General features: G+C 37.1%; 84 protein-coding genes (2 of these 84 only partly in view). 36 read left to right on the top strand and 48 right to left on the bottom strand.

Going from position 1 to position 115,343, the window contains the following annotated elements:
* The 4 genes in view from DUT69_RS04545 to DUT69_RS04530 are tightly spaced (at most 56 nt apart) and all read left to right on the top strand, a layout consistent with a single transcriptional unit that may run on beyond the window.
* Positions 1–76: the 3' end of a S41 family peptidase gene (locus DUT69_RS04545; protein WP_113651924.1), read on the top strand. It extends 1,418 nt beyond the left edge of the window; 76 of the gene's 1,494 nt are visible here — the last part of the coding sequence; its start codon lies off the left edge, out of view; it ends in the stop codon at positions 74–76.
* Between the two features lie 49 nt (positions 77–125).
* Positions 126–1,628 (top strand): sensor histidine kinase, encoded by a 1,503-nt coding sequence (locus DUT69_RS04540; protein WP_205314210.1) that lies wholly within the window; start codon positions 126–128, stop codon positions 1,626–1,628.
* A gap of 2 nt (positions 1,629–1,630) precedes the next feature.
* Entirely contained in the window at positions 1,631–2,653 is a 1,023-nt protein-coding gene (locus tag DUT69_RS04535) for a TlpA family protein disulfide reductase (RefSeq protein ID WP_113651923.1), read from the top strand.
* Between the two features lie 56 nt (positions 2,654–2,709).
* The gene (locus DUT69_RS04530) at positions 2,710–3,384 is read left to right on the top strand and encodes a LytR/AlgR family response regulator transcription factor (RefSeq protein WP_113651922.1); all 675 of its coding nucleotides are present in this window, start codon (positions 2,710–2,712) and stop codon (positions 3,382–3,384) included.
* 136 nt (positions 3,385–3,520) lie between these two features.
* Here the strand turns inward: DUT69_RS04530 and pth are convergent, their stop codons facing one another.
* From pth to DUT69_RS04515, 3 genes are all read right to left on the bottom strand, one after another.
* The gene (gene pth, locus DUT69_RS04525) at positions 3,521–4,081 is read right to left on the bottom strand and encodes an aminoacyl-tRNA hydrolase (RefSeq protein ID WP_113651921.1); all 561 of its coding nucleotides are present in this window, start codon (positions 4,079–4,081) and stop codon (positions 3,521–3,523) included.
* 492 nt (positions 4,082–4,573) lie between these two features.
* Positions 4,574–5,158, bottom strand: a complete 585-nt coding sequence (locus tag DUT69_RS04520) for a 50S ribosomal protein L25/general stress protein Ctc (protein ID WP_113651920.1) — start codon at positions 5,156–5,158, stop codon at positions 4,574–4,576.
* A gap of 73 nt (positions 5,159–5,231) precedes the next feature.
* A complete protein-coding gene (locus tag DUT69_RS04515; protein WP_113651919.1) occupies positions 5,232–6,173 on the bottom strand; it encodes a ribose-phosphate pyrophosphokinase in 942 nt (313 codons plus the stop codon).
* 373 nt (positions 6,174–6,546) lie between these two features.
* Between DUT69_RS04515 and DUT69_RS04505 the strand changes: the two genes are divergently transcribed.
* On the top strand, positions 6,547–9,618 hold the full coding sequence (locus tag DUT69_RS04505; protein ID WP_113651918.1) for a glycosyltransferase family 117 protein: 3,072 nt from the start codon (positions 6,547–6,549) through the stop codon (positions 9,616–9,618).
* Positions 9,619–9,933: 315 nt separating this feature from the next.
* On the opposite strand, the gene DUT69_RS04500 is transcribed toward DUT69_RS04505, so the two are convergent.
* The 4 genes from DUT69_RS04500 to DUT69_RS04490 form a co-directional block, all read right to left on the bottom strand.
* Entirely contained in the window at positions 9,934–10,899 is a 966-nt protein-coding gene (locus DUT69_RS04500; RefSeq protein WP_113651917.1) for an acetyl-CoA carboxylase carboxyltransferase subunit alpha, read from the bottom strand.
* Between the two features lie 199 nt (positions 10,900–11,098).
* Positions 11,099–11,947 (bottom strand): SPFH domain-containing protein, encoded by an 849-nt coding sequence (locus DUT69_RS04495; protein WP_113651916.1) that lies wholly within the window; start codon positions 11,945–11,947, stop codon positions 11,099–11,101.
* Between the two features lie 7 nt (positions 11,948–11,954).
* Positions 11,955–12,128, bottom strand: a complete 174-nt coding sequence (locus DUT69_RS19155) for a hypothetical protein (protein WP_162796172.1) — start codon at positions 12,126–12,128, stop codon at positions 11,955–11,957.
* A gap of 386 nt (positions 12,129–12,514) precedes the next feature.
* Entirely contained in the window at positions 12,515–14,098 is a 1,584-nt protein-coding gene (locus tag DUT69_RS04490) for a S10 family peptidase (protein ID WP_113651915.1), read from the bottom strand.
* Between the two features lie 132 nt (positions 14,099–14,230).
* Here DUT69_RS04490 and DUT69_RS04485 point away from each other — a divergent pair, with 132 nt between their 5' ends.
* The gene (locus tag DUT69_RS04485) at positions 14,231–14,827 is read left to right on the top strand and encodes a hypothetical protein (RefSeq protein WP_113651914.1); all 597 of its coding nucleotides are present in this window, start codon (positions 14,231–14,233) and stop codon (positions 14,825–14,827) included.
* An 8-nt stretch (positions 14,828–14,835) separates the two neighbouring features.
* Here the strand turns inward: DUT69_RS04485 and DUT69_RS04480 are convergent, their stop codons facing one another.
* Positions 14,836–16,095, bottom strand: a complete 1,260-nt coding sequence (locus DUT69_RS04480) for an alkaline phosphatase family protein (RefSeq protein WP_113651913.1) — start codon at positions 16,093–16,095, stop codon at positions 14,836–14,838.
* Between the two features lie 4 nt (positions 16,096–16,099).
* Positions 16,100–18,013: an alpha-amylase family glycosyl hydrolase gene (locus DUT69_RS04475; protein WP_113651912.1), complete on the bottom strand. Its 1,914-nt coding sequence runs from the start codon at positions 18,011–18,013 to the stop codon at positions 16,100–16,102.
* Between the two features lie 304 nt (positions 18,014–18,317).
* Between DUT69_RS04475 and DUT69_RS04470 the strand changes: the two genes are divergently transcribed.
* The gene (locus DUT69_RS04470) at positions 18,318–19,466 is read left to right on the top strand and encodes a fatty acid desaturase family protein (RefSeq protein ID WP_113651911.1); all 1,149 of its coding nucleotides are present in this window, start codon (positions 18,318–18,320) and stop codon (positions 19,464–19,466) included.
* Positions 19,467–19,522: 56 nt separating this feature from the next.
* On the opposite strand, the gene DUT69_RS04465 is transcribed toward DUT69_RS04470, so the two are convergent.
* Positions 19,523–21,694, bottom strand: coding sequence for a TonB-dependent receptor (locus tag DUT69_RS04465; protein ID WP_113651910.1), 2,172 nt, complete (start codon positions 21,692–21,694; stop codon positions 19,523–19,525).
* A gap of 87 nt (positions 21,695–21,781) precedes the next feature.
* The gene (locus DUT69_RS04460) at positions 21,782–22,096 is read right to left on the bottom strand and encodes a DUF6660 family protein (protein ID WP_317047204.1); all 315 of its coding nucleotides are present in this window, start codon (positions 22,094–22,096) and stop codon (positions 21,782–21,784) included.
* Positions 22,097–22,264: 168 nt separating this feature from the next.
* Here DUT69_RS04460 and DUT69_RS04455 point away from each other — a divergent pair, with 168 nt between their 5' ends.
* Both DUT69_RS04455 and DUT69_RS04450 read left to right on the top strand, forming a co-directional pair.
* Positions 22,265–23,332 carry a sensor histidine kinase gene (locus DUT69_RS04455; RefSeq protein WP_113651908.1) on the top strand — a complete coding sequence of 356 codons (1,068 nt, stop codon included), beginning with the start codon at positions 22,265–22,267 and terminating at the stop codon, positions 23,330–23,332.
* Between the two features lie 5 nt (positions 23,333–23,337).
* Positions 23,338–24,081 carry a LytR/AlgR family response regulator transcription factor gene (locus tag DUT69_RS04450; RefSeq protein ID WP_113651907.1) on the top strand — a complete coding sequence of 248 codons (744 nt, stop codon included), beginning with the start codon at positions 23,338–23,340 and terminating at the stop codon, positions 24,079–24,081.
* Here the strand turns inward: DUT69_RS04450 and DUT69_RS04445 are convergent, their stop codons facing one another.
* The 5 genes from DUT69_RS04445 to DUT69_RS04425 form a co-directional block, all read right to left on the bottom strand.
* Complete coding sequence (locus DUT69_RS04445) at positions 24,082–24,744, bottom strand: GDSL-type esterase/lipase family protein (RefSeq protein WP_113651906.1); 663 nt, start codon at positions 24,742–24,744, stop codon at positions 24,082–24,084. It lies immediately after the preceding gene.
* 73 nt (positions 24,745–24,817) lie between these two features.
* Complete coding sequence (locus DUT69_RS04440) at positions 24,818–27,169, bottom strand: hypothetical protein (RefSeq protein ID WP_113651905.1); 2,352 nt, start codon at positions 27,167–27,169, stop codon at positions 24,818–24,820.
* A 6-nt stretch (positions 27,170–27,175) separates the two neighbouring features.
* On the bottom strand, positions 27,176–28,330 hold the full coding sequence (locus tag DUT69_RS04435) for a DUF4249 domain-containing protein (protein ID WP_113651904.1): 1,155 nt from the start codon (positions 28,328–28,330) through the stop codon (positions 27,176–27,178).
* Between the two features lie 2 nt (positions 28,331–28,332).
* Entirely contained in the window at positions 28,333–31,074 is a 2,742-nt protein-coding gene (locus DUT69_RS04430) for a TonB-dependent receptor (protein ID WP_113651903.1), read from the bottom strand.
* On the bottom strand, positions 31,071–31,796 hold the full coding sequence (locus DUT69_RS04425) for a hypothetical protein (protein WP_113651902.1): 726 nt from the start codon (positions 31,794–31,796) through the stop codon (positions 31,071–31,073). Before DUT69_RS04425 ends, DUT69_RS04430 begins: the two co-directional genes overlap by 4 nt.
* Before the next feature lie 111 nt (positions 31,797–31,907).
* Between DUT69_RS04425 and DUT69_RS04420 the strand changes: the two genes are divergently transcribed.
* The 5 genes from DUT69_RS04420 (at position 31,908) to DUT69_RS04400 (ending at position 40,760) form a co-directional block, all read left to right on the top strand.
* The gene (locus DUT69_RS04420) at positions 31,908–32,648 is read left to right on the top strand and encodes an SDR family NAD(P)-dependent oxidoreductase (protein WP_113651901.1); all 741 of its coding nucleotides are present in this window, start codon (positions 31,908–31,910) and stop codon (positions 32,646–32,648) included.
* 18 nt (positions 32,649–32,666) lie between these two features.
* Positions 32,667–33,830 carry a mannonate dehydratase gene (gene uxuA / locus DUT69_RS04415; RefSeq protein WP_113651900.1) on the top strand — a complete coding sequence of 388 codons (1,164 nt, stop codon included), beginning with the start codon at positions 32,667–32,669 and terminating at the stop codon, positions 33,828–33,830.
* Positions 33,831–34,148: 318 nt separating this feature from the next.
* A complete protein-coding gene (locus DUT69_RS04410; protein ID WP_113651899.1) occupies positions 34,149–37,229 on the top strand; it encodes a SusC/RagA family TonB-linked outer membrane protein in 3,081 nt (1,026 codons plus the stop codon).
* 21 nt (positions 37,230–37,250) lie between these two features.
* Positions 37,251–39,056: a RagB/SusD family nutrient uptake outer membrane protein gene (locus DUT69_RS04405; protein WP_113651898.1), complete on the top strand. Its 1,806-nt coding sequence runs from the start codon at positions 37,251–37,253 to the stop codon at positions 39,054–39,056.
* Between the two features lie 42 nt (positions 39,057–39,098).
* Positions 39,099–40,760: an endo-1,4-beta-xylanase gene (locus tag DUT69_RS04400; RefSeq protein WP_113651897.1), complete on the top strand. Its 1,662-nt coding sequence runs from the start codon at positions 39,099–39,101 to the stop codon at positions 40,758–40,760.
* Positions 40,761–40,877: 117 nt separating this feature from the next.
* On the opposite strand, the gene DUT69_RS04395 is transcribed toward DUT69_RS04400, so the two are convergent.
* Both DUT69_RS04395 and DUT69_RS04390 read right to left on the bottom strand, forming a co-directional pair.
* Complete coding sequence (locus tag DUT69_RS04395) at positions 40,878–42,797, bottom strand: sialate O-acetylesterase (protein WP_113651896.1); 1,920 nt, start codon at positions 42,795–42,797, stop codon at positions 40,878–40,880.
* Positions 42,798–42,806: 9 nt separating this feature from the next.
* Positions 42,807–44,423 (bottom strand): GH35 family beta-galactosidase, encoded by a 1,617-nt coding sequence (locus DUT69_RS04390; RefSeq protein ID WP_113651895.1) that lies wholly within the window; start codon positions 44,421–44,423, stop codon positions 42,807–42,809.
* A 126-nt stretch (positions 44,424–44,549) separates the two neighbouring features.
* Between DUT69_RS04390 and DUT69_RS04385 the strand changes: the two genes are divergently transcribed.
* The gene (locus DUT69_RS04385) at positions 44,550–46,205 is read left to right on the top strand and encodes a glycoside hydrolase family 43 protein (RefSeq protein WP_113651894.1); all 1,656 of its coding nucleotides are present in this window, start codon (positions 44,550–44,552) and stop codon (positions 46,203–46,205) included.
* A 45-nt stretch (positions 46,206–46,250) separates the two neighbouring features.
* On the opposite strand, the gene DUT69_RS04380 is transcribed toward DUT69_RS04385, so the two are convergent.
* Genes DUT69_RS04380 through DUT69_RS04365 form a run of 4 tightly spaced genes read right to left on the bottom strand, consistent with a single transcriptional unit; the run spans position 46,251 to position 53,469 of the window.
* Complete coding sequence (locus DUT69_RS04380; protein WP_113651893.1) at positions 46,251–47,345, bottom strand: glycoside hydrolase family 43 protein; 1,095 nt, start codon at positions 47,343–47,345, stop codon at positions 46,251–46,253.
* Between the two features lie 21 nt (positions 47,346–47,366).
* A complete protein-coding gene (locus tag DUT69_RS04375) occupies positions 47,367–50,231 on the bottom strand; it encodes a glycosyl hydrolase 115 family protein (protein ID WP_205314209.1) in 2,865 nt (954 codons plus the stop codon).
* A 1-nt stretch (position 50,232) separates the two neighbouring features.
* Positions 50,233–51,330, bottom strand: a complete 1,098-nt coding sequence (locus DUT69_RS04370; protein ID WP_205314208.1) for an endo-1,4-beta-xylanase — start codon at positions 51,328–51,330, stop codon at positions 50,233–50,235.
* A gap of 6 nt (positions 51,331–51,336) precedes the next feature.
* A complete protein-coding gene (locus DUT69_RS04365; RefSeq protein WP_113651891.1) occupies positions 51,337–53,469 on the bottom strand; it encodes an alpha-glucuronidase family glycosyl hydrolase in 2,133 nt (710 codons plus the stop codon).
* A 219-nt stretch (positions 53,470–53,688) separates the two neighbouring features.
* Here DUT69_RS04365 and DUT69_RS04360 point away from each other — a divergent pair, with 219 nt between their 5' ends.
* The 4 genes from DUT69_RS04360 to DUT69_RS04345 all read left to right on the top strand — a co-directional run bounded on the left by DUT69_RS04360 (position 53,689) and on the right by DUT69_RS04345 (position 59,500).
* Positions 53,689–54,702: a LacI family DNA-binding transcriptional regulator gene (locus DUT69_RS04360; RefSeq protein ID WP_113651890.1), complete on the top strand. Its 1,014-nt coding sequence runs from the start codon at positions 53,689–53,691 to the stop codon at positions 54,700–54,702.
* Positions 54,703–54,869: 167 nt separating this feature from the next.
* Positions 54,870–56,345 (top strand): xylulokinase, encoded by a 1,476-nt coding sequence (locus DUT69_RS04355; RefSeq protein ID WP_113651889.1) that lies wholly within the window; start codon positions 54,870–54,872, stop codon positions 56,343–56,345.
* Positions 56,346–56,371: 26 nt separating this feature from the next.
* Positions 56,372–57,703, top strand: a complete 1,332-nt coding sequence (gene xylA / locus DUT69_RS04350) for a xylose isomerase (protein WP_113651888.1) — start codon at positions 56,372–56,374, stop codon at positions 57,701–57,703.
* Between the two features lie 120 nt (positions 57,704–57,823).
* Positions 57,824–59,500 carry a sodium/sugar symporter gene (locus DUT69_RS04345; RefSeq protein ID WP_113651887.1) on the top strand — a complete coding sequence of 559 codons (1,677 nt, stop codon included), beginning with the start codon at positions 57,824–57,826 and terminating at the stop codon, positions 59,498–59,500.
* Positions 59,501–59,569: 69 nt separating this feature from the next.
* On the opposite strand, the gene DUT69_RS04340 is transcribed toward DUT69_RS04345, so the two are convergent.
* Complete coding sequence (locus DUT69_RS04340) at positions 59,570–59,845, bottom strand: hypothetical protein (protein ID WP_113651886.1); 276 nt, start codon at positions 59,843–59,845, stop codon at positions 59,570–59,572.
* 257 nt (positions 59,846–60,102) lie between these two features.
* Here DUT69_RS04340 and DUT69_RS04335 point away from each other — a divergent pair, with 257 nt between their 5' ends.
* Entirely contained in the window at positions 60,103–61,587 is a 1,485-nt protein-coding gene (locus tag DUT69_RS04335) for a tetratricopeptide repeat protein (protein WP_162796171.1), read from the top strand.
* 17 nt (positions 61,588–61,604) lie between these two features.
* Here the strand turns inward: DUT69_RS04335 and DUT69_RS04330 are convergent, their stop codons facing one another.
* The 4 genes from DUT69_RS04330 to DUT69_RS04315 form a co-directional block, all read right to left on the bottom strand.
* Positions 61,605–62,324: a DUF2490 domain-containing protein gene (locus DUT69_RS04330; RefSeq protein WP_113651884.1), complete on the bottom strand. Its 720-nt coding sequence runs from the start codon at positions 62,322–62,324 to the stop codon at positions 61,605–61,607.
* A 348-nt stretch (positions 62,325–62,672) separates the two neighbouring features.
* Positions 62,673–63,893, bottom strand: a complete 1,221-nt coding sequence (gene odhB, locus DUT69_RS04325; RefSeq protein ID WP_113651883.1) for a 2-oxoglutarate dehydrogenase complex dihydrolipoyllysine-residue succinyltransferase — start codon at positions 63,891–63,893, stop codon at positions 62,673–62,675.
* A gap of 94 nt (positions 63,894–63,987) precedes the next feature.
* The gene (locus DUT69_RS04320) at positions 63,988–66,792 is read right to left on the bottom strand and encodes a 2-oxoglutarate dehydrogenase E1 component (RefSeq protein ID WP_113651882.1); all 2,805 of its coding nucleotides are present in this window, start codon (positions 66,790–66,792) and stop codon (positions 63,988–63,990) included.
* 141 nt (positions 66,793–66,933) lie between these two features.
* Positions 66,934–68,220 (bottom strand): DASH family cryptochrome, encoded by a 1,287-nt coding sequence (locus DUT69_RS04315; protein ID WP_113651881.1) that lies wholly within the window; start codon positions 68,218–68,220, stop codon positions 66,934–66,936.
* A 313-nt stretch (positions 68,221–68,533) separates the two neighbouring features.
* On the opposite strand from DUT69_RS04315, the gene DUT69_RS04310 reads away from it, so the two are divergent.
* From DUT69_RS04310 to DUT69_RS04295, 4 genes are all read left to right on the top strand, one after another.
* On the top strand, positions 68,534–69,439 hold the full coding sequence (locus DUT69_RS04310; protein WP_113651880.1) for a TIGR01777 family oxidoreductase: 906 nt from the start codon (positions 68,534–68,536) through the stop codon (positions 69,437–69,439).
* A gap of 231 nt (positions 69,440–69,670) precedes the next feature.
* Positions 69,671–70,000 carry a YegP family protein gene (locus DUT69_RS04305; RefSeq protein WP_113651879.1) on the top strand — a complete coding sequence of 110 codons (330 nt, stop codon included), beginning with the start codon at positions 69,671–69,673 and terminating at the stop codon, positions 69,998–70,000.
* A 66-nt stretch (positions 70,001–70,066) separates the two neighbouring features.
* The gene (locus tag DUT69_RS04300; RefSeq protein WP_240186659.1) at positions 70,067–70,564 is read left to right on the top strand and encodes a thermonuclease family protein; all 498 of its coding nucleotides are present in this window, start codon (positions 70,067–70,069) and stop codon (positions 70,562–70,564) included.
* 41 nt (positions 70,565–70,605) lie between these two features.
* Complete coding sequence (locus DUT69_RS04295; RefSeq protein WP_113651878.1) at positions 70,606–71,934, top strand: cryptochrome/photolyase family protein; 1,329 nt, start codon at positions 70,606–70,608, stop codon at positions 71,932–71,934.
* A gap of 38 nt (positions 71,935–71,972) precedes the next feature.
* Here DUT69_RS04295 and DUT69_RS04290 read toward each other — a convergent pair whose 3' ends face one another.
* The 12 genes from DUT69_RS04290 to DUT69_RS04235 all read right to left on the bottom strand — a co-directional run bounded on the left by DUT69_RS04290 (position 71,973) and on the right by DUT69_RS04235 (position 88,872).
* Complete coding sequence (locus tag DUT69_RS04290) at positions 71,973–72,830, bottom strand: FKBP-type peptidyl-prolyl cis-trans isomerase (protein WP_162796170.1); 858 nt, start codon at positions 72,828–72,830, stop codon at positions 71,973–71,975.
* Positions 72,831–72,837: 7 nt separating this feature from the next.
* On the bottom strand, positions 72,838–73,305 hold the full coding sequence (locus tag DUT69_RS04285; RefSeq protein ID WP_113651876.1) for an FKBP-type peptidyl-prolyl cis-trans isomerase: 468 nt from the start codon (positions 73,303–73,305) through the stop codon (positions 72,838–72,840).
* 167 nt (positions 73,306–73,472) lie between these two features.
* A complete protein-coding gene (locus tag DUT69_RS04280) occupies positions 73,473–75,254 on the bottom strand; it encodes an acyl-CoA dehydrogenase family protein (protein WP_113651875.1) in 1,782 nt (593 codons plus the stop codon).
* 60 nt (positions 75,255–75,314) lie between these two features.
* Positions 75,315–75,665 (bottom strand): four helix bundle protein, encoded by a 351-nt coding sequence (locus tag DUT69_RS04275; RefSeq protein WP_113651874.1) that lies wholly within the window; start codon positions 75,663–75,665, stop codon positions 75,315–75,317.
* A gap of 52 nt (positions 75,666–75,717) precedes the next feature.
* Entirely contained in the window at positions 75,718–76,896 is a 1,179-nt protein-coding gene (locus DUT69_RS04270; RefSeq protein WP_113651873.1) for an acetyl-CoA C-acyltransferase, read from the bottom strand.
* A 164-nt stretch (positions 76,897–77,060) separates the two neighbouring features.
* Complete coding sequence (locus tag DUT69_RS04265; RefSeq protein WP_113651872.1) at positions 77,061–79,472, bottom strand: 3-hydroxyacyl-CoA dehydrogenase/enoyl-CoA hydratase family protein; 2,412 nt, start codon at positions 79,470–79,472, stop codon at positions 77,061–77,063.
* Between the two features lie 57 nt (positions 79,473–79,529).
* A complete protein-coding gene (locus DUT69_RS04260; RefSeq protein WP_113651871.1) occupies positions 79,530–79,988 on the bottom strand; it encodes a MarR family winged helix-turn-helix transcriptional regulator in 459 nt (152 codons plus the stop codon).
* Between the two features lie 530 nt (positions 79,989–80,518).
* Positions 80,519–81,844 (bottom strand): OmpA family protein, encoded by a 1,326-nt coding sequence (locus DUT69_RS04255; protein ID WP_113651870.1) that lies wholly within the window; start codon positions 81,842–81,844, stop codon positions 80,519–80,521.
* Positions 81,845–82,019: 175 nt separating this feature from the next.
* Entirely contained in the window at positions 82,020–83,732 is a 1,713-nt protein-coding gene (locus DUT69_RS04250) for a DUF885 family protein (RefSeq protein WP_113651869.1), read from the bottom strand.
* 31 nt (positions 83,733–83,763) lie between these two features.
* Entirely contained in the window at positions 83,764–85,236 is a 1,473-nt protein-coding gene (locus DUT69_RS04245; protein WP_113651868.1) for a TlpA family protein disulfide reductase, read from the bottom strand.
* Between the two features lie 167 nt (positions 85,237–85,403).
* Entirely contained in the window at positions 85,404–87,122 is a 1,719-nt protein-coding gene (ggt, locus tag DUT69_RS04240) for a gamma-glutamyltransferase (protein ID WP_113651867.1), read from the bottom strand.
* Positions 87,100–88,872 (bottom strand): AMP-dependent synthetase/ligase, encoded by a 1,773-nt coding sequence (locus DUT69_RS04235; protein WP_113651866.1) that lies wholly within the window; start codon positions 88,870–88,872, stop codon positions 87,100–87,102. The genes ggt and DUT69_RS04235 overlap by 23 nt, the downstream gene beginning before the upstream one ends.
* A 260-nt stretch (positions 88,873–89,132) precedes the next feature.
* Here DUT69_RS04235 and DUT69_RS04230 point away from each other — a divergent pair, with 260 nt between their 5' ends.
* From DUT69_RS04230 to DUT69_RS04220, 3 genes are all read left to right on the top strand, one after another.
* On the top strand, positions 89,133–89,603 hold the full coding sequence (locus DUT69_RS04230) for a hypothetical protein (protein ID WP_113651865.1): 471 nt from the start codon (positions 89,133–89,135) through the stop codon (positions 89,601–89,603).
* Positions 89,604–89,806: 203 nt separating this feature from the next.
* Entirely contained in the window at positions 89,807–92,176 is a 2,370-nt protein-coding gene (locus DUT69_RS04225) for a phosphocholine-specific phospholipase C (RefSeq protein WP_113651864.1), read from the top strand.
* A 7-nt stretch (positions 92,177–92,183) separates the two neighbouring features.
* Positions 92,184–92,666: a GNAT family N-acetyltransferase gene (locus DUT69_RS04220; protein WP_113651863.1), complete on the top strand. Its 483-nt coding sequence runs from the start codon at positions 92,184–92,186 to the stop codon at positions 92,664–92,666.
* Between the two features lie 51 nt (positions 92,667–92,717).
* Here the strand turns inward: DUT69_RS04220 and DUT69_RS04215 are convergent, their stop codons facing one another.
* Entirely contained in the window at positions 92,718–94,001 is a 1,284-nt protein-coding gene (locus tag DUT69_RS04215; protein WP_240186658.1) for a DUF2130 domain-containing protein, read from the bottom strand.
* Positions 94,002–94,110: 109 nt separating this feature from the next.
* On the opposite strand from DUT69_RS04215, the gene DUT69_RS04210 reads away from it, so the two are divergent.
* Together DUT69_RS04210 and DUT69_RS04205 are read left to right on the top strand one after the other, a co-directional pair.
* Positions 94,111–95,334, top strand: coding sequence for an MFS transporter (locus DUT69_RS04210; RefSeq protein WP_113651861.1), 1,224 nt, complete (start codon positions 94,111–94,113; stop codon positions 95,332–95,334).
* Positions 95,300–95,770: a response regulator transcription factor gene (locus tag DUT69_RS04205; protein ID WP_240186657.1), complete on the top strand. Its 471-nt coding sequence runs from the start codon at positions 95,300–95,302 to the stop codon at positions 95,768–95,770. Before DUT69_RS04210 ends, DUT69_RS04205 begins: the two co-directional genes overlap by 35 nt.
* A gap of 260 nt (positions 95,771–96,030) precedes the next feature.
* Here DUT69_RS04205 and DUT69_RS04200 read toward each other — a convergent pair whose 3' ends face one another.
* Positions 96,031–96,606 carry an insulinase family protein gene (locus DUT69_RS04200; RefSeq protein WP_113651860.1) on the bottom strand — a complete coding sequence of 192 codons (576 nt, stop codon included), beginning with the start codon at positions 96,604–96,606 and terminating at the stop codon, positions 96,031–96,033.
* Between the two features lie 238 nt (positions 96,607–96,844).
* Between DUT69_RS04200 and DUT69_RS04195 the strand changes: the two genes are divergently transcribed.
* The 3 genes from DUT69_RS04195 to DUT69_RS04185 are packed head-to-tail and all read left to right on the top strand — an operon-like array spanning position 96,845 to position 98,833.
* The gene (locus DUT69_RS04195) at positions 96,845–97,540 is read left to right on the top strand and encodes a LytR/AlgR family response regulator transcription factor (protein WP_113651859.1); all 696 of its coding nucleotides are present in this window, start codon (positions 96,845–96,847) and stop codon (positions 97,538–97,540) included.
* A 9-nt stretch (positions 97,541–97,549) separates the two neighbouring features.
* Complete coding sequence (locus DUT69_RS04190; RefSeq protein ID WP_113651858.1) at positions 97,550–97,909, top strand: hypothetical protein; 360 nt, start codon at positions 97,550–97,552, stop codon at positions 97,907–97,909.
* A 54-nt stretch (positions 97,910–97,963) separates the two neighbouring features.
* On the top strand, positions 97,964–98,833 hold the full coding sequence (locus DUT69_RS04185) for an aldose 1-epimerase family protein (RefSeq protein ID WP_240186656.1): 870 nt from the start codon (positions 97,964–97,966) through the stop codon (positions 98,831–98,833).
* 377 nt (positions 98,834–99,210) lie between these two features.
* Here DUT69_RS04185 and DUT69_RS04180 read toward each other — a convergent pair whose 3' ends face one another.
* On the bottom strand, positions 99,211–101,016 hold the full coding sequence (locus DUT69_RS04180; protein WP_240186655.1) for a M61 family metallopeptidase: 1,806 nt from the start codon (positions 101,014–101,016) through the stop codon (positions 99,211–99,213).
* A gap of 210 nt (positions 101,017–101,226) precedes the next feature.
* Here DUT69_RS04180 and DUT69_RS04175 point away from each other — a divergent pair, with 210 nt between their 5' ends.
* The 4 genes from DUT69_RS04175 to DUT69_RS04160 are packed head-to-tail and all read left to right on the top strand — an operon-like array spanning position 101,227 to position 107,617.
* Positions 101,227–102,306, top strand: coding sequence for an efflux RND transporter periplasmic adaptor subunit (locus DUT69_RS04175; RefSeq protein ID WP_113651856.1), 1,080 nt, complete (start codon positions 101,227–101,229; stop codon positions 102,304–102,306).
* 5 nt (positions 102,307–102,311) lie between these two features.
* Positions 102,312–105,434, top strand: a complete 3,123-nt coding sequence (locus tag DUT69_RS04170) for an efflux RND transporter permease subunit (protein WP_113651855.1) — start codon at positions 102,312–102,314, stop codon at positions 105,432–105,434.
* A gap of 1 nt (position 105,435) precedes the next feature.
* Entirely contained in the window at positions 105,436–106,746 is a 1,311-nt protein-coding gene (locus DUT69_RS04165) for a TolC family protein (RefSeq protein WP_113652499.1), read from the top strand.
* A gap of 16 nt (positions 106,747–106,762) precedes the next feature.
* Positions 106,763–107,617 (top strand): N-acetylglucosamine kinase, encoded by an 855-nt coding sequence (locus tag DUT69_RS04160; protein ID WP_113651854.1) that lies wholly within the window; start codon positions 106,763–106,765, stop codon positions 107,615–107,617.
* 350 nt (positions 107,618–107,967) lie between these two features.
* Here the strand turns inward: DUT69_RS04160 and DUT69_RS04155 are convergent, their stop codons facing one another.
* The 6 genes from DUT69_RS04155 to DUT69_RS04130 all read right to left on the bottom strand — a co-directional run.
* Entirely contained in the window at positions 107,968–108,165 is a 198-nt protein-coding gene (locus tag DUT69_RS04155; RefSeq protein ID WP_113651853.1) for a hypothetical protein, read from the bottom strand.
* Positions 108,162–109,670 carry a glycoside hydrolase family 10 protein gene (locus DUT69_RS04150; protein WP_240186654.1) on the bottom strand — a complete coding sequence of 503 codons (1,509 nt, stop codon included), beginning with the start codon at positions 109,668–109,670 and terminating at the stop codon, positions 108,162–108,164. Before DUT69_RS04150 ends, DUT69_RS04155 begins: the two co-directional genes overlap by 4 nt.
* A 65-nt stretch (positions 109,671–109,735) precedes the next feature.
* Positions 109,736–111,325, bottom strand: a complete 1,590-nt coding sequence (locus DUT69_RS04145; protein WP_113651852.1) for a M20/M25/M40 family metallo-hydrolase — start codon at positions 111,323–111,325, stop codon at positions 109,736–109,738.
* 332 nt (positions 111,326–111,657) lie between these two features.
* Complete coding sequence (locus DUT69_RS04140) at positions 111,658–112,929, bottom strand: DUF1501 domain-containing protein (protein ID WP_113651851.1); 1,272 nt, start codon at positions 112,927–112,929, stop codon at positions 111,658–111,660.
* A gap of 2 nt (positions 112,930–112,931) precedes the next feature.
* Entirely contained in the window at positions 112,932–114,857 is a 1,926-nt protein-coding gene (locus DUT69_RS04135; protein ID WP_113651850.1) for a DUF1800 domain-containing protein, read from the bottom strand.
* A 165-nt stretch (positions 114,858–115,022) separates the two neighbouring features.
* Positions 115,023–115,343, bottom strand: partial view of an MFS transporter gene (locus DUT69_RS04130; RefSeq protein ID WP_113651849.1) — the 3' end only. 942 nt of this gene lie beyond the right edge of the window; 321 of the gene's 1,263 nt are visible here — the last part of the coding sequence; its start codon lies off the right edge, out of view — the gene reads right to left on this strand; the stop codon is at positions 115,023–115,025.

Genomic DNA, 115,343 nt, shown 5'->3' with positions numbered 1-115,343 from the left:
AATTGAAAGAGATATTAATCAAATTCTTTGGAAATCTGATACACAGCTTGAAAACTTAAGAAACTTGATATTATGAGAAAACAAAAACTAGCGCCAAAAACCAGCACAAACAATAAAAAAACGTTATGAAACAGAAAGATTTACAAAGAGCAGAGTTTTGGATCTCGACGATATTATATGCGATTGCTGTAATTATCTTAATCTCCAACACCGGTAACCGAAGACTTAATTGGGAATATTATAATTTCAGAGAAAATCATATGACGTTCTCTTACCTCTACAATTATTTTTTGCCCAAAATATTTCAATATTCAGTTATTTATATGGCCTTTTTAGGGCTTAATTTTATTGCTATCCCCGCTATTATAAAAAAACAACAGGTTGCTACAAACGTAACCTATGTGTTTATACTTTTTATTGTAACGGGATTTGTAATAAGTATTACACGAACCTACAGCGACGCCTATTTATTCGCTGAATATACAGATAACCAATCTGCGTATAATCGCATATTTTTTAAAGGTTTTTCAGACACACTTTGGATTTTCATTGCCGTATCTGGCTACGTAGTTTTAAAAGAGTTCGTATTTTATCTAATCCAAGAAAATAAAGACGCAGAAAATGCAAATTACCAGATTAAAATTGATGTTGGTTTTGGTTTGGCGTTTTGGTTTGTAGGTTTACTGCTATTGGTTGCAACTAGTCCGCAGTACGAAGTAATTGTGATGTGGACACTAATCGTGTTTGCAGGCATCTGCCAAGCAATTTATGCCATACATTTTTACCTGCCAAAACATCAACAAAAAGAGAAAAGGTTTATTCATTATTTCGGTTACTTCTTATTAATTGCATTGTTTTTGGCAATACCGGTTTCATTAATAATGATGTTGATGGCCACAAATATAGATTGGGGAGCAATTATTCTATGTTTCCACTTTCCAACACAATTGATTGTTACAATGCTTTTAGCTTGGTATATTTTCAAAAGCAGATCTGCAAGCAACAATCAAATCTTCGCACTAAAAAAAGAGTTAGGCAAATCTGATGCTTCTTTGAGTTTTCTACAATCTCAAATTAACCCCCACTTTCTCTTCAATGCATTAAATACGCTTTATGGCACTGCCTTACAAGAAAATGCAGAGCGCACTGGCGAAGGCATTCAGAAATTGGGAGATATGATGCGATTCATGTTGCACGAAAACGTTCAGGATAAAATTTCGCTAACGCGAGATGTAGACTATCTAGAAAATTACATCGCTCTGCAAAAGCTACGCACGTCTAGATCTGGAAACATTGTGATCGACACACAAATTGACGAACAGTTAAACAACCTGGAAATTACGCCAATGTTGCTGATTCCTTTTGTAGAAAATGCGTTTAAACATGGCATTAGCTTACAGCATCCATCGCATATAAAAGTTACTCTACAAACTAAAGAAAACACTTTATATTTCGACGTTAATAACAGTATTCATATTAAACCAGATAACGATCCGGAGAAACTAAAAAGTGGTATAGGTTTGCAAAATGTAAAACAGCGTTTAGCCTTATTATATCCGGGCAAACACGAATTGATTATCAGGGAAAGCGCCAAGGAATTTTTCATCCACTTAACCATTAAGTTGTAAATATGAAGAAACTGGTATTGCTACTCATTTTATTTGCCAATCAGCTGTTTGCACAAGATAATAAGATATTTTTTAGCGCTAACATTATCCGTCCAAACTCAGACTCTATTGTTGTACACAATAAAAATTTTAAAATAACCATCAAGGGAAAAGATGGGAAATTTTCGGAAAGTTTTAATGCTCCACAAGGTTTCTATCAACTGTTTGATGGCTCGGAATTTGCAAATTTATATTTGAGTGGTGGTTTCATTTTGGAGTTAAAAGCAGATGGCAAACGATTTAGCGAAACACTTTCTTTCGACGGGAATGGTGCTATGGAGAACAACTATCTGTTGAAAAAGAAAGCCATAGACAAAACAATGAAACAAGGTTTTGGAGGAAAACTACCTGGTGAAGAAGAGTTGAAAATAGTACTTAAAAAACGTTTCTCTGAAGCAAAAAATTATCTTTATCAAGAAGGTTTTAGTCCATCTTTTTCGAAGCTAATGTTAGCCGAGTACCAATTGGAAGATAAACGAATAATAGACGAACTTAAGAATGTTACTTTAAAGACAAGTGGGATAACAAGTTTGGAAGGCAAAATAGCTCCAAATTTTGAATATGTGAACCATAAAGGTGGAAAAACTACGCTCTCTAGTTTAACAGGAAAATATGTTTTTTTAGATATTTGGGCTACGTGGTGTGCACCTTGCAGGGCAGAAATTCCTTACCTAAAAAAGTTGGAACAGCATTACAAAACCCAAAATATTGTATTTGTTAGTATTTCGGTTGATAAGCAAGACGATTACGAAAAATGGATAAAGTTTGTTAATGATGAAAAACTAGGTGACATTCAATTATTTGCCGACAAAGATTTTAGTTCCGAATGGGTTAAGGCTTTTAAAATTGATGGAATTCCCCGGTTTATCCTGATTGATCCGATAGGAAAAATACATACCGCTGATGCTCCACGCCCATCGTCGCCCGACCTAAAAATGTTGTTGGATAAATTATTAACTTCGAAGGTAAAAGAAGCCGAAAAGTAAATCTTAAAGTATTTGCACTCATCGCAACAAACTTTTAATTTTTTAATAAACGATATATGATTGCAATTGCAATAGACGACGAACCGATAGCTTTAGACATTGTTGCAGCACACGCTAGCAAAGTGCCATTTATTGACTTGAAGGCTCGCTTTACTAATGCTTTTGAGGCAATTACTTATTTACAGCAAAACAAAGTTGATTTACTTTTTCTGGATATAAAAATGCCAGATATTAACGGAATAGATTTTCTAAAAACATTAAGCAAACCACCGATGGTTATTTTTACCACGGCCTACAGCGAACATGCAGTGCAGAGTTTTGAGTTAGATGCGGTAGATTATTTATTAAAACCTTTCTCGCTGGCTAGGTTTTTAAAAGCTAGCAACAAAGCCAAAGAATTATACGATTTACGTAACAACCACCAGCCAGGCAAAACAGATCATATTTTTATAAAAGATGGCTATGAGCAAGTAAAAGTATTCTTAAAAGATATTCTTTTTATAGAGGCATCGGGAAATTACACTCAAATTAATTTAGCTGATGGCACATTGCTGAGCACCAGAATTACCATTAACGAACTTACAGAACTATTGCCTCGCGAAGATTTTGTAAGATGCCACAGAGCTTTTATTTTGGCTAAAAATAAAATCACCAAGTTCGATCGTTCGCAGATTTGGATTAACGAAAAAGCCTTTAGTATCGGCGCAACCTATAGCGATTGCATGAAGTAAAAAGGCAAAAGTAGAGAGTTAAGAGTCTTGAGTACAAAATCTTGAGTCTTAAGTCTACATCCCAGAGTCATTATGATCATAAATTAACAATCCAGACTGAAAACTGACAACACAACCTACAACTGACAACCGAATATTATTTATTAAAAAGTGTCATGGTTTGTGCAGCGCCAATGGTTGCAAAACTCTTAATCATGGTTACGCCGCGGTTAATTAAAGTTGGCAGCTCTTTTTGTTCGTCCTTATCAAAAGCACCCAAAACATATTCAGCTTGTTGGCCTTTTCTAAAATTATCGCTAATGCCGAAACGCAATCGAGCGTAATTTTGTCCGCCACAAACTTCTTCTATGCTTTTTAAACCGTTATGCCCAGCACTACTGCCCTGTAATTTCATACGTAATTTACCTAACGGAAGTGCTAAATCATCAACCAAGACCAAAACATTTTCTGGTGCAACTTTCAGTTCTTTCATCCAATAGTTTACGGCCTTACCACTTAAATTCATATAGGTGGTGGGCTTTATTACATGTAACTTTTTGCCTTTATAACTAACTTCTGCGTAGTAGGCTAAACGTAATAGTTCAAAACTACCACCTAAATCTTTAACTAACTGATCTGCTATATCGAAACCTATATTATGACGAGTATGTGCATATTCTGGACCAATATTGCCCAAGCCAACTATGAGAAATTTCATTTTGCTAAGTTAAAAGCTTAAAGCTTAAAGACCAAAGTTTAAAGCAAAGAAAGACTAAGACCTAAGCTAAAAAGTTAAAAAATAATTATTTGTCGTTTTTGTAAAATATAGCCAGTGATTATGGCAGACTTTAGCCCCGTTGTACGCTATATCTTTTTTCTAAATCCAAAAAAAGGCTTTGGAAAAAAGTATGCCGCTACCACCGGGTTTATGATTTAAGTTTTGTGGCCCGATTGCAACCTTTAAAAAATGCACAGCTTTTTATATTTAGCCCCGGTTGAAGCGATACCCTGCAGCAAGTAGCTTTGCTACGTAGCGAAGCGTATAAGCAAAAAACGGGAAGAAATTTGATTACTAGCAAAGCTATTGCGCTTTCAAAAAAATAAAAAAACCTGATGCTTTTTATCTTAAAATCCGAAATTATAGACCAAAAAAAAGCGGTTCAGAATTGATTCTGCACCGCTTTTTGTTCAGCAAAAAATTTATGAACTACTATTTTTTACCTTTAGCTGCTTCTGTCTCTGCTTGTTTTAAAGCTCTAGACATACCTACAGAAACGATTGTATCTTCTGGAGTGTTAATTACAGCATAATCAGTTTTAGCTAAATCACGAACGCGGTATAAGTTACCTACTTCCATTTTATCTATGCTAACTTCAACCACTTGTGGCATATGTTTAGGCAAAGACTTAACGCGTAATTTACGTAATTTCTGAACCAATTTACCACCCATTTTAACACCTGGAGAAGTTCCAGTTAATTTAACAGGGATTTCCATTACAATTTCTTTCTCATCAAATAATTGAAGGAAATCTACGTGTAATAATAAATCTGTTAATGGATGATATTGAGCATCTTTAATGATAGCTTTAGTTTTAGTACCACCGATAGTGATTTCTAAAAAGTTAGCCTCTGGAGTATAGATAGCTTCGTTTAAATCAGTTCTTAATACAGAAAAGTGTACTTGTTCTTTTCCACCATACAATACTGCAGGAACTTTACCTTCATAGCGAAGCTCTTTAGCATCGCGTTTCCCTACGTTCTCTCTTGGAGAACCGCTAATTGCGATTGTTTTCATTTTTTATTTATTTTAATTAGTATATGTTTTAGCTTCAGTATTTAGGCCTTGATGCCTAACCTTCCACCTTTTATTAAACTCTAAAAAGATCGCTTATTGAGCCATGTTCGTTAACATTTGCAATTGCTTTTGCAAACAAACTAGCGGTGCTAAGCACTCTAATTTTATCACTATGTTGTTTTAAAGGAATTGTATCAGTTACAATTAATTCTTCCAACACAGAATTTTCAACCGTTTCATAAGCCTTACCAGATAAAACTGGGTGTGTACAAACAGCTCTCACACTTCTTGCGCCATTTTCCATAATCAAGGCAGCGGCTTTTGCTAACGTACCTGCAGTATCGCAAATATCATCTATCAAAACTACATCTTGACCGGTTACATCTCCAATAATCGACATAGATTCGATTTCGTTGGCACGTTTACGGCGTTTATCACAAATAATAACTTCTGCATTAAAAAACTTAGCAAAGGTACGGGCTCTGTAAGAACCGCCCATATCTGGCGATGCAATAGTTAAATTTGGCAGATTTAAGCTTTTTATATAAGGTACAAATATTACCGATCCATCCAAGTGATCTACCGGAATATCAAAGAAACCTTGTATTTGTGCCGCATGCAAGTCCATCGTCATAATACGGTGGATACCTGCAGCTTTTAATAAATTAGCTACCAGCTTTGCGCCAATTGCTACCCTTGGTTTATCTTTTCTATCCTGACGAGCTAAGCCGTAATAAGGAACTACTGCAGTAATATAATGTGCAGATGCTCTTTTAGCCGCGTCTACCATTAAAAGAAGTTCAAATAAATTATCGCTAGGTTGGTAAGTGGATTGAACCAAGAAAACATCGCACCCTCTAATCGATTCATCAAAAGAAGGTTGAAACTCGCCATCGCTAAACCGACTTAAAGTTACGCTTCCTAGTGGTTTGCCGTAAGCTTCGGCAATTTGTTTCGCTAAATCTTTTGTACCGGTTCCGGCAAAAATTTTAACTGGGTTAAACTGCAATGGCATGATTTGCGGGTATCAATGCTGGTTAAAAAAAAATCGGATTGCGGGTTTATTCACAATCCGAAAAAATTTGTTGTCCGACCTGGATTCGAACCAAGACAAACGGTACCAAAAACCGTTGTACTACCCTTATACTATCGGACAATTTTCCATCTCGATGTTGTTCCGAAATGGAATGCAAATTTACGCTTAATTTTTATTCTTGCAATAGTGAAATGAAAAAAAATTAAAAAAAGTTTCAAAGTGCATTTCTAGCCTCTAACAAGCGTTAATTTTTGTTAAAAGACTTCGCAAAGTTAACCAATTTATCAATCTATTTCTTTATTTTCGGACGCATTTTTATGCGTAAAACAAAAAATTTCACCTCATTAGTACGATGAATTATTTTAAAGTAAACAATATAGTTGGATGGGCCTGTTTCTTTATCGCCACTTTAACTTACATTTTAACATTAGAACCAACTGTTAGCTTTTGGGATTGCGGAGAGTTTATAGCCTCGGCATTAAAGATGCAAGTTGTACACCAACCAGGCGCACCGTTGTTTTTAATGATAGAACGCTTCTTCTCTATTTTTGCCATGGGCGATAATACTAAAGTTGCCTATTTTATGAACGTAGGTTCTGCGGTTGCCAGTGGTGCAACCATTTTGTTCTTATTCTGGACAATTACTGCACTTGCAAAAAAGATTTTAGTTAAAGAAGGAGAAGTGGTTAGCACGACCAACCTAATTAGTATTATGGGTTCTGGTATTGTTGGTGCATTAGCGTATACTTTTTCCGATAGTTTCTGGTTTTCTGCCGTTGAAGCAGAGGTTTACGCTTTATCATCATTATTTACTGCAATTGTATTTTGGGGTATTTTAAAATGGGAAGCGGTTGCCAACGAGCCTAAAGCAGATAGATGGTTATTATTTATAGCCTATATAATGGGTCTTTCTATTGGTATCCACTTGTTAAACTTGTTAACTATACCAGCAATAGCTTTTGTTTACTACTTCAAAAAAACGAATAAGGCAACGTCAAGCGGTATATTTAAAACGCTTGGTATTGGGATTTTGATACTTGCAGTTATCCAGTACGGAATTATTCAATATATGGTTTCTCTAGGCGCTTACTTCGATTTATTCTTTGTAAATACCCTAGGTTTAGGTTTTGGAACCGGTGTACTTTTCTTTGCAATTTTATTAATTGGAGGTTTGGTTTGGGGAATCCGCTATTCAATCAAACATCAAAAAAGAGTTTTAAACCTTGCACTTTTATCAACTGTGCTGGTAATTTTTGGCTACACCTCTTTTGCCATGATTATTATTAGGGCACAGGCAAAGCCAAACCTTAACAATAGCGATCCTGATAATGCTTTCTCTTTTTTAAGCTACCTAAACAGAGAACAATACGGCGATAGACCGTTGATAACCGGACCTAACTACAACACAATTCCTAAATATCAAGAAAATGGCTATCCAGTAATAGATTCTGGCGCAACCATTTACAGAAAGGGGGCAGAAAAATACGAGGTTGCCGGCATTAAAACTAAGCAGGTTTACGGTATAACCGAAGGATTCCCTGATAGTTTAAAACGCCTACAACGCACTACGCTTTTCCCTAGAATGTACAGCGATGATGCCCGACATGTAACTTATTATAAGGACATGATGAATCTGGGCGATCAGGATGTGCCAAATCTGTTCGACAATATCGGATTCTTTGCGAAATATCAAACCGGGTTAATGTACATGCGCTACTTCATGTGGAATTTTGCCGGTAGACAAAACGAAGACCAAGGACAAGGCAGCCTGTACGAAGGACAATGGCTAAGCGGTGTAAAACCAATTGATGCTTTGTTTTTAGGCGACCAGACAAACCTTCCTCCTACCATTACAGAAAGTAATTCTTACAACAGATTTTTCTTTTTACCCCTAATTTTAGGATTAATTGGTGCTGTTTGGCATTTCTCTCGTGCCCAAAAAGACGCAGGAATTATAGGCTTGCTTTTCTTCTTTACAGGATTAGCGATTGTACTTTACTTAAATCAAAAACCATTAGAACCGAGAGAGCGTGATTATGCTTATGTAGGATCTTTCTATGCGTTTGCCATTTGGATAGGTTTAGGCGTACTAGCCATAAAAGAATGGGTTTTCGGTAAGCTTAACCCTAAAACCGCAGCTGTTGGTGCAACGGTAATAGGTCTGCTTGTTGCTCCAGTTTTAATGGCCAGCCAAGGCTGGGATGACCACGACCGTTCTGATAAATGGGTAGCAAGAGATATTGCAATTAGCTATATGGAATCTTGCGCTCCTAACGCAATCTTATTTACCTATGGTGATAACGATACTTACCCACTTTGGTATGCGCAGGAAGTAGAAGGTATTAGACCAGATATTAGATTGGTAAACTTAAGTTTGTTCGACACCGATTGGTATATTAACGGTATGCGTCGCAAAGTGCATCAATCAGAGCCTTTACCAATTACCATGAAAGAATCTCAGTACGTTTCTGGCGTTAGAGATTACATGAGATTTACAGACGCTAATATCCAAGGCAATGTAGAGCTTAAAGAATTAGTAGATTACCTTTTGGAAGCAAATAACGATTTGCCAACTAAGAACTTGAAATTAACCATCAATCCACAAGATGTGATTAGTTCAGGAACTTTACCTGCAAACAGAGGAGGTGAAATTGCTCCGGTAATGGAATGGAAATTTAACAAGCCATATATTACCAAAGGTACGCTAGCGATGTTTGATATTATAGCACATAACAATTGGAAAAGACCAATTTATTTTGCTAAAACAGTTCCAGGCGATCAGTTTAATGGTTTAGACAATTATTTGTATAACGAAGGTTTAGCTATCCGCTTATTGCCTTTAAAAATTGATTCTACCTCTACTCCAGATGAGTATATTAACCTTGATCCCTTGTATAAAAATGTAATGAACAAGTTTAAATGGGGCAACATAAAACATGCTTCTTACTTAGATACGCAATCTGCAGATGATGTTGCTATCTTCATTAACATCTTAAATAGCTTAACAAGTGGCTTAATTAAAGCTGACAGATTAGACGATGCTAAAAAGGTAATGGCTAAATACGATGAGGTTATACCAGACAAAATTTACAGCATAAGATCTATGATGAGTGTTGCGCAAACAGCACAAAACCTTTATGCTTTAGGAGAAACGAAAAAAGCGAACGATTTGATAAAAAAATCGATGGTTTACATTCAAAAAGAAATGACCTATTTAGCTGATGTTTCAAAAAGCAAGGACATTTTGATTGGTGGTCAGCAAGGGCAAATTGCCTTAAATTATGGTTTAGTACCTATGGCACAAGTTGCTTCACAGTACAAACAAACTAAACTTGCCGAAGATATTGCAAAACAATACCAAGAATTAGACGCTAGATTTAACTATGTTTTCAGTCGCTCTATGCAACAGCAAGGTGGGCAATAGACGTTAAATGTAAAGTTAAAAAAGCCTGAGATCGAAAAGGATCTCAGGCTTTTTTGTATAAAAACGAATCGTTATTCTGATCCGATAGATATCGGATTTGTTTAATATCCTATCTAACATAAATAGATTTAGAACAATCCAAGCTGTTCGAGATGTTAGCGTAGCGCATTTCGGACTAAAAAACAAGATCGGATTTGAAATATGCAATAATCATCCATTCGAACACCTCAAAGAGCGAAAATTACACACCAAAATAAAACCACAAAAAAAGCCTTTCTAAAAAATCAGAAAGGCTTTATATATTTTCGAAAAGGATTAACCTTCGTTAACCACACCCATCGCACAGAATTTATCAATTCTGGTGGCAACAAGTTTATCGGTGTTAACCTTTTTCAGGCTTTTTAAATCACTTACAATTTGTGCTTTTAACGTTTCGCCCATTAACTCTGGGTTTTGGTGCGCACCGCCAAGTGGTTCTTTAACTATGCCGTCTATCAGTTTGTTTTTAAACATATCTTCTGAAGTAAGTTTTAAGCATTCAGCGGCTTTCTCTTTGTAATCCCAACTTCTCCATAAAATAGAAGAGCAAGATTCCGGAGAAATTACCGAATACCAAGTATGTTCTAGCATGTAAACTTTGTCGCCTATCCCAATACCTAACGCACCACCAGAAGCACCCTCTCCTACAACAAAACATAAAATTGGCACTTTTAAAACTGCCATTTCCAACAAGTTTCTAGCAATCGCCTCTCCTTGTCCGCGTTCTTCTGCTTCCAAACCTGGGTATGCACCCATCGTATCGATAAAGGAAATTACAGGCTTATTAAACTTTTCAGCCAATCGCATTAAACGCAAAGCTTTACGGTAACCTTCTGGGTTTGCCATACCAAAATTACGAAACTGGCGCTCTTTGGTATTTTTGCCTTTTTGGTGACCGATAATCATTACCGTTTCGCCATTTATGGTAGCAAAACCACCAACAATTGCCTTATCGTCTTTTACAGTTCTATCGCCATGCATCTCGATAAAATCATCGCAAATCATGTTAATATAATCTAAAGTTTGCGGTCTTTCTGCGTGACGAGACATTTGTACTTTCTGCCAACCCGTAAGGTTAGTGTAAAGTGTTTGGCTCGTAGTGGCAACTTTCTCGTCTAGTTCTGCTAATGTAGCAGACATATCCACTTTAGTTTTTTCGGCAACTTGTTTAACCTTATCAATCTGCTGCATTAAATCAGCTAAAGGTTTTTCAAAATCGAATGATGTTTTAATCTGTTCCATAGTCGGGCTACAAAATTACAGATAAAAGAATAAAGAACAAAGCATAAAGAGCAAAGAACAAGGAGCAATGAACAATGAGTAAAGAGTAAAGAGCAATGAACAAGGAGCAATGAACAAAGATTAAAGACCTGAGACTAAAGATTAGGCTTATGTATAAAGCTAAGCTATAAATCCTGTCTTTTATCTTTGTTCAATTATTTTACTTGATCGGCATCATTAAACTGGTATTACCGCCAGCTTGTGTAGTAGGTAATTTGCCATCCCATTTTTTAATCCACTCTTGTTGTATTAGCATTGGCGTTAAAGAAGATTGTCTTAAACGGTTTGCCTCAGCCTCAGATTTTGCCCTAACCAATAAAGCTTGCGCCTCTCCGGTTGCTGTAGCTAATTTAACCTTTGCCTCTGCATCTGCTTGTTTAGCTTGGTTTTCTGCTTTAAGCCTAGCTTGTATCGATGCGTTTTTTTCGTCAATCATTTGTCTTAGGCTTTCTGGAGGTGTAATTGCCGATGTTAATTGATCGTATATAAAACCATCCTTACTTAGGTTTTTGGTTAAAATATTCTGAATCCTATCTTCAAATTTTTCGCGGTTACTCATAACCGAATCAGAACTAAAGGAGTTGGCCACAATACGGTAAGCATCATAAATGGTATTACGCATAAACTGTTGCTCAATTTCGTTTAACGGTTTGCGGTACTGCCTGTAAATTTGTGGTACCATGGTTGCATTTACATGGTAGTTTAACTTCGGATCTACCTTAAATTCTGCAGCGTCTTTAGTGGTTACTACAAAAGGCTCGTAATCTACAGATTGCGTATAGGTTGGAAATTCTACAATTTTTGTGGTCCAAGTGTTGTACCAAACCCTACCAGTTACAATAGTTATGTTGTCAACCCCACGATCTGAACCGTAGAGGTTAATTTTAATACCCACATTACCGGCATCAATGTTTTCGTAGGTAAAAGGTTGTATAACCCAAAGTATAATTAAAACTATAAAAATGGAGAAATACTTAAGAAGGCGTTTAATTAAAGATGGTTGATCCATGAACGTTTTAGATTTTTTTAAAAAGTGATTTAATTGGTGCAAATATAATTGCCAAACCTAAAAATATTTCAATTGCGCCAATGGCAACTTCGGTATTTGATGGCTGGCTTAGGTTATCTACCCCGATAGTTATTAGCACGATTGCTGCAATTACTCTGATTAGAATAATAATTTGTTTCATTGTTACGTTAGGCTATCTCGAAAGATAACAAATATGCGTAAAATTACAAAGTAAAATTTGCTGTAAAATCTGTTTTTGAAAAGCAATTTATCAAACGCTTCGGTCTCGAAAGTCCTGCTATTCGCAAATAATTTTTCCTTCGACTAGCTCCGGACACCAAAATTATTTTGCTTCTATCAGGTTTATTTTACGCAGGATTTTACTACTATGAGGGGTTTTCCTTGCACACCCTTAAGTTTTTAGCCCTGATAGAGCGGAAATCTCCCGATTTTTATCGGGAATTGGAGCGAAAGCAGGAGGAAACCTAAATAATTGCAGACAAATGCGCTTCAAATAAAAAAGCGATTAGTTTACCTAATCGCTCTTAAAACAGGATTATAACTATTTTAGAATTTTGCTGGCACACCAGGTTTAGGTAAAGCTTTCTGGATAAAATCGCGAATGTGGTCATTACCCAGCGCTAAATCCAACTTACGCAGGTACATCATGTGTCCACTTTCGTAACCTTCCCAGCTCATTCTGTCTTTTAACTTGCCACTTGGGTCCATTTGCCACATGTTGTATTTGGCATTGAAATAATCGCAAGCACCATCATAATAACCAGACTGCACCAAAACGTGCAAATACGGGTTTTGCGCCATTGCTGCCCTTAAGTTGTCGCCTGTACGATCGCCAGTGCGGTCCCAAGGATTTACAGGACCGAACATGTTGTACTTTAGGTCGGTTTTATAGTTTAACTCTTTGCGGATGTACATGTTAATTGCAGGTGTAAAAGAGTGCAACCACGAAGTTAATTCGGCATTGTAATCTGGTCCATTGCCTGCATCGGCTTTATCGATACCTTTATACCTAGAATCTAAACGACCAACAGTAAAACCTTTGTCGCGTAGCAATTCTTTCCAAAACAGGTTGGTAGAAACATCTAAGTTGTTTTGTAAAATAACCTTCTCAGAAATACCAGAGAACCTAGCCATTTTAGCAGCTATTTTTTGTTTTTCAGCCGGTGGCAAAAACCCGCCTTTTGCAATTGCCGGCACCAATTCGTTAACGGTAAAGTTTTCTACTTCGGGCAACATATCGGTTAATTTCTTGCCTTGCAAATCGGCTGGTAACATTTTGTGGTACCAGGCAGTGGCTGCAAAATACGGCAGTCGCAAAGCAGCATCCATTACGGTGCCTCTTTCTATTCCCAACTCTGTTGGCGATACTAAAATTACTCCATTTAAGTACATCCACTGGTTACTTTGCAGCTCTAAAGCTAAGCCAGAAACACGGGTTGTACCGTAACTTTCGCCAATTAAGAATTTAGGCGATGCCCAACGATTGTTACGTGTTACAAAGGTGTTAATCCACTCGGCCAAGTATTTAATATCTGCCCTAACGCCAAAAAATTTGTTGGTTGGCACATCTTTACTGGTAGCACGAGAATAACCTGTATTTACCGGGTCTATGTAAACAATATCTGCAACGTCTAAAATAGAAGTGCTGTTGTCTTTATAGCCATAAGGCTGAATTGGATAACCTTCATCGTCTATGTTTAACACAACGGGACCGGTGTAAGCGATATGCATCCAAACCGATGCAGAACCCGGCCCTCCATTAAAAGAAATTACTAAAGGTCTGCTATCCTTATTCTGGATATCAGAACGTTCGTAATAAGTATAAAACAAACCAGCAATGGCTTTTCCATCCTCATCCCAAACTGGCAAAGTACCTGTTACTGCCTTATAGGGAACGGCTTTGCCTTTAATGGTTACCGAATGGTTAGTTACCACTGTACTTTCGGCTACGATGTTTCTGGTATTGATATTGGCATTGGGTTTTGCTTCTTCTTTAACTGGATTTGCGCTTGTAGCAGTTGTTGCCGTTGTGGCCGGACTGCCCGCATTAGCACCACGTTGTGGTTGCTGCGCCTGCAATACACCAAAAGAACTTAAAGCTAAGAGACTTAGGGTAAAAATTTTCTTCATTATGGGTTAGTTTTGATTGTTTGCATAAATATCAAAAATAGAAACCACAATAAGCAACGAACACGAAATTGTTACTTGGTTTAGGAAATAATGAATTGTTCTGCTAAATTCACCCTACCTAAATTTACTATTATGAAAAACATTAGCTTATTATGCATATTACTATGCTTACTATCTTGCAAAAACAAGTCGACTAACACCAGCGAAAAATCTATACTCGAAAATAAAGCCGAGTGGGACGAGTTTGTAACTAAATTAAACGAAAAGGCTACACCAAAAGGTGGTTACGCCAACATCAATTACAGAGAGAAAAGTTCTGGAACCGAGTTTATTGTAGATATTACTACTGATACCAATAGCACCACCTGGAAGCAGTATGAGTATGAGAAGGGAGAATTTACTTTTAAGGAGGATATTAAAATTGATCTGATTGGAGATGCCAAGGCAACTAACTTCGTATACAAACCTTATCAATATGATCTTAAAAGAATAAACAAATTGGTAGATATTGCGAAAGATAAAATTTTAAAGGAAAAAAACATTAAAGATACGAGGGCGGTGTTGTATGGTTTAAACGCTCCAAACTTTACTGATAACGATTTTAAGGGCGAATTCAGCAATGTAATTTGGTGTTTAGATCCAAAAACCAAGACCTATTTTACATTTAGATTTAATTATGCAGATAGTTGCGAGATGTTTGCGCAATTGCCCCCAACATTTAAATTCTAGTTTGCAATCTATTTTAAAATAGGCGCTAACACTTTCTTTTTCCCATCAATTTTATGCGTATAGGGCAAACCTAAAATCTCGGCAATTAGCGGATAAACATGAATATTTTCGAACGCGTTTATTTGATAAGCTGATTTAAAATTTGGCCCTGTAGCATAAAATATGGCGTGCATCGCTGGGTTTGCAGGATCAAAACCATGTTGCCCAATTTCTGGTTTTATGCCGATAGTACTAAATACCTTTGGTAGTTTAGGTACCAAAATCATATCGCCTATTCTATCAAACTTATCATTTTTCTTATTGTATTTCCACCTTTTTGGAATTCGATTAGCCAAATAAACCTCGTAATCCTTAGCCTCAAGCTTTAAAGCTTTGTAAGTTGGCTTAATATATTTTTTATCTTTTGCATAAAGGTGCAATATTGAAGTTCCGGGAGGCACCACAAATTCTTCTCTATCTATCGCCTTTGGCAAAGGAATAGTATTTAGATTATCTACCGCAGCCATACCGTGGTCTGATAAAATCACAAAATTTACCGGCAAATTAGTTTCTTTAGCCACCTGCATGAGTTTTCCTACCGCTTCATCTACTACATTAACGGCTTCTTTAGTCTGTTCAGAATCTGCAGTAAACTTATGTGCCGCTTTATCTACCTGCGGAAAATAAAGCGCAATAAGATGGGGTCGCTTTTCTGCTGGCAGATGCAACCAATCACTAACTACGCCAATGCGTTGTTGCAATGGTGTAATTTCGTTGTATTTGTAGTAATAAGTTGGCCTAATATTATTGTTAGATGCTTCAGAACCGGGCCAGAAAAAAACTGCGCTCAACATTTCTTGCTCTTCGGCTAAAGTCCACAAGGGTTTGCCTCCGTAAAAAGTACTATCTAAAGCGGTTGACTTATCTGAGTTTTTATATGTTCTTGCAGTTTTTTTATCGTAAAAAATATTGTCTACAATTCCATGATGCGATGGATACATACCCGTTGCAATGGTGTAATGGTTAGGAAAAGTTAACGATGGATAAGACGGTTTTAAATACTTTGCCGACGCTCCAGTTTCTTTAATTTTAAGTAGGTTTTTAGCTTGATATTTTTCGGCCAAATCCCACTTAAAACCATCTAAAGATATAAGTATAACGTAAGGTTTTTCTTGTTGCGCTAAGCTATTGTACTTATTAGGTATTATTTGTTGTGTAGTATCTTGCGCTTTGGCAGTGAAAATTATTGCCAAAAAGGCTAAAGCAAAAATAAATTTTTTAAAAATCATTAAACTAATTTAAAGCCTGTTTACTATAAATATGGTATTCGCCAGGTGCTAACGAATTGCCAAAAATAGTATTTGTTAAATTAATATTTGATCCGCCGCTAACATTTAACCAAGTACCACTACTACCAAAATCTATATTCGCAGTTTTCGCTGTTACATCAAAATTACCTACAACCACAACTGTATTGTTGCCACTGGTAAGTTTAATGTACTTAATTCCGCCAGTTAGATTGCTGGTGTAAGTTGGCGTATTAAATATTGGATTAGCTTTTTTCAGCTTTATAAACCTTGAATAAGCATCGTATAATGCTTTTCGCTTCGGATCTGTGTAGTAATCCCATTTAATAGGTTTGTCTCCCGTTCTGCCATTAAAATCTATATTAATATCATATCCCAGCTCTCCAAACTGCCAAATCATTTTAGGACCTGGAATAGCAAAAAGAAATGCGGAAGCCATTTCTTGGCGTTTTAAGGCAGTTGCCAAGTCTCTAACTTTGTAATTGCTGGCATCATTATTACCATAGGTGATGTTTTTATAATTTAGCCTTTCTTCATCGTGGCTTTCTATGTAGCTAATTAAGTTTTCTGACTTTGCAAAACCGTGTTTATCAAAAAATCCCCAAGAAAAATCAGAATCGTTTAACCAACCCATTGTAGCTTCATTCATATTATGATTAATATTTCCCCAAAGCATCATTCCATCGGCAGCTAAAACCTTTTCCTCACTAGCTTCTGCAAAATGTTCTAAAATCACATAAAAATTATTCGGGTCTATGCTTTTGATGTAGTTATTGTACTCTTTCCAAATAGCCACACGACTTGCGTCGTAAGCAGCAAAAGGACTATCACTAGTGGTAAAATTTTGTGTAAACCCTTTAGATAAATCAAACCTGAAACCGTCTATTTTGTACTCTTGCATCCAATGTTTAATTACATTTTTAGAGAAGTATTTTGTTGCCGGGCTTTCATGGTTAAAATCATAGCCTACATTATAAGGATGTTTGGCATCTACGTTAAACCAAGGACTGTTATTAGTTGGCTTGTTGCCATCAAAATATAATTGTACCATAGGCGATTGCCCAAAAGAATGATTTAAGACCATGTCCATAATTACGGCTATACCTTTACCGTGGCACTCGTCTATAAAATTTTGTAGTGCTTGTTTGGTTCCGTAATATTTATCAGGAGCAAAATAGTAGGAGATATTATAGCCCCAACTTAAATTACCTTCAAATTCTGTAACCGGCATTAATTCTATTGCATTTATGCCTAAGCTCACCAGATAATCCAACTTCTGTAGTGTAGATGCGTAGCTATGTTCGGCAGTAAAATCTCTAATCAATAATTCGTAAATAACTAAATTATCTTTCGCAGGGCGATTAAAAGTTCCGTTTTTCCAGCTATATGTTGGTTTATTAGCCTGCATTACACTCACGTTCCCTGTGGTTTTATTAGTAGGATATGCCTTTAGGTTCGGATAAACACTTGCTGGAATAAAACTATCGTTATTAGGATCGAGAATTTTTTCGCTATACGGATCGGCAACTTTCAAACTACCATCTACAAAAAACTGGTAAGCATATTCTGTGTTTGGGTTTAGGTTATCTATCTGCACCCACCATGTATTGTTGTCTGGCGCAAGTTTCATTTGGTAAGCAGGCAAGGCTTGCCAATCATTAAAATCGCCTAGTAAATAAACCGAATTTTTAGAAGGAGCATAAAGCGTAACAATTGCAGAGGTGCCGCCATTAATGAATGCAACACCATCCTTTGCTCCGACCGGCAAAACGTTTGTTCCAGTTGTTGGCGGTAAAACTATTGGTGGTTCTGGAGTCGGAGCCGGGAACGTTCCCGATTTTTTGCAGGAAAATAGAATGCTAAGGCTTACTAAAAGCAGGAAATAACTGATTTTTTTCATCTAGGGATTATATTTGGTTTTCAAAAATACTCAATATTAGGTATTTACAAAACAATTTTTAAGTGTAAATTTCTCCTTTAGAGAATAAAAAAATCTTTAACTCGTTCTATAACGCTACTAAGAGCTTAAACTTTAATCGCTTAGTTTTAAACTGGAGATGTTTAATTGAAAACTGACCAAGGAATAAATACGTACATAGAGCGAAAGGGTTTGAATTAAAATCAAAATAATGTAAAAAAACGCTTTTATTAAACTACATTAGCTAATATATCAAATCCATCCCTACACCACCCCAACCAAAAATATGATAAAAAAAGTAAAGTTTACGAACGTAAAAAAGTCGGCATTTTATGCTACGTTACGTAAACGCGTTGATGCGCATTTTGAAGAAGAGGATCTGAGTATCAATGCAAACGGGGCCATGTGGTTTAAAGCAATTTTCTTTTTGGGCACATTTATTTCGCTCTACCTGTTAATTATTTTAGGTAATTTAAGTGGGCCAATTATGCTTGGCCTAGCAATTTTACTAGGCGTGTTTGGCGCTTTCGTAGGATTCAATATATGTCATGATGCGATACACAAGGCATTTTCTAAAAATCAAACTGTAAATAAATCTTTTAGCATTCTTTTTAGTTTGATTGGTGCAAGCGCCTACGTTTGGAGTATTTGCCACAATATTGTACACCATACTTACACTAACATTTCGGGGCACGACGAAGATATTGACGTAGCTCCGGGTTTAATCCGCTTTTGCGAAAACGAACCGGTAAATAAACTACAACGTTACCAGCATATTTATGCTTTCGGATTATATAGCTTAGCGATGCTTTCTTGGGTTTTTAGAAAGGATTACAAAAAATTCTTTCAAACCAAAATCGGCAGCCAAGTTGCCAACCACCCACGTATTGAGTATTTTAATTTGTTCTTTTTCAAATTTCTGTATTATTTTTTATTTATCGTTTTACCGCTAATTGTATTAAACGTTACTTGGTGGCAATTTGTAATTGGCTTTTTAGCCATGCAGTTTGCACAAGGTTTAGTTTTGGGCTTAGTTTTTCAATTAGCGCATGTTGTTGAAGGTACTAGCTTTCCGCATCCAAATAACGAAGGAAATATTGAAGAAGCTTGGGCAGCACACCAGATGATGACTACAGCAAATTTTGCGGTTGATAGTAAAATTGCTGCTTTTTTCTGTGGCGGACTTAACAGACAAGTTGAACATCATCTATTCCCTAAAATTTGTCATATCCACTATCCGGCAATAGGCAAAATTGTTAAAGAAACGGCTTTAGAATTTAACTTGCCTTATATAGAAAGTCCAACCTTTGGTACTGCACTCGCATCGCATTACAGAACATTAAAGCGTCTTGGAAAATATGCTTATTTAGCAAAAAAGAATGAACCGGCACCGGAATTTATTCCAGCAGTTAGTTTAGTAAAAACAATGCCGTAAAAAAAGGCGCAGAATTTTAAAATCTGCGCCTTTTTCCATTCTCTTCTGTTTCCCGTTTACAATCGGAATTTAATTCCTCCATTCATTACAAATCCATCAAGTGGTGCGTAAATATCCTTAAACTGCGGATTGTTTTGCGGCCCGGTGTAAATGCTATCGAAACGTGTTTGTCTGGTATCTACAAAGTTTTCAAAATTTACGTAGATCGAGAATCTCTTCCAGAGTTTCTCTGCCATAAATCCTGTAATAACATAGTTTTTACCGTAAGTTCCGTCATTTAACAATTGTTTGCTAAAGGTGTAAGCTTCCAATCCAAGTTTCCACTCATCATGCACTTCGTACATTAATACAGAATTAATACGATGTTTTGCTGTAAGCGGATTCAATATAGAGAGCCCATTTTCGTTTCTCTTCGCATCGGTATAAGTGTAACCTAAAAACAATTTAAAATCTTTGTAGCCTAATTTAATATTGGTTTCAGTGCCTTTCGTCGCCAAATTTCCTGCACCATTAACAAATTGATAACTTCCGCTTGGCAACTGCACCATTTGCAATGGATTTTGTAAGTGCGTATAGAAAAACAACTGATTTATAGAGAAAGAAACATTTTCGTTAAATAAAGCGGTGCGGTAATTTACATCCCAATTTGCGCCATAACTTTTCTCTAACTTGTTGTTTTGAGGGCTTATAGCTAAAACATCTCTGTATTGGATACGTTCACTATCTTCGGTAAAAATTGTTGGCGCTTTATAACCTAATCCACCTCCTATCCTAGACGTAACCTGTGGGCTAATTTTAAACAGTGCCGAAAGTCGAGGTAAAAAAGCAAACCCATAATCTACAACATGATCGGCTCGCATACCAGCTTCTATGGTTAACCATTCGTTAGCCTTATAATTATTTTGCACAAAAGCCCCAAAGGTGGTTTGGTTATAATTACGCAAAGCGGATGAATTTTTAGGCTCTTTAAAACTGTCGGTCCATAAATTTACGCCTGCAACCCACTCCATTATTTCGCCATGATTAGCATAAGTTGCCTCAGAAAATGTGGCATATTGCGTGCCATCAAAGGCGTAGCCAGGTGTACTAAGTTCTCTGTTAAAATAACTTACACTATTTTTAACGGTAAAATGGCTACACTTTCCAAAAGCATGATCTAAAGAAAATTGCGAACTAATACGTTTCGTTTTATTTTGTTCAAAATAACTATGCGTAGCATCGCCTTTGCCATCAATAAAATGCATATCGCCTCCTATCCTATCTTCAAAGGTGCTGTTAATGCCAAACACCAATGTTGTTTTTTCTGTAGGATAATAGAAAAATTTAGGGTTAAAAGTAAAACGCTCTGATTTTGGAATCGCAGAAAAATCTATCCCTGCAGGATCATAAGAGGCATTATTTTGGTAAGATGCAAATAATGTTGTGCCAACTTTTTCATTCCGCTTTGCGTAAAAACCATTTAAGGTTAAGCCTAGCGCATCGGTTCCATCAAAATGAAAGCTTAGTTCTCGTTCTTTTGTGGGCGTTTTAGAAATTAAATTAACCAAGCCAGCAATTGCTCCACCGCCATATAAGGTAGACGCAGAACCTTTAATTACCTCAACTTGGCGTAAATCTAAAGGAGCAATTTGCAATAAGCCTAAGCCACTTGCTGCACCAGAATAAAGCGGAAATCCATCCTTTAAAATTTGCGTGTACCTACCATCTAGACCCTGAATTCTGATAGCTGCATTTGCCGATGTTGCAGATGTTTGTTGCACTTGTATGCCGGTGCTCTCACTCAAAACCATACGAATATCGCCAGGTTTCATATTGGCTTTTTCTTCCAATTCCTCGCCTGCAATAAACTCAACTCTGGTGGGTATATCTTGTATACTTCTAGAGCTACGTGTTGAAGAAACGACAACCATTTCCAAATCATCTTCCTGCTCTTCTAGCAGAACCTGCTCTGGTTCTAACTGGGTTAAGGGGAACTTTACAGTGTAGGTTTTTGTCTCAAAACCAATATAGTTGATTAAAATAATTTGCTCTCCATTAGGAATATTTCCAATTGTTAACAAACCTTTTTCGTCTGATTTGGCACCTAGTTGTGTGCCTTTAATTGTTGCCGTTGCGCCAGCGATTGGCGCTTTAGAATGCACATCCAATACTTGGGCTTTCCAGATATTTTGTGCAAAAGTTAAGCTACTTGCAAATAATGCAAGCACTAACAATAAATATTTTTTCATTGATTTACTATAATCGATTTAATCTAAAAATTAGTTTAGGTAAAAGCCATCAGCCATACTGCCGATGTGTTTAAACCGTATAAAAGATTAAGCCAATTTTGGCGGCTGCCAGATGTTATTAGATCGTTGTTTTAAACGTAAACAAGTTAAGGTAGATACTTTACTCCCAACAATAATAGGTATGTTAACTTCTAGTTGTACAAAGTTATTTTGTACTACGTTTTGTCCGCAACAGGCGCAGGCACAAATAGGCGAACAGGTTTCTGTGCAACCGGTATGATCATCGGCTGAAATATGAGCAATTTCTATGCTAGTTTCGTTACGTAATTCGGCTTCATCGCTGCAAGGCATTGCTGTTAGCAAAACCATAAAGATGATATAAAAGATGCCGAGATTTTTCACGTCGTAAAATTAGCAATTCCATTTAGATTTTGCTAGTTTTTCTACATCGACAAAAACCAACCGTTTCCAATAATTTCCCTTCTAACCTATATTTTCTACCAACTGTCAGAAAAACTATCAACAAATATATTTAAGGCCTATTTTTGATGTTGAAGAAATAAGCTAAAAATGCATACATCAAACAAATTATTTACCAGCGAAAACAATTGGTTAAAAAGTAACGCTAAATATGCATTAATCGGCATTGGTGTTGGTTTGTTCTTGAGCGCTTTTACTGCTATCGTAAGTTCGAAAGAAATTTTGCTAAGACATGTCGCATTAAATATCCTTTTCAGTTTATTTATTACCTTAAGCATTAGAAATGTTATTGCATTTGTACATGTATACTTTGCCATAGACAAAACCAGTTTCTGGAAATTCATTCTTATTTTTTACGCGTGCAACCTACTGGGCACCTTAATTGGAATCGAGCTTTCTTATTTAATTGTGTCATTTATCTTCGATATAAAATTTCAATTTCTATCCCATTTTAACGATTATAAATTCTCCACCCTATTTTCATTAATTATTGGAACACTTATTTTAATTTATCAGCTGCAGCAAAAAAGTATCCAAGCTAAGCTAAATGCTAAAGAACTAGACTTGATTAAACTAAACCAGCTTAAAACCGAAGCTGAACTTCAGACATTACAATCTAAAATTAATCCTCATTTTTTATACAATGCTTTAAACTCCATTGTAAGCTTAATTCACGAAGACCCAGACAAGGCAGAAGACATGACCTTGAAACTCTCCAAACTCTTTAGGCATAGCGTAAATACGATGCAAGAAAACTTTTGTACGGTTAAAGAAGAAGTTGAAATTTTAAACACTTATTTGGCAATAGAAAAGGTTAGATTCGGCAACAGAATAGACTTTAAAATAGAAGTTGATGAAGGATTGAACGAGAAATTAATCCCGCGTTTTTTACTACAGCCATTGGTAGAAAACTCGCTTAAACACGGCTTAAAAGATGTGCGGGAAAACGGACATTTAAAAGTAAATCTTACGCAGGAAGCAGGTAGAATGGTAATTTATATTTATGATAATGGCCACGCATTCCCCGCGGAGCTAAATGCCGGTTATGGATTGCAAAGCACCTTTAATAAATTGCAATTACTTTATAAAGAAGGCTATGACGTACAGCTTAATAACGATTCCGAAAAACACATCAAAATCACTATACCTTTTAATTAATCATTATGTGGAAGACGATAATAATTGACGACGAACAACTAGCTAGACAGCGTATAAAAAGATTGTTAAAAGAATACGATGAGGTTGAAATAATTGAGGAAGCCTCAAATGGCGAAGATGGGCTGGAAAAAATAGAGTTCCTTAAACCTGATCTGATTTTTTTAGATATAGAAATGCCCATTTTGAACGGATTTGAAATGTTGGCAAAATTAAAGCATCATCCGAAAGTAGTATTTATTACAGCATACGATCAGTACGCGATTAAGGCTTTTGAAGAAGGATCAATAGATTATTTGTTAAAACCTATAGAGATTGAAAGGTTAGATAAAACGATAAAAAAGCTAAGACAAACCAGTTTAGCTCCGGCACAAATTCCGTTGGAGGATTTGTTACGCCAAATACAAGGCAAAAAAGCAGTGAAAACACTTACCATAAAGCTGGGCGACAAAATATTACTAGTTAAGGTTAACGAAATAGTACATATACAAGCTGAAGACAAATATGTTTTTTTGCACACGGTTGATGGGAAAAAGCACCTCACGGACTTCACTTTATCAACCTTAGAAACGAAACTTCCTGAGGAGTTTCTGCGAATCCACAGGAGTGACATTATCAATGTCGATTACATTAAAGAAATTAGAAAAGGTTTTAACGGTGCTTTAGTTTTTGTGCTAAACAATCAAAATGAAACCAAAGTAACTTCGAGCCGATCTAACAGCGAAATGCTTAGAGAAAAATTTGACATCTAATTATTTCAGCAAATAAGGCTCCATAATTTTTTGCCAAATAGCATAACCTTTTGCATTCATGTGCAAGTTATCGCCAATAAAAATATCTGTTTTTATAGATCCATCTTCATTTAGCATCCCATTAAACGTGTTGATATAAACAACAGTTTTCGGAAACTCTTTCAGCATTCGCTCAATCAGCTGGTTTGCTTCAACCATTTTAGGTACAAATGATTCTCGCGATGGACTCGGCTTGATAGAAATATAAGCAATGGGCACTTTAGGATATTTTGCCCGAATCAATTGGATAAGATTTTTCGCCCTATCGGCAACGGTTTTTGGATCTATACCGCCTGCTACCATGAAATCGTTTTCGCCGCAGTAAATAACCACTTGTTTCGGTTGGTACGGATAAACCACATCGCCAACATAGTTAATTACATCTGGTAATGAAGATCCACCAAACCCGCGATTAATAATGGTATGTTTTGGGAAATAACTTTGTACGTCTTTCCACATGGTAAATGTAGAACTCCCGATCAGCAAAACTGCATTTTTAGCCGGAAACTTTATACTATCCTGTTTTTTAAACTGCTGAATATCGTTGTAAAAAGGCGCTTTTTCTTGCGCTTGTAAAGCTGTAAATGCAAAAACGAAAAGGAAAATAAATTTTAAATGTTTCATAATTAAAATGACCGAATTACGAGTGAAATATTAAACAATCAAATGGCTGGCAAATTATAAAAATAACGCGACATTATCTTTTATCGACTTTAAAAGTGAAAAAACTAGTTCCAAGCAAACCATCACCATCTATTCCGTTCAAAACACCAATATAGGTACCTGTTAAGTCGGAAGTAAAAAAATCAAGCTTCGCCTTTGAATTTTCATCTAGCGCTATCTTCGGGTTCCAATATAGCGTGCTTCTAAAATCCGGCAAGGTATTTTTTAGCTCAAAATCGATGTCATAGTTCGGCGAATAAAATTCCCGCTGGCTTTGCAAGCCGTTATAATCTAATACCAAAGCATTGGGGCTAATATCGACGTTTGCTAAGGTTGTTTTATAACTTGATAAACTTATAATTCCATCAAATAGCGAAGACCCTAATTGGTATGACGCGGGTACAATCTCTAATTTTGCAATTTTTGTTGGATCTATTTGCATTACTTTATTCATATTAAAATAAGGTACACCGTCTAATAATACTAGCGGATTTCCCTGCAACGGAACATCATTTGCTAAAAGTCTAATTTGATAGCCGTTAGAAGTTTTTGAGACAAATGTTTCTTTAACAAATTCCCTAAAACTTTCTTCCATGGTATTAAAGCGCTCGTAATTATTGAACACATACGTATTGTATGCCTTGCCATAAAAATTAGTTGTATCTATAATTGTTGATGTTAAACCATTTAACTCTTGTTTAAAAAAATTTCCATAAACCTGAATCTGAAAACTGGCATCCTGTATTTTTTCTGCACTTAGCTTTTTAGTGTTTAGATAGTTATTTTCTGAAAGACTATATTGATTCGAAAACGGGGAATATAAGGAGATTTTCGCCGTGGTATCCATACTTTTGTTTACAACCACAATTTCGTTGGCATCATAAAAATCTTGGGTGTTAAACACAAACTTACCGATGGAATCACTAACAGTTTGATAAAACTGTAAACGTTTGCCGGGTACAGCCAAAAAAAGATCTTCATATTTTATAGGTGTACCATTTGGCTTAACTATATTACCAGTAATGATGTGCCCGCTATATTCTGGCAAGAATTTAAGTACAGGTTTCTTTTCTTTCAGATCATTAAAATTAAACCTGCGCCATCCCTGTGTAATTAGCAAATTATCAAGCGCTATGTTACTTTCTGTGCTATTTTGCAGATAAAATGCTGGAGATTGAACTCTGCCTTTTAAGGCCGAAGTTAGTATATTGCTCGAGATAATGTTTTCTAAACCCAACATCTCGTTTTCGTCGATTTTAGCAATTGATACTGAAAAATCAAAATTTTTAACTGGTTTATTGTGGGCAACACTAAAGTCTACACTAACTTTTTCCCGAAGGCCATAATTTAGTTTATCGCTTTTAACCTCTAATTTTAAATAGTTTTTAGGGTGTTTAAAATATAGTCGCTCGGCAATTGGGATACCGTTTTCATTGAAGAGCGTAATATTGGACACCCCTTCCGCCAGCTGATTTTGATTAAGCTTTAATGTAGCTTTGCCTCTTTCAAAAGCTAATTCCTTACTCAGTTGCACAGTTCCGCCATTGTGAATAACTAAATAGGATTTTGTAATTCCTAAATTATTGGCAACATTAATGTCTATTTCTGTTGCAGAGCCTTTTAAGGCGATGGTGTAACCTACTTTTTGAACAGTAGGAAACGATTTAACAGCGTAGTTTTTAGAAGAGTTAACCACAACTCGGTAAACCTCATTCTCTTTGGGAGTAAAACTAAACCTACCGATACCAAATTTAAAGGTGTCGAACTTGGCAATTGTATCATTTTTTTGGTTAACAATTGCTCCTTGAACATCCACGCCAAAGCCAAAATTATCAACGCATTTTATTCCCACTACCCCATTTAATCCTGCAACTAAGTTTCCACCTTCTGGAAAGAATTGCAAAATTAAATTACTGTTGGCAATTAATGGCTTTTCGGGAGCTAGGCTAGGGTTGATAAGGGTGATTGTCTTTTCATAATAAAAATTTTCACCATAATTCTTCATCCAATTGGTATAGGCTCTTAATTTGTATACACCACTTTTATAAAAACTGTTTACTAAGATTGAGCCGTTACCAGATCCGTTTTTCAACAAGATTTTTACCTGTTCTACCGGTGTATTTTCTTTATCAACAAGCTCGATGTAGCAAACTTTACTTAAATCCGCAGGTTTTCCATCAACATCATTTACGAGGTACGCCTTTAGCCAAAGTATCTCTCCACTGATATAATTTTCTTTATCGGTATGTAGAAATATCTTTTCCTGAAAATTATTCGCTTTATATTTGATAAAATCACTTTCAATTTCCTTCAAAAACTGACTCTTGCCCGCAAAAGCAAATGACATTAACAGTGCAGTAATAAAAAATCGGCTAAATATTTTCATGGTATGTTATTGCCAAAATGTAGGTTTTTTATTTGTACCTCTAAGCGTGCAGTCTACGCACGCTCTACTAGAGGCATATACTCCAGCTCCAAATTCTTCAATTGGAACATTAAACCCGCCACTAAAAGTTGTTCGGTAATCGGATCCTGACACCTCTACAACCAATAGAGGTTCTATGCAAACTCTGTCAGGTTCTACTCTAAAGTTTGGCACGTCTGCTTTATTTACGTATACTCTTTTAGTAGATACGGAGCCGGCACTTACGTAACCTATTACAGGCTCATTTGCATTATTTAGGTTACGAATATTTCCGGTAAGTTGTGATGGTTGTACATCGAAAATAGATCCTAAGCTCTCGGTATTTTTTTTCAGGTTCTGCCAAAACTCGTAAGCTTCTTTGCTTAAGGCATATTGTTTTACTAGAATGCTGTATCGCTCACCTAGCTTTTCGGAATTAGATGGAATATTGGTTATCGGTTGCTTAAAAATTACATCAGCACTCAGCTTTGCCGAAGAGCCCAAAATTATTTTGTTGGACTTTTCATTTCCCCAACATTGGTAAACGTAGTTGTCTGGCGTCCTAGATTGTAACGCGGTGCCATTCCAAAAAAGCACAGAATAAAATTTCGAGTAAAATATCCATGTTTCCTCATACTCCCAACGGTAATAACGTGTGTTATTACTAGCGTCTTTGGTATTAGCGAACAACTGCAATTCATCGGTTTTTACGTCCCAGCCTACCTGCTCTATTTCAGGACTAATTTTTACCTCAACATAGTCTGACACATAGATGCTACCATTAAGTGTTTTAATATTTAGGCGATATTTTTTTGTTGCGTTTAGATTTAACCCTGGTGAGGCGTAGGTTCCTTTTTGACTGCTTAACTCAACCAAAGGTAATAACTCATTTGATTCGCTTTCTATCGCAACTGTTGCACCAGTTTCGGGGTTACCGACATTCTTTTCTGCAACTACAACGGTTCTGCTAAGCTTGAATTTAGTTGAGTCGGAACCTGCATTAATTAAACCTTCTACCACCAACAAATTACTATTAAATGAAGTTACATTTGGTTCAAAGGAATCTTTACACGCAGCTAAAATAAGTATTGTAACGATGCATGAGAGAAAGATTAATCGATGTATATGACGCTTGATAATCATAATTAAAATTTAATATTATAACTAACGAATGGCATTATAGATGCAAATATCGACAGTTTAAATCCGTTAATAACACCATTATCATTGCTAAAATAAGTTGAATATGCATTTTTTCTACCCGTTATGTTATACAATCCGAAAGTAAACGAATTATGAAATGTTTGATTTATTTTGTGGTTGCCTTCAATGTTAAATGCTATATCGGTTCTGAAGTAATCTGGTATTCTATAGGCGTTCCTATCAGAATAATAAACCCGCTCACTACCACCATACACGTATTTCGCTATTGGTAAGGTTATTGGCCTACCTGTACTGTAGGTAACGTTCAACGATAGGCTGTATCTTCTTTTGAAAGCGTAATTACCCGTAAAATTAAATGAATGAGGTTTGTCATGATTTGCCGGATAATATTCACCGTCATTAATTGGAGAATCGTTTAAAGGATCGTCCATCTTCAGCATTGTTCTAGAAAATGCATAACTCATCCAGCCGGTAAGTTTACCTGCATTTTTCTTCACAAAAAACTCTATTCCGTATGCTTTACCACGTGTACCTAACACATCGGTTTCTATATGCTGATTCATTACCAAGCTTGCACCACTTTTGTAATCTAGATAGTCTTTCAACTGTTTGTAATAGCCCTCAACCGACAGTTCTACCGACTGCGAAGCTAAATTTTTATAAAGGCCTAGTGATAGCTGATTTCCTTGCTGGGGTTTAATAGTTGGATCACTTAATTTGTAGATATCTGTCGGAGCGATTGCAGTTGTATTGGAGAGCAAATGGATATATTGTCTTAATGTATTAAAAGATGCTTTTATAGAAAAATCATTCGCCAAGAGATACCTTGCAGCCAATCTAAATTCTGGTGCGTGATAGGTATTAACTACTTTATTTTTTCCGAAACTTTTTTCGCCGATAACATTATCATCATTTATCGGCAAATTTGGTGCATACTCCCTCACTGTTTGAGGACCCAGGTAGTTATAAACTGAATACCTAACACCCATATTTACAGAAAATTTATCATTAATGGCAATTTCGTCTCCCAAGTAGATTGCACTTTCAAGCGCTTGTTCGTCGGGCACAACATCGCTAATCACCAAAGATTCTGAACCAAATGGTTTAAATTCGCCAGGGCTCAGGTTGTAATTTATGGCAGATAGTCCAAATTTAAGTGTATGCGTATTGTTCAGTCCATAAACAAAATCAGTTTTGAAATTTTTCTGTTTAATATCAAACTTCAGTTTATAAGCATTCACAGGATTTACATCGCTCGAAATATCATAATTATAAAGATCTGTACCGAGTGTAACGTCCATATTTAACTTTTCGCTAAAGTTGTGTTTCCATTTTATAGATGCATTTTTATTGCTGTAGCTGTAACTAGTGTCGCTATTTAACTTAAATTCATCTTTACTGTAATATCCATTTATGATAAGCTGATTATTCTTATTAAACTGATGGCTAATGCCTAAATTAAAATCATAGAATGATGCTGCACTATTTTCGTATTCTTCTGGAAGTAATTTAAGCAACCAATCTGCGTAGGTTCCTCTAGCACCAACTATAAACGAAGTTTTGTCTTTAACAATTGGTCCCTCCAAGCTAACTCTACTGGTAATAATTCCGATTCCGGCTGATCCAGAAAGTTTATCCTTGTTCCCTTCTCTGTTGTTTACTTCCAAGACAGAAGACAAACGTCCACCAAACTTCTCGGGGATGGTACTTTTATAGAGTTGCACATCTTTTACCAAATCTGGGTTAAACGCAGAAAAGAAGCCAAAGAAGTGGGAAGGGTTGTATATTGTTGCATCATTAAGCAAAATCAAATTCTGATCTGTTGAACCGCCCCTTACATTAAACCCTGTACTGGCTTCGCCAACAGATTGCACCCCTGGCAAGGTTAGTACAGCCCTAAGTACATCTGGCTCTCCAAAAAGTGCTGGTATTTTCTTTAGCGCTTTTAAATCTATTTTATTGGTGCCCATCTCAGTGCTTTTTACAACTGATGCCTTGTTTGCTAAGATATTGATTTCTTTCAGTGTCAGTATTCTTTCCTTAACTTCAAAGTTTAATCTTCCGCTCGAGTGCACCAGCAAAGTCCTTGTAGTTAAATCCTTACCGGGCGCCGTAATGATAATATTTGTTTTTCCCGCTGGAAGAACGATTGAATAATAGCCGAGTTGGTTTGAGTTGGCACTTACATTACCGTTTGAAGATAAAATTTTAGCACCAGCTATTACATTACCTGTTGTAGCTTCTCGCACATAGCCATCAACAGTAATTTTGTCTCTCGCCCTACCCGACTTGATTCCGATTTCATAGAGCTTATTAGGTGTAGTTGCATTTAAATTTTTTCTATCGTCAACAATAGTTATAAAACTGGCAACATCTTCAACAGTCTTATTATCTTCATAAAATTCCTCCGCAATTGCTGTACCTAAAGGCTCACCGAGAGTTAGATAAACAGCATTCTTGTAAATAGTGTACTTAATATTCGTTCCTTCGAAAATATTTTTAAGCGCCAAATTAAATGGCTGGTCATCAATTTTTTTAGTAATATAAATTGTATCTAAAACCTCTGTTTTATAATAAAATTTAAGTTGTGTTTTTATCGATAAAGATTTAGCAACTTCAGTAGCAGATGTCCGCGTAAAATTTACGTCTATTTTTGTTTCTTGCGCAGAAACATAAGCAATCGACACGCAGAAAAAAATAAAGGCTAAAAATAAACTTCTCATAAAATTAAACGCTCATAGTACTTTACCACTTCCACTGTAAACTTTTCAGGATCTTGTTTAAATTTTAAACCGTTTTCTCTTACGTATTGAATAACTTCTTTCTTTTTATTTGAAAAAATGTTTAGCAAAGAAGACTCATTGCTAACTTCATGCAAGTTATTATTCATTTCCACATACAATAGCTTTTTTGGATTGAAATAATATGGTGTTTCCTTATTTAAGGAGAACTTGAGCTCACGACGGTGTTTGACATAGACGCCTAACTTTCCCTTGTACTTCACTTCAAAAAATCCAGACACATTCTTTTTATCTAAAACGATAGATTCAAGATTAATAAAAGAATGCGAGCCCATTCTAAATTGATCTATTTTTTCCGAAACTATGCTAAAAGCACCAGTATTTGTTACGGAAACCAATTTATCAATATACAAATCATACATTAATGGAATTTCAATGTAGGTTAAACCTTCATAAACTAACGTTCCGTTGACAAACGTGCTATCCCCAAATACAGCAGATCCTCCAACATTTGTACCGTAGCTATAATAAGTTTCGCCATTAACAAATCTTACATTTTCGTTAAGCGAAACCCTGTAGAATGACAATGCATTGTTGTATGAAAGCTTTGCTAAAGAATCTCTATCAAGATTTTGAGCGAATAGAAAATTCCATCCTGACGAGAGGATTACTGTTAAAGTAATTATTGATTTTTTTGTGAGCATAATTTATATACAAGTTATAGTTTATTTTTAATAAAACAATACAATAAATCAATGCAACCGATTGTATTTTGTAAATTTTAAGTTTACTTTAGCAGCATAACCTTATTTGTAATGAACAAGAAATTGGCAATAGTAACTGGCGGTGCAACCGGACTGGGATTAGCAATAACAGAGAAGCTCTCTAGCAACAACATACATGTTGTGATGATAGGCAGAAATGAAGAAAAACTCAAAGAAGCCACTGAATCTTTTGAAGAAAACTGCAGTTACAAAGTTTTTGATTTAAAAAATCTGAAGGAAATTCCTACATTGATATCAGAAATAGAAAATGAGTACGGAAATATTGACATCCTTGTAAATAATGCTGGCATCAACCAAAAAAAGCCTTTTATAGAAGTTACAGATGAAGAGTTTGATAATATTATACAGACCAATCTATCGGCAGTGTTTGCCATTAGCAGAGAAGTGGTAAAAAAAATGCTTCCCACACATAGTGGATGTATAATAAATATAAGTTCAATGGCAGCGCAATATGGCATTCCAAAGGTTATCGCCTACTCTGCAGCAAAAACGGGAATAGAGGGAATGACACGAGCAATGGCTACAGAATTATCACCTTTGGGCATACGTGTTAATTGCGTTGCACCGGGTTTTATCAAAACGGCAATGTCTGCAAAAGCCTTAAATGCAGATCCCGAGAGAAAAAACAAGGTTTTCTCCAGAACGCCAATGGGCAAAATGGGCGAGCCGGCGGATGTTGCAGAAGCAGTATATTTCTTCTGCTCAAATAGCGCAAAATATGTTACAGGTGTTGTTATGCCTGTAGATGGCGGTAATTCAATAGGTTTCTAAAATTTAATTAGCATTAACATGAAAATGATTCAAACAATGCGATGGTATGGCCCGGAAGACATTGTAAGCTTAGCAGATATTTTACAAGCAGGCTGTACGGGAGTAGTAACAGCGTTGCATCATATCCCTGTTGGCCAGGTTTGGACCATAGAGGAAATTAAAAAAAGGAAGCAAGAAGTTGAAAAGCATAATATGACTTGGAGTGTGGTAGAGAGTTTACCAGTACACGAGGACATAAAAAAACGAAATGGCGACTATAAACTTTACATATCCAATTATGTCGAGAGTTTAAAAAACCTTTCGCAGTGCGATGTAAAAGTAATTACTTACAATTTTATGCCGGTATTAGATTGGATGAGAACCAATTTAAAGTATAAAACCGATACAGGCGCATTAGCGTTAAGATTTGAGAAAAAAGCTTTTATCGCATTCGATTTATTCATTCTAAAAAGACCTAACGCCCAGGATGATTACACCGCTCAAGAAATAGAAAAAGCAACTAATCATTTTGAAAAGCTTAGTGAACAGGAAATAGCAGAGCTGAAAAACAGTTGCCTACAGGGCTTGCCGGGCAGTAAGGATATGTTTAAGCCTGAACAAGTATTGGCATTATTGGATAGTTACAAAGGCATAACTCCTGAAATTTTGAGACATAACCTTTGCAAATTCTTAGAAGAGATTACCCCCGTTACAGATGCACTAGAGATGCAGTTGGCCATACATCCAGATGATCCGCCGTATCCAATTTTAGGCTTACCAAGAATTATGAGTACGGAAGCAGATGCAAATTACATTGCCAAAAAGGTACCTGCAAAGTCTAATGGTTTTTGTTTCTGCAGTGGTTCATTTGGCGCAAGACCAGATAATGACCTACCAGGGATGATTAATCGCCTAGGTTCTCGCATTTTCTTTTTGCACCTGAGGAGCACACAGAGAGATGATGAAGGGAATTTTTACGAGGCCAATCATTTAGAGGGGAACGCAAACATGTATGCTTTGGTTAGAGAAGCCATTTTACTAATGCGTAAGGAAGGAAGACAAATTCCTATGAGGCCGGACCACGGACATCAAATGTTAGACGATTTAGATAAAAACCCTTACCCAGGTTATTCTGCTATTGGCAGTTTAAAAGGGCTGGCAGAACTAAGGGGACTTGAATTGGGAATTGGCCAATCGATTTAGACAGTCTTTAAATAAAACACACACCTAAAAGCCTATCAATAGATAGGCTTTTTTTACGAAGTTATTTGTTACTACATCAAAATCTAGTAAAATTTATATCGACGTAATGCAATCGGTATAAATACCTATTAACCTTTATTTTAGGTAAAATGAATAAAAAAATAAATTTTTATGCAATCGGTTGCAAATTGAATTTTTAATTTCTACTTTTATATTAACCAAATATACTTAAGCAAATTTCGCCACTCTTGAAAGCGAACAAAACTTAAGGTTATTTAGAAAGCAGTTAAAAACATTGCGACTTAAATTAAACCTTGTATGAAAAAACCTAGACAAAAAACTTTTGTTAAATGGCTAGTCCTATCTTTATTTTTGATAGGCTTAACCCCAACCCTACTTTTTGCCCAAAATGCCTTGAAGGGTAAAGTTGTAGACGAAAAAAATCTTCCCTTACCTGGTGCTGGCGTTAAGCTTACTACTTCTGGCAGAGTAACCGTAACAGACAACGAGGGAAATTTCAGTATCAATACTACTGAAAATGACAAAACCTTTATTGTATCTTTTATCGGATACCCATCTCAAGAGATAACTATTAAACCGGGAGTGAGCACTTATAATGTTAACTTAACTCCAGACTCAAAAAACCTTAATGAAGTTGTAGTTATCGGTTATGGCACGCAAAAAAGACGAGATGTTACCGGTTCGGTTGTTTCTTTAAGCGGATCAGCTATTAAGGAAGTGCCCGCAGCAAACATTCAGCAAGCTTTGCAAGGACGAATGGCTGGTGTGGAAGTACAATCGGTTGGTACAAGACCGGGAGCTGGCGCTCAAATACGTATTCGTGGAGAACGTTCAATCAACGCTTCCAACGATCCATTATTTGTGGTAGACGGAATTCCTTACGGCGGCACTTTAAACGACATCAACCCTGATGATATAGCTAGTTTAGATGTTTTAAAAGATGCTTCGGCTACTGCTATTTACGGATCTAGAGGTGCAAACGGTGTAGTTTTAATTACTACTAAACGTGGTATCGCAGGAGACACTCGGGTTTCTTTCAATAGTTATTATGGCATAAGTCAGATTACCAAAAAATATAACGTATATGATGCAGACCAATATCGTGCACTGCGTGACTATTCGGTATACGCCCAGGATTATCTTGCTGATGAAAAACAAGGTATTGCGGAAAACCGAAATACAGATTGGCAAGATTTAATGTATAAAGACGGCTACATTACCGACAACAACATTAGCGTATCTGGTGGTAACGAACAAGGCCAATTCTCTGTTGGTGGTGGTTTTTTTAAACAAACATCGGTTTTACCAAGCCAAGATTTTACCCGTGGTTCGTTCAAAGCAACTGGCGATTTCAAAATAGGCAAGCGTGTTAAAGTTGGTTTTAACAACCTAACAAACTACAGCATAACTAACGGATCACAGTTTGGATTAAACGTTTTTCCATTGTTAACCCTTAGCCCTTTAAGCTCTCCTTACTTAGATGGAGTTGTAAATAAAAAACCTGCAGGCAATCTTGATGACTTAAATACAACTTACAGCCCGTTATTACTAAATACCAACAATAACCAATGGACAGATAGAGTTCGTCGTTTCCGTACGTTTAATAGTTTATACGGCGAAGTACAGATTATAGAAGGATTAAAATACCGTTTAAATGCAGGTTTAGATTTTAACCAAGAAGAAGGTGCACAGTTTAGAGGTACAGATAGTTATTTTAGACCAGCCTTAGGCAATACTGCAGCGGTAAACAATGGTACAGGAACAAAATATTCGTTAGATAACTTATTAACTTACGATAAAACTTTTGCAACAAAACACCGCGTTTCTGTTACTGCGTTATTCGGTTTCGAACGTGAGCAATACCATAATACAACGGTTAGTAAAGACTCTATTACTGCAGACTTTGTACAATGGTACAATTTAGGCCAGTCTTCTGTTGGGCCGGTTGCCATTTTAGGTGGAAGCGAGTCTTCAGCTACTTTAATATCAATGATGTTGAGAGCTAACTATGTGTTTGATGATAAATACATGATTACGTTAACCGGTCGCCGCGATGGATCATCTAGATTAGGCGACGGAAATAAGTGGAAACAATATCCTGCAGTTTCGGCAGGCTGGAGCATTAGCAACGAATCGTTTATGCAAGACCAAAAAATTGTTTCGAACTTAAAACTACGTGCTGGTTTTGGTGTAACGTCAAATCAAGCAGTTCCTGCTTACAGTACATTGGGTGGCGTTGCATCAAATGGTGTGAGGTATAACTATGGGCCATCATCTCAAATAGGTTATTACGTAACTAAAATTGTAGATCCAAAATTAGATTGGGAATATACCAGAACAACAAATATTGGTTTAGATTTCGGCGTGTTAAATAATCGCATTACAGGTAGTGTAGATTGGTACACAGCCAAAACAGATAAGTTATTGTATGGTGTACCGCTACCTCCAACATCAGGCATAAGCGAACCTTATTTAACTAATATCGGAAACGTAACCAATAAAGGTTTAGAGGTGGCTTTATCGAGCCAAAACATAGTTTCTGAAGGTGGTTTTACTTGGGGAACAGATTTGAACTTCTATTTTAACAGAAACAAATTAGTTGCTTTAAATGGCGATATTAAACAAGTAACCAACGCTCAATTATTCGTAGGTCAGCCGTTAACAGCGATATTCGATTATAAAAAATTAGGAATTTGGCAGCTAGATGAGGCGGCACAAGCTGCACAGTACGGCTTTGTACCTGGTCAAATTAAGTTAGAAGACCACAACGGAGATGGAAAATTAACCGTGGATGACAAACATGTTATTGGAAATGCACAGGCAAAACTTCAAGGTGGTATAACAAATCGCTTTAGCTATAAAGGTTTCGATTTCTCGTTTGTTGTTTACGCTCGTTTTGGAGGTACACTGATTAGTCAAATACACCAACCTTTGGCAGGTTATTTAACCATTAACGACGGAAGAAGAAATCAATTAGCGGTAGATTATTGGACTCCTACTAATCCAACTAACGCATTTCCTTCGCCAAACGTAGCTGGTGGTTTAATCACTTCGGCCTTAACCAGCGATGCTTGGTCTACACTAGGTTATTACGATGCAAGTTTTGTTAGGGTTAGGAGTATAAACTTCGGTTATTCTTTTAGCAACACTTTAGCAAAAAAACTAGGTGCGCAAAAATTTAAAGTGTATGTAGCAGCACAGAACCCTTTCTTACTTTACTCTCCTTATGTAAGAGCTGGCGGACTTGACCCAGAAGCTACAGGAACTGGTAACCAAGGTGTATCAAACCCTGGAAATATCTCTAATAGAGCTTTAACCATTGGAGCTACAATACCGCCTACAAGATCTTTCTTGGCAGGTTTAAATGTTACATTTTAAACGTATTTAAAGATATCAAATATGAAAACAAAATATTTTATACTAGCGGTGCTTACTGTCTTTACCGCATTAGCGGGATGTAAGAAAGCCTTAGAAGAAACGCCATATACAACCTTCACAACAGATTATTTTAAGTCGCCCGAAGGCTTACAATCTGCCATTACCTCTGTGTATGCTGGCATGAGATTTAATTATGGTCCGATAGGTGCTACATTACTAGCAAATATGGGTACCGACGAGTTTAGTTTCGGCGACCAAGGCAACTCAGGTCAAACGTTAGAGCTAGGTACTTATCAAATTCCTCCTACTAACGGATCTATTTTAACACCTTGGAACAGAAATTACTCAAATATCAATCTTTGTAACGCAATTTTGAAATTTGCGCCAGACGTTGCCATGAGCGATGCAGCAAGAAATGTGATTATGGGCGAGGCAAGATACCTTCGAGCACATTATTACCTTTTACTGGTAGAGCAGTTTGGAGCAGTTCCATTAGATTTAGGTTCTGGCGATTTAGTATTTACTGACGTAGCCTACTACGGTTTTAATCGCCTACCAACCAATGATGTGTTAAAGAAAAATTATGCATCTATGATTAGCGATTTGACGTTTGCCAGCCAAAACCTTCCGGTTACCAGACCTGCAGGAGCTTTTAGATTATCTCAATCTGCAGCCTTGCATTTGTTATCGAAAGTTTATTTGTATCGCGGTTATTCTGATGCTAAAGAATCTACAGACTTTAACAATGCCTATAAAACGGCTATGGAATTAATTAACAACAAAGCAAAATACGGAACAGATTTATTGCCAGATTATAGCCTAATACACAAACAAGGAAACGACTATAATAGAGAAGTTTTATATTCGGTAGAACGTTTACCACTAAACAACGTAAACAACGAGGTACTTAGCCCAGGAACAGAGTTTGCTGGAAAAGCAAATATCTCTGGCAACTTATTTACCTCGAACTACCAAAATGCCGCGGTTGTTGGGGGCGTTTCTCTAATAGACGATCGTCCTTTACAGTATAACAGGCCGTTAAGGCAATTAGCCCCTACTGCATTTGTTTACAATACTGTTTTTGCTGATAAAACCAACGATGCCCGTTTCGACTGCAGTTTTAGGGTAATGTGGAAAGTGGCTACGCTACGTACTGGAGCAGAACTAGAAACCTTTAAAACCAGACTAGCATCAGTGGGTTTTGCGCTTGGCGATACCGCGATTTATTTGGCCCCTACAAATGCAAGAGCTGCACAACTAAGGGCAATGGGCAAAAAATATAAGGTTATTGGCCCGTCTGAGTATTACAGCAATCAAAACAAAACGAATTTGATTTATCCAAGTTTGAAAAAATATGATGATAGCGTTCGTAATAATTTCCAAGACGTTTCTGGCAGGCCATACATCGTTGCCAAATTGTCTGAGGTTTATTTAATTGCAGCAGAAGCTGCTTTACAAGACAACCGCGTGGCAGATGCAGTTCCTTTAATAAACGCATTAAGAGAACGTGCCGCGTTTAGATCTGGCTTAAACGCAACAGAACTAGCTGCAAGAAAAGAAATTATGAAAGTAACTGCTGGCCAAATTACTTTAGATTTTATACTTGATGAAAGAATTAGAGAGTTATGCGGAGAGGGCTTACGTTGGCCAGATTTAGCAGTTAGGAAAAAACTGGTTGAGCGTGTTAAAGCTTACAACCCAGATGGAGCTCCTAATGTTAAGGACTTCCACAACTTGCGCCCTATTCCACAAGATCAGATCAATAGTGTTGTAGATCCTGCCGGAGACCCGAACAGAAATAAATATCAAAACCCAGGTTATTATTAATCGATAATTAAAAACAAAAAATGATTTAAAAATATTATACTGATGAAAAGAAAATTAATTATTCCTGGTTTATTGTTATTCGCAGTAACAGGAATGTATTCTTGTAAAGAAGAAGCCATGTTTAATGGTGGCGATAGCTTGGCAAACGCACAATTTACAGATACGGTTGGCTCACTAAAATCTTTTGTAAATTTTCCTATCGGATTAGCGGTAGAATATCCACTATCATCTACCAACAGCAAATATTGGTCTATCGTTAAAAGAGAGTCTACTTGGGTTACATTTGGTAACGAACTAAAAAATAGTTCTCTTGTAAAAGCCGATGGAACCTATGATTTTACGACGGCTGATAATTTTTACAATCTGGCTACAGCCGCCGGTTTAAAAGTTTTTGGGCATACTTTAGTTTGGCATACGCAACAGCGAGCTACATATTACAATAATTTAATCGGCGCCACAGGCAATACCAGTGCCCCAACTAATCTATTAACAACAGGAACTGTAAATGGAAATCCTGGTTTTGAAGATGGTACTGGAAACGTATTTACTAATTGGTCTACTTTTAATGGTGCCGCATCTTTCTCTGCCGCAACCGGAGCCGACGTAAGATCAGGAGCAAGAGCTTTAAAAGCCACCGTTACGGCCGACAATCCTGGAGGAGAATGGAGGGTTCAGATTGCCAGCGCCTTGTTCCCGACAGAAGTTGGAAAAAACTACAAGGTTACTTATTGGGTTAAGGCTGCTAATCCTGGAACGGCAGCAATTAGATTATCTACGCAAAATAGCGCTGGTCAAAATGCTTCGTACCAAGGTAACCAAAACGTAAGCACCAGTTATGTGATGCAAGAATTTACTTTTGCCGCAAAAGATGCGCAAACAAGAATTTTATTGGATTTAGGCGCAAAAGCAAATACCTATTTTTTCGATGATATTACTATTGCCGATGCGTCGATCGTTCCACCGCCAACTGGACCTGCTTTGGTTGCAATTGTAGATAATGCAATGAAAAAGCACATTCAAACGGTTGTAGCTAAATACGCCGGGAAAATTACAGCTTGGGATGTGATTAACGAGCCGTTTAGTGATGGTGCCGAATTGAGAAACAATGTAAATACGCCAGTACCAACTGGAAGAACCGACGTATTTGTGTGGCAAAATTATCTGGGTAGAGACTATGCAAGTAAGGCATTTATTTATGCTAGAGCGATGGATGCGAATGCCGATTTGTACATGAACGACTACAATTTGGAAGCCAGCTCTGCAAAGCTAGATGCCTTTGTAACCTTAGCTAAAGAATTAAAGGCTGCAAATACCGGGATAACAGGTGTGGGTACTCAAATGCATTGCAACGTTAATACATCATATGCTCAAATTGACAATATGTTCATCAAATTAGCGGCAACTGGATTAAAAGTGAGGGTTTCGGAACTTGATGTAAGATTGAATCCACTTGAAAAAACCGGAAATGTTGCTGGCTCTTCAGCCTTACAGAATTTGCAGGCTGCAATGTACAAATACGTAGTTCAATCTTATTTAAAACATGTTCCGGCAGCACAAAGAGGTGGTCTATTAGTTTGGGGAGTTAGCGATTCGGACAGTTGGATCACCGTTATGGGCAAAAATGATGCTCCATTATTATTTGACAATTCTTACGTTAAAAAACCTGCGTTTGGTGGAATAGCACAAGGACTTAAAACACAATAACCAACTAAATAACTGCTCCAAAAAAAAGCTTCAGTCTTTAACTAGATTGAAGCTTTTTTTTGAAATATATTCTTTGGCATTAACAAGATAAAAATACGGTTACCTCTTCACCAGAGTCTATTTTACACGCGCTTCAAATGGAGAAGCTGGCAAATTTTCTTTATTGTACAAGTTTGCTTTAGCTGGATTATCAGCCCATGCGTAACGTACATACAATGGACTAGCTATTTCATCGGCCCAAACTAAAACTTTGTTATTAGTGATTTTTGCTTTTGCCCAAACAAACTTTCTATCGGCACCAGCAACTTCAAAATAGTTCAAACTTTTATCGCCTTTGGCCATTAACCCACCACCCACATTTGAAAAACTGACTTCTAGTCTATTACCATTCTTTGCCAAAATTTTAAATATTGGCCCGCTACTAACCAGAGCCTCACTGCCATACACTAAAGATTGCGCTTGTAATGCGAGTCTTTTGCCTATATCTTGCTTATTTAAAGGGTGAATATCGTTCCTTTCGCCTAAATCGATTGCTACCGCCATTCGGGTATTTGGAACGGCTAAAAGATTGAGCTGTTGCTGGCGCAAACTAGCCCAATTGCTTTCTGTAGGCTCACTTTTTTCATTCATAAATCCCGGCAATTGAACATATAAAAATGGAAAATCTCCTTGTCCCCATTGTTTTCTCCAATCGGCCACCAAAGTTTCCATCAAAGACTTGTACTCTTCTGGTTTAGAAGTATTTGATTCTCCCTGGTACCATAGCGCACCTTTAATAACATAATTGCTTAACGGATTTATCATAGCGTTATACAAACCAACGGCTTTCCACCTAACAAAAGTTTGCGACGGTGAAGGCTCCATCTTTGCACCGAGCTTATACTTCCACTTACCTTTTAAATCGATAATTTCATTACCAACTATCAGCTGGTAATCTTTATCAATTACAAAACCTCCATCCCCAGAATTATTGACCACTCTTACAACGATGGTGTTTTTACCTTCTTTCAAAATTCCTTCGTTGAACAAATACCTTCTTGGCGGATATTGATAACTTGTAGTGCCAACAAACTTGCCATTTATAAAAACAGAGTCAGCATCAACTATTCTTCCTAACAATAGCTTTACAGATTTGCCGACCATACTTTTCGGCACGTTGATTTCTTTTCTAAACCAAATAACGCCATTCAGCTTTCCCAATTCACCGTTTGCCCAGTAACCAGGCACATTCATCTCTGCCCAATTGCTATCATCCAAGTCAGATTTCCAGTTATTCTTTAAACCTTCATCTTTAATATTTAAGTTTTTATACCAAGCGTTTGAAGCTGCCTGGTCTTTAGTTTCTATCGATTTTATTAATTGATCATCCTTGAAGCTCTCCACTTCTGCCTTATAAGCCGGAAATTTTTGAATCGCACTTTCGCTTATCCATGCTTGTGCCGGCGAACCGCCTAAAGCTGTGTTAATTATTCCGATTGGAACATGATTTTTCTCGTAAATATCCAAAGCGAAAAAATAGGCAACTGCAGAAAAGTCTAATACATTTTTAGGACTTGCACTTAACCAAGAACCAGTTGAAAAATCCTTTCTCGCTTCTTTAAAATCATATTCATCTGGCACCAAAAACTGCCTAATTTGAGTATTGTTAGCATTTGAGATGACTTCCGGATATTTGTCGACGAGCCTTCCAAGAGGTAATTCCATATTAGACTGTCCACTACAAACCCACACATCGCCAAACAATACATTTTCTAAGCTGATTTTGTTAGATGCTGTGAGCAGAATTTTGTACGGGCCACCTGCTTTTTGAGCTGGTAGCTTAATTTGCCAATCGCCCTTTTTATCTGCTATAGTTGTATAAACAACACCTTTAAAACTAAGCTTAATTTTTTCATTAGGAGATGCCCAACCCCAAATTTTCGCTGAAGCATCTCTTTGCAGAATCATTCCACTGCTTACTAGTTTTGGCAATTTTATTTGTGCGAATCCAGCAAAGCCGACAAAAATTAAACCCGCAATTAAAAACCTCTTTTTCATAAAAACAGATTATTTATAAGTATAAAGCTTTATCTTCTGCGTGCTAAAATCGCCCTCTGGAATTCTCAAATGCCTACCTTGATGACTTTGATCGCCACTAAACCTAAGCCCAGGTTTAAACACGCCATTTTCGAAATTACCTTCGTCAATATATCCGATACCAGCTCTGGCGTTTGGCGCAATTGGTTTAAATGTAACAACAACGCCCGTACCAGCTACAACAAATTCGTCTGGTGCCAATTGAACTACCAAGGCACCGGTAATAGGCCAATTTTCGTTTTTAGATTTGCCAGACCAACCTAGGTTTAAATCATGCGAAAAGGTTAGCACATAATCGCCCATTTTTAGCTCTTGTCTATTGTTTAGTTTATCAAACATCACTCCTCCTATAGTAGCTTTTCCCTGATGCTTTAATACTAGAGGTTGCAATTCCCTTAATAGCTTATACGCTTCTGTAACTTCCATTGTTTCTTCTTTAGCACCGTTTTCTATAGAAAATGGCGAAAAACCCATTGCGCTATGATGACCCAAAGCATAAAAAGCCTTACCGGCCATGCCTTGCTCAAAACGAATTTCCGGAATGAAAAGCGTGTTTCCTCCCCTTACATATAGGTCGTTCCAATACTTATAATCTGGATTGTAAAAGTCGGGCGAAAGCAGATCTATCTTCGGTGCTCCTGCTTTCCATACATCCATTAGGTGTGGTAGGGGCCCAGCGCTAGGGTATTCGCCTGGTTTTGCTTCCTTTTTATAGTTTAACGCGGCATTCAAATACATAGGCAAATTGTATTCTTGCTTTCCAGCATCTGTTAGTTTATTAATAAAATCCGCATAATACCAGGCCATAAAAGTTTCATCGGTAGCTAAACTTGATCCAAATACCTCTTCCCAATTGCCTGATGTTTTAAAACCGTTTTTTGCCCATGTGGCTTTAAATTCTGGCATTAAACTCTCTTTGTTGGTCTTCAGGTAATTAAAAAATGGAGCAGGAACTGGTTTTTTGAACATCGCCGTTGCTGCGGAGCTATGGTCCCTCGCTTCTGGCAACATACCAATTTCGTTCTCTACTTGAATCATTACAACTGTTTGATCATTGGCATCAACGGCTTTAATGTGTTTCATCAGCTCCCTAAAAACTTTTACGTCGGCAATTAAATTATTTTCGTAAAACGGACTTAAAATTTCCTGACCTACGCCATTTTTATCTGTTGCCCTAGGGAATCTTTTCTGATCTTTTTTAACCCAGTATGGCGCATAACAAGACATGCTATTTTTCCAAGCACCAAACCACAAAAAAATCAACTTCATATCGTTTTTTCTTGCATTGTAGATTAGGCTATCTACCAAATTAAAATCAAACTTACCCTCTTCTGGCTCTATCAATTCCCAATAAACAGGAGCTAGAATAGTATTCAAATTCATCGATTTTATTTTTGGCCAAATTTTGTTCATATACTCGTTATTGGACGAGCTAGAGTTGCCTAATTCTCCACCCAATATTAACAAAGGTTTGTCTTTAACGTAGAGTTGCTTAACTGTTCCTTGCTGTTTTAGATAGGTTTGAGCGAAAGAGAAATTTGTAATCAATAGCAATACGCTACAAAAGGTGAGGGCAATTTTTTTCATACTTTATACTGGTTTGCGTTAGATGAAGAATCTAGCACTAATATAGCAATAAAATTAATTACTGCAATCGGTTGCACAATATTGATATTAATCTTACCTTCAAGAGAATTTTACCATTTATAAGCAATGAAAAGGTTACTAACAATATTGTTAATGGCATGCAGCGTGTTTTGCCAATCACAAATTAAGTTCATAAATCCTATTTTGGCTGGCTTTTACCCAGACCCTAGTGTAACCAAAGTTGGAGATAACTACTACCTTGTAAACTCTACCTTTTCCTATTTCCCGGGAATCCCGATATTTCAGAGTAAGGACTTAAAAAATTGGAAACAGATTGGAAACGTAATAGACAGACCCAACCAAATGAACTTTATGGGCGATGGAACATCAAGAGGATTATTTGCACCTTCTATTAACTATTTTAAAGGCACCTACTATTTAACATGCACTTTGATTGATAGAAAAGGTAATTTTGTTATGACTGCAAAAAATCCTGCCGGCCCGTGGAGCGATCCAACTTGGTTGCCACAAGTTAAAGGGATTGATCCCTCGCTATTTTTTGATGATGATAAGGCTTATATTGTTTATAATAGCGATGCGCCAGACAATAAACCGCTTTATAGCGGACATAGAACAATTAGAACTTATGAGTTTGATCCTATTAACCTAAAAGTAATAGGAGAAGAAGTACAATTGGTAAATGGTGGAGTTGATATCAGTAAAAAACCGGTTTGGATAGAAGGACCACATATATTCAAAAGGGAAAATTGGTACTATCTATGTGCTGCAGAAGGCGGCACATCTGTAAATCATTCTCAAGTTATTTTAAGAAGCAAGTCTGCAATTGGCCCATATACACCGTACCAGAAAAATCCAATTTTAACACAGCGTGATCTAGATCCTAGGCGCAAAAACCCAGTTACATCAGCTGGCCATGCCGAACTGGTTGAAGGGCCTGATGGAAAAACCTATGCTGTTTTTTTGGCTGTTAGGCCTTACGAAGGAAATCATTACAATACAGGAAGAGAAACGTTTATTGCTCCAGTAAGGTGGGTAGATGGTTGGCCAATCATTAATCCAGACCATAAAGAAATTCAATACCAGTTTACAGCAGGCTTTAAAGAGGTAAAGCAAAAGGCGGTGCCACAAAGCGGAAATTTTGCATACAGAACTACTTTTGAAAAATCATTAGATCTATCTCTCCTATTCTTAAGAACCAAGGATACGAGTTGGTATAAATTAGATAGAATTAAAGGTTTAACAATGAAGTTAAGGCCAGAAACCTGCATGGGAAAGGGAAATCCATCTTTTGTGGCTAAACGCCAACAGCATTTAAGCTGTACCGCCAGCACAGAACTGGATTTTGAAACAACCGCAGCGAATGAAAAAGCTGGGCTTTTGATTTTTCAAAGCGAGAAGAATTTTTACTACATCTGCAAATCTGCAGATAACGGAAAAACCGTTATTCAACTATTTAAGGGAAATGAGGAAAGCAAGGGAATGGAATTATTAGCACAACAACCCATTTCGGCAGCTAGCAAAAAGGTTTATATTAAAATTAAGGCAGACAAAAGTCTTTATAGTTTTTCCTTCGCAACAAAACCTAACAACTGGATAACGCTAAAAGACAATGTAGATGGGAAGTTTTTAAGCACTGAAACTGCAGGTGGCTTTATAGGTTCAGTATTCGCTATGTATGCAACTTCCTCTGGCAAGACATCAACCAACCAAGCAAGCTTTAAATGGCTTGACTACAAAGGCGATGATGAAATTTATAGATAGACCTATAAGGTTTTGTAAACCTTATAGGTCTTGATACGTTAACCCCTATTTATTAATCGGCTCTATCAGCGCAATTGTACCATCCGCGTTATGCTTTAATTCAGTAACCTTGATATTTCTCAAGTGCGTTTTATTAGAAAGTTCTGTATCATGGTAGAATACATACCACTTACCTTTAATTTCTAGAATAGAATGATGGGTTGTCCAACCTTGAACTGGATTCATGAACGTACCTTGATAAGTAAAAGGTCCTGTCGGACTATCGCCTATTGCAGATGCTAAAAAGTGCGTATCTCCGGTTGAGTAAGTAAAGTAATATTTGCCATTGTATTTATGCATCCAAGCTCCTTCAAAAAACCTTCTGTCGTGATCTTTAGTTAACAGCTCTTTACCATCTTTATCTAGAATTTTTACATCTTTAACAGCACCGTCAAAACTCAGCATATCTTTACTAAGCTTTGCAACTTTAGCGGAAAGAGCTGGCTCGTTTTCTTTCTGACTATCGGTTTTACTTCCATTGGCATCGTATTTTCCGTCTTTCCAACGTTGTAATTGTCCCCCCCAAATACCGCCATAATACATATATGAAGTTCCATCATCATCGGTAAACACTGCAGGATCTATACTGAAACTTCCTTCAATTGGTTTTGCCTCAGGTTTAAATGGTCCGGCAGGATTTTTAGACGTGGCAACCCCAATTCTAAATACATCATTTTTATCCTTAACAGGAAAATATAAATAATATGTGCCATTTTTAAACGCCGCATCCGGAGCCCATAACTGTCTACCAGCCCAAGGGATGTCTTTAACGCTTAACGCTACACCGTGATCTGTAACCTTTCCGCCAATGCTATCCATACTTAAAATGTGGTAGTCACGCATATCAAAATGATCGCCGTTATCATTTTCTGGTGTTCCAGCTTCAATATCATGAGATGGATAAATATAAATTTTTCCATCAAAAACATGTGCAGATGGGTCTGCAGTGTAAATCTCCCTGATTAGAGGCGGAGATAAAAATTTAGACTTCTTAGTGGTATCAGCAGTGTTGGTGCTTGCAGTTTTTTGGTTCTGCTGACAAGCACTTGTTGCTAAAGCCATCAAAAGTATGGCACTAGATAGTTTGAAATTAGTTTTCATGCTTAAGTTTATAAATGGTAATTAATCTTTTCTATTTACAAATGTTTCTTTAGGGCCTAGATAGCTAGGTTTTAAGCCACCTAAATCTATTACGAGCTTTTGCAAAACTACACCTGGGTTTATCATCCAATATTTAAGGCTGTGCTTACCCGGAGCATCTATTTGTAGTTCGGTTTTAAATATCTTGATATTGTCGGCTACCGACTTATCCCAAGCTTTTTCTGTTTGGTAATCTTTGCTAATATTTACAATTATTGGAGGCGCACCATCAACAGAAACCGCAAATTTTAGTCCATCGGTATTTGTAAAATCTATGGTTGGCGAAACGAAAGTGTTTAATGTAAACTTTCCTGCATCATGCACATAAAAATCGTAAGTTAAATGTGGCGTATTAGCATCTAATTTTTGCACTGGCGATGTTACCGGAACCACAAACACGCCAGCAGTTGTTTTGCCGTAACCAGAAATTGTTTTCCAGGAAATTGGACGATTACCAACAGCTTTGGTATAGCTTGCCGCTTCCATAGCAATAACTCCACTTTGTGGTACAAATGCAGTAATATTTTTGTCTTTAAATCTTCTGTTATCTAAAGTTATAGGAACTGTTATTTTCGAACCTTCGCTACCATCAATTACAATCATTGTTTCAGTCTTGCCAGCTGGAGCTTTTAACCAATCTACACTTAGATAAATTCTTTTTTCTACCGATACCTCACCTTTAGGCGCATCAACCTTAATGAAATTTGGTGCTTTAACTGTATAATTTATCGAGCCGTTACTTGCGTTAAACAACTCTATATAATTCGCGTTATTTGTATAATAATCAAATACCGGGAATTGTTGTGTTACCTTTTGTTTCCCCGTCCATGATGTTTTGCTGCCTGCTATTGTAACACCTAGCTTTGGTTTCGTTAAATCTCCGTTAGAAACAATCTTACTAGTTTGCGGAAGAATATTAGTTTCTGGCTGTTGCCAATTTGTATAGCCTATATGGGTTTGATCCATCATGTGATTCCATTTTCCGCTAGCTAAAACTTTATTGTAGTAATGAGTTATTTCCTCATCTTTTTTGTAAAGTTGCCCTACTTTATCGGCATACCCATTTGCTGAAATCCTACCTTGAGCGAAATGCAACTTATTTTTAGCTACTGCGAAATACATTTCGTACAAGTTGCTCAAAGCAGTTATAGGATGTAAAACCAATTGATAAAAAGCATCTCTCTGTTCGGGTAATAGTTGATTATTTACAAAGACTGCTCTCTGTTTTAGTTGGTCAAAATCGGATACGACGCTTTCAAACTCATGGTAGTTTACCAAACTATACGCTGTATCGTTCAAAAGTTCTGGTTTAATCCTTCCTGCAAACTTGCCGTAGGTATCAATCAGATCAGCTATTTCAACTGTATGTTCATTTCCAAACTGTTGCTTTACCCAATTTTGGGTATATTCTTTTAATCGCTCTGCCGGAATGGCATCTGGAGCCCAAGCATAAGTTAAAAAGAAAGAAATTGGGAATTCCATTGGTTTTAAATCGCCAACATTCACAATCCATATTTGGTTAGCATTATACTGATAGGCCAGATGCATTTGTTCCCAAATTTTCTGTATCGGATTGGTGTTAATCCATTTATAATTTCGCGGTCCACCTACATAATCAAAATGATAGTAAATACCGTAGCCACCTGCTCTTGGCGCTTCATTTAATTTAGGTAACTTTCTCAAGTTGCCCCAGTTGTCGTCAGCTAAAAGTAGTGTTACGTCATCAGGCACCCGCATACCCTGGTCGTAATAGTCTTGAACCTCTTTGTACAATGCCCAAATTTGTGGTGTTTCAGCTGCTGGCTTTTTAGTTACCTTTTCGATTATTTCTCGCTGATCTTTTACAATTTTCTCTAGTAAAGCGGTGGCTGTACCTTCAGACATGGGCTCATCTCCGTCGCCTCGCATTCCAACCGTTATAATTTGTTCTTTATCTGCAACTCTAGCTAAACCACTTTCCCAAAATGCTTTTAGCTGTTCGGGATTTTGCTGGTAGTTCCACTTGCCACCTTTGTATCTTTTCCACTCGTCATGCGCTCTGGTTAATGGTTCGTGGTGCGAAGTACCGATTACTACTCCATATTCATCTGCTAAAATTGGATTTAATTTATCGTCATCGTTAAAGGCGCTTCCCCACATCGCTGGCCACAGATAATTACCTTTTAAACGCAAAACAAGTTCAAAAACCTTTGTATAAAACTTATGGTTAAAGCCACCAAATTCCTTTTTAGACCATCCAGATAAAGCAGGCGCTTCATCATTTAAAAAGATTCCTCTATATTTTACCGCAGGTGATGAAATAATATGCCGGCCGGTTATTACAAAAAGCGATGTACTCTTTTGGATAGGCACATCTGCCCAGTAATACCAAGGAGAAACCCCAATTTGCGAACACAATTCATAAACGCCATAAATCGTGCCTCTTTTATCGCTACCGGCAATAATCAATGCACTATCAACTCCAGGAAATGGATTTTTGACAACCTCAATTAATGTGCTTTCCCATTTACCGGCAACGCCCGCCACATTTATTTTATTGGCAGTAACTAATTCGTCTATAATTTCACTATGACCAATAGTACCAATAATGATGGCATGTTTAGCAGCCTTATCAACTAGAATTTCTGGTTTGATATCAGTTACTTTTTGTAGGTCGAGCTGAAGGTCTTGAGCAACTCTCTTTACTCCCGCAAAGTCGTTATCGCTAATTACAATAGAACTTAATCTGCCCTTAACTGCCATAGCAAAACTACCTTTAACATAAGCTTTTGTAACAATAGGGTCTATCGCAAAGCAGAATTCGCTCACAAAACAGGCAACAGCTATTAAAAGTAGTTTCTTCATCATCTTATTTTTCAAAATTTACAACCTTCCAAAACGCTTTCTTAGGTTGTAAGTTGGTGTCAAAAAGTAAAGGATAATTTTTTCTTCCCATTACTGGATATTCATCTAACCAGGTATAACGATCAGAGATATTCCAAAAAGTAACATTGGTAATTACTGATTTAAACTCTCTAAAAACTTTAAAAGCCATCGCGTATTTTTCCATTTGCTTTTGTTCTAATGCTTCTGTAAAACGATCATCCTCATCTGTTCTTTTGGCTCTTTTGGTTTTCTCCCAAGGGTAAATTGAAAGATCTACTTCTGTAAATTGTATTTTCAGCCCCAAAGAGGAGTAACGCTCAATTGCAGTCCTTAATTCTTCTTCACTAGGCTCGTATATTGACCAATGCGCTTGCAATCCTACTCCATCAACGGGCACATTTTTCTCTACCAAACCTTTTAATAATTTGTAAATCCGTTCTCTTTTTTCAGGTCGTTCGGTATTATAGTCGTTATAATAAAGTTTAGCTTCCGGATCAGCCTCATGCGCATATTCAAAGGCTTTAACAATAAAATCCTCCCCTAAAATCTGGTACCATTTAGAATTTCTCATTAATTTTTTCGGGTCATCATCTATAGCTTCATTTACTACATCCCATGCGTAAACCTCACCTTTGTATCGTTTTACAACCGTAGAAATATGTGTTTTTAACCGTTGTAGTAGTACTTCTTTAGTTACCTGTTTTCCATCATCGCCAATAAAAAACCAATTTGGAACCTGCTCATGCCAACACAAATTATGACCGCGAATTTTGATGTTATTTCTTTTGGCAAAGTTTACAATGCTATCTGCATCTCTCCAATAAAATTTACCTTCACTTGGCTGTAGTGATTCCATTTTCATGGCATTTTCGGCTGTAATGCTGTTAAACTGTTTTTTGATTAATACAGCTTCATCGCCAACCAAATTTCTCGGACCAACTGCCACGCCAATCGAAAAATAATCACGATAGACATCTTTTAAACTTAGGTTCTTCGAAATTTTTGCTTGCTGAGCAACACAAGAGTTTCCGAAAATCGATGTAAGCATGAACAATAAAAAGAGGATACTATTTTTCATCATCAATTATTAAATACCGGGAACAAATTTGAATTCTAGTTTTTCGTAATAAGCTAAATCGTGCTCCGGCTTCGCTAAACCTGATGGAATTGGTAGCCCAGATTTAGATTGAAAATAAAGTACACATGCATTTCTCCACCAAACTGCTTCATCGTATTGAATTGCCAAAAGTTGTTTTACTTGTCTATAAATTACCGGATCAATCTGCTTTTCACAGCTATCCCAAGTGGCCTGCATTTGTTTTACTTCAGCAGCGCCTTTGTAGTACCTTTTTACCATTCCATCCCATAAATTATTGCCAGACTTTAATTTGTAATTCCATGGCAAATGATGAAACCATAATAGATATTCTTCTGGACAGGTATTTAAGTTGCTAAACTTTTCGGCAACTGCCGGAAAGTATTGCGCCAAAGCATTGCTTCCGGTATTAGTTCTATTGAAACCAATACCATTTTTATCTGCCTGATGGTAATATACCGAAGTCCAATCTGCCCTTGGTTTATCTTTTATCCACGGACCGGGTCCATAATGATGATCCCAACCCATAATGTGATGCAAACCGAGTGGCGTCATATAGTCAACTACTGTCTCTCGGCTTTTCATCATCATTTCATTTAGTTTTTTGATAGTCGCAAAGTCCGTCCTGAAAGTCATTTTCAGCCATTCATCTGCAATTAGCGTAGCAGGCGATTCATCGTTCCAGGCTAATTTTCCAAATGCGTACCAATTAGATTGCGCAAAAGGATGACCACACCAATTTACATCGTTACCAATATTTGCTACACCAGCAATTGCAGAGTTTTTATTGCCGTACAAACTTCCATTTATGACTTTTGCCACCGTAGAGCCTTGTCCTTTTGCGTAAGTATCTGCTCCTAAAGTTTCTTTAAAAAGTGTGGCCAAATAAACCAAATTGGTAGACATGCCTAAATACTCCTGCGTTAATTGAAACTCTAACATGGTTGATGTATTAGGCATTGCGCCGAACAAGGGATGAAATGGTTCCCGAGGCTGGAAATCTATTGCGCCATTTTTTACCTGAATAATTACATTCTCATCAAAATTTCCATCTAAAGGCTTAAACTCGTTGTAGGCTTGTTTTGCTCTGTCATCCGGTACTTTATTATCGTATACAAAAGCTCGCCACATTACAATTCCACCATGTGGAGCTAGCGATTTCGCCAACATATTTGCACCATCGGCGTGGTTACGATTATAATTTTGCGGTCCTGGCTGACCTTCGGAATTCGCCTTGACTAAATAACCGCCAAAATCCGGAATAACTTTATAAATCTCGTCTGCCTTTTCTTTCCACCAATTAATAACTTCTTTATCTAATGGATCTGCAGTTTTTAAACCACCAATTTCAATTGGCGCACTAAATCTTGCAGTTAAATACACCTTGATACCGTATGGCCGAAATGCATCAGCCAAAGCTTTAACTTTTAATAGCCAATCTTTAGTTAATATTAAGGCGTTTGCATTTACGTTGTTTAAAACGGTTCCGTTAATTCCAACAGATGCATTCGCCCTAGCGTAATCTATGTATCGTTGATCTATATATCCTGGTAAGGTTTGCCAATTCCACAAGGAAAAACCTGCGTAGCCACGCTCAACCGTTCTATCCAAATTGTCCCAATGATTTAAAATTCGGTTTCTAATTTTAGGTTCGCTTTTTACATTTAGCTTTTCAATCTCTTGTTGCAACTGTAACTGTTTGATAAAAGCAAATGAGCCGTAAAGCACACCAATATCTGTTTTTGAAGTAATTAGGATTATCTTTTTACCACTTATCGCCGTTGTTTTCACCAAATAACCTTCTGGATTTTCTGGAACATCGGCTATGCTAAGATTGTACTTTTTCAAGTCTGAAGATTTTACCAAAAGTATTGTACCATCAGTTAATCTAGCTTGTTCTGAAATTTGATGACCTACCAAACCACTAATAGCAGTTTTCAATTCCTGCTCTGCTGCCCTTATAGTTGGGGAAGCAGCAACAATATGGATAGACTTAATTTGCTTCGCATAAATCGCCTTAACACCAACAGGCAACAAATCATATTTTAGCCAAAGGCGATAACCATTATCGGCTAATGCACTAAATCCAATTAAAATAAGTAGTAAGGTAATTCTGTACTTCATACAAGGAGGTTTTTAGCGTCAGTTAAACTTTGTAAGGGTAAGCAATACAAAGAAAATTTTAGGCAAGGGTATATTTGGTATGGCTAAAATATAGTTAATTTAACAAAATTGCAATCGGTTGCATATATTTATTTTTATAACTCAGAAAACCTATCATTTCCACATTTTTTATTTATTTTGCCTTTCTATAATTTATAGCAACAAACCATTTTATAAAACTTGAAGAAGAAAACTACTATTTACGATATAGCTAAAGAGCTTAATATTACTGTTTCTACGGTTTCTAGGGCACTTAGTGGGTTTTCCGCAATAAGCGAAACAACAAGAGAAGCCGTTTTTGAAACTGCCAAAAAACTAAACTATAGTCCAAATAGATTAGCTTCTGCTTTAAAATCTGGCAAAACCTATATTATAGGAGTAATTGTACCAAGTGTACAGGCACATTTTTTCGCCTCTATTATCCATAGCATAGAGGAAGGCCTAAAAGACAGCGGTTATCGGGTAATTTTATATCAATCAAACGAATCGGTTGAAAACGAGATAAATGGTGTTAAAACACTGTTGGAGGCACAAGTTGACGGAATTATTGCATCAATGTCTTTAGAAACAGAAGATGCGTCTCACTTTGCAGAGGTAGTAAAACAAAACAAACCCTTAATTTTATTTGATAGGGTAAATGTAGACTTAAATGTACCAACCGTAACCTTAGATGACTTTAAAGCGGGGTACATAGCAACTCAGCATTTAATTAACCAAGGGTATAAAAACATTGCCTTTGTAACAACAATTCATCAAATTAAAATATTCGAAAACCGACTGAAAGGGTATAAATCGGCGCTAACCGACAATGGGTTTAAGGTTAAGGACGAAAACATCATTTTCGGAGGCCTATCTATTAAGGATGGAAGATTTGGCGCCAGCAAATTGATGCGTTATGAAAATAAACCTGATGCAATTATTGCAGGAGACGATTTTACCGCTCTTGGAGTGATTAAAAAACTCAAAGAAATTAATGAAGCTCCACCTAAAATAGGCGTAATCGGATTTGCCAACGAAGCATTCTCTGCCTACATCACCCCTAACCTATCCACTATAGACCAACATCCAAATCAGATGGGAACTGAATGTTCTAAAATGTTTTTAAAAATGATTCAGCAAGAGAATCCTTATAAAGACATAAAACACGTGGTCTTAGATCCAACTATGGTAGAGCGCCAATCTACCGGTAATTAAATTCTATGCAACTTTAAACAATAAATTGCATACGCAACACTTGTTAAGCAACAAGTTGCACTGAATGCTAAATTTATTTTAAAGTTTTTTCGAAAATATTTGAATTTGATAAATTATCACATATCTTTATGCAACCGTTTGCATAAACCAAATATAATTTGAACAACATGTATTTATTAGGCATAGATATAGGCACCTCATCTATAAAGGTGGCAGTTGTAGATGTGTCTACTCAAAAAAATATCGCAACAGCACAATACCCAGAAGAAGAAACCGAAATTAAGTCTGCCAAACAAGGCTGGGCAGAACAAGCCCCTATGGATTGGTGGCACAATGTGCAACAGGCTGTATTAAAACTAAACTCCTCTACTTTATTTGATCCTACCCAAATAAAATCTATTGGTATTGCTTACCAAATGCACGGATTAGTAGTGGTTGACAAAGAGCAGGAAGTGCTTAGAGATAGCATAATATGGTGTGATAGCAGAGCGGTAGCGCTTGGCGAAAAAGCTTTTGATAATATAGGCCACGAAAAATCTTTACAGCACTTGTTAAATTCTCCAGGCAACTTCACAGCATCAAAATTAGCTTGGGTAAAAAACAATGAACCAAGCCTTTATAATAAAATTGATAAAATTATGTTGCCCGGCGATTTTATTGCGATGAAATTAACAGGTGAGATTACAACAAGTATTCCTGCTTTATCTGAAGGCATTTTTTGGGATTTCAAAAACCACGAAATCTCTAAAGATGTAATGGATCATTACCAATTAGATTATAATTTAATTCCAGACATAAAGCCACTATTTGCCATACACGGTTACTTAAAAGAAAATGTAGCTAAAACCCTGGGGTTAACTGCAGGTATTCCTGTAGCATACAAAGCGGGCGACCAACCTAATAACGCACTTTCTCTAAATGTACTTAAACCCGGCGAAGTAGCTGCTACCGCTGGTACTTCAGGCGTGATTTATGGAGTTAGCGATCAATTAACCTACGACCAGCAATCTCGTGTTAATACATTTGCACACGTAACTTATTCTGAGCAAAATAAACATACAGGCGTTTTGCTTTGCATAAATGGAACTGGAAGCATGTATCGCTGGGCAAAACACACGTTTGCACCTTACCTCTCGTACCCAGAGTTAAATCATATCGCGGCTCAAGCTCCTATTGGCAGTAAAGGGTTAAGGATTTTACCTTTTGGCAATGGCGCAGAGCGGATGTTAAACAATAAATATACCGGGGCACAATTACTAGGGATAGACCTAAACATACATACTCAAGCTGATATTTTTAGAGCAGTACAAGAAGGAATAGCATTTGCTTTTAGATATGGTTTGGACATTATGCGTGAAAATGGTATGCAGCCTAAGGTAATTAGAGCTGGGAAAGCCAATTTATTTTTGAGTGATGTTTTCGCTCAAACTTTTGTAGACGTTACAGGTATCCCCGTAGAACTTTACGAAAATGATGGTAGCGTGGGAGCCGCCCTTGGAGCGGGCATTGGAGCAGGTATCTTCAAAAACACAGAAGAAGCATTTACCCAACATGAGGTAGTACAATATTTAGAGCCAAAAAATACCGACGCCTACGAAGCCATTTATCAAGAATGGAAAAAATTATTAATTAAAGCAATATAAAATAGAACCACCAAAACATAATCACCATGACAAAAGTAGTAACAGGAGAAAAGGAATTTTTTAAAGGTATTGAACAAGTTAAATTTGAAGGACTAGAAAGCGATAATCCACTTGCGTTTAGATGGTACGACGCAGATAAAGTTGTTGCCGGAAAAACAATGAATGAGCATTTTAAGTTTGCTTGTGCTTATTGGCATTCTTTTAATGGTAATGGTGCAGATCCATTTGGTGGTGCAACTCATATTTTCCCATGGGACGAAAAGAAAGATGCCGTTGAACGTGCTAAAGATAAAATGGATGCTGCTTTCGAATTTATCACCAAAATGCAGTTGCCTTATTATTGCTTCCACGATGTGGATGTGGTGGATTACACCAATGATATTGCAGAAAACGAACGTAGATTGCAGACTTTGGTAGAATATGCTAAACAAAAACAAGCCGAAAGTGGCGTAAAACTACTTTGGGGAACAGCTAATTTGTTTAGTCATGAACGCTATATGAATGGCGCATCAACAAATCCAGATTTTCATGTGTTAGCACATGGTGCTGCGCAAGTTAAGGCTGCCTTAGACGCAACTATCGCCCTTGGTGGAGAAAACTATGTATTTTGGGGAGGCAGAGAGGGCTACATGAGCTTGTTGAATACCAATATGAAACGTGAGCAAGAACATTTAGCTAAATTTTTGCACACCGCTAAAGACTACGCTCGCAAACAAGGTTTTAAAGGAACATTCTTTATCGAACCTAAACCATGCGAACCATCTAAACACCAGTACGATTATGATGCGGCAACAGTAAAAGGTTTCTTGCAAGAATATGATTTGTTAAAAGACTTTAAATTAAACCTTGAAGTTAACCACGCAACCCTAGCAGGTCACACCTTTCAACACGAACTACAAGTAGCAGTAGATAGCGGTTTGCTTGGCTCTATAGACGCTAATCGTGGCGATTACCAAAACGGATGGGATACCGATCAATTTCCTAATGATATTAACGAATTAACGGAGTCAATGTTAATTATTCTTGAAGGTGGTGGTTTACAAGGTGGCGGTGTAAATTTCGATGCCAAAATCCGTAGAAACTCAACAGACCCAGCTGATTTGTTCTATGCACACGTGGGCGGAATGGATCTTTTTGCTCGTGCACTAGTAACCGCAGATGCTATCTTACAAAAATCGGATTACAAAAAAATTAGAACGGATCGTTACGCATCTTTTGATAATGGCAAAGGAGCCGAATTTGAACAAGGAAAACTAAGTTTAGAAGACCTAAGAGACTATGCTGCATCTAATGGCGAGCCAGAAAAAATCAGTGGAAAGCAAGAATACTTAGAAAACCTAATTAACAGATACATCTAATAATCAGCTTGTTAAAAAATTTACACGTCATTTTATGAAAATAAATGTTAAAATGACGTGTATTATTTATGCATTTTATTACTTTTATCATTCTAAATTCGAACCAAATAAACTTATTGAATGAAGAATAACTTACTAGACACGAAAGATTATATTGTATTTTTAATCTATTTCGTAATTGTAGCTGCGTACGGTCTGTACATCTACAACAAAAAGAAATCCGTAAAACGCGATTCAAAAGACTACTTTCTTGCCGAAGGATCACTGACTTGGTGGGCAATTGGTGCATCATTAATTGCTTCTAACATTTCTGCCGAGCAATTTATCGGTATGAGTGGGTCTGGCTTTAAAATGGGTTTAGCTATTGCTACCTACGAGTGGATGGCTGCACTAACTTTAGTAATTGTAGCTGTATTTTTTATTCCAGTTTATCTGAAAAATAAAATTGCTACCATGCCACAGTTCTTAAGCCAGCGTTACAATAGCACCGTAGCAATGATTATGGCTGTTTTCTGGTTGCTTTTATACGTTGTGGTTAATTTAACGTCTATCCTCTATTTAGGCGCCTTGGCAGTTAGCAGTATATCGGGCTTCGACCTAACTTTATGTATGTATGCAATTGCAGCCTTCTCTATTATTATTACCCTAGGCGGGATGAAAGTGATTGGCTATACAGATGTAATTCAAGTATTTTTCTTGATTTTGGGTGGATTGGCGACAACTTATTTAGCTTTAAACTTGGTATCTGAGCATTATGGAACCAGCGGTATTATAGAAGGTTATGGACTAATGACCAATAAAGCGTCAGAACATTTCCACATGATCCTTAAACCAGACAATGAAAACTACGTAGACTTACCGGGTTTAACTGTCTTAGTTGGTGGTATGTGGATTGTGAACTTGAACTATTGGGGCTGTAATCAGTACATCACACAGCGTGCTTTAGGTGCAGATTTGAAAACTGCCCGTGGTGGACTTCTATTCGCAGCTTTCTTAAAGCTTTTAATGCCTATTATAGTAGTATTACCTGGTATTGCGGCTTACGTTTTATATAAGGATGGCGCCTTCCAAGCAGAAATGTTGCAAGATGGTTCAGTAAATCCAGATCGTGCTTATCCGGTATTATTAAACTTATTACCTTCTGGATTAAAAGGTCTTTCATTTGCTGCATTAACGGCTGCTGTTGTAGCATCGTTGGCAGGTAAAGCAAATAGTATAGCAACTATCTTTACCTTAGATATCTATAAAAAAGTTTTCAAACCAGAAGCTTCTGAAGGAAACTTGGTTAATGTTGGTAAGGTTACCATTATCATTTCTATGATTTTGGCTGTATTTATTGCGCCTCACTTAGGAATTGACAAAAAAGGCGGTTTCCAATATATACAAGAATATACTGGTTTCGTATCGCCAGGTATATTTGCCATGTTTATTCTAGGTTTCTTCTGGAAAAAAAGCACTTCAAATGCTGCTTTATTTGCAACCATCGGTGGTTTCGGGTTATCACTACTGCTTAAATTCCTTCCAGGCATGATGGATCTTTCATTCCTATCGGATTTAGGTTTTTCTGTAAAAGCAGCAAATGGCGTTTACGAAATTCCTTTCTTAGACAGGATGGGCTTTGTGTTCATCTTCTGTATTATCGGTATGTACATTATCAGTATAATAGAGAATAAGAGAGGTATTGTGCCAAATGGACTTGAGATTGACACCAAAATGTTTAAAACCACCACTGGTTTTGCAGTTGGCTCGATAATCATTATTGGCTTATTAGTTGCACTTTATACCATATACTGGTAATTAGTTTTATAATTGGTTAAAGCTTCCCGAAATTCGGGAAGCTTTTTTTTTATAGGTAGAATTTGGAAATTATCTAAAAACCCTCTTCGTATTAAAGTCTTCTATCTCTTGATACAGGGTTAGGTTGGTAGCAGTTAACGATGCATACATCTCTCTCAGGCGATGATTCTCAGATCTTAGCTTTAGAAACTCATTGGCTAAGTGGCCAAAGTCTTCCAACCATTTATCTAATGTTTTTCGGTCAATAGAAAGTTCATTACATATATCTACAGCTTTTTTGCCTAGGTAATAACTCTCAACTATTTCAATAATTCTTTTGGGTGTAATATTCTCCACTAGGTACATTCGGCAATGCTATGCAAACAAGGAGCAGGCTCATCCCTAAACCCTCGGTGCTCCTCGTCGCTTAGCAAACTCTTTAATATTTTTATAAACGCGTTAAAATATTGCTACTCGTTTTGTTTAGCTGTGCAAAAGAATGAAGTTTTATTAAATTTGTAGTAAACAAAAGATACTCAAAACTACTCACGGAACACAGCTTACTGAAATTCAATTATTTAATAAAAATCAAAGCGTTGTACATTCAACATTATAACTAGCTAATGCTTTTTAAAAAAACTTGCATATTATTACTATTAATGCTTATTCCATCCTTAGTTGGGCTAACATTTTGCTATGCGCAAACACAAAGCACTAAGCGAATAGATAGTTTGTATGAAGTAGCAAGAAGGTTAATTAATGTAGAACAAAGTAACAAATTAAGCTTGCAAATACTAAAAGAATCGAAAGCCATAAACTATACCCTTGGCCAAATACACGCCGAAATTTTACTTGCCACCAATCTTTATAATGAAGGCAGGTATAGCGCTGCATTAGAACAGATACAGAAGATTGAACCTTTAACTCTAAGCACGGATAATTATCCAAAAATTGCAAACTTACTTTCCTTAAAAGCGAACTGTTATGGCAGACTAAAATTTTTCGACAAGAGTTATCAATTATTAAACGAAGCGAGATCTTACGCAGAGAAAATAGAAGATGATGACCGCAGATTTTCAAACCTAGGTAGAATTTACAGACTATTGGGTTCTAACATAAATGAAGATAAAAGCAAAGGCGCAATTAAGGATTCTGTTTTCTACTATCATAGAAAAAGTTATACTGTACAAGACAAAATTAAATCCAAAACATTAAAAAACGGCATTTTACTTCAGGCAAATATACTTGGCGATCTTTTTTTGGAAAGGAATAATATTGATTCGGCAAAATACTACTACAACAAAGCGCTTGAACTATCGGTTGAGCTTAAACAAACCAAATTTGTACCCGAATCAAAGCTAGGCTTGGCTTCCATCCAACTCAGGGAAAATGATTTAAAAGGGGCACTTGCGAGTTACGAAACTGCACTTGCAATGTCAACAAAAACAAAGAGCTTAAGCAATCTAAAAAAGAGTTATTACGGACTCGCACTAGTTCACGAGAAACTTGGCAACGAAGAGAGGTCGCTTGACTACAGCAAAAAATACGGGCTAATGGCAGATAGTTTGACAAACAGTACAGTAAATGCTGTTAGTTCTTCTGCCGATTTAATGATTAAAGAAAATGAAAGGATGTTTGCTCAAAAGAGTATGCGCTTCGTTTGGATAATTGCAGCTGTTATCGCGGCATTGTTATTACTTATATTTTCGATTATAAAATTGAGAAAAAAGAGTACAGAGGTTATTTCGATTAAAGAAAAAGAACATAAAGCATTATCCGAGCAACTACAGTTGATGCAATCAGATGTGTTAGATGAGCAAGAGTTAGCCGAAGTGATCAGACTAGCAAAAAATAACGACCCAGCATTTTTTAACAAATTTAAGAAGACACACCCATTATTTATACAAAAACTAATGCAGAAGGAACCCGGGCTTCTGGGTACGGATCTTATTTTATGTGCGCAATTGAGGCTTGGATTTTATACTAAAGATATTGCCCGATATACCAAAACTACAGTAAGAGCAGTAGAAGGAAAAAAATATCGATTGCGAAAAAAACTAAATATTAGTACCGACGAAGATATCTATAGTTGGATTTTGAAGCTTTAAAGTTATTCTAGTTCCTACTAAAACCGCGTATATACCGCCAGTTGTGCCACGTTATTTATGGTATTATTATTTGCTCCATGTATAGCTTGGTTCAAATAACCGGCTTCCAAATCAAACTTTTTAGAAAAACGATAACCAATAGCAAGGTAAGCTCTGTTTTGGTCGAAAAAGCTATTATTTAGTTTCTCTTTATTTTGAATATTTAAGAAGGTCTCATTTTGCAAAGCCACAAATAAACCTTCTGTAAATGCGCCATCTTGGTGTTGTAGTGGCTGTATTAACCTAAAGAAATAACGAAAGCGTTGCGAAAAAAGCTCGTCATTTTGGCGTTCTATAAAACGTTGTTCTAATCGAAACCTATGACTTAAAGTTGCAGAAGCCCAAGGCTTATGGTTGTAAATGTATTGTTGCCAAATACGGTGCTCGGTTAGTGTATTCTTAAGTGGCGGAGCACCCACTAAAATGTTATTCGGCAGATAAGTTTGAGTAAACAAATAACCTAGTGTAGCATTAGCATTTTTGTTAACGTAGTAGGTAATTCCTGGTCTTACTAATAAATTCCTAACCCCATCCCAATTATCTTCTGTCCGAAGTTGCAAATCGAAATGCATCCCCCATTTGTCATTAAATTTAGTGCTGTTTACAAACATAAACCATCCGGTGTTCTGATTTACTGTTTGAGCGAAACTAAAGCTCGCAAATAGGCTAAAAAGCGTTAAAAAAAAGACTTTTCTCATTCGGTTCTAATTTGGTGTGTAGCGAAAATATATAAATATATGTTAAACGGCAAAAACGTAACAGAAACTAAACAATTTAACTTAACACTGTCTTAGTCCTTAGCTCTATTAGCTGTACAACTCGATTGGGCATTATAATGCAGTGCAAAAATAATGAGACTGATTGATTTTTTGGCGGGCTGCGATCTGCAAGTCAAGTAATACATGTTAAGATTCCCGCATAGGCGGGAATGTCGATACGCTCAGAGGATCTTCACAAAAAAACCCTGTTCATCGTAATGAACAGGGTTTTGATATTTATTTATAATCTTCTCAAACAGCTACTGAAATAAATTCAGCAAGGCTTGATTATACGCCTAACAATAATCTAGCAGGGTCTTCTAATAGTTGTTTAACACGCACCAAGAAACCTACAGACTCACGGCCGTCGATAATTCTGTGGTCGTAAGATAATGCAATGTACATCATCGGACGAATTACTACTTCTTTGTTCTCTGCAATAGGACGCTCTATGATGTTGTGCATACCCAAAATTGCAGATTGTGGTGCATTAATAATTGGAGTGGACATCATTGAACCAAAAACACCACCATTGGTAATGGTAAAAGTTCCACCTGTCATCTCTTCAATTGTCAACTTGCTATCTCTTGCTTTGGTAGCTAATTCAATCACTGTTTTTTCAATTTGTGCCAAGCTCATGCTATCCGCGTTTCTAATAATTGGCACAACCAATCCTTTAGGTGCAGAAACTGCAATAGAAACATCAACAAAATCATTAAAAACAATCTCTTCGCCCTCTATACGAGCATTAACTGCAGGGAAATCTTTAGCTGCTTCGCAAACCGCTTTAGTAAAGAAACTCATAAAGCCTAAGCCTACGCCGTGTTTCTCTTTAAATTGGTCTTTATATTTAGCACGTAAATCCATAATTGGCTTCATGTTAACCTCATTAAAAGTAGTTAACATTGCTGTTTCATTTTTTACAGCAACCAAACGTTTAGCAACGGTTTTACGTAAAGGAGACATTTTCTCTCTACGTTCGTTTCTAGCACCAGCAACTACTGGAGCAGCAGCTTTAGGAGCCTCAGCTTTCGGGCTAGCAGATTTTTCTGCTTTCTGAGCATCTTCTTTGGTTATTCTACCATCAACACCAGAACCTTTTACAGCACCGGCATCAACACCTTTTTCTGCCAAAATTTTAGCTGCCGAAGGCGATGGTGTTCCTGAAGCGTACGAATCTTTTGACTCTTTGCTTTCTGCCACAGGAGCTGAATTAGAAGCATCAGCTTGTGGTTTTTCGCTTTCTGCTTTTGGCTCAGCGTTAGGAGCTCCCTCGCCTGCTTCGATAGAGCAAACAACTGCACCAATTTCTAAAGTATCACCTTCGCTAGCAACAATTTTTAAAGTTCCTGATTGCTCTGCAGTAAGTTCGAAAGTTGCTTTGTCTGATTCTAACTCAGCAATAATTTCGTCCATTTCTACAAATTCACCATCGTTTTTAACCCAACGAGATAAAACTACCTCGGTAATCGACTCGCCTACTGGCGGAACTTTGATTTCTAAACTCATATTTTTATGTATGTTGTTAAGTTGAAATGTTATAAGGTTGAAACGCTTCGGCTAAAGCCCTAAGCCCTTCCCCCTAAACCTTAAACCTCTATTTTTAATCTACTATATCTTTCACTGCATTTTTAGCAGTTTCTTTAATTGGCTTTTTTGCTACCTCTGCAACAGAAATCTCAAAAGTTTTAGCTACAATGTAAGCTTGTTGGTTAGTATGTTGTTTCATGTAACCAGTTGCCGGACTACTGCTTTCTTTTCTCGAAATTACATCAATTTTATTTAATGATGTTTTTCTAAGTCTACGTAACAAATATGGCCAAGCACCTTGGTTTTCTGGCTCTTCTTGCACCCAAATAACGTCTTCAGCATTTTTATATTTTGCAACAATAGCTTCCATTTGGTCAACAGGTGTTGGGTATAACTGCTCAACTCGCACTACAGCCACGTCTTTACTTGCATTCTTTTTCTGCGCTTCTAATAAATCGTAGTAAATTTTACCAGAGCAAAAAGCCACTCTCTTAACATCCGCAGCTTTTACGTTCGCATCATCAATTACTTCTTTAAATCCGCCAGCAGTAAAATCTGCTAATGGGCTTACACAAAGTGGATGACGTAATAAACTTTTAGGGCTAAAATTCACCAAAGGCTTACGGAAATCGCGTTTAAACTGACGACGTAACGAGTGGAAGAAATTAGCAGGCGTTGTACAGTTAGTAATCTGCATATTGTATTCTGCACAAAGTTCTAGGAAACGCTCTATACGTCCAGAAGAATGTTCAGGACCTTGACCTTCGTAACCGTGTGGCAATAACATAACTAAACCGTTAGCTCGTTGCCATTTGGTTTCTGCACTTGCAATGTATTGATCGATTACAATTTGAGCGCCGTTAAAGAAATCTCCAAATTGAGCTTCCCAAATAGTTAAGGCATTAGGGTTAGCCATAGCATAACCATATTCGAAACCTAAAACGCCGTACTCAGACAAGTGCGAGTTGTAAATATCAAATTGTGCCTGCTGTTCAGAAATGTTCAAAAGTGGTGTATATTCTTCTTCAGAATCTTCTAAAGTTAACACCGCATGGCGATGAGAAAAAGTACCACGTTTTACATCCTGACCACTTAAACGAACTCTCTTGCCTTCGGCTAGTATAGTTCCATAAGCCAGCTGCTCGCCCATAGCCCAATCAAAAACATGTGTTTCCGAAGCCATTTTTAAACGCTCTTCGAATAATTTTTCAATTTTTTTGAAGAACTTTTTCTCCTTTGGTAAAGTGGTGATTCGTTTTGCTACCTCTAACAAAGTAGTTTTCTTAACGCCCGTTTCCGGCGACGTTTCAAAATCCTTTGCTGTTGCCAAACGCATATCTGCCCAAGCACCGCCAAATTTAACATCGGCTAATGCCGCATTATATTCTTTAGCTTCGTTTAATGAAGTTTGTAAATGAGCTTTAAACTCTTTCTCCATTTCCTTGGCACCATTAGCATCAAGCTTACCTTCTTTAACTAATTGTGCAACATAAATCTTTAAAGGATTATCATGTTTTTCAATCGCTTTGTATAATAAAGGTTGCGTAAATTTAGGCTCGTCAGATTCGTTATGGCCAAATCTACGGTAGCAAAGAATATCAATAAACACATCATTTCTGTATTTCTGACGATATTCCATTGCTAAGTTAATTGCATAAACTAGCGCTTCTGCATCATCGCCATTTACGTGAAAAACCGGCGACAAGGTAACTTTAGCAATATCTGTACAGTAAGTACTAGAACGTGCATCTTTATAATTTGTAGTAAAGCCAATTTGATTGTTAATTACCAAGTGGATTGTACCACCGGTTTTGTAACCATCTAAACCAGCCATTTGTATTACTTCGTAAACAATACCTTGTCCAGCAACAGAAGCATCACCGTGAATCAAAATTGGCGCTAAACGACCATCATCGCCAGCATACTTAAAATCGATTTTCGAACGGCTCATTCCTTCTACAATCCCATCTACAGTTTCTAAGTGAGACGGATTTGGACATAAGCTCAAGTGCACACTTTTACCTTTATTGGTAGTTACGTCTGTAGAGTAACCTAAGTGATATTTTACGTCGCCACTAAAAGGAGTTTCTTCGTTGTAACTTCTCCCTTCAAACTCTGTAAAAATATCTTTATATGCTTTTTGCATGATGTTAGCCAACACGTTCAAACGACCGCGGTGCGCCATACCCAATACAAATTCTTCAATACCTAAATCAGCACCTTTTTCTATAACAGCATCTAAAGCCGGAATTAAAGCTTCAGCACCTTCTAAAGAGAAACGCTTCTGACCTAAAAATTTCGTACCTAAAAAGTTTTCGAAAACAACTGCTTCGTTTAACTTTTTAACTACCCTCATCTTTTCTTCGTTAGATAGCTTTGGCGTGTTGCGCTCGCCTTCCATTTTGCTCTCTAACCATTTAAGCAATTCTGGCGTACGTAGATATTTATACTCTACACCAATAGAACCACAATAAGTCTGCTCTAAAAACGCAACAATATCTTTCAGCTTTGCCGGACCAATGCCTAACTCTACACTAGAGTTAAATACAGTTTCTAAATCTGCAGCAGCTAAACCAAAATTCTCAATTTCTAACGTTGGCAGGTGTTTACGTCTTTCTCTAACCGGATTAGTTTTAGTAAATAAATGTCCACGCTGGCGGTAGCCATTAATTAAATTTAAAACATTAATTTCTTTTAAAACATGCTCTGGAGCTTCGCCTCCACCAACATTGGTAGCATCTGCACCTCTTCCAAAATCAAAACCTTCAAAAAATTTCTGCCAACCAAATTCAACTGAATTAGGATCTGCGGTGTAGCTTTGGTATAAAGACTCTATATATTCGGCATTTGCGCCGTTGAGATAAGATAAGTTATCCATTGTGTATTTGTTTCGATAAGTATTGCAAAATTAGGATTTTACCTCAAAAAGTGGCAATAAAACTGCAATTAGTTGAAATAAAATTAGATTTTCTTGAAAGCGTATTTTTAGCACTTATTTTATTGGCTGCTTAAGAAAAAATTAAGCACCCAAAGCTTGCGCATACACGCCTTTCGGGTCGAAATTTTTAAGCTGTTTTTCGAAATCGAAACTGCCGGTTAATCGTAAATCGTTACCAACACCAGCTACAGTTGCCCAATTACCCCAATTACTGGCAGGCGCATAATCAATAAGTTTTTCTTCTAAATACGCCGCACCAACTACCCAGCTTAACTTAAGCTGATAAATTAAATAGGTAGCAACGAGCAATCTCGAAGTGTTATTTATGTACCCGGTAGTATTTAATTCATGCATTACGGCATCAACTAATGGTTGTCCGGTATTTCCAGCTTTCCAAGCCTTCATTAATTCGTTATCCTGGTGTGTATTTATCTTCGCGTCGTTTTTAAACCCTGCTGGCTTAAAAAATGTATTACCGTGTTTTTTAAACATAAAACGATAATAATCTCTCCACAACAAACCCACCACAATCTGGTTAAAATAAGGCTTTAAACCATAATTAGCCTCTGCTTCCTTCATCTTCCAGTACACTTCTCTGGGTGATAAACAACCAAGCGCAAGCCAAGGAGACAATTTAGAAATTACTTCTGTTTTTTTAAGCGATGTATTTGACAAAGCAATCGTTTCGCCGGCATTCAAAAACTCGTCTAAACGTTTAAGCGCTACAGTTTCACCTCCAACAAACTCTTCCGATGTTGCTAAATTTTTTACATCCTCGTTAACAACCAAATCAGTTAAACTTGGCAAATCGCCCCAATGCTCTACCTCAACAAAGTTGATATAAGTTGGCGTAACGAAGCAAGGTTTCACAATCGCATCTCGCTCAGTTTTCTTTTTAAACTGCGCAAAAACATCAGGGATGTCCTTAATTGGAAAAGGCAAATCTTCTTTATTGTAAAGCGTATGCCCAATAAAATGCCTTAAGTTAACTCGCAATTTCCACAATAAGTCTTCCACTTGTGTAGAAACGGCCGTCTCTTCGCTCGCAACTTCCCTATGGTGGTAAACTTCTGTGATTTCGTAGGTCGAAACCAATGTAGGCAACAAATCTTCAGGCTTACCCAACTGTATTAAAATATCGCCACCAAACTTTTTAAAAGACGAACGTAAATCGGCAACACTTTCTAATAGAAAACGAGCTCTAATAGCTCCAGTTTTTATCGTCTGGTAACGGGTAATTTCAAACTGGCGAGGGTCAAAGAAAAAAACCGGCAAAATTTCATCAGATTTGGCAATTGCCTCAACAAGCATTTCATTATCGTGCAAGCGAAGGTCATTTCTAAACCAAACCAATATTTTTTTGCCCATATCCCGGAAGCCATTTATATTAAATCGCAATTTGCACAAAATAGCGCACAATAACCATTCAGCAAACTATTTTTTACAAAGCGATAACATAAAACCAGGCAAAACATAATTTCTAATAACTAATTTGAAAAGCAAAGCCTTTGTTAAAATTAAGCGTTCGTCTGGCTATCCGCTTTACTTTGTGCTCGCTCCTATCCAGTTTATTTTACGCGGGTTTTTACAACTATTTATGCGCTGATTGCAAAAAATGGTATTTACTTTTATCATCTATAAATAGAAAAAACTAAATCAAGTAGCAAAAGGTTTATTCTACATGGGCAAAAACATTCTAATTACCGGAGCAACTGGTTTAGTAGGTAGAACACTTGTACCGGCATTACAAAAGCAAGGGCATAACATTGCTGTCTTATCGCGTAAGCAAACCGAAATTAAAGATGTACGCGTTTTTTTATGGGACGTTTACAAAGAAAAAATAGACAAAAAAGCATTTGAAGGAATAGATACGATTATCCATTTGGCAGGAGAAGGCATTGCGGATAAAAAATGGACCGTTGAACGTAAAAAGCAATTAATTGACAGTAGAGTTAGGTCTGCCGATTTACTTTACAAAGCCGTAAAAGAAACTAACGCACCTGTAAAATCATTTATATCGGCATCTGCTGTAGGTTTTTATGGCGATAGAAACGAAGAAATTTTAACGGAAAACAGCTTACCAGGAAACGATTTTTTGGCCGAATGCTGTATAAAATGGGAAAAAGCAGCCGAAGAAGGAGCCAAATTAGGGATTAGGGTAGTAAAAATTAGGATTGGTTTAATTTTAAGCAAAGAAGGCGGTGCCTTAGCTGCGATGGACAAACCTATAAAATTATTTGCTGGCGCACCTTTAGGTTCGGGAAAACAATGGATGCCTTGGATACATTTACAGGATATAATTGGCATTTTTAGCAAAGCGGTAAACGACACTGAACTTTCTGGTGCCTATAATGCTTGCGCCCCAGTTCCAGTAACCAATAAATTACTAACTAAACGTATAGCACATTATCTTAACCGACCAGTTTGGCCTTTCAATGTTCCTCAATTTGCACTAAAAGCACTTTTAGGCGAGATGAGCATATTACCACTAATGAGCAACAATACCTCATCGCAGAAAATACTTAATACAGGTTATCAATTTTCATTTGTGAATTTAGATGATGCGCTAAAAGAAATTTACAAATAAACACTGGATACTAACTCAAAATCCCGCATTTTAAGATTTAAATGCGGGATTTTTTTATGCTTTACGGTTTCCCGTAAATAAATAATGCAACTACTATTTACTTTTGATTTTATCCCGCCAAAAAACCAAGATTAACAATAACGCTCTGTTAAGATCAAGATAAACCAGTTCGCTCTGCGGACTGGTACTTGATTTTTAAACGCGTAAGAAGTGAATCTACTTACCAAAAAAATGACTGGAAAATTTATTATCAGCCTATCCGACCGAGAGAAATATCAATATAAACTTAAAGCCAAAAACGGGCAAACAATTTTGTTAGGCAAAGGCTATGGAACTATAGAGTCTTGCCAAAAAGATATTAGTTTAGTTAAATTGAACGTACAAGTGGAAGGCTTTTTAGAAAGAAAGATTGCAAACAAACTTTTTTATTTCGATATAAAAAACGGCAATGGCAAAACTATAGGTACGAGTGGTATATATTCTTCAATTTTTGCAAGAGAAGGTGGCATACAGTCTGTTAAAAAATATGCTTCAGAGGCATTAATTTTCATAGATTATTAACATTGCTTATTCTGTAGTATTTGATTATTAAATTAGCCGAAGATTTCAACTTTCTAAAACTCCATTTTGAGAAACTATCGTATCCTTTTCCTTTTTTTAATTGTCTCTTGCCACAGTTACGCACAAAATAAGCTTAACCTAAAAAATCAAACTTTTGTAGCCAAAGTTACCGGTGTTAGCGATGGTGATACAATGGAAGTTTTGTATAAAAACACAAGAGTAAAAATCCGTCTTGCGCATATAGATTGTCCAGAAAAAAGAAGCGCTCAGCCTTTTAATAACGAAGCCAAAATTACACTATCCAACCTTTGTTTTGGGCAAATGGTTACTGTAGAAGGTGAAAAATATGATCGTTATCAGCGATTGATTGCGGTGATTATAAATAAGAAAAAGCAAAACGTTAACAAAGAAATGATTAAAGCTGGCATGGCTTGGCATTTTAAAAAATACTCTAAAAATACCGAGTACGCAGATTTAGAATTAACTGCAAGAAAAAACAGCATCGGACTTTGGAAAGACCCCAATGCAGTTGAACCTTGGCTGTGGCGCAAACCTAAACGTTGATTTTTTGTTTTAAAAGCTCATCAAATTGATAAGTTTGCAACATGAAAAAATCAAGTGAAAATCAACCGTCTAAAACGCCTAAAATCAACTTATTTTGGTTTCGTAGAGATTTACGATTGGAAGATAATGCGGGGCTATATAATGCTTTAAAAAGCGACAATACGGTCTTACCGATTTTCATCTTTGATAAAAACATATTAGATAAACTACCCAAAACCGATGCTAGGGTTACGTTCATCTACCAAACCATCGTTAACTTAAAAAATCAACTAAATAAATTAGGGTCAGATTTACTCGTAGAATATGGTGTGCCTGAAGAAATTTGGAAAAAACTAGTAGAAAAATTTGATATTGAAACCGTTTATACAAACCACGACTACGAACCGTATGCAAAAAAAAGGGATAGTGAGATTGCAAAGGTTCTGAAAAATAATGGCATCGATTTTAAAACGTTTAAAGATCAAGTAATTTTTGAGAAAGATGAAGTTGTAAAATCAGACGGAAAACCTTACACAGTTTTTACGCCCTACTTTAAAATTTGGCAACAGAAACTAAACGACTTTTACATAAAGGAATATCCAACAAAAAAGTACTTTAAAAAATTTGCCGAAACTTCCCCATCGTCTACGCCGTTTTTAAAAGACATGGGTTTTGAAGAATCAAAGCAACTGTTCCCTTCTGCAAACTTCGAGGAAAAACTTGCGAGCTACGAAAAGCGCAGAGATTACCCGGCCGATGATGCTACTAGCCGTATTGGTTTGCACTTGAGGTTTGGTACAGTAAGCATAAGAAATGCCCTTGCCACAGCAATTGAGAAAAAAGCTAATAAGTGGATTTCTGAGTTGGCTTGGCGAGATTTTTACATGATGATTTTATGGCATTTTCCTCAAACACAGAATAAAGCATTTAAACCGGCCTACGACAACATAGAATGGCGAAATAACGAAAAAGAGTTTAAGGCTTGGTGTAATGGCGAAACAGGCTATCCTTTAGTAGATGCCGGAATGAAGCAACTTAATGAAAGTGGGTTTATGCACAATAGGGTACGAATGGTTGTTGCCAGTTTTTTATGCAAACATTTGCTTATAGATTGGCGCTGGGGAGAAACCTACTTTGCAGAGAAACTTTTAGATTACGAGATGGCCAGCAACGTTGGCGGTTGGCAATGGGCTTGCGGATCTGGAAATGATGCAGCCCCCTATTTCAGAGTTTTTAATCCGGAGTTGCAACTTAAAAAATTCGACCCTAAAATGGAATATGTTTTTAAATGGGCACCGGAGTATAAGTTGGCGATTTTACCCGTTCCCATTGTAGAACACACTTTTGCTAGAGATAGGGTCTTAAAGGCATTTAAAAAAGCATTAGCGTAAAAAAGCCCCGATTTAAAATCGAGGCTTTTATTATATTTCTAGTTGGCTACATCAACCAGCTCGATATCAAAATCTAAACTTGAACTTGCCGGAATGCTCGTCTGAGCAGCAAGGCCATACCCTAGGTCTGATGGAATAAAAAGTCGAACTTTTGCGCCTTTTTGCATCCCTAATAGTCCTGCTTCCCAACCTTTAATTAAACTAGATATTGGAGAAACTAGCGTTGCTTCACCCACGCTTTGATCGAAAACGGTTCCGTTTAACAATCTTCCCGTGTATTTAACAGTAATTGTTGAACCAATATCTACCGCCTCTCCAGATCCAACTTGACTAACTATTCTATATACTCTAGAAGGAAGTTTGGTAGCTGTTAAACTTTTTGAGGTTAAAAAATCAGTTATATATTTATCGTCTAATTCCCACTGTCTAGTTTGTGCAAAAGTAGAAAGCTCTGCCATGATTACCTCGTTAGAAGGAACCATACCGGTGCCATTTTTACCATAGGCTAAATAAGAAGGTAAAATAACACGAACTTTGCTACCTCTAGCTACGTTCTCCAAAGCAGTTCTGTAAGAAGCTGGAGAGATGTAACCCAAGTAAGTACCCTCGTTAGAATACCCGGCAGTAGTATAATAAGAAACCCCGCTTAGAGATTTTATTGCCAAATTATAAAAAACAGAATCTTTGTTTAACATCGGTGCGCCAGAACCCGGTGTTAAAACCTGATAGTAAAAACCAGCAGGATCTTTGGTCATGGTTAAATTATTAGCTTTAATGTAAGCTTGAATTTTCGCCTCGTCTATACTCTCTATAGACTCATATTCTTTTTTACAAGAATTAAAAAGAACTAACATGCCTAATAAGGCAACGCCATAAAGGCTTATTTTTTTGCGCATTATAATGTTATTGTACATTAACTAAATCAATGGTAAAATCTAAAACAGCATTTGCTGGAATAGCGCCTCCTGGCGAAGTATTTCCGTAAGCTAAAGCCGAAGGAACGATTAATCTGATACGGCCACCAGCTTTGATTAGTGGTACACCAATTGTCCAGCCTTGAATTACTCTGCTTAAAGGAAAACTTACGGTTTGCGTAGATTTATCAAACTGGTTTCCATTTAATAATTTCCCTTCGTAATTAACACCAACTGTAGATGCTGCTGTTGCACTAGCTCCAGTGCCTGGCGTAATAATTTGATAATACAATCCTGAACTATGTTTTGTCGCCGGAATATTATTTTGAGTTATAAAATCAACAATAAGTTTGTCATCAATAGCCGCTTGCTTTTCTGCATCGAAATCTTCTTTACTACACGAACTTAACACGCCAACAAACGCGAAAAGAACCAATAAAATTCTAGTTTTTAACATAATTGCACAAAAATAAGCTTTTATTGCCGATGGCGCAATTTTTAACCAAATTTAACATTCCGAAAGACTGGGGGGGCGAGAGGTTTAGGGTATAAGCCTACTGTAAAACGTAAAAAGGCAGAAAACGTGGATTTGCACCCAAGCCTTCTACCTTTAAACCTTCTACCTTAAAATATATATTTGTTGGCTGCTATAATTTGTTGCGCAACATTTTGTCTAGCTTGTTTAACATTAAAAGGTTCCATTTTGGTAAATCTGCGTAAACCTACCAGCATCATTCTTAATTCATCGCCTTCGCCAAAAGCCCATAAAGCTTCTTTTCCTGCTTTTGCTACACCATCTACTGCTTCAACGAAATAAATTCTCATCATATCAAGCTGACCTTTGCAAGCCTCCTCGCCACGTAATGAAACCAATTTTTCTGTTCTAAGCATTGCTGATTCGGCTATATAAACATAACTTGCCATATCGGCGATGTTCATCAAAATTTCTTGTTCTTTAGAAAGACTCATCATCAGCTTCTGCACCGCAGCGCCAGCAACCATTAACGTAGCTTTCTTTAAATTCTGGATGATTTTTTTCTCTGCAGCAAATAAAGTATCATCTGCTTCGCCAAAATCTGGAATAGACATTAACTCTCCGGCAACCGCTGTAGCCGGTCCCATTAAGTCTAGCTCACCTTTCATCGCACGTTTTAGCATCATATCAACTGTTAAAAGTCGATTGATTTCATTCGTACCTTCAAAAATTCTATTAATACGAGCATCTCGGTAAGACCTATCCATTGGCGCATCGGCAGAAAAACCCATACCGCCGTAAATCTGCACACCTTCATCCGTCACATAATCTAAAACTTCAGAGCCCCAAACTTTTAAAATTGCACACTCTACTGCAAATTGCTCGGTCGATTTCAGTTTTGCTTTACCTGCATCCATTCCTCCAGCAACCAAAGCATCGTAGGCGTCATCTATGTTCTGTCCAGCTCTATAATTTGCCGCTTCTACTGCATAAATTTTAGTTGCCATTTCAGCAATTTTATGCCTTATTGCACCATACTTGGAAATCTGTCTATCGAACTGAATACGCTCATTAGCATAGTTAACTGCATGGTTTAAAACTTCTCTGCTACCACCAATTGCAGCGGCAGATAATTTTATTCGTCCAATATTTAAAATGTTTACCGCTATCTTAAATCCATTCTCTCGTTCAGAAAGCATATTTTCAACTGGCACGGGACAGTCGTTAAAAAACACCTGACGGGTTGACGAACCTTTGATTCCCATTTTATGTTCTTCCGGGTTCATCGTAATACCGCCGAAGTCTTTCTCAATAATAAAGGCGGTTAAATTCTTATCATCATCAATTTTTGCAAAAACGATGAAAATATCTGCAAAACCACCGTTGGTAATCCACATCTTTTGGCCATTTATGATGTAGTGTTTTCCATCCTCGCTAAGCTTAGCTTTCGTTTTACCAGAGTTTGCATCAGAGCCAGAATTTGGTTCCGTTAAACAGTATGAGGCTTTCCACTCGCCTGTACCTAATTTCGGTATGTATTTGGCTTTTTGCTCTTCGTTGCCATAGTATAGGATAGGCAATGTTCCAATACCTGTGTGTGCGGAAAGTGCCACTGCAAACGAATGACCTGCGCCGCAAACATCTGCCACAAGCATGGATGTATTAAAGTTTTTTCCAAAACCTCCGTATTCTTCGGGAATTGATACGCCCAAAATTCCTAACGCACCTGCTTTATCCATCAAAGCTGGCATCAATCCCTCCTCTTGGCTATCAATCCTATCTAGTATCGGATTAATTTCTGCCGTTAAAAAATCGCGACACGTTTGCGCAATCATTTGTTGCTCTTCATCAAATTCTTCAGGAATAAACACATCCTGATAAGTAGTTTCTGTAATTAAGAATTCGCCACCTTTAATTGTTTTTCTTTCCATTTTTTTAAATGATTAAGGAGTAAGGAACAAGGAATAAAGACCAAGTGCCTAATAAATATTTTATATTAATGTCTTTTTAAACGTCGAAATTTTCTTTTGTAATTGTATAACACTCAACATTAGCTTTTCACTACCTACCGGATCTAAGAAACCCAATTCAACAGCGAGTTGCAATTGAGTTTCTAATTCAAATAGAGAACCTAATGCAATTGAAAGAAAATGAGTAAACTCTTTGTTAGAAGATCTTGAAGAACCTTCGGCAATATTTGAAGGCACAGATATAGAACATCTTGATATCTGAGAAATTAGACCGAATTTTTCTGAAGTGGGAAATTTATTGAGAACCAAATAAACTGATTTTGCAATACTCATCGCTTCCTGCCAAACTTGCAATTGTCTGAAGTTATGCATCGTATTTTAGTCGATTAATCATTGTTCTTTATTCTTTGCTCCTTCATCCAAATTAAAAAACCTCAAACACACCAGCTGCACCTTGCCCTGTACCAACGCACATGGTTACCATACCATATTTTTTTTGCTGTCTTTTTAACTCGTTAAATATTTGAACCGATAGCTTTGCACCAGTACAACCCAGCGGGTGACCTAATGCGATTGCACCTCCGTTAACATTAATTTTGCTTTGGTCTAAACCTAAAGTTCTGATGATTGCCAAAGATTGTGAAGCAAAGGCCTCATTCAACTCGATCAAATCAATATCATCTTGTTTTAAACCGGCTTGGCTCAATGCTTTCGGAATTGCTTCAATTGGGCCAATACCCATGATACGAGGTGGTACGCCAGCTACACCATAACTTACCAAACGAGCGATTGGTTCTGCTCCTAATTCTTTCATTTTCTTTTCAGAAACCACCAAAACAAATGCAGCACCGTCTGATGTTTGAGAAGAATTACCTGCTGTAATTACACCATTGGAAGCAAAAACAGGCTTCAGCTTTGCTAAGCGATCTATCGTTGTATCTGCTCTAGGCCCTTCATCCGTATCAACCAGGTAAGATTTAGTCTGTTTTTTCATGTTGGCATCTAAAAATGTTTCGTTTACGGTAATTGGTAAAACCCCCGCTTTTAAATGTCCATTTTTAATTGCTTCAACCGCCTTCATGTGAGAGTTGAACGAAAATTCGTCCTGATCCTCTCTACTTACATTATATTCTTTAGCAACCGCTTCTGCAGTTAAACCCATTCCCCAATACCAGTCTGGGTTAGTTTTTGCAACATCCGGATTGGGAACTAATTTCCAACCTCCAAATGGCATTCCAGACATTACTTCAACCCCACCAGCCACAATACAATCGGCCATGCCAGCTTTAATTTTTGCAACAGCCGTAGCAATGGTATCTAAGCCAGATGCGCAATAACGGTTAATGGTAACACCGGGAACTTTATCAGTATCCAATCCCATTAAACTAATCATACGGGCAATATTCAAGCCCTGCTCCGCTTCTGGCGTAGCATTTCCTACTATCACATCGTCTATTTGCTCTTTATCTAAATTAGGTACTGATGCAACTAAATCTCTAATTACATTAGCTGCCAATTCATCAGCCCTTGTAAAACGAAATACACCTCTAGGTGCTTTCCCTACCGCTGTTCTAAGTCCTGCTATTATGTATGCTTCTTGCATTGTATTTTTGATTAAGGATTAAGGAACAAGGATTAAAGATCATGTTTCCTAATCAATTTATGTTTTCATGAACAAAGATTAAGGAGCAAGGAATAAAAATCATGCTTCCTAAATCAATTTATATTTTAAACGTTAAGTCATTATTCTTTAGTCGGTTATCCTAATTAATTCCTCAACGGTTTACCTTTTGTTACTATACTTTGTATCCGTTCCAAAGTTTTTCTTTCGCCGCAAAGCGATAAGAAGGCTTCTCTCTCCAAGTCGAGCAAGTACTGTTCGGTAACTTCGGTTGGAGATGATAGATCTCCACCACACATTACCCAACCTAATTTCTCAGATATTTTCTTATCATGCTCAGAAATGTAATTACCTGAGTACATGGTATTTGCACCAGCATAAACAATCCCCAAACCTTGTTTACCCAGCACCTTGATATCTTTTCGTTGTACAGGCTTAGTATAGCCCGCATCAGCTAATTCAATTGCTTTTGCTTTTGCGTCGGCAATTAATCTGCTTCTATTCATACTAATTGCATATTTATCTTTTTGCAAATACCCCAATTCAACAGCCTCAACTGCCGAGGTAGATACCTTTGCCATACCGATGGTTAAGAATCGATTTTTTAAAGCATTTTGTACAATTTGATCTTCTGCATATTCGTCTGATGCTCGCAGTGCAAATTCCTTTGTACCGCCACCACCAGGGATTACGCCCACACCAAACTCCACCAATCCCATGTAGGTTTCGGCATTTAGCTGAACAAAATCTGCGTGTAAACTAAACTCGCAACCACCACCTAAGGTTAAATTATGCGGCGCAACAATTACAGGAATTGAAGAATAACGAATACGCATAGAAGTATTTTGGAACATCCTAATCGCCATATTCAACTCTTCCCACTCTTGCTCAACCGCCATCATAAAAATCATTCCAACGTTAGCGCCAGCAGAGAAATTGGCTCCATCATTTCCGATAACAACGCCTCTATAATCTTTTTCAGCCATATCAATAGCTTTATTAATGGCTGCTAACGTGTCGCCACCAATGGTATTCATCTTAGAATGGAATTCTACATTTAAAATTCCGTCGCCTAAATCAATAATCGAGGCTCCAGCATTCTTCCAAATTACATTGTTAGCTCTTAGATTATCTAAGATTATAAACTCATTTGCACCCGGAACTGCTTTATAGGTTTTAGATGGAATATCATAATATTTTTTAATCCCATCTTCAATTTTATAGAATGAGGTATGGCCAGCTTCCAACATCTCGTTTACCCAGTTTGCTGATTTATGACCGTACTGTTTCATTCCCTCAAGAGAATCTTTTACGCCTACCGCATCCCAAACTTCGAACGGACCGAGCTCCCAACCAAAACCAGCACGCATTGCATCGTCAATGCGATATAGTTCATCAGAAATTTCTGGAATACGATCTGAAACATATTCGAACAAGCCAAAAAAGGAAGCTCTAAAAAGCTCTGCTGCTTTATCTTTACCAGTAGCAAAAACCTTCATTCTATCGGCAACTTTATCAATGGTTTTAGTCATTTCCAGAGTGGCAGATTTTACTTTCTCTTGCGGGCGATATTCTAAAGTTTTTAAATCAAGTGCCAAGATTTCCGTTTTGCCATCGGCAGATTTTGTCTTCTTATAGAAACCCTGTTTAGTTTTATCTCCGAGCCAATTATTTTCTTCCATTTTTTGCACGTAAGCAGGAAGCTTAAATAAATCGTGTGCTTTATCTTCAGGGCAATTATCGTACAAACCTTTAGATACCTTAATCATAGTGTCTAAACCTACTACATCGGTAGTACGGAAAGTAGCAGACTTTGGTCGCCCTAAAGCCGGACCAGTAAATTTATCCACTTCCTCCACCGTTAGATCCATTTTTTCTACCAAATGCAATAGTGCCATAATAGAATAAACGCCAACGCGGTTAGCAATAAACGCAGGGGTGTCTTTACATAAAACAGTGGTTTTACCTAAAAATTTATCGCCGTAATGCATTAGGAAATCCACCAACTCTGGTTTTGTATGAGGTGTGGGTATAATTTCTAATAACCTCAAGTAACGAGGCGGGTTGAAAAAGTGTGTTCCGCAGAAGTTTGCTTTAAAATCGTCACTTCTACCTTCGGCCATCATATGTATAGGAATGCCAGAGGTATTTGAAGTTACTAGTGTACCTGGTTTACGGAATTGCTCAACCTGCTCGAAAACTTTTTGTTTAATGCCAAGGTTTTCAACTACCACCTCAATAATCCAGTCGTAGCTAGCAATTTTTGGCATATCATCTTCGAAATTGCCTGTGCTAATTTTATTTAGCACCGATTTGCTGTAGATTGGAGATGGATTAGTTTTTACCGCAGTTTGCAATGCCGTATTTACAATTCTATTTTTAACAGAAGGATGCGTAAGCGCCAAACCTTTTGCCTGCTCTTCGGCAGTTAATTCTTTTGGTGCAATATCTAAAAGCAACACTTCTACGCCAATGTTGGCAAAGTGGCAGGCAATACGGGAACCCATAATGCCAGAACCTAAAACTACTACTTTATTTATTCTTTTTCGTAACTCCATTTTTTTAACGGTTAAAAAGCTATTATGATTTTTTTTGCGAATTTCTTAGCTGGCAAATCACAATGGTTTTTGTTCATCATATCCTTTTTTAGGTGAGTATGCCAACGTTAATTGGTTAACTTTCTCTAAGGTTAAAATTAATTGTTCTTTCTCTTTGGCGCTTAACTTTTCGTTTAAGTATTCGTTAAATTTGATTACTACGCTACTAGCCAATTTTCGCTTTTCGATTCCGAAAGGGGTTAAAAAAACTTTAACCGATCGCTTATCACCGGCAGCAGTTTCTCTATAAATTAACCCCAGCTCTTCCATATTGTTTAGCATACGCGATAAACTAGTAGCCTTAACACCTAGCAAGCCTGCCAATGCAGAAACCGCAGTACCCTCGGCTTCTATATTAATTAACACATAACCAATAGCTTGGGTTATGCCAAAACCACCTGCAATTTGGTTATAGGTGTTTGATACGTTTTGCCAAACCACCTTTAAAAAATAATCTACTGTCTCTTTCTGCTTCATTAATTATTATGCTTGCATAACAAATTTAAACTATAAAAGTTTAGGATGCAAATAGAATTTTAAAATATTTTAAGCTTAAAATAACTTTGACAAAGTTCTAACTAGGAGCATAAACCTTTCTCAAACTTTTGTTAATTGAAGCGCAATTTTTAAGCGTTAAATGAAGTTTGCTCCTGCTTTTCGCTTCAATCTTTTATCCTAAATCCCCTAAAGTGGATTTGATAAAAGGATTTCGCTTCAATCAGGGCTGGGAAAAAAATTGTTCTGCTACTATAAGGGGTTGCAATTTGCAGAAGAACTGCTGGCTTTGTTATATAAACCTTATTGAAATGGAAAGCCCGCAGGTGAGGTACGAAACCGAGGACTTGTAATGAAAAGAAGGGCTGAGTTTGCCGATGGGCCGTAACATTATTTTTCAACACACAACGATAGCTATTAAAGCTTACTTGGTTACTAGTAGTCAAGATTTAATAAACAAAAAAGCGCCCCGACTTTGGGTCGGGACGCTTTTAGTAGGCTAGAGGAAGTTACTAGTATAAAGTAAATTCTACTCTTCTGTTTTGTTGACGACCAGCTGCAGTTTTGTTAGTAGCAATTGGTTGATCCATACCGTAACCTGTAGCTTCGATTCTGCTTGCGTTAGCACCTTGAGATACTAAATAAGCTTTTACAGACTCTGCTCTATCTTTAGATAAACGCATGTTTAATGCTGCAGAACCAGTGTTATCTGTGTGACCTGCTAATTTTAAGCTAAAGTTTTTCTCCATTAGTAATGCAGCAACTCTATTTAAAGTAGCGTAAGATTTAGAACGGATGGTTGCTTTACCTAAGTCGAACTCTAAGTTTTTAACCGCATCTGCAACAACTTTACGATCTACTTCGGTAACGATAACTTTCTCAGTTACTTGAGGTGCAGGTACTTTTAACGGACAACCAGAACCATCTACAACTGTGTTTGCTGGAGTGTTTGGACATTTATCCAATTTATCTGCAACACCATCGCCATCGCTATCTTTTAATAGGTCATTCATTTCTGAACGTAATTTAGCATTTTCTGCTTTTTGCGCATCTAAATCAGATTTTAATGCATTTGCTGTGTTTTTAGCAGCTAAAGCCTCATCATAAGTTGCAGCTACCGGATTGTGGAAAGCTAATTGTTTTCCTTTACCCAACACGAATTCTAAACCAGCGTGAGCATAGTTGTATTTATCATTTCCGCCTCTGTAGTAACCGTCTAAGTTATCTCCATCAACAAAGTTCATGGTCCAACCTAAATCAAAGTTTACAGCATCAGAAATTCTGAATTTAGCTCCAACACCAACTGGAATGATTAATTCGCTAATAGTTTTACCACCTGCATACTCAGATGTACCTGCAGCAGTAGTAATTGTTGGTTGGTAACCAGCTAAACCAGCACCAGCCGAAGCATAAAGTTGTAATGCATTTTCTTTTTTAAACATATCGATATTGAACATGTTTACAACTGCACTTAAAGTACCTGAATACTCTAATTGAGTTTCGAAAGCACGAACTGGACTATTATTAACCAATCCACTTTCATAAGGCTCTGCATTGTCGCCTTTTAGTTTACCTCTAACTCCGTCTAAACGTAAAGAGAAATAAGGAGTTAATTGTTTTTTAACGTATAAACCATAACCGAAGCCTGATTTGTTGTTACTAAAATCATTTTTTCCACCTAGTGGAGATAATGGTGTTAAAACACCAGCATTAACACCAATAGACCAAGTTCTAAATTGGCTAGTAGTAGAAGTAGTTGGCGTTTGAGCCGAAGCGTTTAAACCAACAAACAAACCTGCAAGAGCAACAGGAAGAGTTTTTAAGAGATTTATTTTCATAATAATTAATTTTTGGATACTTGTTTATATCCAGCCATTAAACAATAGCTGTACCAAATATTATTACAAATGATTTAGTTGTTGTGCCATCTACTTTAAACTATGATTTTAGCCATTTCGAAAAAAAAACATTGTGCTATTTGCTATACAACTAAGCGAAATAATTAGACAAATTTTAATTTAATGCTCCTGCAAACTTCCATTTTGTACTGAAATTTTCGGGCAAAATTTGATTGGTTAGCAAAGCTCTCACCATCTCAACCGGCATATTATTTTCTTTTAATATCCTATCGTGAAACTGAACATTGGTAAGCTTACCCGACTGTACCAACTCCTTATGCAAAGCTCTAAACTGCAAGCCTCCAAGCATATAGCCTATTTGATAAAGAGGCCCATAACCACCCGTAAACGAGCGACGCACTTCTGCTTCGGCATTTGCACGTTCAAAGCCAACCCTATCTACTAAGAAATCTATACATTGTTTAGGTGTCCATTTATTTAAATGGTAATTCATGGAAAAGATAATTCTGGCGCAACGATGCATGCGCCAAAAAAGCATCCCGATTTTATCTTCTGGGGTTTTTGCGAAATTTTTATCCCACAGCAACATTTCCCAATAGAGCGACCAACCTTCTGACCAAAACGGGGTACTAAATCCCCTACGATAAGTTTTGTATCTGCTTTGCATAAAATATTGCAAGTTGTGCCCTGGTATTAGTTCGTGGAAAACCACCGCTCTAGAAAAGTGCCTATTGTTCCCTCTTAAAGTCATCATCTTTGCGTCTTCGCTCATATCTTCAGTTGGGTATGCAATTAAAACAGATTCGCCACCTAAAAAGAAAGGGGCAAACTGCTGCTCTTGTGGCGAAAGCATACGCATCCTCCACCCTTCTTTAGCTAGTTGTGGTACTTCAATTAATTTGTTTGCCTCAACAAAATTTATGGCTTCGTTTGCTAATTCGTAAACCAATTCTGGCTGTTTACCCAATTCTGGATAAGCTGTTTTAACTTTTTCCAATGCTTTTTTCCAATCATTGCCGAACCCCATTTGCTGAGATGCCTTCAACATTTCGGCATCACACCAGGCAAACTCTTTCATTGCTATAGCTTCAATTTGCTCGGGTGTGTAAGCAATCATCTCATCGTTTAACAAATCTAAAAAAGATGCTCGTCCGATTGGATTCCCAATGATTCCACTTCCATCGTCTTTAGCTACTGATAGCTTTGCAGTTTTACCTAATGTTTTACTATAGTTTTTTAACGCTTCTAAAACCTCAGGATAAACTTTTTTTGTTTCCTTAGTAAACTGTGGATCATAACCATCGTAAAATTTATATGCCTCAGTAAAAACGGTTAAATGTTGGTTTACGGTTTGCTGGGCCCAATTTGCCTGAACGGGATTTACAGTAAGCGAGCCATTTTCTACCGCTTTATCGGTTTGATTTATAACCTCTATTAACTCTTGGAATTTTTGAGCAGTTTCCTTTCCATTTTGCTGTTTTCCTACTCTACGCTTCTGTTCAAAATCTATTAACGCGTTATCAAAAGGAACGCTAAACTTTGTATTGGCAAATTCAGTTTCACTTTGTTTTAGCGCTCTTATATCAGCATTAATGTCACGTTTTAGCAAAAGATAATCTACTCTTTCGTTTTTGGTTAATTTATCAAACGGTAACGATTTTAATTTCTTCAACCATTCTGCGTAAAAGGTTTCCAAGCGCTTAAAATATTCGTCGCTACGCTTTAATGCATATTTGCGATTAAACATATTTTCATCGGCCTGATATTGTGTAATAAGCGGGCCTAGCAGACTGGCCTCGTTACTTTGTGCATTTACATTTTGTAAAATAACAAAGCATAGAAAGAAAGAGAGTAGAAGTTTGCGCATATGGGTGATTTTTTGGTGAATTAATTTGTAACTAAAGGTGGGCACTTATCTGATCGTATAGTAGTTTTTTATCACTCGGCCTTAATGCCTTATCATTAACCAATTTCCCATCTTTTAAAATTAAGTAACGAGGAATTGAATATCCTTTTCCATCCCAAAGTTTATCCATTAAATTTTGCAACAAAGTTGGATTAACGCGAATATGATTACCGGAAAGTTTATAAAATTTGATCATGTCCTTCCACTGCTGATCTGCTTCATTCTTATCCATGGAGATATACAGCATTTCTGCGCCTTTAGCTTTTAGAAACTTGTCCAACTCTTCGCCGTACTCGAATTCGGCTTTGCACGGACCACACCAGGTAGCCCAAAGATCTACGAAAACTGTTTTGCCTTTAAACTGGCTCATCAGATCGTCTAAAGTATTAATTTGCTGATAATTTGGAACGAATTTCTGATCGTTTGCGAATTGCTTTTTTGATGTTTCATGATAGGCTACAATTTCTTCAGCAGCTGGGCGTAATAATGGGCTAAACTTGCTCTTAGGATATTGTGTTTCGAAATCGTTTAAAAGCTCAACCAAAATGGGCTGGTATTTTCTCTGAAAAATCTCGTTAAATAAAAAACTAGCCATTAGATACTCGCGGGTTTTTCCTGTAAAATTTTTCCCGAACCCCTCGTAAGAAATCTTTAATCTTGCATTCGGATCATTAAAATCTGGTTTTTCCCAAGTTCCATTAACCTGTTTAAGGTACATTCCTACATAGTAGTCTGAATAGTATTGTGCATGATAGTAATATTCTGTAGTCGTTAAATCAGCTAAATCATTAAACGGATGTTCATCATATATTTTCTTCCACAGATCTTTAAATTCCTGCTTAAAAACAACTTTGCTATTTGGTCTTTGCGAATCGAAAAAAAGCTGTATTGGCATAGCTGCAGCGGTGGCAATATAATCCATTTTTATATCTCGCTTTACCTCTTCGTAAAATGTTTTGCTTATTTTTTTCTGAGTCAAAAGATCGTCGAAAACCTGAAATTCTTTGTTTCTATCAGTTTCCAATAATTTCATGGCACCGGTAACTGTGCTGTCTGCAGTTAAATATTTACTAGCTCTGGTTTGATAAAATATGTTTGGTTTAGTGTTTAAAGCAACTTGCCCCACGGCATTTGTACCGTCAAATACAATTCTATCGGATGCTTTTTTCGCTACATTTAGTTTTATCGATACATCTCCCGGCTCAATTAAAAACCTAAATCTTTTACCGCTGTTACTGATGTACAAATTGGCTATTTTTTCTACAGTAAGGCTAATTAATAAATTGCTATCTGCGTCGAATATTTTTTCTTGCCTATTAGGATAAAACGTAGTCCCATCTAGCGGAAGCTGAACAAAAACTTTGTTTTCTGTTGCACCCGTAAATTTAATTTTTACGTTGGTTTTTTGGGCGAATAATGAACTTGTAGCTAGGACTAAAAAATAGGCTAGAATTATCTTTTTCATTTCGAAGGATTGATTAACAGCTAAATATGCCTAAAATAACCTTAAAATGAAAAATGGAATAGAAATGTGACAATACGCTTCTGTGGAAAAAGATTACCAAGAAAGCTGCTATAGTTCAAACTTCCATTCAATTACTAAATTTCTGACATTCGAAATGAGTACGTAAGCTACCAACCAACAGCTTTATCATCTCCCCTCGGATCTGCTCCTCCTTGGTAATAGCCCCATTTTGTTTTAAGAATAGCATCAACCCTGCCAATTGCGCCACGAGAAACAAACTTATAACCTTTCGCTTTTAGCTTTTCTGAAGTTAAACTATCTAAAGCGTTAGTTTCTACGGCAACATCATCTGGCAACCATTGATGGTGGAATTTTTTAGCTGCAACGGCATTCTGCATAGACATATCAAAATCAACCACATTAAGTATGGTTTGAAAAACGGAAGTGATTATGGTAGAACCTCCAGGTGTTCCTACTATCATATATAAATCGCCATCTTTGGCTAGTATAGCCGGTGTCATCGAACTTAGCATTCTCTTTCCAGGGGCAATTGCATTTGCCTCGCCACCAACTAAACCGTACATATTCGGCGATCCAGGTTTTACCGAAAAGTCGTCCATTTCGTTGTTAAGTAAAAAGCCAGCATCTTTTACCACCACACCTGCACCGTAAGAGCCGTTTAAAGTAGTGGTTATTGCAACTGCATTTCCTTCTTTGTCTACAATAGAGAAATGTGTAGTTTCCTCATGTTCGGCAGGAGCTACTTCTCCCGCACTAATTTCGGCACTTGTGCTTGCCTTTTCCCAATTAAAACTAGCCATGCGTTTTTTTACATAAGCATCAGCCATCAATCCCTCTACCGGAACTTTATAAAAATCTGGATCACCTAAATGTTTTGCCCTATCGGCATATACCCTTCGTTCTGCTTCAATCATCAATTGTACAGTTGAATCGGTATTAAAGCCCCATTTTTTTAAAGGATACGGTTCAACTGATTTTAACAACTGGATTAGCGCTATACCACCGCTAGAAGGCGGAGGCATGGTAACCACATCAAAACCTCTGTATTTGCTTTGCAAAGGTTTACGCCAAATAGCCTGATAGTTTTTTAAATCCTCTTTAGTGATGATGCCCCCACCCCTGTTCATTTCGGTAACAACAGCCTCCGCAACCGTTCCTTCGTAAAACCCTGCCCTTCCTTGCTCTTCAATCCGCTTCATTGTTTTTCCGAGCTCGGTTTGGGTAAGTAAATCGCCTTCAGCCCATTTGGTATCTTTAACCAAAGCTGTGCCTAATGGATTCAATTTTGTAAAACGATTTTTGAGTCCATTAAGTTCTGAGGCTTGCCTCGCCGAAATTTTGAAACCATTATTGGCCAAAGCTACAGATGGAGCAACCAAATCGGCCCATTTTAGCTTTCCGTATTTTTGATGCGCTTCTACCATTCCAGCCACCGATCCAGGTACGCCCGCCGCTAATTGCCCATACAGACTTTTATCTACGATAGGATTTCCAAGCGTATCAAGGTACATATCTCTATTGGCTTTAGCAGGAGCCTTCTCTCTAAAATCTAAGGTATTTACTTCTCCTTTTGCAGAGCGATAAACCATAAAGCCACCTCCGCCAATATTGCCTGCATTTGGATAAACCACAGCTAAAGCAAACTGTACAGCCACGGCCGCATCTACTGCGTTACCACCTTTTTTTAGAATATCTACCCCAACTTGCGATGCAATTTCATTGGCAGAAACTACCATTCCGTTTTTAAATTGACCACTATTGTTTTTACCTAAATGGCCTCCAGCGCAACATAAGAATAAGGTAACGATAACTAATAGGCTTAGCGATTTAAGACCTAAGTTTTTAGCCTTTGTAGTTCTCTGCATCTTTGTAAATTTTTTCAATGGCGTCTGCATTTTTTTCTAGAATCACCTTTCTTTTTAAGCTTAGCTTAGGCGTAAGTTCCCCTCCGTCAATACTAAATTCTTTTGCCAATAGTGCAAAACGTTTTACTTGCTCCCACTTACCAAACTCGCCTCCTAATTGCGCAATAATCCTTTCGTATTTTTCAATTACTTGAGGATGTTTAATCATCTCTTCATTGCTGGTGTAAGCAATTCCTTTTTTACTACACCAAGTTTGCAAAGCAGCAAACGTTGGTACAATTAACGCTGCAGGGAATTTTTGATTCTCGCCCAACACCATAATCTGCTCTATCAAAGGCGATTCTTTATATTTATTTTCCAGCATTTGCGGTGCAACATATTTTCCGCCAGCAGTTTTAAAAATTTCTTTTTTCCTATCGGTGATTTTCAAAAATCTGCCATCTATAATTTCGCCAATATCTCCGGTATGAAACCATCCATCTTTATCAATAGCCTCGTTGGTTTGTTCGGGTTTGTTGTAATATCCTTTCATAATATTATGGCCACGAGCAAGCACCTCCCCGTCTTCGCCCAATTTTATTTCAACACCTTTAATCACTTCGCCAACTGTACCAAATTTAGTTCCACCAAAATGGTTTACTGTTATAACTGGAGAAGTTTCCGTTAATCCGTAACCTTCAAAAACTGGCATCCCTGCTGCCCAAAATATACGTGCCAAACGTGGGTTTAAAGCGGCGCCACCAGAAACGATTACCACAATTTCACCACCTAAAGCTTCCTGCCATTTTTTAAAAACTAGCTTTCTTGCAATCCCTAATTTAAAATTATACCACCAGCCGGCTTCGGTAGTAAATTTCTCTGCCAGCGCCAACGACCAAAAGAAAATTCCTCTTTTTATGCCCGTTAAGTCCTTACCTTTTTCCATGATCTTATCGTACACCTTTTCCAACAAACGCGGAACTGTAGAAAAAGCATTAGGCTTTACGTGTTGGATATCCGCAACAATCGTATCCATACTTTCTGCATAATAGATAGAGGTGTTATTAAATAAGTACAGGTAAATAATCATTCGTTCGAAAATGTGCGATAAAGGCAAAAAGCTTAAACTTTTATTTACTCCTTTTGGCATTACAACCGCCGAATTAACAAAGTTCGAAACCAAATTATCATGCGTAAGCATTACACCCTTGGGCGTTCCAGTAGTTCCAGAAGTATAAATAATGGTTAAAATATCTTCTGGCGTAACATCTTTTCTATAATCATCGAGATTTATAGCAGTATTATTTTTACCAAATTCAACTAGCGTATTAAAATGTTCTGCACCTTCTATTTTATCGAAAGAAAAAATCTTAATGGAAGGATTTACTTCATCAACACATGGTTTTATACGTTTATAAAGCGCCTCATCAGCCACAAAAACCATAGAGATTTCCGCATCCTTTAAAATAAACTTAATATCATGCTCTGCTAAAGTTGGGTATAATGGAATTTGATAGGCACCAATTTGATTGGCTGCAAAATCGGCAATATTCCATTCTGGTCTATTATGAGACATTACAGCAACACGTCCACCTTTTACAACACCAGCATTAATCAATCCCTTGCTTAAACTATCTACTGTTTCGCAAAAAGAAACTGTACTGTAATTAATCCAACTACCCTTTATTTTTCCATTAATAAATTCGTCTTTGGGAGATGTTTCTAAATTATATTTTAGTAAATCGAATACTCTAGTTATAGCTACGGACATACGATAAGATTTAAATTTGGTCAATCGATTACATTAATAACATGAGTCGTTAAATGTTGTTTATCAAATCTAATAAATAATAATTTGTATGCCAACGGATTTTAAATTTATTCTGCATGCATAGTAATTATATAAAATTTCATGTCCTTAACAACCCCCTAGGGTATTACCATACCGGTATTTTTTTACCCTACACAAACACAACGGCACAAATGTTGTTATGTAGTGGAAAATACTATTGAAAAATTAAACGTATGATTATGAAAAAATTACTTTTTACTCTTATTGCCGGTGCTGCTCTTTTTACTACGAGCATTACCGATGTTAAAGCCCAAGACTACAAAACCGCAGCTGGTTTAGCAATCGATTTTGGAGATGGTTCTACATTAGTTGGTCCACACATTAAACATTTCTTTAACGCTAATGGTGCAATTGAAGGTGATGTATTATTTGCTAGTGGCGCAACATTTATCCAAGCATTGTATTTACACCATGGAGATATTAAAGGTGCAAATGGACTAAGATGGAACTTGGGTGTTGGTCCTGGTGTAGCTATTGGCGATAACAACACAAATTTTTTAGTTAGACCGAATGCAGGTTTAGATTATAAAATTAACAATGCTCCTCTAGGTTTGTCTTTAGATTGGAGACCAGCTTGGACTTTCTTTGATGGTGGCAACGACTTTAACGCTGCTAGATTCCAATTAGGCTTCAGATATATCTTTAAATAAGAATATTCAGCATATAAAAATCCCGTTAGGTTAATTCCTAGCGGGATTTTTTTATTTTCCTTTTTTAGGCTTCAATAAATACAGAAATTTTCTGACCAAAAATTCAGGTTTGTATTTCAGTTAACACGCTATTAAATTAAATCTTCCTATCGTGGATTAATTTTTTCTAAACTATCTTAGCCATAGAAACATTAATTACACCAATGGATTCAAGAAGAGATTTTCTAAAAAAAGCATCGCTTTTAGCTGCAACTTTTGGCGCAAGTAACGTGGTACCAATGTCTATACAAAAGGCAATGGCTATTAATGCCGAACCCGGAACCACATTTTACGATGCTGAACATGTAGTGTTTTTGATGCAGGAAAATCGATCTTTCGACCATATGTTCGGGAAATTAAAAGGCGTACGCGGTTTTAACAACCCAAGGGCGAAAACGTTACCTAACAAAAACAAGGTTTGGTTGCAAAACGATAACAACGGAAATACTTTTGCCCCATTCCATGTAGATATAAACAAAACCAAAATCACTTGGCAGGGCGGTTTGCCACACTCGTGGAGTGATCAGGTTGCTGCCCGGAACAAAGGAAAATACGATAAATGGGTGCCGGTAAAAACATTAATGAGTTTAGGTTATTACCAACGAGAAGATGTTCCTTTCTATTACGCAATGGCAGATGCCTTCACCATCTGCGATCATCATTTTTGCTCTTCATTAACAGGAACTACACCGAATAGGCTTTTCTTTTGGACTGGAAGTATTAGACCGGAACAAAATGCAAACAATGTTGCTGCTGTAAATAATTCGCAAGCCGAATCTCGTGATAACGTATTTGTAGATTGGCATACTTTTCCCGAACTTTTAGAAGATAATGATGTGTCTTGGAAAGTGTATCAAAATGAAGTGTGGACTGCAAATTTACCAGAAGGAGAAACAGATGACTGGTTGGGGAATTATGGCGATAACGCCTTGGAATACGTAAAAAGACACCGGGTAAAACTATCTGCGTATTTTAGAAAAAACGGTGATGATACTAGCAAACCATCCTTAACTGCCGATGAAGTTTTAGCGAAATATAATCAGTTGTCGCAAAGAGAAAAAAACCTAATAAATAAAGCTTTTACAACAAACATCGACAACCCAGATTATCTGAAGTTGGATTCATTTACCTATACAAATGATAATGGTGTTAAGGAAAAGATTAACCTACCAAAAGAAGATATTTTTGAGCAGTTTAGAAAAGATGTTGATAGCGGGAATCTGCCGATGGTTTCGTGGTTGGTTGCGCCACAACGTTTTTCAGATCATACCAGCTCGCCATTATATGGCACTTGGTACGTTAGCGAAGCTATAGATATTTTAACAAAAAATCCGGAAGTATGGAAAAAGACAATATTCATTTTAACCTACGATGAAAATGATGGATATTTTGATCATTTACCACCTTTTGTAGCGCCCAAACCCGACGATGCATCTACCGGAAAAGTAAGCGAGGGTTTGGAAGCTTGGGTAGATTACGAGTTTAAAAAAGATAGTCCGATTGGTTTGGGCTACCGTGTGCCCATGCTGGTAGCTTCGCCCTGGAGCAAAGGCGGATATGTAAACTCGCAGGTATTTGATCATACCTCAAACCTGATGTTTTTAGAAAAGTTTTTGAGTAAAAAAACCGGGAAGCAAATAAAAAGCAATAACATTAGCAATTGGCGCCGGACAATTTGTGGCGATTTAACTTCGGTTTTTAGACCTTACAACGGGGAGGAAATAAAAACGCCAGCAAGGCTGAAAAGAGATGGAGTAATTACAAGCATCCAAAATGCGAAATCTAAACCAGCACAGGTCAAACCATTGCCTTTAGGTACAGCAGATATCGAAAAAATAAACCAATATCATGGTTTTGAAAAAGGCGCTTCATCATTTGCAACCGCACAAGAAAAAGGCACTAAACCTGCTTGTGCTTTGCCTTATCAATTATTAGCTGAATCTTTTAAAAATACCGATAAAATTGAAATTGAATTTTCTTCGTTAGCTAGTTCTTTTGGCGGAAAAATTGAAAATTCAGGTGCGCCTTTTAATGTTTATACACCAAGCACTTATAAAAACGAAGCGGGTAAAACTTGGGCATTTGCTGTAAAAGCAGGCGACATTCTAGTGGGTAGCTGGGAAATAGCAAATTTTGAAAATGGAATTTATGATTTGGTAGTGGATGCTCCGAATGGTTTCTTTAGGAGATTTATGGGCGATAAAAATGATCCTCTACTAAGTGCAGACTGTAGTTACGAGAAAAGTGGTGTAATTAAAAAGACTACCGGAAACCTTAATCTGTTGCTAGAAAATTTAGAAACACAAACCCTACAGATTTTAATTACAGACGATGTTTACAAAGCCAATTCGAAAACTATAGCTATACCAGCAAACAGTAAAAAAACAATTAGTTTAAATTTACAGAAAAGCAAAGGTTGGTACGATTTTAAAATACAGGTAAATGGAAAAAACAACTTCTTGAAACATTATGCCGGCCACGTAGAAACTGGCGAAGAATCTATAACTGACCCGTATATGGGCGGTGTTTTATAAATAACTTATGCAACCACAGCTGAAATCAATTAAAAAGGAAGATGATGCCGAAATGGGAAAACTCATTAAATCGGTTTTAACAGAATTTAAGGCTAACAAGCCAGGCACCGCTTATTTTGACGAGAGCACAGATCATTTATCAACGGTTTTTACCGAAGTAAAATCTGCCTACTGGGTTTTAGAGGAAGCAGGAAAAATTGTTGGTGGTGGTGGCATTTATCCTACTGCTGGTTTACCAGAAAATACCTGCGAACTAGTTAAACTTTATTTAGCTCCCGAAACCAGAGGCAAAGGTTTTGGCAAACTAATTATCAATCAGTGTATAGCTAAGGCGAAAGCGTTTGGCTATAAATATGTTTATCTCGAGTCGATGCCAGAGCTTAATCAAGCCGTTAACTTATACGAAAAACTAGGTTTCGAATACTTGAATAAACCATTGGGAAACACCGGACATTTCGGTTGCAACCTGTGGATGCTGAAGAAGTTGTAACTTTAAATAAGCCACCCAATTTCGGTTAGGTGGCCTTTAAGATTAACCTCGTTACTCCAACAACAGATCGTCATCGTCGTCGCTTAGGCTTAATTGAATATTATCATTACCAGAAATACCTTCTATAGAGCCACGAATATGCGCCGCATTTAACAATACTTTCTCTAATTGCTTTTCGCGGCTTTTCCATAACCTTTCCATAGCATCACGCTCTTTCTGAATCGATAATTTCATGCTCATAAATCCTTCACGTATTGCCTTCCATTGCTCAGAAAACTCGTTGCTATTCAAATAATCGTAAAGCATGTGCATCTTATCGCCTTTGTTTTCTTGAGATTTTGCTGCACTAAAAAGCTTTACAATTCCATCTCTCAAAATATAAGAAACTGCCTTAACCTCATCAAAAGAACAAATCCACACGCCATCCCTCTCTCCAAAACAATCCATCCCCTTCGGATAACATTGAGTTACAATTACGGCAACATCAACACCCATGCTACGCATATCCTTTTTAAGCTTCTCTATCCATTCCATAGAAAACTCTTTAGTGCGTTTACTCTCGTAAATAATACGTCCGCATTCTTGCCCATATTGGTTACGCACATTATGTACGCAATCTGCGCCACGTACGCCTTTGCCAACCTCCTCAATAGTATCAAATGGAAAAGTTGTACGTAATAATTCTTCTAAAATTAATTCTTGCACTTCGCCTTGCAATTGCATAGAGCCTTGTTCGGCTTTACGCTTCATTTCTTCGGCAAGTTTCTTTTGGTCGTCTAATTGTTTTTCAAGTTCTTTTACGCGTAGCTGATGTTCGGTATCTTTCAAATTGTTTTTCTCCAATTCTTGTTTACGTACCTGAGCTATCAACTCTTCTCGTTGTTCTTGCAGTTTTCGTTGTATGCTTAATTCCAACTCCGCTTCACGATTTTTTATCTCCTGCTCTTTTTTCAAGAACTCCATTTCTTTTGCACGTGCCAACTTCAACTTTTCTTCGTTCTCCTTATTAGCTTCTTCAGACATTTTTAGCTTATTCTCAAAGTCTGCACTAATCGTTTTACGTAAGTTTTCTGTAACACTAGCTTGTAAAGCAATTTTCTCCTGCGCCAACTTTTGCTCGTAGGCAAGCTCCTGCTGTTTCTTCTCTCTGTCAAAAAGTTCTGCTTGTTGCTTACGTTGCAGTTCAAAAGCTTCAGATTTTTTTAGAAATTCTTCTTCCTTTTGCTTGGTAAAAGAAACCATTTTCTCGCGTAAATCCTGCTTATATTCTTCGGCCATTACTTCTTCTATCGGAAAAGCATGATTGCAATTAGGGCATTTTATTTCTGTTGACATGTTTGGAGATTTTTACGCCCTGAAATTTTCGAGCGGATTCAAAAATACAGAAATTATAGGTAGAATTTTACAGCCGATTGTCTATTTTTGAACAGTCAAGCCAAACCAAATGCTCCAACAAATTTTTAATGCCTACAAAACTTCTTACACCGGTTTAAGTAAGGAAACCTGGTTGTTAAGTTGCGTAATCTTGCTTAATCGTTGCGGTTATATGGCTGTGCCGTTCATGGGCTTGTACGTAACCCAATCGCTGCATCGCCCAGAGTCTGATGCTGGCATAATTATCTCTCTTTTTGGCGTTGGGGCAATTCTTGGCGCAGCGGCCGGCGGCAAGCTTACCGATATGTTTGGTTTTAGACCTGTGCAAATTGTTTCATCGGTAATTGGCGGTGCACTATTTCTGGGTTTTGCCCAGATAGAAAATTTTACCCTGCTCTGCATCATGTCTGTTTTAATTAGCTTTTTTTACGATGCTTTTAGGCCAGCAAATTTTGCTGCAATTGCCGCCTATTCTTCTCCGGGCAAAGAAACCAGGTCATACTCATTAAACCGCTTGGCAACCAACATTGGCTTTTCTTTTGGCATTACTATAGGTGGCTTAATAGCTGCCTTAAATTATAAACTTTTATTTTTGGTAGATGGCGTGGTGAGCATTTTGGTAGGCCTTGCCATACTTTTGCTTTTGCCAGCCGTAAAAGGTTTTAGAAAGGCAGCCATAGAAAAAGCAAAAAATGTAATTGTGCGCAAGCCTTGGCAAGATGCATTATTTATAAAATTTGTACTGCTAACAGCGGTATTTGCTACCTGTTTTTTCTTAATGTTTAGGGTTGTACCAGTGTTTTTTAAACAAGAGTGGCACATAAACGAAGCTATGATTGGGTTAATTTTAGGTGTAAATGGCGCAATCATCGCTCTGCTAGAAATGGTTATGATTAGCAAAATTGAGAACAAGCGATCGCCTCAGTTTTATATTGTAACAGGGGTATTAATCGTAAGTGTTTCGTTTGCATTTTTAATGATACCGAAATCCATCCCTATAGTTTTAGCGCTGTTATGCATCATTGGTTTTACTTTCGGCGAAATGTTTTCCATGCCCTTTATCAACACCTTTGTAATTAAAAGAAGTAATGAATTTAACCGCGGACAATACGCTGCGGGTTTTTCTATAGCTTGGTCTATAGCGCAACTTACACCCGTTGTTGGATTTTACCTAGCAGAAAAGTGGGGCTATAATATGCTTTGGATTTTAAGCACAATAACGCTGTTGTTTTGTGCCTACGGTTATAGTGCTTTAAATTATGATAACGACCAACAAAAAGAGAGCGCAATTTGAAGTAGAATTATTTTTTATAAACCTGCAAACAAAAGCAAATTCTCATTTGTTCATATCTTATATGAAGAAACGCATACACATTCTAGAAGATGATAAAGATATCGGTTACATTATCGAATTTTTATTAAAAGACGAAGGTTACGATTTGACGCTGTCATCATCCTTCAAAGAAATGAAAGAAAAGCTAAAAGATTCTATCCCTGATCTTTTTATTTTGGACGTAATGTTGCCAGACGGTAACGGAATTGAAATTTGCCACGATTTAAAGAACGATATGTTCACTAAACACATTCCTGTTATTGTGATGTCTGCTAACGTAAGAAGCAAGCAAATGAGCGAAATGGCTTCTCCAGATGATTACATTAGCAAACCGTTTGACTTAGATGATATTGAGGGCAGAATTAGAAAACTGTTAGCTAAACAAACAGCTGCCTAAACTTAAAACTTACTATACCATTTGTTACGCTAATTAGTCAGCAGGTTTTATAGTAAGTTTTTTTTTTGCAAATCAAATTCCAACGATAATCGGTTAGCTTCGGCCCCGCTTTTCGTTCCAATCTTTTACCTCCAAATTCCCTAAAGGGAAATTTCAGTAAAAGTATTTCCACTACAATCGGGTTTAAAATGCAAAAGCAGAAGAAATTTGTCCCTCTGCTTTTTTAACGGTTCTTTCGCATTATTGCTATTAAGCCGAAATTACAATTTTGCAACTTCTTTCCAGTTTCCAAAAATCTTATTAACCAGCATTTTGGCATCAGCTACGCTAATATCTCCAGCAATAGTTAAATAGGTATCGCTGGTTTTAATAGCATTTTTATGGTAGGCCTTTAGTTGTTCTGCAGTTAAGCTTTTATCTGCATTAAATTTCGAAGTAGCTTCTTGCGAAAATTCTGGGTTAAATATCGCACTTACTGCAACAGTCAAAGTATCTTCAAATTCATTTGTTCTGGCAGCTGTATTTGCTTCAGCAAACTGCAAATTCATTGGTGCAACTTCTCCATTTAAAGGATAAGCCATTTTGTTAAACTCGATTGCTTTCTGGGCAAGCACATTAGTTATAAGTGTAACAGTATCGTTATTTAAAGCAGTTACATCGTTTTCTACCGTTAATCGAGCATAAACTTTTCCCATACCTGCGTTTTGTGCTACAATTAAGGTTACCCCATTTTTAAGTTTAAACCTAACTGGAGCTTTCATATTGTTTTGAGCAACTGCAATATTTATCGTAAAAATTATAAGTAAGGTACTGATGATTGTTGTAAAAAATTTCATTGTCTAATTATTATGAGTATTTAAGGGTTTATTATTATTTGATGATGCAAAACTACCGCAGTGTTGCCATGTGTTAAATAGTGAAGAGTTTAAAAGGCAAAATCAATCGGTAAAAAGCCAAAATCACTCTTTAAAAAATGGTACCCTAGCTACGTAAATAAATATTGAACAGATTGAATAGGCAAAAAAAAGTTGCTTTAATTCCATTTTTGATATTTTTAAGCATAAAACGTATAGTATGAACTGTTTAGTTGTGGATGATAATGATCTTGCTAGATTAACACTTAAAAAACTGTTATCATTAGATCCCGCTTTGGTAATGGTAGATGAGTGCCCAACTGCAGACATGGCCTATCAAACTATACTGAATAAAGAAATAGATTTACTTTTTTTAGATATCGAAATGCCAGGAATGAATGGCATAGAACTAGCAAAAAGCTTGGCAGAAAACAGTACGATGATTGTTTTTACTACATCGAAAAGAGACTACGCTGTAGAAGCATTTGATTTAAATGTGGTAGATTTTATTATAAAGCCTGTTGCACCTGCAAGGTTTTTACAGGCAGTTAAAAAAGCAAAAGGAATATACAAATTAAGAAGCCAGGCAGAAAACGACAAAGTACAGGAGTTTATTTTTATTAGAGATTCTAACACAGTTAAACGGGTAAGATTAGCAGATATACTTTTTTTAGAAGCGCAGGGAGATTATGTTAAGGTTGTTGCCGAGGGTAATGTTTACCAAATACACTCTTCTTTAAAGTCTGTTGAAGATAAGGTTCCAAAAAGTATTTTTTTAAGGGTGCATCGCTCGTTTATCATCAATTTAAGCAAGGTAGACACTGTTGAAGGAAACACTTTAATTATCGACAAAAAATTTGTTCCCGTATCTGATGCTTACAAAGCTACACTAAATAAGAGGATGAGAATTTTATAGATTACGATTATGAGAAACACATTTCAGTTCAACTATATAAACCTCGACTACGTAGAGGAAGTTAGCAACGGCGATTTAGCTTATGAAAAGGATATTATTGCGTTGTTTATATCAATTATTCCGCAGAGTGTAAGCAGTTTAATAAAGCAATTCGAATTAGGTTCTTATCAAAACGTAAAAAAAATATTGCACCACATGCATTCTAGCACGGGCATTATGGGCCTAAACGATAAGCTAGGCAAATATATGGATGCTATTGTTGAGGAAGACCTAGAAAACAAGGCAGTTAGAAAAAACATGCAGGAAATAAGTACCGTTTGCTTAAATGCCGTTGAAGAAGCAAAAAACTATTTGCATACTTTAGAATAAGTTATTTTTTGTTAATTTTTAAATCGTTCGCAATCAATTTTATACTTTTATTGCATGATGATTGCTATCGAAAACGAACACCTAAAAGTTTCTTTTGCTAAAAAAGGCGCAGAAATACAGAGCATTAAAAGCGTACATAGCAGTACGGAATTTATGTGGAGCGGAAACCCAGATTACTGGGGCAAGTTTAGTCCGGTTCTGTTTCCAATTATCGGCGCATTAAAAGATGACACTTATATTTACGAGGAGCAAAAATATCATTTGCCTCGCCATGGCTTTGCCCGTGATATGGATTTTGAACATGAGCAAATTTCCAATCACGAGGTGGTTTTTAAGCTTTCGCACAACGACGAAACGCTGAAGGTATATCCATTTGAGTTTGTTTTAAGTTTGCGTTACAAAATTACTGGCGCTACTTTATCCTGTACTTACGAGGTAGAAAACCCTGCAAATAAACCACTGTTGTTTTCGGTGGGCGGACATCCGGCTTTTGCCGCTCCTATTGATAGACAAGGTAATTACACCGATTATTATTTACGGTTTAATAAAGATAATGCGTTAACTTATCATCATATAGAAGCTAACCTAATTACAGATAAAACGACTACCATAACACTTGAAGGCAACAAGCTACCTTTAAAGCACGAGCTTTTTTATGATGATGCTTTAGTATTTAAAAATCTGCAAAGCGACAAAATATCTCTTCTTAATTCCAAAAATTACAACGGTATAGAATTTAGTTTTTCTGATTTTCCTTTTTTTGGAATATGGGCTGCTAAGGATGCTGACTTTGTTTGCCTAGAACCTTGGTGTGGCATTGCAGACGGTCTAAACGACAATCAAAATTTAGCAGAAAAAGAAGGCATTAATACTTTAGATGCAAAAGGAAATTGGCAAAGAACTTGGCAAGTAACTTGTTTTTAAATAAGGTTTGATTAGAAAATTGCTGATAATGGGTTGATGCAACGTTACGCGAACGTTATCCTATAAAACAGATGCTGAAATAAATTCAGCATGACGAAAAGGTAAGTTCATGTTAAAAACCTCAGTTCGGTTATTAATGTACACTGGTTCTTCATTTAAACACGTTTCTTTTGTTTTTACCCCCCCGCCCCTTGGGCACCCCTCCAAAGGAGGGGAATGGAGCACACAAATCCCTTCTTTTAGAGGGTGGTCGCAGACCGGGCTGTTAAAAAGCAATAAATAATAATCAAATTCATTTTAAAAAATTAATGCAACATAAAAAATCCCGCTAGGCACAACCTAACGGGATTTTTATGAGTGATTATCTTAACTAAGAACTAGTTAATACCCATCCATTTTTTGCGAACTGCAAGTTGCGCTGGAGTAGCATTTTCGTCCATTGTAGCTTTTAACCTTACTGCATCGTTAGCGGTTAGGGTTACGTTTAACGTTTGTCTTTGTCCATCTCTAACCACAACTACCTTTACCACATCGCCAACTTTTTTATTGGCAATTTGAGGCATTCTTTCTAACATCATTTCTGCTGGTGCATCGTCTATAGAAACAATTTCATCGTTAACATTTACACCGCCGTTCCAAGCGCCAGAACCACGTGTTACCGTACCAACAATAACTTTACCAGCACCTGGAGTTGTTCTTGCCGGAGTTGCGCCAAACAAAGGCGTGCTAGCGTTTACATTTTCATTTACCACATTAATACCAGCATAGCCGAAATATTTCGCAAACTCTACATCTGCAGTACCTGTAACGTATTTTGCATAAAAATCGGTAAAGCTTATGCCACTAATTTTTTCTATCATTGATTTAAACTCTGCATCAGTGTAACCGCGTTTTAATGTTTTGCATTGCAAGTACATTGCCTTCATTACATCGTCTAAGCTTTTTGCCCCTTTTGTAGCATTCGCAATCTCTAAATCCATTAAAATACCAACCACTTGACCTTTAGTGTAATAAGAAATGAAAGTGTTTTTAGAGTTTTCGTTAGGGCGATATGCACCGTTTATCCAAGCATCGAAACTAGAGGCCGCAGCAGAGTTAATTTTAGCCCCCGGCGTATTCATAACCGTGCCAATAGCGCCTAAATAACTTGTTACAAATCCTTCTGGTGTTGTAAAACCAGATCTTAGCATCAATTTATTTTCGTAGTACGATGTAAAACCTTCAGCTATCCATAGATTGGTTGTATAGTTTTCTGCATCATAATCAAATGGCCCTAAAGCAATTGGGCGTAATCTTTTTACATTCCAAAGGTGATGATACTCGTGCGCTACTAAACTCAAGAAACCTTTATAACCTCTTTCGGTACTGTAACCATTACGAGATGCACCTAAAACTGTAGAGTTTAAATGCTCTAACCCACCTCCACCTTGTGTAAAATTATGTACAATAAAAGTGTAGTGTTTATTAGGGTTTTCGCCATAAATAGCTGTTGCATTTTCTACAACTTTAGCCATATCTACTTTTAGTTTTTCTTTATCGTAGTTACCGCCACCGAACATTGCAACCTCATGTTTAACACCCGAAGCAGTAAATTCGAAAACATCTTGGTTACCTACTTCAATCGGGCTATCAAACAAAATATCAAAATCTGATGCGTAGTAGGTAAATTTCTGACCAGCAACCGGCTCTAAACCTGTGCTTACTTTATCCCATCCAGTAAACGGAATAATTTTAACTGTGCTTGGGGTTTTAATCATCCCAGCAGGGTACATAAAAATATTTGCCGACGAAAGGAACGCATGGCTTGCATCTATAAATGCCGTACGCACAGAAATTTCGAAAGCATAAACGCGGTAGTTGATTTTTACTGCATTTGCTTTTGCATTATAAACTCGCCATGTATTTTTAGTTACCTTTTCTACTTTTACAGCTTTACCACCTGCGGTTGCTCCAAAACCTTCTACACTTTTGGCAAACTCTCGCACTAAATAAGAACCTGGTGTCCAAACTGGCATCTTAACATCTATATAATTTTTGGTAGCAATGCCAGACATGTTCATTTCTACTTCGGCATAATGCGCCTGTGGTTCTTTGAAGCTAACTTCGAAGCCAATTTTTACTTGAGATTTAGCGGCCATAGTAATTGATAGGAGGATTACTAATCCTAAAATTGATTTTTTCATTGTATAATGTTTGTGTTTCTCGTCCTTAGTCAAATCGCAATGCGATATTTAAGGTAAAAATTTCAATAGAATTAAAATCTTTATCGCAAATTTATAATTAATTGATTTTTATCAATCCTAAAATAAAAATTAAGCTGTAACATATTGACTACATCAGTTTTGTAAGCAAACATTTGAATATTTTTGTCTGTTACGCATTTTAACGCACACATGAAGAAAAGATATATTATTTACATCATTTTACTATTGGGCATTGCCTACTTAGTGTATCACAGAATTTCTGAAAACAAAAAAATATCTGGCGACGGACCACCAAAAGGTGGCGCAAAAGGCGGAAATCCTGGTCCTGGTCTTTCTGTTGAAGGTATTGTAATTAAAACTACAAACTTCGATAGCAAAGTAGAAATTACTGGTACGCTAGAAGCAAATGAATCGGTGGTTTTACGTAGCGAAGTACAGGGCCTAGTTACTGGAATATATTTTAAAGAAGGTTCTACCGTTAGTAAAGGTGCTGTTTTAGTTAAAGTAAACGATAGAGATATACAGGCCCAACTTCGCGAAGCGATAACCAAACAAGGTTTGTCGGGTACAAACGAAAACCGTGCTAAACAACTTTTAGAAAAAGGTGCTATTAGTCAGGAAGAATATGATACTTCCCTGGCTGATCTGCAATCGCTCAAAGCACAAACACAATTAATAAGGGCACAATTGGCTAAAACTACTTTGGTTGCTCCTTTTAGTGGTAAGATTGGCTTAAGATCTATCTCAGTTGGCGAATATTTAACACCAACAACCGTTATTGCCAATTTGCTAAGCACAAATCCAATTAAAATCAATTTCTCTATTCCTGAGAAATATGTGGGGCAGATAAAACTCGGTTCAGAAATCACTTTTAATACCGATGCATCTAACAAAGAGTTTAAAGGAAAAGTGTTTGCCATTGAACCTGGAATTGACCAACAAACTAGAACTCTACAAATAAAAGCCTTAGCAGCAAATGCTAGTGGCGAATTATTACCGGGTTCGTTTGCGAAAATAAAACTTGCGCTAAACACCATTAACGATGCTATTTTAGTTCCTACCGAAGCAATTATCCCTGTTTTAAAAGGCAAAGTTGTTTATGTAAGCAGAAACGGAAAAGCACAACAAGTTCCTGTTGAAGCAGGTACAAGAACAACAGAAAAAATTGTAATCACCTCTGGTTTAAAAGTTGGCGATACGGTTCTTACTACCGGTGCAATGTCGTTAAAGCCAGATGCCGCTGTAAAAGTTAAAATTGTAAATAACTAAATGCAATGAGTATATCAACCACCAGTATAAAGCGACCGGTTCTTGCCATTGTAATGAATCTAGTAATTATCCTTTTTGGGGTAATTGGATACAATTTTCTGGGCATTAGAGAGTATCCTTCCATAGATCCAACGGTTGTTTCGGTACGCACCTCGTATCCTGGCGCAAACTCAGATATCATCGAATCGCAGATTACTGAACCTTTAGAAAAATCAATTAACTCTATAGATGGAATCAGAAATATTTCTTCTTCAAGTAATCAGGGTACGAGTAATATTACCATAGAATTTAACCTTGATAAAAATATTGAGGAAGCGGCAAATGATGTTCGTGATAAGGTTTCGCAAGCGGCAAGGAATTTACCAAGGGATATAGATGGTTTACCAGTTGTAAGCAAAGCTGATGCAAATTCTGATGCAATTATTTCGTTAACGATACAGAGTGATAAAAGAAATGTAACTGATTTAAGTGATTTCGCAGAAAACGTAATCGCTGATAGAATACAGACCATTCCTGGGGTAAGTAGCGTTCAAATTCAAGGTCAGCGAAAATATGCTATGCGTATTCGTATCGACCCAAATAAATTATCTTCTTATGGTTTAACATCGCAGGATTTGGTAACCGCCTTAGACCGCGAGAACGTAGAGCTGCCCTCTGGAAAACTAAGTGGCGCAACTACAGAGCTTACTGTAAAAACATTAGGAAAATTAACTACTGCCGAAGAATTTAACAACCTTATTGTAAAAACCGATAGCAATAACGTTGTTAGGTTGCAGGATGTAGCCTATGCAGAATTAGGTTCTGAAAACGAAGAAACCGTATTACGCGAATCTGGTAAACCGATGGTTGCCGTAGGTATTATTCCTCAACCTGGCGCAAACTATTTAGAAATAAGTAAGGAGTTTTATAATCGTTACGATAAGTTGGTTGCCGATATGCCGGCAGACATTAAGCTAAATATTTCTTTAGATACTACACTGTTTATCAAACGCTCTGTAACCGAAGTTGCCGAAACAATTTTAATCTCTTTGGTACTGGTAATTTTAATCATTTACCTGTTTTTTAGAGATTGGGCAATTGCGTTTAGACCACTAATCGATATTCCGGTATCGTTAATTGCTACGTTTTTTATCATGTACATTTTTGGCTTCTCCATTAATGTATTAACCTTGCTTGCCATAGTTTTGGCTACAGGCTTGGTAGTGGATGATGGTATCGTGGTAACGGAAAACATCTTTAAAAAAGTAGAGGAAGGCTTATCTCCAATTGAAGCGGCTATAAAGGGATCGAACGAAATTTTCTTTGCCGTAATTTCTATCTCTGTAACCTTAGCTGCAGTATTTTTGCCATTAATATTTTTAGAAGGATTTGTAGGCCGACTGTTTCGAGAATTTGGGGTGGTAATTGGCGCCGCGGTGTTAATATCTGCTTTTGTATCGTTAACATTAACGCCGATGCTTAACGCCTACTTAATGAAAAAGGGCGGACATAAGCCAAGCAGATTTTACACATTTACAGAACCATATTTCGTAAAACTAAACGATAGTTACGAAGCTAACCTAAATAAGTTTTTGGGCAAAAGGTGGCTTTCTATTCCAATTATTGTAGTGTGTTTAGGTTTAATATTCTTGTTTTGGAAATTACTGCCGAAAGAAACCGCACCTTATGACGACAGAAGTGCGATTAACATGAACTTAAGCACCCCTGAAGGTTCTTCATTTACATACACAGACAAATTTGTAGGTAAGGTAAATCAGCTGGTGCAAGATTCTGTTCCCGAAAAAAATGTAAATATCACCATCACATCTCCGGGTTTTGGTGGTTCAGGCGCAGCTAACTCGGGTTTTGTAAGAATGGGCCTGAAAGACCCTTCGGACAGGGAACGTTCGCAAAAAGAAATTGCCGACAAGCTTACCAAAATAACCAAAAGCTATACCGAGGGTAAAGTTACCGTAACCCAACAACCTACTATTTCTGTGGGCAGAAGAGGTGGTTTACCAATCAGTTATATTATTCAGGCTCAAAACTTTGAAAAACTAAGAGAAAAAGTTCCGTTGTTTATGGAGGAAGTTTCTAAAGACCCAACCTTTACTACTTCAGATGTAAACTTGAAATTTAACAAGCCAGAAATTAACCTTACCATTGATAGGGACAAAGCAAGAAACTTAGGTGTTTCTATTGTTGATATTGCCCAAACCTTACAGTTAGGACTAAGTGGACAACGTTTTTCTTATTTCTTTATGAATGGGAAACAATACCAAGTAATGGGCCAATTTAACATTAGCGACCGCAGCGAACCGCTTGATTTAAGTTCGGTTTATGTTCGTAATGATAAAAACCAACTGATACAACTAGACAATTTAGTAAGTACTAAGGAAGAAAGTAGTCCGCCACAGCTGTACCGTAACAACAGGTTTATTGCCGCTACGGTTTCGGCAGGTTTAGCACCGGGCAAAAGTATTGGCGATGGTATTGAAGCAATGGATAATATTGCAGCTAAAGTTTTAGATGAGACCTTTAGTACCGATTTAAGTGGCGAATCTAGAGATTTTCAAGAAAGTTCATCGAACACATTATTTGCCTTTGGTTTAGCATTGCTATTAGTTTACCTAATATTGTCTGCCCAGTTTGAGAGTTTTAAAGATCCCATCATCATCATTTTAACTGTACCAATGGCGGTAGCAGGTGCATTTTTATCCCTTTGGTTATGTGGCCAAAGCTGGAATATTTTCAGCCAGATTGGTACAATTATGCTTATTGGCTTGGTAACTAAAAACGGAATTTTAATTGTAGAGTTCGCCAATCAATTAAAAGAACAAGGAAAATCGGTTCAAGAAGCTATTAGAGAGGCGTCAGTTTCTAGGCTTCGCCCGATTCTAATGACAAGTATGGCTATTTCTATCGGTGCCTTGCCCATTGCCATGGCATTAGGTGCTGCTGCAAAAAGCAGAATGAGTATGGGAACTGTTATTATTGGAGGAACAATGTTCTCCTTAGTGTTAACTTTATTTGTTATTCCAGCCATTTATTCTTACTGGTCAAAAGAATACAAGGAAAACAAAGATTTAAAAGATTCTTTAAGAGCAGCAATGGCTGATGAAGAGGCAAGTAGAAAATCAATCGATTAAAATGAAGATTAAACACTTTACATTTTTTATCGCCCTATGGCTAAGTTGCACAAATCTTTTTGCGCAAGAATTGCTCACCTTACAAGAAGCGGTTGCCATAGCATTAAGAAACAATTACGATATTAAGTTAATTAAGAACGAAGCTGTAATAGCTCAAAACAATTCGAACTTAGGCAACGCAGGCATTTTACCCGTTGCAGTTGGTAATTTTAGTACTGGCGGAAGTAGACAAAATACTGTACAGACACAAGCAAGTGGTGTTGAAAGAGTTACAGACGGTGCGAGAAGCACGAACATGAACTATGGTGTTGGCCTAGACTGGACCGTTTTTGATGGTTTTAGGATGTTTGCAACTTTAGAAAGGCTGAAGACTTTAGAACAGCAAGGGCAGGTAAATGCGAAAGCGCAAATTTTAACCACCATTTCTGACGTTGTGGCTACATATTACAATGTAGTTAAACAGCAAAAATTAGTATTGGCTTACGACAGTGCTATTGATGTTAGTGCTTTGCGTTTAAAAATTGCAAACAACAAGTTAGAAATTGGTAGAGGCTCTAAGCTTGATGTTTTAGCGGCAAAAGTTGATTACAACACTGATACTTCTGCCTATCTGCAGGAAAAGAATTTAATGGCTACCTATATGGTTAATTTAAATCAGTTAATGGCTAGAGACGTAACCCTAAAGTTTAGCGTTCCCGATGAAATTAATATCGATAACAAATTAGATTTTACAACGCTCGCCGGACAGATGCAACTGCTAAATCCGGATTTAAGAAATGCGATGTTGAATAAAAAAATAGCCGATTTAAACTTGAAAGAAATTAAAGGGGATCGTTACCCAAGAATTGCCTTAAATAGTGGCTACGAGTTTTCTAGAAGCACCTCGCCTACCGGATTTAACACACAGTTTAGAGCAAATGGTCTCACCTATGGGTTAACAGCCAGCGTAAATATTTTTAACGGATTTCTACAACGCCAAAACGAGCGAAATGCAAAAATATTAATCAATTCTTCTGAGCTTTCGTTAGAGAAGGTTAAACAGGATTTAAATGCACAGCTAACCACAGCATACCAGAACTATATTACGTTTTTAGATTTGGTAGAACTAGAAGACAGAAACGTAGAAATTGCAAAGCAAAACCTAGATATTACTTTAGAAAAATACAGACTTGGGAGCATTGCTCCACTTGAACTTAGAGAAGCGCAACGCAATGCGATAGACGCCAGCAATCGTTATGTTGAAATAAAATATCAGGCAAAGCTGGCAGAAGTGACCTTAAAAGAGATTAGCGGCACTCTTAATGTTCAATAATTTTTTATTTTAGCGCATGATTTTAGTTGCAGATAGCGGATCGTCTAAAACAGACTGGATGGCCTACAGGGATGGCGAAACCTTAACTTTTAACACGCAAGGAATTAACCCTTACTTTACCAATGCCAACGATGTTTCGAGAATAATATCGAAAAACAAAGAACTGGCAGCTTACGCTAATGAAGTTACAGAAATCTACTTTTTTGGTGCAGGTTGCTCCTCTCCAGATAAACATGAGATAATTTCTAATGGTTTATCGGCATTTTTCACCAAAGCATACATCAGTATAGACCATGATTTGATTGGATCGGCTTATGCCACATGTGGGAATAAAAAAGGCTTAAGTTGCATTTTAGGTACAGGTTCAAACATCTGTTTTTACGATGGGGAACATGTGCACGATGGCAAACATGGTTTGGGTTACGTTTTAGGAGATGAAGGATCTGGAACCTATTTTGGCAAGAAAGTTTTAGTTTCTTATTTGTACGGAACAATGCCTGCAGATTTGCGTGAACTTTTTGCAAAGCAATTTCAGATAGATAAAGAAACAGTAATTATTAATGTGTACCAAAAACCTTTCCCTAATTCTTATTTAGCGGGTTTTAGTAGATTTTTATACGGCAATAAAACACACCCTTTTGTGCAGCAAATGCTTAAAGAAGGTTTTCAGGAGTTTATTGATACAAATGTAAAAGACTATAAAACCTACAAAACTTTAGACTGTAATTTTGTTGGTTCTATTGCCTTCTTTTACCAGGATGAATTAAGGGAAGTTTTTGCCGATAACGGAATTAAAGTTGGCAAAATCCTTCAAAAACCAGTAACTGGAATCTTCGATTATATTCTTAAAAGAGAAGGAATTGTAAGGTAAAATTTAGTCTTGAGTTAGAAGTTCTGAGTCTGGAGTAATTCGTCTATTTGCCAATATTCGTTATCTCGACGTGTAAATGTCATTAAGTGAAGAGTTATCGTCAGTCTGAGCGTAGTCAAAGACTAATTTAACTATTATAATATTAGTTTGTGATTCCGACTTTGAATCTAATCAATAACCAGCGTTTCTAACATAGAAAACTTTAAAGCAGTTAGAAAAAAACGTTGGTGCAAAATACACAGAGATATCCCCTGGCTACGCGCTGTAGATATAACGATACGAACTGAGGCGAAAAATAAGAAATTGCATAAAGCAATCTTGTGAAGAACACTTCGTCCTTAAATGTATTCCTAATCCCTATTTTCGTCTGCTTCGTAGCTCGTTAACTTCCAATTACCTTTTGCATCCTTCTCATAACCAACCTTATAATTAGAAGAGGGTGGAATAGTAAAATGGAAGCTTAACTGTTTCTCTTCTGTGTTTTTTGGAATAAAATGTGGCAAAATAGCGTTTGCGGTTGCTTCAATCTGTTCTTTACTGTGTTTCATAATTTCAATCCAACTTTCTGTATAACAATTTCGCTTTCGTTTCCGGTTCTATCAATAGCAGTTACTGCAAAATCACTTAATAAATTTCTATCCTTACCATTTGCAGCAGTTGTAAAAGGCAAAAGATCTAAATTAGTATCTTTTCTATTCATGATTTTGTAGCTCCACTTATTTCCAAACTTAAAATAAACAACCCATCTAAATACCTCTGTATTATCTCGCCTAACCCAATTTACAGTTAACATATTTCCTTTTGGCGCAACCGTAACAATTGGGTCTGCAGGTTTTTTATTATTTAACCAAGTACTGGCGGGAACAATCGCTTGTTGTTTATAAGGTCCGTCTAACAAACCCTTACGCAATTTCTCGTGTGTTACGATACCAGCAATACTCCAATGCACTGCGCCTTTACTTTCTGGCAACATCCCTCTGGTAATCATAATCTGATTAACAACTTCATCTACATTCTTGTCATCGCCACCTAAACCTATATTCATTCCTGGCCACAAATGCCTGCCTTTTTTATTTTCGCTCTGCCACCAGCCGGTCAAAACCGGAAAACTGTGCGGTATATCATTTACCTTCCAGTATAACTGAGGTGTAAAATAATCTATCCAACCTTTGTTTAGCCAAAGTTTAGCATCGGCGTATAATTTCTCGTACTGATCCATACCTTCTATAGATTCTGGATAGCCGGGGCGCCAAATTCCAAAAGGACTTAAACCGAACTTAACGTGCTTCTTTTCGCTTTTAATTTCTTTATAAATACGTTCTATAAAAGTATTAACAGCATCTCGACGCCAATTTGCACGGCTTAATTTGCCACCGTCTTTAACGTAAGCATTCCAACTTACACTGTCTGGAAAATCCTTGCCACCGTTATAAGAATCATAGGGATAAAAATAATCATCGAAGTGTACGCCGTCAATATCGTAACGTTTTACAATGTCTTTAACCACCGCTGCCGATTGATCTTGAACCGCTTTCAACGATGGATCCATCCAATACTGACCATCTTTAAGCTTTACAACTAATTCTGGCTTAGCTTTAACTACCGATAATTCGCTTTCTTCGCCACCAGATAAATGATGCGCCCTGTAAGGATTAAGCCATACGTGCAACTCTATTCCTCTATCATGAGCGGCTTCAACCCAAAATTCTAAAGGATCGTAATATGGTTCTGGAGCTTTGCCCTGTTTGCCCGTTAAAAAGTACGACCATGGCTCTAAATCACTCTTGTATAAAGCATCTGCCTGAGGCCTAATTTGTAAAATAGCTGCGTTAAAATTTAGTCTTTGCAACAAGTCGAGCAAAGTAATGGCTTCCTTTTGTTGCTCTGCTGTAGTTAACCCAGGTTTGCTTGGCCAATTTATGTTGGCTACCGAGGCAATCCATGCAGCCCTAAATTCCTGCATTACGCTAAAAGGTTTATCATTTGATACTTGAGCCAAAACTCCGTTAGCCAATAGCATCGCAAAAACTAATGCAATAATTCTATTCTTCACAAATTGTATTTTATTGGTTTGATAAAACAAAAATGGGATGAATTTTCATCCATCCCAAATTTTTATTAGTTAACGCCACCTTTTCTGGTAGGCTTACTTTGTATCGGCCAGGTCATCGGCTCGCCATTACGCGGATTTAATGGTAAAACGCTTCTCACTTTAGAGGTAGTTTGCGGATCTTCGCACGCCATGTAAACCAAAATTGCAGTTAGTATTGCGTTGCTTCTAATATCATCAAAAACCAATTTATCATAAGTATCTCTATTGGTGTGCCAAGTATAATTACCATAAGACCAACCTGTAGAACTTAAAGAAAATGCTGGTGCACCTGCTGCAACAAACGATGCATTATCTGAACCGCCACCACTTGGTGTACCAGGGAAAGTACTCTTAATATCTCTTCTTATAGATGCAGGAACTGGAGCTAACCAACGGTTAAGATATTCGTAAGCATGTAAAAATCCTTGTCCAGAAATATCAAATACCCTACCTGTACCATTATCCTGGTTAAACAAAGCCTGAATATTTTTAACTATCTCAGGATGATCTTCTACGAAAGCTCTTGAACCGTTTAAGCCTTGTTCTTCGCTACCCCAGTGGCCAGCAATAATAGTTCGTTTAGGGTTAGGATAAAACTTTTTAAGAATGCGCATTGCTTCCATCATGGTAATTGTACCTGTACCATTATCGGTAGCGCCTGTACCACCATCCCAAGAATCTAAATGAGCCGAAAGCATTACATACTCGTTAGGTTTTTCAGATCCTTTTACAGTTGCAACAGTATTAAAAGTTGGCACCATACCTAACTCTTTAGAATCTGTTTTAACGCTAATTTTCGGTTTAACACCAGATTCTGTTAAACGATACAACATTCCGTAATCTTCTAAAGAGATATCAATCGAAGGAATTTTAGTGGTATTAGCGCCAAAAATTTTGTTCACGCCAAAACCTTGCGACCAATTGCTGGTAACTACACCTAAAGCACCGTTTTGCTCAAAAGCCATCGCCAATGCTTTTAGGTTTAGGCCGGTTTTACTAATTCTAGATCTCCAGGCATTAGTTTGCGCAGTCCTTTCATCGTTCATCTTTTTAAACGACTCTTCCGTTCCCCACTCTTTCCAGTTATAATCTGGTCGGCCGGTTGGCTGGTTCATAGAAAACATTACAAATTTACCTTTAACATTTTTAACCCAGTCTTTAAACGATACCGAATCGGGTAGATCAGGATATATAATCATTTCGCCGGTTAATGTTTTGCCATTTGTGCTCGGACTAAAACCCAACTGCATCCCTTCTAAAGATTTTACTCTTGGAGAAACCATATCTATATGAGAAATCCCTCTCTCCCATCCACGCCACTCGCCCCATTTTTCGTTCTGAGCTGTAATTCCCCAACTTCCGTACTTAGCAACAACCCAGTCGTTTGCCTGTTTCATTTGTGGTGTACCCACCAAACGCGGCCCCACGCCATCTAAAAGTTCATGCGCCAATTTCTCTAATTGCGAGTTATCGGTTGCTTCCTTAATAATATTTTGGATTATTGGATCTTTACTTTGTGCGTAGCTTAAACTAGTACTAAGCATAGTTGCTGCAAAAAGTAATTTTGCACTACGTCCAATAGCGGGAAAAGCCAGAATTTTTGTCGAGGTTTTCATCAATTTTATTAATTAGTTTAGTTGTGACTTGAAAGATAAGGCTTTGCATTTGTTTTAACAAAGCAAACATTCAAAAACCAAGCATAAAAACAAGTATAAAAAACTGATTATCAAATTATTGAACAACAAAAAACAACATTGTAACAAAACTATTTAATAGAAAAACTGTGTTAGCAAACTATGGCTACAAATGTCCTTCTTTACGCTTTACTGCGTGCTCGCTTCAATAAGGTTTATTTGTTAAAGTTTGTAGGCTGTGGCAAGAGTACGCATATTGCATAGAAAACTTACGAAATCTACGCTAAAACGCAGAAAAGACTTCTCAGTTTAAACTATACGCTTCTCATTACGCCTATCTGTTTACCAGTCCAATCTGGAAAGAGCACCTTATTATTGTTAATACCTAAATGTTTATTGGCAACCTCGCTAAATACAGCTCTAAAGTCTGTAGTTACGGCTAAATCCCTACCATCCTCTAAATTTTCTTTAGCTAAAGGATTTACGATGCCGTGTACCAAACCGCCACTTACGCCATTGCCTAAAATAAAATTGCAAGACGCTCTTCCGTGGTCGGTACCACCCGTACCATTTTGCGCAACGGTTCTGCCAAATTCAGTCATAGTCATCACGGTAACCTCATCTTGGTATTTACCCATATCAGTCCAAAATGCCATCATGCTATCGCTTAGATCGCCTACATTTCGGGCAAAAACACCGGTATCTTTGCCTTGATTAAAATGTGTATCCCAACCGCCAGATTCTGCAAAAGCAACTTCTAAACCAACATCCATTTTAATTAGTTGTGCAATCTGTTTTAAGGAGTTTCCTAAAGTTGTATTTGGGTAAATTGCACTGTATTCGGGTTTGTAATTCTTGGTATCGGTTTTTTGAAGCATTTTAATAGCGTCAAAACTTTCCTTACCGGTATTTTTTAGTAAACCAGACGAGGTTTGATCGTATAAATCTTCGAAACTTTTCGATGCCATATTCGCACCAGTTTGGTTTCCTCTCAACTGAATATTAAAATCGGCCAAATTGCTGATAGCAACGGCAGCATTATTACCATAAAAAGATCGTGGTAACGATGAAGTTAAACTTACACCTTGAAAAGGCGAAACGGTTTCATGACCCAACAACCCAACTGCTCTGTTTAACCAACCACTTTCAGTTCCTTTATTAAAGGGTGTGCCAGACTCCATAAAATCCTGTGCATCGAAATGCGAACGCGTATTGTTTGGCGAACCAATGCCATGTACTATAGCCATTCGTTTCTCCCTAAACATAGGCTCGAACGCCTCCATTGATGGATGTAAACCAAATCTTCCATCTAAATCTATTAATGGTTTACCGGTTGCAGTTTTTGCCGCCGACATAAAAAGAGTTGGCCTTGCTGCTTTTAAATATTCATCAGTAAATGGTGTTACCGCCATTAAACCATCCATAGCTCCACGTTGAAAGATACAGACTAATATCTTTTTCTTTTTAAACAAACCTGGGCTATTTGTTCCGGCTACGGCATCTGCCAAAAAGCCCGGAATACCACCTAAGCTCATACCAAATAGGGCAAGTCCGCCTGCTTTTATAAATCCTCTTCTCGATGTCATAATTACTTACGTTGATATTCTGGTGAACCTATAATTACCCCAACAACTTGCGAAAGCATATTGCTCGTAGCGTTTTTCTGTAGTTTAGCATTAGCTAATGCCTTTGCCTGTGCTTGTTTTTTATCCATTGCATCCATCAGGGTTGTATCCTCATCATTTGCATTCATGGTTTGCTTGTTTACTGTATTTCGCTCTGCGGCCTTTGCAACATTAGCCTCTAAATCTGGAGCGTTTAACATCGGTTTTAACCTATTAACCGTTTCATTCAAAGCCCGGCCTGGCATAAACATCTTGCTGTAAACCATTAAGGCTGCTTCCGCACTTTCAGGCTCATGGTTATTGTTTAAGGCTGCCAAATCAAAAGTTATTCCAGGGATTTTTTTAGATGCCAATGCGAGTCCAAAATTCATTCTGTTTAATAGCGAACCTGTATTTATCCAATACTGCCCTCTATCTGGAAAGCCGGTAGGCGCTTGGTAATAATATATTTTCTGACCCATTTTATTTATCCAACTAAATAATTGGTAAGGTTGGTTTACATTGGCATTTAAACTTCTCACAGCGCTTATTGCTAATTCAAACGGCGACTTGGTTTTTTCTCGCAATGCATTTTTTGACCAAAACTCTGGCGCATTTACCATAGTGATTAAAACTTCCTTTATATCTCCGTTGGTACTTAAAAATGTTTTCGCCATTTTATCAATCAACGTTTTGGCAGGTTGATCGCTTACAAAACGTGTGGCCAATTTCGTTGAGATAAAGTTAGCCGTGCTTTTATGATGGGCCAACATTTTTAACAATTCTACTCCTTCTTCATAACCTCCACCTGCCGGAAATTTTCTACCCAAAACAGTCTTTTCGCCATTATCGTGTTTGTTCATAGCGAATAAGAAATCTCCATCGTGTACAAATCCGCGTTTTCGCAAGTTTTCCTCGCCTAATCTATCGATAAGATTCTTCATTGGCTTACCATAACCGTCATCTCCCATGGGCGCTAAAGTCCAGCCAGTTAAAATTCGAGCTGCTTGGGTTACATCGCTTTGCGTATAACCGCCATCTACGCCCAAAGTGTGCAATTCCATTACCTCACGAGCATAGTTCTCATTTAAACCTTGTCGGTTTTTTTGCAATGCTTTTGGTTTTGCATTAGGCTTTGCGGCTATTATTTCGTTTCCTCGATCATCTACAACCGTATTACTACCTGTACTGGTAAAATTGTCCAGATACATGAGCATTGCCGGAGATTTGGCAGTTTCTAAAAGTAGGTTTTCAAATTTTCCAAAAACGTTCGGCCTTATAATATCCCGCTCGAAAGACGGAATGTAAGCTGCGCATTGTGGTTTACTTAAGGAAACGTTAAAATGATTAAACCAAAATTCGGTAAGTAATTCTCTTAATTGATTATTACTATAGGTTGCCCTCAAAATCTTTTGATTTATGAATTGGCGATAAAGCTCTTGTTGTGGTTTTAGTCCTTTCGATTGCATATAAACCGCTAAAGTATCCCTATAAGCTTTGGTATTTTGCCGATTAACCGAATCTTTATGTATAAATCCATCTCGCACTGCAAACCTCACAATTTGCGCCTGACGAGGAAAAACATTCTCTATTTCGGTATTGGTCAGATTTATCGCATCGAATTGAGCTAATCTTTTATCTAAATCGGTGTCCGATAAATTTCCGGTTAGTTGCTTATCGAGCCATTTTTCCAAACCCATTTCAATGAGTTCCTCAACATCGCCATCTTTAGCGCCATAAGTAAACCTATTTAATAAGTGAGCTGCAGCCTGTTGTTCTGTTAAGCCCGCTTTTTTGTAAGGAAGATTTAATTTTTGTACAGCTTCGAAATTTCTAACGAAAGAACAAAACAATATAGCGCATGTAAATGCTAAGGTTGCTAAGTAGAAATGATGGAATTTCGCTTTCATAATTAACTGGTAAATTCTATGTTATGACCATTGATAACGTAGAAGGATTAATTAAAAGGAAAATTTAATATGGAGCGTTTAAGCTAACAAAAAGTTAACATTAATAATTTAGTAGTTATACAATATAATTAAACGTAAGAATTTTTGTTTTGTTTTAGGATGGATTTAAGCCTGATTAATAAGGCTTGATGGCTCTGTACTTTCGCCTTCTTTTGCTTTTACCAACTTACTAACCCTGTTCATTAAGATTATACTGATGATTGATATAACTACCACAAGGTACCCAACTACATTGTAATGTTCTAGGGGACTATTTTTTGTTTCCTGCACTACAATCATCCCAGAAATTGCCGCTGCTACCCCACCAGCAATTTGCTGTAAAGACGAGTTTACGCTCATAAAAGCACCTCTATCTTCTAGATTAGGTACGGCGCTGTTTAAGGCTTGCGAAGGAATCATCCTACTCATTACGCCAATCATTAAAAG

The sequence above is a fragment of the Pedobacter namyangjuensis genome (assembly GCF_003313325.1).
GTDB lineage: Bacteria > Bacteroidota > Bacteroidia > Sphingobacteriales > Sphingobacteriaceae > Pedobacter > Pedobacter namyangjuensis.
The sequence above is the reverse complement of the archived record's forward strand: the minus strand, read 5'-3'. Positions and strand labels throughout refer to the sequence as shown.

Bases quoted from the DNA above. Each gene is read 5' to 3' on its own strand.
- DUT69_RS04540 (WP_205314210.1), top strand. From the start codon at position 126: ATGAAACAGAAAGATTTACAAAGAGCAGAGTTTTGGATCTCGACGATA.
- DUT69_RS04535 (WP_113651923.1), top strand. From the start codon at position 1,631: ATGAAGAAACTGGTATTGCTACTCATTTTATTTGCCAATCAGCTGTTT.
- DUT69_RS04530 (WP_113651922.1), top strand. From the start codon at position 2,710: ATGATTGCAATTGCAATAGACGACGAACCGATAGCTTTAGACATTGTT.
- pth (WP_113651921.1), bottom strand. From the start codon at position 4,081: ATGAAATTTCTCATAGTTGGCTTGGGCAATATTGGTCCAGAATATGCA.
- DUT69_RS04520 (WP_113651920.1), bottom strand. From the start codon at position 5,158: ATGAAAACAATCGCAATTAGCGGTTCTCCAAGAGAGAACGTAGGGAAA.
- DUT69_RS04515 (WP_113651919.1), bottom strand. From the start codon at position 6,173: ATGCCATTGCAGTTTAACCCAGTTAAAATTTTTGCCGGAACCGGTACA.
- DUT69_RS04505 (WP_113651918.1), top strand. From the start codon at position 6,547: ATGAATTATTTTAAAGTAAACAATATAGTTGGATGGGCCTGTTTCTTT.
- DUT69_RS04500 (WP_113651917.1), bottom strand. From the start codon at position 10,899: ATGGAACAGATTAAAACATCATTCGATTTTGAAAAACCTTTAGCTGAT.
- DUT69_RS04495 (WP_113651916.1), bottom strand. From the start codon at position 11,947: ATGGATCAACCATCTTTAATTAAACGCCTTCTTAAGTATTTCTCCATT.
- DUT69_RS19155 (WP_162796172.1), bottom strand. From the start codon at position 12,128: ATGAAACAAATTATTATTCTAATCAGAGTAATTGCAGCAATCGTGCTA.
- DUT69_RS04490 (WP_113651915.1), bottom strand. From the start codon at position 14,098: ATGAAGAAAATTTTTACCCTAAGTCTCTTAGCTTTAAGTTCTTTTGGT.
- DUT69_RS04485 (WP_113651914.1), top strand. From the start codon at position 14,231: ATGAAAAACATTAGCTTATTATGCATATTACTATGCTTACTATCTTGC.
- DUT69_RS04480 (WP_113651913.1), bottom strand. From the start codon at position 16,095: ATGATTTTTAAAAAATTTATTTTTGCTTTAGCCTTTTTGGCAATAATT.
- DUT69_RS04475 (WP_113651912.1), bottom strand. From the start codon at position 18,013: ATGAAAAAAATCAGTTATTTCCTGCTTTTAGTAAGCCTTAGCATTCTA.
- DUT69_RS04470 (WP_113651911.1), top strand. From the start codon at position 18,318: ATGATAAAAAAAGTAAAGTTTACGAACGTAAAAAAGTCGGCATTTTAT.
- DUT69_RS04465 (WP_113651910.1), bottom strand. From the start codon at position 21,694: ATGAAAAAATATTTATTGTTAGTGCTTGCATTATTTGCAAGTAGCTTA.
- DUT69_RS04455 (WP_113651908.1), top strand. From the start codon at position 22,265: ATGCATACATCAAACAAATTATTTACCAGCGAAAACAATTGGTTAAAA.
- DUT69_RS04450 (WP_113651907.1), top strand. From the start codon at position 23,338: ATGTGGAAGACGATAATAATTGACGACGAACAACTAGCTAGACAGCGT.
- DUT69_RS04445 (WP_113651906.1), bottom strand. From the start codon at position 24,744: ATGAAACATTTAAAATTTATTTTCCTTTTCGTTTTTGCATTTACAGCT.
- DUT69_RS04440 (WP_113651905.1), bottom strand. From the start codon at position 27,169: ATGAAAATATTTAGCCGATTTTTTATTACTGCACTGTTAATGTCATTT.
- DUT69_RS04435 (WP_113651904.1), bottom strand. From the start codon at position 28,330: ATGATTATCAAGCGTCATATACATCGATTAATCTTTCTCTCATGCATC.
- DUT69_RS04430 (WP_113651903.1), bottom strand. From the start codon at position 31,074: ATGAGAAGTTTATTTTTAGCCTTTATTTTTTTCTGCGTGTCGATTGCT.
- DUT69_RS04425 (WP_113651902.1), bottom strand. From the start codon at position 31,796: ATGCTCACAAAAAAATCAATAATTACTTTAACAGTAATCCTCTCGTCA.
- DUT69_RS04420 (WP_113651901.1), top strand. From the start codon at position 31,908: ATGAACAAGAAATTGGCAATAGTAACTGGCGGTGCAACCGGACTGGGA.
- uxuA (WP_113651900.1), top strand. From the start codon at position 32,667: ATGAAAATGATTCAAACAATGCGATGGTATGGCCCGGAAGACATTGTA.
- DUT69_RS04410 (WP_113651899.1), top strand. From the start codon at position 34,149: ATGAAAAAACCTAGACAAAAAACTTTTGTTAAATGGCTAGTCCTATCT.
- DUT69_RS04405 (WP_113651898.1), top strand. From the start codon at position 37,251: ATGAAAACAAAATATTTTATACTAGCGGTGCTTACTGTCTTTACCGCA.
- DUT69_RS04400 (WP_113651897.1), top strand. From the start codon at position 39,099: ATGAAAAGAAAATTAATTATTCCTGGTTTATTGTTATTCGCAGTAACA.
- DUT69_RS04395 (WP_113651896.1), bottom strand. From the start codon at position 42,797: ATGAAAAAGAGGTTTTTAATTGCGGGTTTAATTTTTGTCGGCTTTGCT.
- DUT69_RS04390 (WP_113651895.1), bottom strand. From the start codon at position 44,423: ATGAAAAAAATTGCCCTCACCTTTTGTAGCGTATTGCTATTGATTACA.
- DUT69_RS04385 (WP_113651894.1), top strand. From the start codon at position 44,550: ATGAAAAGGTTACTAACAATATTGTTAATGGCATGCAGCGTGTTTTGC.
- DUT69_RS04380 (WP_113651893.1), bottom strand. From the start codon at position 47,345: ATGAAAACTAATTTCAAACTATCTAGTGCCATACTTTTGATGGCTTTA.
- DUT69_RS04375 (WP_205314209.1), bottom strand. From the start codon at position 50,231: ATGATGAAGAAACTACTTTTAATAGCTGTTGCCTGTTTTGTGAGCGAA.
- DUT69_RS04370 (WP_205314208.1), bottom strand. From the start codon at position 51,330: ATGATGAAAAATAGTATCCTCTTTTTATTGTTCATGCTTACATCGATT.
- DUT69_RS04365 (WP_113651891.1), bottom strand. From the start codon at position 53,469: ATGAAGTACAGAATTACCTTACTACTTATTTTAATTGGATTTAGTGCA.
- DUT69_RS04355 (WP_113651889.1), top strand. From the start codon at position 54,870: ATGTATTTATTAGGCATAGATATAGGCACCTCATCTATAAAGGTGGCA.
- xylA (WP_113651888.1), top strand. From the start codon at position 56,372: ATGACAAAAGTAGTAACAGGAGAAAAGGAATTTTTTAAAGGTATTGAA.
- DUT69_RS04345 (WP_113651887.1), top strand. From the start codon at position 57,824: ATGAAGAATAACTTACTAGACACGAAAGATTATATTGTATTTTTAATC.
- DUT69_RS04340 (WP_113651886.1), bottom strand. From the start codon at position 59,845: ATGTACCTAGTGGAGAATATTACACCCAAAAGAATTATTGAAATAGTT.
- DUT69_RS04335 (WP_162796171.1), top strand. From the start codon at position 60,103: ATGCTTTTTAAAAAAACTTGCATATTATTACTATTAATGCTTATTCCA.
- DUT69_RS04330 (WP_113651884.1), bottom strand. From the start codon at position 62,324: ATGAGAAAAGTCTTTTTTTTAACGCTTTTTAGCCTATTTGCGAGCTTT.
- odhB (WP_113651883.1), bottom strand. From the start codon at position 63,893: ATGAGTTTAGAAATCAAAGTTCCGCCAGTAGGCGAGTCGATTACCGAG.
- DUT69_RS04320 (WP_113651882.1), bottom strand. From the start codon at position 66,792: ATGGATAACTTATCTTATCTCAACGGCGCAAATGCCGAATATATAGAG.
- DUT69_RS04315 (WP_113651881.1), bottom strand. From the start codon at position 68,220: ATGGGCAAAAAAATATTGGTTTGGTTTAGAAATGACCTTCGCTTGCAC.
- DUT69_RS04310 (WP_113651880.1), top strand. From the start codon at position 68,534: ATGGGCAAAAACATTCTAATTACCGGAGCAACTGGTTTAGTAGGTAGA.
- DUT69_RS04305 (WP_113651879.1), top strand. From the start codon at position 69,671: ATGACTGGAAAATTTATTATCAGCCTATCCGACCGAGAGAAATATCAA.
- DUT69_RS04295 (WP_113651878.1), top strand. From the start codon at position 70,606: ATGAAAAAATCAAGTGAAAATCAACCGTCTAAAACGCCTAAAATCAAC.
- DUT69_RS04290 (WP_162796170.1), bottom strand. From the start codon at position 72,830: ATGCGCAAAAAAATAAGCCTTTATGGCGTTGCCTTATTAGGCATGTTA.
- DUT69_RS04285 (WP_113651876.1), bottom strand. From the start codon at position 73,305: ATGTTAAAAACTAGAATTTTATTGGTTCTTTTCGCGTTTGTTGGCGTG.
- DUT69_RS04280 (WP_113651875.1), bottom strand. From the start codon at position 75,254: ATGGAAAGAAAAACAATTAAAGGTGGCGAATTCTTAATTACAGAAACT.
- DUT69_RS04275 (WP_113651874.1), bottom strand. From the start codon at position 75,665: ATGCATAACTTCAGACAATTGCAAGTTTGGCAGGAAGCGATGAGTATT.
- DUT69_RS04270 (WP_113651873.1), bottom strand. From the start codon at position 76,896: ATGCAAGAAGCATACATAATAGCAGGACTTAGAACAGCGGTAGGGAAA.
- DUT69_RS04265 (WP_113651872.1), bottom strand. From the start codon at position 79,472: ATGGAGTTACGAAAAAGAATAAATAAAGTAGTAGTTTTAGGTTCTGGC.
- DUT69_RS04260 (WP_113651871.1), bottom strand. From the start codon at position 79,988: ATGAAGCAGAAAGAGACAGTAGATTATTTTTTAAAGGTGGTTTGGCAA.
- DUT69_RS04255 (WP_113651870.1), bottom strand. From the start codon at position 81,844: ATGAAAATAAATCTCTTAAAAACTCTTCCTGTTGCTCTTGCAGGTTTG.
- DUT69_RS04250 (WP_113651869.1), bottom strand. From the start codon at position 83,732: ATGCGCAAACTTCTACTCTCTTTCTTTCTATGCTTTGTTATTTTACAA.
- DUT69_RS04245 (WP_113651868.1), bottom strand. From the start codon at position 85,236: ATGAAAAAGATAATTCTAGCCTATTTTTTAGTCCTAGCTACAAGTTCA.
- ggt (WP_113651867.1), bottom strand. From the start codon at position 87,122: ATGCAGAGAACTACAAAGGCTAAAAACTTAGGTCTTAAATCGCTAAGC.
- DUT69_RS04235 (WP_113651866.1), bottom strand. From the start codon at position 88,872: ATGTCCGTAGCTATAACTAGAGTATTCGATTTACTAAAATATAATTTA.
- DUT69_RS04230 (WP_113651865.1), top strand. From the start codon at position 89,133: ATGAAAAAATTACTTTTTACTCTTATTGCCGGTGCTGCTCTTTTTACT.
- DUT69_RS04225 (WP_113651864.1), top strand. From the start codon at position 89,807: ATGGATTCAAGAAGAGATTTTCTAAAAAAAGCATCGCTTTTAGCTGCA.
- DUT69_RS04220 (WP_113651863.1), top strand. From the start codon at position 92,184: ATGCAACCACAGCTGAAATCAATTAAAAAGGAAGATGATGCCGAAATG.
- DUT69_RS04215 (WP_240186658.1), bottom strand. From the start codon at position 94,001: ATGTCAACAGAAATAAAATGCCCTAATTGCAATCATGCTTTTCCGATA.
- DUT69_RS04210 (WP_113651861.1), top strand. From the start codon at position 94,111: ATGCTCCAACAAATTTTTAATGCCTACAAAACTTCTTACACCGGTTTA.
- DUT69_RS04205 (WP_240186657.1), top strand. From the start codon at position 95,300: ATGATAACGACCAACAAAAAGAGAGCGCAATTTGAAGTAGAATTATTT.
- DUT69_RS04200 (WP_113651860.1), bottom strand. From the start codon at position 96,606: ATGAAATTTTTTACAACAATCATCAGTACCTTACTTATAATTTTTACG.
- DUT69_RS04195 (WP_113651859.1), top strand. From the start codon at position 96,845: ATGAACTGTTTAGTTGTGGATGATAATGATCTTGCTAGATTAACACTT.
- DUT69_RS04190 (WP_113651858.1), top strand. From the start codon at position 97,550: ATGAGAAACACATTTCAGTTCAACTATATAAACCTCGACTACGTAGAG.
- DUT69_RS04185 (WP_240186656.1), top strand. From the start codon at position 97,964: ATGATGATTGCTATCGAAAACGAACACCTAAAAGTTTCTTTTGCTAAA.
- DUT69_RS04180 (WP_240186655.1), bottom strand. From the start codon at position 101,016: ATGAAAAAATCAATTTTAGGATTAGTAATCCTCCTATCAATTACTATG.
- DUT69_RS04175 (WP_113651856.1), top strand. From the start codon at position 101,227: ATGAAGAAAAGATATATTATTTACATCATTTTACTATTGGGCATTGCC.
- DUT69_RS04170 (WP_113651855.1), top strand. From the start codon at position 102,312: ATGAGTATATCAACCACCAGTATAAAGCGACCGGTTCTTGCCATTGTA.
- DUT69_RS04165 (WP_113652499.1), top strand. From the start codon at position 105,436: ATGAAGATTAAACACTTTACATTTTTTATCGCCCTATGGCTAAGTTGC.
- DUT69_RS04160 (WP_113651854.1), top strand. From the start codon at position 106,763: ATGATTTTAGTTGCAGATAGCGGATCGTCTAAAACAGACTGGATGGCC.
- DUT69_RS04155 (WP_113651853.1), bottom strand. From the start codon at position 108,165: ATGAAACACAGTAAAGAACAGATTGAAGCAACCGCAAACGCTATTTTG.
- DUT69_RS04145 (WP_113651852.1), bottom strand. From the start codon at position 111,325: ATGAAAACCTCGACAAAAATTCTGGCTTTTCCCGCTATTGGACGTAGT.
- DUT69_RS04140 (WP_113651851.1), bottom strand. From the start codon at position 112,929: ATGACATCGAGAAGAGGATTTATAAAAGCAGGCGGACTTGCCCTATTT.
- DUT69_RS04135 (WP_113651850.1), bottom strand. From the start codon at position 114,857: ATGAAAGCGAAATTCCATCATTTCTACTTAGCAACCTTAGCATTTACA.